108 protein-coding genes and 7 tRNA genes (2 of these 115 only partly in view) are annotated in these 111,657 nt (G+C 72.4%); 78 read left to right on the forward strand and 37 right to left on the reverse strand.

Annotated elements, in window-relative coordinates; translation table 11 throughout:
• From arc to prcA, 6 genes are all read left to right on the forward strand, one after another.
• Window positions 1-552 carry the end of a proteasome ATPase gene (gene arc / locus Sspor_RS32540; RefSeq protein ID WP_202202289.1) on the forward strand. It extends 1,215 nt beyond the left edge of the window, so 552 of the gene's 1,767 nt are visible here — the last part of the coding sequence; its start codon lies beyond the left edge, outside the window; its stop codon occupies window positions 550-552.
• A 266-nt stretch (window positions 553-818) separates the two neighbouring features.
• Window positions 819-2,330 carry a depupylase/deamidase Dop gene (dop, locus tag Sspor_RS32545; RefSeq protein ID WP_202202290.1) on the forward strand — a complete coding sequence of 504 codons (1,512 nt, stop codon included), beginning with the start codon at window positions 819-821 and terminating at the stop codon, window positions 2,328-2,330.
• Between the two features lie 172 nt (window positions 2,331-2,502).
• A complete protein-coding gene (locus tag Sspor_RS32550) occupies window positions 2,503-2,715 on the forward strand; it encodes a ubiquitin-like protein Pup (protein ID WP_030016348.1) in 213 nt (70 codons plus the stop codon).
• 396 nt (window positions 2,716-3,111) lie between these two features.
• Window positions 3,112-3,345, forward strand: a complete 234-nt coding sequence (locus Sspor_RS41350; RefSeq protein WP_308445560.1) for an endonuclease VII domain-containing protein — start codon at window positions 3,112-3,114, stop codon at window positions 3,343-3,345.
• Complete coding sequence (prcB, locus tag Sspor_RS32560; protein ID WP_030016344.1) at window positions 3,297-4,136, forward strand: proteasome subunit beta; 840 nt, start codon at window positions 3,297-3,299, stop codon at window positions 4,134-4,136. Before Sspor_RS41350 ends, prcB begins: the two co-directional genes overlap by 49 nt.
• Before the next feature lie 46 nt (window positions 4,137-4,182).
• On the forward strand, window positions 4,183-4,947 hold the full coding sequence (prcA, locus tag Sspor_RS32565; protein ID WP_030016342.1) for a proteasome subunit alpha: 765 nt from the start codon (window positions 4,183-4,185) through the stop codon (window positions 4,945-4,947).
• Window positions 4,948-5,052: 105 nt separating this feature from the next.
• On the opposite strand, the gene Sspor_RS32570 is transcribed toward prcA, so the two are convergent.
• Window positions 5,053-6,048, reverse strand: a complete 996-nt coding sequence (locus Sspor_RS32570) for a LacI family DNA-binding transcriptional regulator (protein WP_202202291.1) — start codon at window positions 6,046-6,048, stop codon at window positions 5,053-5,055.
• 143 nt (window positions 6,049-6,191) lie between these two features.
• Here Sspor_RS32570 and Sspor_RS32575 point away from each other — a divergent pair, with 143 nt between their 5' ends.
• From Sspor_RS32575 to Sspor_RS32635, 13 genes are all read left to right on the forward strand, one after another.
• Entirely contained in the window at window positions 6,192-7,454 is a 1,263-nt protein-coding gene (locus tag Sspor_RS32575; protein ID WP_202202292.1) for an MFS transporter, read from the forward strand.
• 128 nt (window positions 7,455-7,582) lie between these two features.
• Window positions 7,583-8,944 carry a Pup--protein ligase gene (gene pafA / locus Sspor_RS32580; protein ID WP_202202293.1) on the forward strand — a complete coding sequence of 454 codons (1,362 nt, stop codon included), beginning with the start codon at window positions 7,583-7,585 and terminating at the stop codon, window positions 8,942-8,944.
• Window positions 8,945-9,071: 127 nt separating this feature from the next.
• Window positions 9,072-10,013 (forward strand): FKBP-type peptidyl-prolyl cis-trans isomerase, encoded by a 942-nt coding sequence (locus Sspor_RS32585; protein WP_202202294.1) that lies wholly within the window; start codon window positions 9,072-9,074, stop codon window positions 10,011-10,013.
• A 28-nt stretch (window positions 10,014-10,041) separates the two neighbouring features.
• Window positions 10,042-10,434: an FKBP-type peptidyl-prolyl cis-trans isomerase gene (locus tag Sspor_RS32590; protein WP_202202295.1), complete on the forward strand. Its 393-nt coding sequence runs from the start codon at window positions 10,042-10,044 to the stop codon at window positions 10,432-10,434.
• A gap of 173 nt (window positions 10,435-10,607) precedes the next feature.
• Entirely contained in the window at window positions 10,608-11,564 is a 957-nt protein-coding gene (locus Sspor_RS32595; RefSeq protein ID WP_202202296.1) for a helix-turn-helix transcriptional regulator, read from the forward strand.
• Between the two features lie 116 nt (window positions 11,565-11,680).
• Complete coding sequence (locus Sspor_RS32600; protein WP_202202297.1) at window positions 11,681-12,649, forward strand: helix-turn-helix transcriptional regulator; 969 nt, start codon at window positions 11,681-11,683, stop codon at window positions 12,647-12,649.
• Window positions 12,650-12,663: 14 nt separating this feature from the next.
• Complete coding sequence (locus Sspor_RS32605) at window positions 12,664-12,891, forward strand: CpXC domain-containing protein (protein ID WP_030723389.1); 228 nt, start codon at window positions 12,664-12,666, stop codon at window positions 12,889-12,891.
• Window positions 12,892-12,917: 26 nt separating this feature from the next.
• The gene (locus tag Sspor_RS32610; RefSeq protein ID WP_202202298.1) at window positions 12,918-13,118 is read left to right on the forward strand and encodes a hypothetical protein; all 201 of its coding nucleotides are present in this window, start codon (window positions 12,918-12,920) and stop codon (window positions 13,116-13,118) included.
• Between the two features lie 169 nt (window positions 13,119-13,287).
• Entirely contained in the window at window positions 13,288-13,578 is a 291-nt protein-coding gene (gene tatA / locus Sspor_RS32615; protein ID WP_202202299.1) for a Sec-independent protein translocase subunit TatA, read from the forward strand.
• 47 nt (window positions 13,579-13,625) lie between these two features.
• Entirely contained in the window at window positions 13,626-14,591 is a 966-nt protein-coding gene (gene tatC / locus Sspor_RS32620; RefSeq protein ID WP_202202300.1) for a twin-arginine translocase subunit TatC, read from the forward strand.
• Window positions 14,592-14,655: 64 nt separating this feature from the next.
• Window positions 14,656-15,555 carry a diacylglycerol kinase gene (locus Sspor_RS32625; protein WP_202202301.1) on the forward strand — a complete coding sequence of 300 codons (900 nt, stop codon included), beginning with the start codon at window positions 14,656-14,658 and terminating at the stop codon, window positions 15,553-15,555.
• A gap of 46 nt (window positions 15,556-15,601) precedes the next feature.
• Entirely contained in the window at window positions 15,602-18,442 is a 2,841-nt protein-coding gene (locus Sspor_RS32630) for a DEAD/DEAH box helicase (protein WP_202202302.1), read from the forward strand.
• A 91-nt stretch (window positions 18,443-18,533) separates the two neighbouring features.
• Complete coding sequence (locus tag Sspor_RS32635) at window positions 18,534-19,235, forward strand: TetR/AcrR family transcriptional regulator (protein WP_202202303.1); 702 nt, start codon at window positions 18,534-18,536, stop codon at window positions 19,233-19,235.
• Here Sspor_RS32635 and Sspor_RS32640 read toward each other — a convergent pair.
• From Sspor_RS32640 to Sspor_RS32655, 4 genes are all read right to left on the reverse strand, one after another.
• Entirely contained in the window at window positions 19,232-20,203 is a 972-nt protein-coding gene (locus Sspor_RS32640; RefSeq protein WP_202202304.1) for a pseudouridine synthase, read from the reverse strand. The genes Sspor_RS32635 and Sspor_RS32640 overlap by 4 nt on opposite strands.
• A 19-nt stretch (window positions 20,204-20,222) precedes the next feature.
• Entirely contained in the window at window positions 20,223-21,767 is a 1,545-nt protein-coding gene (locus Sspor_RS32645; RefSeq protein WP_202202305.1) for a serine hydrolase, read from the reverse strand.
• Window positions 21,768-21,886: 119 nt separating this feature from the next.
• Window positions 21,887-22,726 carry a siderophore-interacting protein gene (locus tag Sspor_RS32650; RefSeq protein ID WP_202202306.1) on the reverse strand — a complete coding sequence of 280 codons (840 nt, stop codon included), beginning with the start codon at window positions 22,724-22,726 and terminating at the stop codon, window positions 21,887-21,889.
• Window positions 22,727-22,773: 47 nt separating this feature from the next.
• Entirely contained in the window at window positions 22,774-23,679 is a 906-nt protein-coding gene (locus Sspor_RS32655) for a 5'-3' exonuclease (protein WP_202204016.1), read from the reverse strand.
• Window positions 23,680-23,845: 166 nt separating this feature from the next.
• On the opposite strand from Sspor_RS32655, the gene Sspor_RS32660 reads away from it, so the two are divergent.
• Together Sspor_RS32660 and Sspor_RS32665 are read left to right on the forward strand one after the other, a co-directional pair.
• A complete protein-coding gene (locus tag Sspor_RS32660; RefSeq protein WP_254722619.1) occupies window positions 23,846-24,496 on the forward strand; it encodes a helix-turn-helix domain-containing protein in 651 nt (216 codons plus the stop codon).
• 5 nt (window positions 24,497-24,501) lie between these two features.
• Window positions 24,502-25,221: a helical backbone metal receptor gene (locus tag Sspor_RS32665; protein WP_373318867.1), complete on the forward strand. Its 720-nt coding sequence runs from the start codon at window positions 24,502-24,504 to the stop codon at window positions 25,219-25,221.
• Window positions 25,222-25,777: 556 nt separating this feature from the next.
• Here Sspor_RS32665 and Sspor_RS32670 read toward each other — a convergent pair.
• The gene (locus Sspor_RS32670; protein WP_202202307.1) at window positions 25,778-26,896 is read right to left on the reverse strand and encodes a TDT family transporter; all 1,119 of its coding nucleotides are present in this window, start codon (window positions 26,894-26,896) and stop codon (window positions 25,778-25,780) included.
• Between the two features lie 70 nt (window positions 26,897-26,966).
• Here Sspor_RS32670 and Sspor_RS32675 point away from each other — a divergent pair, with 70 nt between their 5' ends.
• Window positions 26,967-27,890 carry a LysR family transcriptional regulator gene (locus Sspor_RS32675; protein ID WP_202202308.1) on the forward strand — a complete coding sequence of 308 codons (924 nt, stop codon included), beginning with the start codon at window positions 26,967-26,969 and terminating at the stop codon, window positions 27,888-27,890.
• Window positions 27,891-28,006: 116 nt separating this feature from the next.
• Window positions 28,007-28,363 (forward strand): hypothetical protein, encoded by a 357-nt coding sequence (locus Sspor_RS32680; protein WP_202202309.1) that lies wholly within the window; start codon window positions 28,007-28,009, stop codon window positions 28,361-28,363.
• A 42-nt stretch (window positions 28,364-28,405) separates the two neighbouring features.
• Here Sspor_RS32680 and Sspor_RS32685 read toward each other — a convergent pair whose 3' ends face one another.
• From Sspor_RS32685 to Sspor_RS32700, 4 genes are all read right to left on the reverse strand, one after another.
• On the reverse strand, window positions 28,406-29,215 hold the full coding sequence (locus Sspor_RS32685; RefSeq protein WP_237404128.1) for a hypothetical protein: 810 nt from the start codon (window positions 29,213-29,215) through the stop codon (window positions 28,406-28,408).
• Between the two features lie 123 nt (window positions 29,216-29,338).
• On the reverse strand, window positions 29,339-30,046 hold the full coding sequence (locus Sspor_RS32690) for a gamma-glutamyl-gamma-aminobutyrate hydrolase family protein (RefSeq protein WP_202202311.1): 708 nt from the start codon (window positions 30,044-30,046) through the stop codon (window positions 29,339-29,341).
• 44 nt (window positions 30,047-30,090) lie between these two features.
• On the reverse strand, window positions 30,091-31,569 hold the full coding sequence (eat, locus tag Sspor_RS32695) for an ethanolamine permease (protein WP_202202312.1): 1,479 nt from the start codon (window positions 31,567-31,569) through the stop codon (window positions 30,091-30,093).
• A 142-nt stretch (window positions 31,570-31,711) separates the two neighbouring features.
• Complete coding sequence (locus Sspor_RS32700; protein WP_202202313.1) at window positions 31,712-32,458, reverse strand: FadR/GntR family transcriptional regulator; 747 nt, start codon at window positions 32,456-32,458, stop codon at window positions 31,712-31,714.
• Between the two features lie 77 nt (window positions 32,459-32,535).
• On the opposite strand from Sspor_RS32700, the gene Sspor_RS32705 reads away from it, so the two are divergent.
• The 4 genes from Sspor_RS32705 (at window position 32,536) to Sspor_RS32720 (ending at window position 37,471) form a co-directional block, all read left to right on the forward strand.
• Window positions 32,536-33,900: a glutamine synthetase family protein gene (locus Sspor_RS32705; RefSeq protein ID WP_202202314.1), complete on the forward strand. Its 1,365-nt coding sequence runs from the start codon at window positions 32,536-32,538 to the stop codon at window positions 33,898-33,900.
• Window positions 33,901-33,937: 37 nt separating this feature from the next.
• The gene (locus tag Sspor_RS32710; RefSeq protein WP_202202315.1) at window positions 33,938-35,302 is read left to right on the forward strand and encodes an aldehyde dehydrogenase family protein; all 1,365 of its coding nucleotides are present in this window, start codon (window positions 33,938-33,940) and stop codon (window positions 35,300-35,302) included.
• A gap of 5 nt (window positions 35,303-35,307) precedes the next feature.
• Window positions 35,308-36,093 (forward strand): 3-oxoacyl-ACP reductase, encoded by a 786-nt coding sequence (locus tag Sspor_RS32715; RefSeq protein WP_052877158.1) that lies wholly within the window; start codon window positions 35,308-35,310, stop codon window positions 36,091-36,093.
• An 88-nt stretch (window positions 36,094-36,181) separates the two neighbouring features.
• Window positions 36,182-37,471, forward strand: coding sequence for a haloacid dehalogenase-like hydrolase (locus Sspor_RS32720; protein WP_202202316.1), 1,290 nt, complete (start codon window positions 36,182-36,184; stop codon window positions 37,469-37,471).
• Window positions 37,472-37,483: 12 nt separating this feature from the next.
• Here Sspor_RS32720 and Sspor_RS32725 read toward each other — a convergent pair whose 3' ends face one another.
• Window positions 37,484-38,686, reverse strand: a complete 1,203-nt coding sequence (locus tag Sspor_RS32725) for an amino acid deaminase/aldolase (protein WP_202202317.1) — start codon at window positions 38,684-38,686, stop codon at window positions 37,484-37,486.
• A gap of 288 nt (window positions 38,687-38,974) precedes the next feature.
• Here Sspor_RS32725 and Sspor_RS32730 point away from each other — a divergent pair, with 288 nt between their 5' ends.
• From Sspor_RS32730 to Sspor_RS32740, 3 genes are read left to right on the forward strand one after another with little or no spacing between them, the layout of a single operon-like run.
• On the forward strand, window positions 38,975-39,790 hold the full coding sequence (locus Sspor_RS32730; protein ID WP_202202318.1) for a hypothetical protein: 816 nt from the start codon (window positions 38,975-38,977) through the stop codon (window positions 39,788-39,790).
• Complete coding sequence (gene mycP / locus Sspor_RS32735; RefSeq protein ID WP_202202319.1) at window positions 39,787-40,992, forward strand: type VII secretion-associated serine protease mycosin; 1,206 nt, start codon at window positions 39,787-39,789, stop codon at window positions 40,990-40,992. The genes Sspor_RS32730 and mycP overlap by 4 nt, the downstream gene beginning before the upstream one ends.
• Before the next feature lie 21 nt (window positions 40,993-41,013).
• Complete coding sequence (locus tag Sspor_RS32740) at window positions 41,014-41,754, forward strand: SseB family protein (protein WP_202202320.1); 741 nt, start codon at window positions 41,014-41,016, stop codon at window positions 41,752-41,754.
• 122 nt (window positions 41,755-41,876) lie between these two features.
• Here Sspor_RS32740 and Sspor_RS32745 read toward each other — a convergent pair whose 3' ends face one another.
• The gene (locus tag Sspor_RS32745; protein ID WP_030012387.1) at window positions 41,877-42,254 is read right to left on the reverse strand and encodes a DUF1844 domain-containing protein; all 378 of its coding nucleotides are present in this window, start codon (window positions 42,252-42,254) and stop codon (window positions 41,877-41,879) included.
• 326 nt (window positions 42,255-42,580) lie between these two features.
• On the opposite strand from Sspor_RS32745, the gene infC reads away from it, so the two are divergent.
• From infC to Sspor_RS32795, 10 genes are all read left to right on the forward strand, one after another.
• Window positions 42,581-43,315, forward strand: coding sequence for a translation initiation factor IF-3 (gene infC / locus Sspor_RS32750; protein WP_202202321.1), 735 nt, complete (start codon window positions 42,581-42,583; stop codon window positions 43,313-43,315).
• 106 nt (window positions 43,316-43,421) lie between these two features.
• Window positions 43,422-43,616 carry a 50S ribosomal protein L35 gene (gene rpmI / locus Sspor_RS32755; RefSeq protein ID WP_030012385.1) on the forward strand — a complete coding sequence of 65 codons (195 nt, stop codon included), beginning with the start codon at window positions 43,422-43,424 and terminating at the stop codon, window positions 43,614-43,616.
• A 98-nt stretch (window positions 43,617-43,714) separates the two neighbouring features.
• A complete protein-coding gene (gene rplT / locus Sspor_RS32760) occupies window positions 43,715-44,101 on the forward strand; it encodes a 50S ribosomal protein L20 (protein WP_007263143.1) in 387 nt (128 codons plus the stop codon).
• Between the two features lie 162 nt (window positions 44,102-44,263).
• Window positions 44,264-45,124 (forward strand): TrmH family RNA methyltransferase, encoded by an 861-nt coding sequence (locus Sspor_RS32765; RefSeq protein WP_202202322.1) that lies wholly within the window; start codon window positions 44,264-44,266, stop codon window positions 45,122-45,124.
• A 56-nt stretch (window positions 45,125-45,180) separates the two neighbouring features.
• Window positions 45,181-46,422: a sensor histidine kinase gene (locus tag Sspor_RS32770; protein WP_372499599.1), complete on the forward strand. Its 1,242-nt coding sequence runs from the start codon at window positions 45,181-45,183 to the stop codon at window positions 46,420-46,422.
• 151 nt (window positions 46,423-46,573) lie between these two features.
• Window positions 46,574-47,701: a phenylalanine--tRNA ligase subunit alpha gene (gene pheS / locus Sspor_RS32775; protein ID WP_202202323.1), complete on the forward strand. Its 1,128-nt coding sequence runs from the start codon at window positions 46,574-46,576 to the stop codon at window positions 47,699-47,701.
• Window positions 47,701-50,229 (forward strand): phenylalanine--tRNA ligase subunit beta, encoded by a 2,529-nt coding sequence (gene pheT / locus Sspor_RS32780; protein ID WP_202202324.1) that lies wholly within the window; start codon window positions 47,701-47,703, stop codon window positions 50,227-50,229. Before pheS ends, pheT begins: the two co-directional genes overlap by 1 nt.
• A gap of 137 nt (window positions 50,230-50,366) precedes the next feature.
• Complete coding sequence (locus Sspor_RS32785; RefSeq protein WP_202202325.1) at window positions 50,367-51,437, forward strand: PP2C family protein-serine/threonine phosphatase; 1,071 nt, start codon at window positions 50,367-50,369, stop codon at window positions 51,435-51,437.
• 351 nt (window positions 51,438-51,788) lie between these two features.
• Window positions 51,789-53,129 (forward strand): NsdA family TPR-like regulatory protein, encoded by a 1,341-nt coding sequence (locus tag Sspor_RS32790; protein WP_202202326.1) that lies wholly within the window; start codon window positions 51,789-51,791, stop codon window positions 53,127-53,129.
• Between the two features lie 62 nt (window positions 53,130-53,191).
• Window positions 53,192-53,719 carry an NUDIX hydrolase gene (locus Sspor_RS32795; protein WP_254722962.1) on the forward strand — a complete coding sequence of 176 codons (528 nt, stop codon included), beginning with the start codon at window positions 53,192-53,194 and terminating at the stop codon, window positions 53,717-53,719.
• Between the two features lie 16 nt (window positions 53,720-53,735).
• On the opposite strand, the gene Sspor_RS32800 is transcribed toward Sspor_RS32795, so the two are convergent.
• Window positions 53,736-54,629, reverse strand: coding sequence for a 3-hydroxybutyryl-CoA dehydrogenase (locus Sspor_RS32800; protein ID WP_202202328.1), 894 nt, complete (start codon window positions 54,627-54,629; stop codon window positions 53,736-53,738).
• Between the two features lie 139 nt (window positions 54,630-54,768).
• Here Sspor_RS32800 and Sspor_RS32805 point away from each other — a divergent pair, with 139 nt between their 5' ends.
• A complete protein-coding gene (locus Sspor_RS32805) occupies window positions 54,769-56,016 on the forward strand; it encodes a glycoside hydrolase family 10-like protein (RefSeq protein ID WP_202202329.1) in 1,248 nt (415 codons plus the stop codon).
• A 1-nt stretch (window position 56,017) separates the two neighbouring features.
• On the opposite strand, the gene Sspor_RS32810 is transcribed toward Sspor_RS32805, so the two are convergent.
• Both Sspor_RS32810 and Sspor_RS32815 read right to left on the reverse strand, forming a co-directional pair.
• Window positions 56,018-56,215, reverse strand: coding sequence for a DUF1918 domain-containing protein (locus tag Sspor_RS32810; protein WP_030010502.1), 198 nt, complete (start codon window positions 56,213-56,215; stop codon window positions 56,018-56,020).
• Window positions 56,216-56,272: 57 nt separating this feature from the next.
• Window positions 56,273-57,193, reverse strand: a complete 921-nt coding sequence (locus tag Sspor_RS32815) for a DMT family transporter (RefSeq protein WP_202202330.1) — start codon at window positions 57,191-57,193, stop codon at window positions 56,273-56,275.
• Here Sspor_RS32815 and Sspor_RS32820 point away from each other — a divergent pair.
• The 9 genes from Sspor_RS32820 (at window position 57,192) to Sspor_RS32860 (ending at window position 66,130) form a co-directional block, all read left to right on the forward strand.
• On the forward strand, window positions 57,192-58,637 hold the full coding sequence (locus tag Sspor_RS32820; protein WP_202202331.1) for an aminotransferase-like domain-containing protein: 1,446 nt from the start codon (window positions 57,192-57,194) through the stop codon (window positions 58,635-58,637). The two genes, Sspor_RS32815 and Sspor_RS32820, sit on opposite strands and share 2 nt — an antisense overlap.
• Before the next feature lie 31 nt (window positions 58,638-58,668).
• Window positions 58,669-59,244, forward strand: coding sequence for a histidine phosphatase family protein (locus tag Sspor_RS32825; RefSeq protein WP_202202332.1), 576 nt, complete (start codon window positions 58,669-58,671; stop codon window positions 59,242-59,244).
• A 40-nt stretch (window positions 59,245-59,284) separates the two neighbouring features.
• Window positions 59,285-60,058: an N-acetyltransferase gene (locus tag Sspor_RS32830; RefSeq protein WP_202202333.1), complete on the forward strand. Its 774-nt coding sequence runs from the start codon at window positions 59,285-59,287 to the stop codon at window positions 60,056-60,058.
• A gap of 214 nt (window positions 60,059-60,272) precedes the next feature.
• The gene (gene argC / locus Sspor_RS32835; RefSeq protein WP_202202334.1) at window positions 60,273-61,301 is read left to right on the forward strand and encodes an N-acetyl-gamma-glutamyl-phosphate reductase; all 1,029 of its coding nucleotides are present in this window, start codon (window positions 60,273-60,275) and stop codon (window positions 61,299-61,301) included.
• Window positions 61,298-62,470, forward strand: coding sequence for a bifunctional glutamate N-acetyltransferase/amino-acid acetyltransferase ArgJ (argJ, locus tag Sspor_RS32840; protein ID WP_202202335.1), 1,173 nt, complete (start codon window positions 61,298-61,300; stop codon window positions 62,468-62,470). The genes argC and argJ overlap by 4 nt, the downstream gene beginning before the upstream one ends.
• Window positions 62,467-63,411, forward strand: a complete 945-nt coding sequence (gene argB, locus Sspor_RS32845) for an acetylglutamate kinase (RefSeq protein WP_202202336.1) — start codon at window positions 62,467-62,469, stop codon at window positions 63,409-63,411. Before argJ ends, argB begins: the two co-directional genes overlap by 4 nt.
• A complete protein-coding gene (locus Sspor_RS32850) occupies window positions 63,408-64,613 on the forward strand; it encodes an acetylornithine transaminase (RefSeq protein ID WP_202202337.1) in 1,206 nt (401 codons plus the stop codon). Before argB ends, Sspor_RS32850 begins: the two co-directional genes overlap by 4 nt.
• A gap of 7 nt (window positions 64,614-64,620) precedes the next feature.
• Window positions 64,621-65,157 (forward strand): arginine repressor, encoded by a 537-nt coding sequence (locus Sspor_RS32855; protein WP_030765547.1) that lies wholly within the window; start codon window positions 64,621-64,623, stop codon window positions 65,155-65,157.
• Between the two features lie 70 nt (window positions 65,158-65,227).
• Window positions 65,228-66,130 (forward strand): hypothetical protein, encoded by a 903-nt coding sequence (locus Sspor_RS32860; RefSeq protein ID WP_202202338.1) that lies wholly within the window; start codon window positions 65,228-65,230, stop codon window positions 66,128-66,130.
• On the opposite strand, the gene Sspor_RS32865 is transcribed toward Sspor_RS32860, so the two are convergent.
• From Sspor_RS32865 to Sspor_RS32875, 3 genes are read right to left on the reverse strand one after another with little or no spacing between them, the layout of a single operon-like run.
• Window positions 66,117-66,803, reverse strand: a complete 687-nt coding sequence (locus Sspor_RS32865; RefSeq protein WP_202204019.1) for a L,D-transpeptidase family protein — start codon at window positions 66,801-66,803, stop codon at window positions 66,117-66,119. The two genes, Sspor_RS32860 and Sspor_RS32865, sit on opposite strands and share 14 nt — an antisense overlap.
• Window positions 66,804-66,809: 6 nt before the next feature.
• A complete protein-coding gene (locus Sspor_RS32870; protein ID WP_202202339.1) occupies window positions 66,810-67,391 on the reverse strand; it encodes a pyridoxamine 5'-phosphate oxidase family protein in 582 nt (193 codons plus the stop codon).
• Window positions 67,392-67,395: 4 nt separating this feature from the next.
• Window positions 67,396-68,811: a HEAT repeat domain-containing protein gene (locus Sspor_RS32875; RefSeq protein WP_202202340.1), complete on the reverse strand. Its 1,416-nt coding sequence runs from the start codon at window positions 68,809-68,811 to the stop codon at window positions 67,396-67,398.
• Window positions 68,812-68,995: 184 nt separating this feature from the next.
• Between Sspor_RS32875 and Sspor_RS32880 the strand changes: the two genes are divergently transcribed.
• Window positions 68,996-70,189 (forward strand): argininosuccinate synthase, encoded by a 1,194-nt coding sequence (locus Sspor_RS32880; RefSeq protein ID WP_030723509.1) that lies wholly within the window; start codon window positions 68,996-68,998, stop codon window positions 70,187-70,189.
• 115 nt (window positions 70,190-70,304) lie between these two features.
• Window positions 70,305-71,732, forward strand: coding sequence for an argininosuccinate lyase (gene argH, locus Sspor_RS32885; RefSeq protein WP_202202341.1), 1,428 nt, complete (start codon window positions 70,305-70,307; stop codon window positions 71,730-71,732).
• 94 nt (window positions 71,733-71,826) lie between these two features.
• Here the strand turns inward: argH and Sspor_RS32890 are convergent, their stop codons facing one another.
• Window positions 71,827-72,339, reverse strand: a complete 513-nt coding sequence (locus tag Sspor_RS32890; protein ID WP_202202342.1) for an HAD domain-containing protein — start codon at window positions 72,337-72,339, stop codon at window positions 71,827-71,829.
• Window positions 72,340-72,428: 89 nt separating this feature from the next.
• On the opposite strand from Sspor_RS32890, the gene Sspor_RS32895 reads away from it, so the two are divergent.
• The 3 genes from Sspor_RS32895 (at window position 72,429) to Sspor_RS32905 (ending at window position 76,068) form a co-directional block, all read left to right on the forward strand.
• Complete coding sequence (locus Sspor_RS32895) at window positions 72,429-72,980, forward strand: TetR/AcrR family transcriptional regulator (RefSeq protein WP_202202343.1); 552 nt, start codon at window positions 72,429-72,431, stop codon at window positions 72,978-72,980.
• A complete protein-coding gene (locus tag Sspor_RS32900) occupies window positions 72,977-74,521 on the forward strand; it encodes an MFS transporter (RefSeq protein ID WP_202202344.1) in 1,545 nt (514 codons plus the stop codon). The genes Sspor_RS32895 and Sspor_RS32900 overlap by 4 nt, the downstream gene beginning before the upstream one ends.
• Before the next feature lie 71 nt (window positions 74,522-74,592).
• Window positions 74,593-76,068, forward strand: a complete 1,476-nt coding sequence (locus tag Sspor_RS32905; RefSeq protein ID WP_202202345.1) for a membrane-associated oxidoreductase — start codon at window positions 74,593-74,595, stop codon at window positions 76,066-76,068.
• A gap of 20 nt (window positions 76,069-76,088) precedes the next feature.
• Here the strand turns inward: Sspor_RS32905 and Sspor_RS32910 are convergent, their stop codons facing one another.
• Window positions 76,089-76,718: a lysophospholipid acyltransferase family protein gene (locus Sspor_RS32910; RefSeq protein ID WP_237404129.1), complete on the reverse strand. Its 630-nt coding sequence runs from the start codon at window positions 76,716-76,718 to the stop codon at window positions 76,089-76,091.
• A 294-nt stretch (window positions 76,719-77,012) separates the two neighbouring features.
• Here Sspor_RS32910 and Sspor_RS32915 point away from each other — a divergent pair, with 294 nt between their 5' ends.
• From Sspor_RS32915 to Sspor_RS32925, 3 genes are all read left to right on the forward strand, one after another.
• Window positions 77,013-78,200, forward strand: coding sequence for a glycerophosphodiester phosphodiesterase (locus Sspor_RS32915; protein WP_202202347.1), 1,188 nt, complete (start codon window positions 77,013-77,015; stop codon window positions 78,198-78,200).
• 90 nt (window positions 78,201-78,290) lie between these two features.
• Complete coding sequence (locus Sspor_RS32920) at window positions 78,291-78,875, forward strand: sigma-70 family RNA polymerase sigma factor (RefSeq protein ID WP_202202348.1); 585 nt, start codon at window positions 78,291-78,293, stop codon at window positions 78,873-78,875.
• Between the two features lie 37 nt (window positions 78,876-78,912).
• Complete coding sequence (locus Sspor_RS32925; protein WP_202202349.1) at window positions 78,913-79,419, forward strand: GNAT family N-acetyltransferase; 507 nt, start codon at window positions 78,913-78,915, stop codon at window positions 79,417-79,419.
• Here the strand turns inward: Sspor_RS32925 and Sspor_RS32930 are convergent.
• Window positions 79,409-79,867, reverse strand: coding sequence for a hypothetical protein (locus tag Sspor_RS32930; RefSeq protein ID WP_202202350.1), 459 nt, complete (start codon window positions 79,865-79,867; stop codon window positions 79,409-79,411). The two genes, Sspor_RS32925 and Sspor_RS32930, sit on opposite strands and share 11 nt — an antisense overlap.
• Window positions 79,860-80,228: a hypothetical protein gene (locus Sspor_RS32935; RefSeq protein ID WP_109780868.1), complete on the reverse strand. Its 369-nt coding sequence runs from the start codon at window positions 80,226-80,228 to the stop codon at window positions 79,860-79,862. Before Sspor_RS32935 ends, Sspor_RS32930 begins: the two co-directional genes overlap by 8 nt.
• Before the next feature lie 558 nt (window positions 80,229-80,786).
• On the opposite strand from Sspor_RS32935, the gene Sspor_RS32940 reads away from it, so the two are divergent.
• The 8 genes from Sspor_RS32940 (at window position 80,787) to Sspor_RS32975 (ending at window position 91,543) form a co-directional block, all read left to right on the forward strand.
• Window positions 80,787-81,842 carry a methionine ABC transporter ATP-binding protein gene (locus tag Sspor_RS32940; RefSeq protein ID WP_202202351.1) on the forward strand — a complete coding sequence of 352 codons (1,056 nt, stop codon included), beginning with the start codon at window positions 80,787-80,789 and terminating at the stop codon, window positions 81,840-81,842.
• Entirely contained in the window at window positions 81,839-82,507 is a 669-nt protein-coding gene (locus Sspor_RS32945; protein ID WP_202202352.1) for a methionine ABC transporter permease, read from the forward strand. Before Sspor_RS32940 ends, Sspor_RS32945 begins: the two co-directional genes overlap by 4 nt.
• Before the next feature lie 92 nt (window positions 82,508-82,599).
• Window positions 82,600-83,466, forward strand: coding sequence for a MetQ/NlpA family ABC transporter substrate-binding protein (locus Sspor_RS32950; protein ID WP_202202353.1), 867 nt, complete (start codon window positions 82,600-82,602; stop codon window positions 83,464-83,466).
• A gap of 236 nt (window positions 83,467-83,702) precedes the next feature.
• On the forward strand, window positions 83,703-84,401 hold the full coding sequence (locus Sspor_RS32955) for a GNAT family N-acetyltransferase (RefSeq protein ID WP_202202354.1): 699 nt from the start codon (window positions 83,703-83,705) through the stop codon (window positions 84,399-84,401).
• Between the two features lie 76 nt (window positions 84,402-84,477).
• Window positions 84,478-85,677 (forward strand): precorrin-6y C5,15-methyltransferase (decarboxylating) subunit CbiE, encoded by a 1,200-nt coding sequence (gene cbiE, locus Sspor_RS32960; RefSeq protein ID WP_202202355.1) that lies wholly within the window; start codon window positions 84,478-84,480, stop codon window positions 85,675-85,677.
• A 274-nt stretch (window positions 85,678-85,951) separates the two neighbouring features.
• Window positions 85,952-89,131 (forward strand): nicotinate-nucleotide--dimethylbenzimidazole phosphoribosyltransferase, encoded by a 3,180-nt coding sequence (gene cobT / locus Sspor_RS32965; protein ID WP_202202356.1) that lies wholly within the window; start codon window positions 85,952-85,954, stop codon window positions 89,129-89,131.
• Between the two features lie 306 nt (window positions 89,132-89,437).
• On the forward strand, window positions 89,438-90,682 hold the full coding sequence (cobA, locus tag Sspor_RS32970) for a uroporphyrinogen-III C-methyltransferase (protein WP_202202357.1): 1,245 nt from the start codon (window positions 89,438-89,440) through the stop codon (window positions 90,680-90,682).
• Between the two features lie 42 nt (window positions 90,683-90,724).
• A complete protein-coding gene (locus Sspor_RS32975) occupies window positions 90,725-91,543 on the forward strand; it encodes a TrmH family RNA methyltransferase (RefSeq protein ID WP_202202358.1) in 819 nt (272 codons plus the stop codon).
• Between the two features lie 9 nt (window positions 91,544-91,552).
• Here Sspor_RS32975 and Sspor_RS32980 read toward each other — a convergent pair whose 3' ends face one another.
• Window positions 91,553-92,767: a serine/threonine-protein kinase gene (locus Sspor_RS32980; RefSeq protein ID WP_202202359.1), complete on the reverse strand. Its 1,215-nt coding sequence runs from the start codon at window positions 92,765-92,767 to the stop codon at window positions 91,553-91,555.
• A gap of 527 nt (window positions 92,768-93,294) precedes the next feature.
• Between Sspor_RS32980 and Sspor_RS32985 the strand changes: the two genes are divergently transcribed.
• Window positions 93,295-93,504, forward strand: a complete 210-nt coding sequence (locus Sspor_RS32985) for a hypothetical protein (RefSeq protein ID WP_372499811.1) — start codon at window positions 93,295-93,297, stop codon at window positions 93,502-93,504.
• A gap of 211 nt (window positions 93,505-93,715) precedes the next feature.
• Here Sspor_RS32985 and Sspor_RS32990 read toward each other — a convergent pair.
• The 5 genes from Sspor_RS32990 to Sspor_RS33010 form a co-directional block, all read right to left on the reverse strand.
• A tRNA-Val gene (locus tag Sspor_RS32990) sits at window positions 93,716-93,790 on the reverse strand.
• 52 nt (window positions 93,791-93,842) lie between these two features.
• Window positions 93,843-93,914 (reverse strand) — tRNA-Val (locus tag Sspor_RS32995).
• Window positions 93,915-93,933: 19 nt separating this feature from the next.
• Window positions 93,934-94,005: transfer RNA gene (locus Sspor_RS33000), tRNA-Val, on the reverse strand.
• Window position 94,006: 1 nt separating this feature from the next.
• Window positions 94,007-94,080, reverse strand: a tRNA-Cys gene (locus Sspor_RS33005).
• 38 nt (window positions 94,081-94,118) lie between these two features.
• Window positions 94,119-94,191 (reverse strand) — tRNA-Gly (locus Sspor_RS33010).
• Window positions 94,192-94,371: 180 nt separating this feature from the next.
• Between Sspor_RS33010 and Sspor_RS33015 the strand changes: the two genes are divergently transcribed.
• The 3 genes from Sspor_RS33015 (at window position 94,372) to Sspor_RS33025 (ending at window position 97,175) form a co-directional block, all read left to right on the forward strand.
• On the forward strand, window positions 94,372-95,457 hold the full coding sequence (locus Sspor_RS33015; RefSeq protein ID WP_202202361.1) for a chorismate-binding protein: 1,086 nt from the start codon (window positions 94,372-94,374) through the stop codon (window positions 95,455-95,457).
• Window positions 95,454-96,275, forward strand: a complete 822-nt coding sequence (locus Sspor_RS33020) for an aminotransferase class IV (RefSeq protein WP_202202362.1) — start codon at window positions 95,454-95,456, stop codon at window positions 96,273-96,275. Before Sspor_RS33015 ends, Sspor_RS33020 begins: the two co-directional genes overlap by 4 nt.
• 75 nt (window positions 96,276-96,350) lie before the next feature.
• Window positions 96,351-97,175: a GNAT family N-acetyltransferase gene (locus Sspor_RS33025; RefSeq protein WP_202202363.1), complete on the forward strand. Its 825-nt coding sequence runs from the start codon at window positions 96,351-96,353 to the stop codon at window positions 97,173-97,175.
• Here the strand turns inward: Sspor_RS33025 and Sspor_RS33030 are convergent.
• Window positions 97,172-97,681, reverse strand: coding sequence for a DsbA family protein (locus tag Sspor_RS33030; RefSeq protein ID WP_202202364.1), 510 nt, complete (start codon window positions 97,679-97,681; stop codon window positions 97,172-97,174). The two genes, Sspor_RS33025 and Sspor_RS33030, sit on opposite strands and share 4 nt — an antisense overlap.
• A gap of 176 nt (window positions 97,682-97,857) precedes the next feature.
• Here Sspor_RS33030 and Sspor_RS33035 point away from each other — a divergent pair, with 176 nt between their 5' ends.
• On the forward strand, window positions 97,858-98,301 hold the full coding sequence (locus tag Sspor_RS33035) for a hypothetical protein (RefSeq protein ID WP_202202365.1): 444 nt from the start codon (window positions 97,858-97,860) through the stop codon (window positions 98,299-98,301).
• 214 nt (window positions 98,302-98,515) lie between these two features.
• Here the strand turns inward: Sspor_RS33035 and Sspor_RS33040 are convergent, their stop codons facing one another.
• Entirely contained in the window at window positions 98,516-99,136 is a 621-nt protein-coding gene (locus Sspor_RS33040; RefSeq protein WP_202202366.1) for a CGNR zinc finger domain-containing protein, read from the reverse strand.
• Between the two features lie 198 nt (window positions 99,137-99,334).
• Window positions 99,335-99,748 carry an SsgA family sporulation/cell division regulator gene (locus Sspor_RS33045; protein ID WP_030011909.1) on the reverse strand — a complete coding sequence of 138 codons (414 nt, stop codon included), beginning with the start codon at window positions 99,746-99,748 and terminating at the stop codon, window positions 99,335-99,337.
• Between the two features lie 177 nt (window positions 99,749-99,925).
• Here Sspor_RS33045 and Sspor_RS33050 point away from each other — a divergent pair, with 177 nt between their 5' ends.
• Together Sspor_RS33050 and Sspor_RS33055 are read left to right on the forward strand one after the other, a co-directional pair.
• Window positions 99,926-100,408: a TIGR02611 family protein gene (locus Sspor_RS33050; protein ID WP_202202367.1), complete on the forward strand. Its 483-nt coding sequence runs from the start codon at window positions 99,926-99,928 to the stop codon at window positions 100,406-100,408.
• A gap of 46 nt (window positions 100,409-100,454) precedes the next feature.
• Window positions 100,455-100,526: transfer RNA gene (locus Sspor_RS33055), tRNA-Val, on the forward strand.
• 62 nt (window positions 100,527-100,588) lie between these two features.
• Here Sspor_RS33055 and Sspor_RS33060 read toward each other — a convergent pair.
• A complete protein-coding gene (locus tag Sspor_RS33060; RefSeq protein ID WP_202202368.1) occupies window positions 100,589-102,931 on the reverse strand; it encodes an SCO7613 C-terminal domain-containing membrane protein in 2,343 nt (780 codons plus the stop codon).
• A 151-nt stretch (window positions 102,932-103,082) separates the two neighbouring features.
• On the opposite strand from Sspor_RS33060, the gene Sspor_RS33065 reads away from it, so the two are divergent.
• Window positions 103,083-103,154 (forward strand) — tRNA-Val (locus Sspor_RS33065).
• A 66-nt stretch (window positions 103,155-103,220) separates the two neighbouring features.
• Here the strand turns inward: Sspor_RS33065 and Sspor_RS33070 are convergent.
• Window positions 103,221-103,946, reverse strand: a complete 726-nt coding sequence (locus Sspor_RS33070; protein ID WP_150256619.1) for a 3'-5' exonuclease — start codon at window positions 103,944-103,946, stop codon at window positions 103,221-103,223.
• A gap of 202 nt (window positions 103,947-104,148) precedes the next feature.
• Here Sspor_RS33070 and Sspor_RS33075 point away from each other — a divergent pair, with 202 nt between their 5' ends.
• A complete protein-coding gene (locus Sspor_RS33075) occupies window positions 104,149-104,727 on the forward strand; it encodes a DUF4365 domain-containing protein (protein WP_202202369.1) in 579 nt (192 codons plus the stop codon).
• Complete coding sequence (locus Sspor_RS33080; RefSeq protein WP_237404130.1) at window positions 104,727-105,932, forward strand: hypothetical protein; 1,206 nt, start codon at window positions 104,727-104,729, stop codon at window positions 105,930-105,932. The genes Sspor_RS33075 and Sspor_RS33080 overlap by 1 nt, the downstream gene beginning before the upstream one ends.
• Before the next feature lie 7 nt (window positions 105,933-105,939).
• On the opposite strand, the gene Sspor_RS33085 is transcribed toward Sspor_RS33080, so the two are convergent.
• Window positions 105,940-106,449, reverse strand: a complete 510-nt coding sequence (locus tag Sspor_RS33085) for a DUF4232 domain-containing protein (RefSeq protein WP_202202370.1) — start codon at window positions 106,447-106,449, stop codon at window positions 105,940-105,942.
• A gap of 10 nt (window positions 106,450-106,459) precedes the next feature.
• Window positions 106,460-106,969 (reverse strand): GNAT family N-acetyltransferase, encoded by a 510-nt coding sequence (locus tag Sspor_RS33090; protein WP_202202371.1) that lies wholly within the window; start codon window positions 106,967-106,969, stop codon window positions 106,460-106,462.
• A gap of 152 nt (window positions 106,970-107,121) precedes the next feature.
• On the opposite strand from Sspor_RS33090, the gene thrS reads away from it, so the two are divergent.
• The gene (gene thrS, locus Sspor_RS33095; RefSeq protein WP_202202372.1) at window positions 107,122-109,098 is read left to right on the forward strand and encodes a threonine--tRNA ligase; all 1,977 of its coding nucleotides are present in this window, start codon (window positions 107,122-107,124) and stop codon (window positions 109,096-109,098) included.
• Between the two features lie 94 nt (window positions 109,099-109,192).
• The gene (locus tag Sspor_RS33100; protein ID WP_030387176.1) at window positions 109,193-109,753 is read left to right on the forward strand and encodes an HIT family protein; all 561 of its coding nucleotides are present in this window, start codon (window positions 109,193-109,195) and stop codon (window positions 109,751-109,753) included.
• Window positions 109,754-109,925: 172 nt separating this feature from the next.
• Here the strand turns inward: Sspor_RS33100 and Sspor_RS33105 are convergent, their stop codons facing one another.
• Complete coding sequence (locus Sspor_RS33105) at window positions 109,926-110,333, reverse strand: DnaJ family domain-containing protein (RefSeq protein ID WP_202202373.1); 408 nt, start codon at window positions 110,331-110,333, stop codon at window positions 109,926-109,928.
• A 41-nt stretch (window positions 110,334-110,374) separates the two neighbouring features.
• Window positions 110,375-111,657, reverse strand: partial view of an AbeC-like domain-containing protein gene (locus Sspor_RS33110; protein ID WP_202202374.1) — the 3' portion only. The gene runs 382 nt beyond the window's last position; the window shows 1,283 of its 1,665 coding nt (coding positions 383-1,665); its start codon lies beyond the right edge, outside the window; its stop codon occupies window positions 110,375-110,377.

The following is a 111,657-nucleotide window of genomic DNA, read 5'->3' on the forward strand; positions in this document are numbered from 1 at the left end:
CCCGGACGCCTCGACGTGAAGATCAAGATCGAGCGCCCGGACGCCGAGGCCGCGAAGGACATCTTCGCCAAGTACCTCAAGGCCTCGCTGCCCCTGCACACGGACGACCTGTCCGAACACCAGGACTCCAAGGACGGCACCGTCCACAGCATGATCCAGACCGTCGTCGAGCAGATGTACGCCGAAACCGAGGAGAACCGCTTCCTCGAGGTCACGTACGCCAACGGCGACAAGGAAGTCCTCTACTTCAAGGACTTCAACTCCGGCGCGATGATCCAGAACATCGTCGACCGGGCCAAGAAGATGGCGATCAAGGCCTTCCTCGAACACAACCAGAAGGGCCTGCGGGTCTCCCACCTGCTCCAGGCCTGCGTGGACGAGTTCAAGGAGAACGAGGACCTGCCCAACACCACCAACCCGGACGACTGGGCCCGCATCTCCGGAAAGAAGGGCGAGCGGATCGTATTCATCCGCACGCTCGTCACCGGAAAGCAAGGCGCGGACACCGGACGCTCCATCGACACGGTGGCGAACACCGGTCAGTACCTCTGACAAAGCGGGGCGGCTGCGGATGCCCACCCCGGGCATCCGCAGCCGACTGCTTTACCCCACCGCTATACCGGCCGCTTTTCAGCCGGTGACCAGGCGGATCCAATGACGGAAATGATCTCCCCACGAGCGCGCAGTGGTTCTAGGCTCTTCCGTACCGCCGGACGCGCAGTGCGGGGACGGGCACCGCACAGGCACACGCACCGGAGCACCAGCGGTACTTGAGCGCCGCTCCCGAAAGGGGAGCGCCGCCGGGCAAGGAGGGCCGCATGACCGTACGGCGAGTAATGGGGATCGAGACGGAGTACGGGATCTCCGTCCCGGGGCACCCGAACGCCAATGCCATGCTCACCTCGTCCCAGATCGTCAACGCCTACGCGGCGGCGATGCACCGGGCGCGACGCGCCCGCTGGGACTTCGAGGAGGAGAATCCGCTGCGGGACGCCCGCGGCTTCGACCTCGCCCGCGAGGCCGCCGACAACAGCCAGCTGACCGACGAGGACATCGGCCTCGCCAACGTCATCCTCACGAACGGCGCACGGCTCTACGTCGACCACGCACACCCCGAATACAGCTCACCCGAGATCACCAACCCGCTCGACGCCGTCCTCTGGGACAAGGCCGGCGAACGGATCATGGCCGAGGCGGCCGTACGCGCCGCCCAGCTCCCCGGCGCCCAGCCGATCCACCTCTACAAGAACAACACCGACAACAAGGGCGCCTCCTACGGCACGCACGAGAACTACCTGATGAAGCGGGAAACCCCCTTCTCGGAGATCGTGCGCCACCTGACCCCCTTCTTCGTCTCGCGACAGGTCGTGACCGGCGCGGGACGCGTGGGCATCGGCCAGGACGGCCGCGAACACGGCTTCCAGATCAGCCAGCGCGCGGACTACTTCGAGGTCGAGGTCGGCCTGGAGACCACCCTCAAGCGCCCCATCATCAACACCCGCGACGAGCCGCACTCCGACGCCGAGAAGTACCGCCGGCTCCACGTGATCATCGGAGACGCCAACCTCTCCGAGATCTCCACCTACCTCAAACTCGGCACGACAGCGCTTGTCCTGTCCATGATCGAAGACGGGTTCATCAACGTCGACCTGGCCGTCGACCAGCCCGTACGCACCCTGCACCAGGTCTCCCACGACCCGGACCTGCAACACCTGATCACGCTGCGCAGCGGCCGGACACTGACCGCGGTGCAACTCCAGATGGAGTACTTCGAGCTGGCCCGGAAGTACGTGGACGAACGTTTCGGATCCGACGCGGACGAGCAGACCAAGGACGTGCTGGTCCGCTGGGAGGACGTGCTGGGCCGGCTGGAGAGCGACCCGATGAGCCTGTCGGGGGAGCTCGACTGGATCGCCAAGCGGGAGATCCTGGAGGGCTACCGGCGCCGGGACGGACTGAACTGGGACGCGGCACGGCTGCACCTGGTGGACCTCCAGTACTCGGACGTACGGCCCGAGAAGGGCCTGTACAACCGCCTGGTGGCCCGCGGCAAGATGAAGCGCCTGGTGGAAGAGCCGGCGGTGGAGCGGGCTCAGAGCAAGCCTCCGGAGGACACCCGGGCGTACTTCCGCGGCCGCTGCCTGGAGCAGTACGCGGACGACGTGGCCGCGGCGTCCTGGGACTCGGTGATCTTCGATCTCCCCGGCCGGGACTCGCTCCAGCGGGTCCCGACGCTGGAACCCCTGCGGGGGACCCGCAACCACGTCAAGGAGCTCCTGGACCGCTGTCGCACGGCGGAGGACCTGGTCCGGGTGCTTTCGGGGCAGTGAACGCGGCTGAAAGGCCTTCGGTCCGGGAATCATGAAGAGAACCGGACTGTGAAAGTACGGGGACGAATGGCGGACCCTCCCTATAGGGTCCGGCGTAGGGTCTGATCTTGAGAGATCCCGAATCCCGGGGTCTCTCGACATGAGCGTGCGAACCGAGCGGGGTGAGGTAGACATGGCGACCAAGGACACCGGCGGCGGACAGCAGAAGGCGACGCGCTCGACCGAAGAGGTCGAGGAGGCGGCGGTCGAGGAATCGACCGACCTCAAGGAGCGCCAGGAAAAGCTCTCCGACGACGTCGACTCCGTACTTGACGAGATTGACGATGTACTCGAGGAGAACGCCGAGGACTTCGTGCGATCCTTCGTTCAGAAAGGTGGCCAGTAAGGCCATTTGACCTTCGAATCGAAGGTGGGGGGCGAGGGGTAGTTGTCCGAGGGTGCGAAGCGGTGTTCGCGATGCAGGCAGGACAGGCCGCGGGTGGAATACGCGAGCAACCGTTCTACGGCCGACGGCTTACAGGCGTACTGCCGCACGTGCTGGGCGGAGTACTACAAGGCGCGCCAAGAGGCGAAAGGGCGGACGGTGCGGGTGAAGGTGGCCGTACCGTCCGGCCATAAACGGTGTCCTCAGTGCTAGGAGGTCAAGCCGCATTCCGAATGGGAGCCGAACAAGACCACCTCGGACGGATGGTCCAGTTACTGCCGTTCGTGCCGGACGCAACGCAACAGAGCGAGTTACTTCAAGCGCAAGTACGGCATCACCGAGGCTCAGCGGGACGAGATGATCGCGGCTCAAGGTGGTGTCTGCGTGATCTGCAGAGCAGGCCCGGCAGAACATGTGGATCACGATCATCGGACGGGTAAGGTCCGAGGCGTACTGTGCTTCAGCTGTAACGCAGCCCTGGGGCAGTTCAAGGATCGGCCGGACGTCATGAGGCGTGCAGCCGCTTACGTGGAAGGAAACCTGTGGAACCCAACACTCGTAGCACAGGGCGTCTACCGGCAGCCTTCCTGACGCCGGGGTCGTCGTCCTTCATGGACTTCCTGGGCGCGCACTCGCCCGAGATGCTGCCCGGCAACCGCAAGCTGCCGGAAGGCGTGATCGAGGCGCCGCACGGGACGACCATCGTCGCCGCCACCTTCCCCGGCGGGGTGGTCCTCGCCGGTGACCGGCGGGCGACCATGGGGAACATGATCGCGCAGCGGGACATCGAGAAGGTGTTCCCCGCCGACGAGTACTCCGCCGTCGGTATCGCCGGTACGGCCGGCCTGGCCGTGGAGATGGTGAAGCTGTTCCAGCTGGAGCTGGAGCACTTCGAGAAGGTGGAGGGGACGACCCTGTCCCTGGAGGGCAAGGCCAACCGGCTCTCCACCATGATCCGGAGCAATCTGGGGATGGCCATGCAGGGCCTGGCCGTCGTGCCGCTGTTCGCGGGGTACGACGAGGCCAAGGAGAAGGGCCGGATCTTCTCCTACGACGTGACCGGCGGCCGCTCCGAGGAGCACGGCTACGCCGCCACCGGTTCCGGTTCGATCTTCGCCCGGGGCTCCATGAAGAAGCTCTTCCGCCCCGATCTGACGGAGGAGCAGGCCACCACGCTGGTCGTCCAGGCGCTGTACGACGCCGCCGACGACGACTCGGCGACCGGTGGGCCGGACCTGTACCGCCACATCTACCCGATCGTCACCGTCATCACGGACGAGGGGTTCCGCAGGCTGACCGACGACGAGTCGCAGGAGCTCGCCCGTACGGTCACCAACCGTCGGCTGGAGCAGCCCGACGGCCCGCGCGCCGCCCTGCTCTGACCATCCGTCGCCCCGTAGGAGCCCAGAAGAAAGGGACGGACAGCCGGTGTCGACTCCGTTCTATGTGTCACCCCAGCAGGCCATGGCCGACCGGGCGGAATACGCCCGCAAGGGCATCGCCCGCGGTCGCAGCCTGGTCGTGCTGCAGTACGCCGACGGCATCGTGTTCGTCGGCGAGAATCCGTCGCGTGCGCTGCACAAGTTCAGCGAGATCTATGACCGGATCGGCTTCGCGGCCGCCGGCAAGTACAACGAGTACGAGAACCTTCGGATCGGTGGTGTGCGGTACGCGGATCTGCGTGGATACACCTACGACCGTGACGATGTGACGGCCCGTGGGCTGGCGAACGTCTACGCGCAGACGCTCGGCACCATCTTCTCCTCGGCGGGTGAGAAGCCGTACGAGGTGGAGCTGGTGGTCGCGGAGGTCGGTGCGACGGCCGCGGGTGACCAGATCTACCGGCTGCCGCACGACGGGTCGATCGTGGACGAGCACGGTTCGGTCGCGGTCGGTGGCAATGCCGAGCAGATCAGTACCTTCCTGGATCAGCGTCACCAGGACGGGATGACTCTGTCGGAGGCGTTGAAGCTGGCGGTGCAGGCGCTGTCCAGCCAGGCCAACGGCGCGGACAAGACGATTCCGGCGGAGCGGCTGGAGGTCGCGGTGCTGGACCGTACGCGGGCGCAGCAGCGCAAGTTCAAGCGGATCCGGGGCCGGCAGCTGTCGCGGCTGCTGGAGGCGGACGTGACGGCGGCGGTGCAGGCCGATGCCGTGTCGAACGACGAGGCGCCGGAGGACGACGCCGAGTAGCCGCGCGGGCGCGTTGGCGCAGTGCAGTGGGAGCCCCGGTTCGCCGTTTCGGCGGGCCGGGGCTTCGTCGTGTCCGGCCGGTTGCGGTTGCGGCTGCGGTTGGGGCTACGGCGTCGGGGCCGGGCCCGTGGAGTCGCGGACGACGAGGTGGACGGGGATGTCGGGGGCGGTCCAGGTGGTGCCGTCGAGGACGGTGAGGAGGGCGGTCATGCCCTGTTCGCCGACGCGTTCGGCGGGGAGGTGGACGGTGGTGAGTTCGGGTTCGACGGCGGTGGCGAGGGCGAGGTCGTCGAAGCCGGTGACGGAGAGGTCCTCGGGGACGCGCAGGCCGAGGCGGCGGGCGGCCTTGCAGGCGCCGGCGGCGAGGATGTCGTCGTCGCAGACGACGGCGGTGGGCCGGTCCCGGGGGGTCGCCAGGGCGGTTTCCATGGCCGTACGGGCGCCGTCGACGGTGAGGGGGGCCCGTACGGTGCGCAGCTCGGCGTGGGGGCCCAGGAGGGCGCGCAGGGCTTCGGCGCGGGTGTCGAAGGTCCAGGAGTCGACGGCGGAGGCGAGGTGGAGGAAGCGGCGGTGGCCGAGGGGCAGGAGGTGTTCGGTGATCTGGCGCATGCCGTCGGCCATGTCGAGGTTGACGTGGGCGGCGGTGGTGGCGGCGGGGTCGCTGTCGAGCATGACGAGGGGGAGGGTGGCGCCGCCGATGGCGTCGAGGGCGTCGGCGGCCATGGAGGAGGCGATGACTCCGTCGAGGGCGGCGCGGGCGGAGGCGAAGGGGTCGCGGGCGGGGCCGGTGCCGTCGGGGGAGGGGTAGAGGACGACGCCGAAGCCGTGTTCGGCGGCGACGCGGGCGGCGCCGGTGTAGACGCGGGCGAAGAATTCGTTGGTGAGGGCGGGGACGACGAGGAGGGCGGTGCGGGTGGTGCCGAGGCGGAGGTTGCGGGCGGCGAGGTTGGGGCGGTAGCCGAGGCGGGTGGCGGTTTCGCGGACGTGGGTGGCGGTGCGTTCGGAGACGCGGCCGGGCCATTTGTCGGCGAGGACGAGGGAGACGGTGGCCTGGGAGACCCCGGCGGCGGTGGCCACGTCGCGGCTGGTGGGTCTCGTCACAGGGGGCTCCTGAAGCGGCAGGTCGGGGGGTGTGGCGGGGTCCGTGGAGTGGACCGGTGGACTGCGGCCATGGTACGTATGACGAGTCACGTTATACGTATTACTTGGTACTCCCGGCTGGATCCGGGCAGAAGGGGGCGGTCATGGCCGCGGGATACGCGGAGCTGCTGAGGACCCGGCACGCCGCGAGGCTGCTGGTGGGCACGCTCGTGGGCCGGCTGCCCAATGCCACGGGGCCGATCGCGATCGTGCTGTTCACGCGTGCCGAGGGGGGCAGCTACAGCCTGGCGGGGGCGCTGGCCGCCGCGTACGGGCTGGCGAATGCGGTGGGCCAGCCGCTGCTGGGGCGGGCCGTGGACCTGTTCGGGCAGCCGCGGGTGCAGCTGCCGGCCGCGGTGGTGTCCGCGCTGGGCATGGTGTGGCTGGCGCTCTCGGGTACGGGGTCGGCGGTGGCCGCGTACGCCGCGGTGGTGGTGGCGGGGCTGTTCACGCCGCCGCTGGAGGGCGGGCTGCGGGCGCTGTGGCCGGGTGTGCTGGGCGGCCGTGAGGAGAAGGTGCACGCGGCGTACGCGATGGACGCGGTGGCCCAGGAGGTCATGTTCACCGTGGGTCCGCTGCTGGTGACGCTGTTCGTGGCGATGTGGTCGCCGGCGGGGGCGCTGCTGGCGCTGAACGCGATCGGTGTGCTGGGCGCGCTGTCCGTGGTGGTGAGCGAGCCGTCGCGGAAGTGGCGTTCGGAGCCGCGGGAGGCGCACTGGCTGGGGGCGCTGCGTTCGCGGGGGCTGCTGGCGCTGCTGGGCGCGTTCTTCTTCGTGGGGATGGCGCTGGGTTCGATCACGGTGGCGGGTGTGGCGTACGCGGACGACCACGGCGGCCAGGCGGTCTACGGCTGGCTGATGGCGGCGCTGGGGCTGGGCGCGCTGATCGGTGGGGTGTTCTACGGTGCGCGGCAGTGGGCGGGTGCGCCGGAGCGGCGGCTGCGGCTGCTGGTGGGTCTGCTGGCGGTCTGCTATCTGCCGTTGATGCTGGTTCCGGGTGCGGTGGCGATGACGGGGCTGTCGGCGCTGTCGGGTGTGTTCCTGGCGCCGGCGCTGGCGTGTGCGTTCATCGTCGTGGACCGGCATGCCCCGGCGGGCACGGTGACGGAGGCGTTCTCGTGGCTGGTGACGTTCTTCGGGGTGGGTGCGGCGATCGGTACGGCGGCGGCGGGGCCGGCGGTGGAGCTGGGCGGTACGGCGGCGGGCTTCGGTGTGGCGAGCGTGGCGGGCGGATCGGCGCTGGTGGTTCTGATGGTCACTCAGCGGGCGCTGGCAACCGGCGGGCGCAGTCGCGCGGTGGCGGGTTCGTCCGACGGTGTGTCGGAGGATGCGCGTGACGTGCGGTCCCAGGCGGCGTCGGCGTCCTGATCGGCGGGTGTGCGGGATGGGCCGATCGGGCCGAGATCGGGGCGCCGATCGGCCCGCTGACGGGAACTGATCGAAACGGCGCTCCCGAACCCGGTTTCAGAAGAGGGCAGAAGGCGTAATGTTCAGTCATGGACCGCCGCATTTTCGGGCTGGAGAACGAGTACGGCGTCACGTGCACGTTCAGGGGACAGCGCCGACTGTCTCCTGACGAAGTGGCGCGCTACCTCTTCCGCCGTGTTGTGTCATGGGGCCGCAGCAGCAATGTCTTCCTGCGGAACGGCGCCCGCCTGTACCTCGACGTGGGTTCGCATCCGGAATATGCAACTCCCGAATGCGACAACGTGACCGAGCTGGTCACTCACGACAAAGCAGGCGAGCGCATTCTCGAAGGTCTGCTCGTCGACGCCGAACGCCGCCTGCACGAGGAGGGAATCGCGGGCGACGTCTATCTCTTCAAGAACAACACCGACTCGGCGGGCAACTCGTACGGCTGCCACGAGAACTACCTGGTGGCCCGGCACGGGGAATTCTCCCGCCTGGCGGACATTCTCATTCCGTTCCTTGTCACGCGGCAGTTGATCTGCGGCGCCGGCAAGGTGCTGCAGACGCCGCGCGGTGCGGTCTACTGCGTGAGCCAGCGGGCCGAGCACATCTGGGAGGGCGTCAGCTCTGCCACGACCCGCTCGCGGCCGATCATCAACACCCGGGACGAGCCGCACGCGGACGCCGAGCGCTACCGCAGGCTGCACGTCATCGTGGGCGACTCGAACATGTCCGAGACGACCATGCTGCTCAAGGTCGGGGCCACCGATCTGGTGCTGCGCATGATCGAGGCGGGCACGGTGATGCGGGACCTGACCCTGGAGAACCCGATCCGGGCGATCCGTGAGGTCAGTCACGACATCACGGGTCAGCGCAAGGTGCGTCTGGCGAGCGGCCGGGAGGCCTCGGCGCTGGAGATCCAGCGGGAGTACTACGACAAGGCGGTGGACTTCGCCGAGCGCCGGGGGATCCGTACCGGTGTGGTGGACCAGGTGCTGGAACTGTGGGGTCGCACGCTGGACGCGATCGACGCGGAGGACCTGGAGCGGATCGGGACCGAGATCGACTGGGTCATGAAGTACCAGCTGATCGAGCGGTACCGGGCGAAGCACAACATGACCATGTCGAATCCGCGGGTGGCTCAGATAGACCTCGCGTATCACGACATCCACCGTCGGCGCGGGCTGTACTACCTGCTGGAGCGCAAGGGGCAGGCGGCGCGGATCTGCAACGACCTGAAGATCTTCGAGGGCAAGTCGGTGCCCCCGCAGACGACGCGGGCGCGGTTGCGCGGGGACTTCATCCGCCGGGCTCAGGAGCAGCGGCGGGACTTCACGGTGGACTGGGTGCACCTGAAGCTCAATGACCAGGCGCAGCGGACGGTGCTGTGCAAGGACCCGTTCCGGTCGGTGGACGACCGGGTGGAGAAGCTGATCGCGGGGATGTAGGACCCGCAGAGTGGCCGCAGTGTGACATCGCACTCCTCATCAGGGCCCCGTACGTCTCTCGTACGGGGCCCTGTCCACGGCTTAGAGTGGCGAGCGACCGCTTTGCCGCCTGAGATCTGAGGAACACGTGCGCCGACTTGCCGGCCTGCTTGTCGTACCCCTGCTGCTGCTGACGACCGCAGCGTGTGGCGACGACAGCGGCTCCGACTCCGCCCAGATGAAGAACGGGGCGCCCGCGATCACCAAGGGTGCCGCCTTCGGGGAGACGCCCACCCTGTCGAAGGGGAAGGGCGCGCCGCCCAAGGATCTGAAGGTGGTGACCATCAGCGAGGGCGCCGGGCAGGTACTCAAGAAGAACGACATCGCGCAGGTCCACTACCTCGGCCAGGTGTGGGACGGCAACGAGGCGTTCGACAAGAGCTTCGGGCGGCCCGCGCCGTTCGACCTGACGATCGGCGCCGGCGCCGTCATCAAGGGCTGGGACCAGGGCCTGGAGGGTCAGAAGGTCGGCAGCCGTGTCGAGCTGGTGATCCCGCCTGACCTCGGCTACGGCGCCCAGGGCTCGCCCCCGAAGATCAAGGGGAACGCGACGCTGGTCTTCGTCGTGGACATCGTCAAGGGCACGACCGTCCCGGCCTCGGCCGCGGGCAAGGAAGTCGCCCAGGAGAACAAGGACCTGCCCAAGGTCGGCACGAACGCGGACGGCAAGGAAGTCTCCGTGACCGTCCCGAAGGACACGGCCGAGCCCACCAAGGTGGTCTCGAACTACGTCCTGGAGGGTGACGGCCCGGTGGTCAAGGACACCGACAGCGTCGTGGTCAAGTTCAACGGCAAGACCTGGAAGGACGACAAGTCCTTCGAGAGCACCTACACCAGTGACCAGACGGTCACCTGGCCGCTGAGTGAGCTTTCGGTCAAGGGTCTGAAGGACGGACTGGTCGGCAAGAAGGCCGGCAGTCGCATCCTGCTGGTCATCCCGCCGGACCAGGCCTTCGGGGACAAGGAGCAGGGCACCATCCCGGCCAAGTCGACGCTCGTCTTCAGTCTCGACATCCTCGCGGTGATGTAAGACTGTTCCGGTTGACCATTTCGTACGTATGAGGAGAAGTTCCGTGAGTGACCTGCAGAAGCCCGAGATCGACTTCCCCGGCGGCGAGCCCCCGAAGGACCTCGAGATCGAGGACATCTGGCTGGGCGACGGTGCCGAGGCCAAGAAGGGTGACCGGGTCTCCGTCCACTACGTGGGTGTGGCCTTCTCCACCGGCGAGGAGTTCGACGCCTCCTGGAACCGCGGTTCCGCGCTCCAGTTCCAGCTCGGCATCGGTCAGGTCATCGCCGGCTGGGACCAGGGTGTCCAGGGCATGAAGGTCGGCGGCCGCCGCAAGCTGGTCATCCCCGCCCACCTCGCCTACGGCGACCGCGGCGCGGGCGGCGCGATCGCCCCGGGCGAGACGCTGATCTTCGTCTGCGACCTGGTCAAGGTCGGCTGATCCGGACATCCGCGATCGGTGCAGGGGCCCCCGCCGTCCGGCGGGGGCCCCTCGCTTTTTGCCCGGGCGCGCCGGGGCGGTACGGTCAGCGGTCAACGGGTCCGTCCGCATCGGGCCGCAGCCCGTGTGACGGTCCGACGGATGTGCAGGCGGAGAAGGGCGGAAGGGCGTCGATGGCGATTGCCAAGGCCGAGCGGCTGATGAACCTGGCGCTGTGTCTGCTGGGGACCCGACGGCCGCTCAGCAAGCGGGAGTTGCGCGGTTCCATCGAGGCCTACATGGAGGCCGGCAACGACGAGTCCTTCAACCGCATGTTCGAGCGGGACAAGGACGACCTGCGTGAACTCGGCCTCGTCATCGAGACGGTGGAGAACCTGGACGGTGAGACGGGCTACCTGGCCCGCCGGGACAGCAACCGGCTGCCTCCCGTCTCCCTCGACGCCGAGGAGGCCGCCGCCCTGGGGCTGGCGGCCAAGGTCTGGCAGCAGGCGCGGCTGGCGGGGGCCGCCAGCGGGGCTCTGCAGAAGCTGCGCGCGGGCGGGATGCCCGAGGCCGAGGACCCGTACGAGGGTCAGCACAGCGCGATCGAGCCGCGCATCCCGGTCCACGAGGCGGCCTTCGAACCGCTGATGCTGGCCTGCCGGGACCGCCGGCCGGTGGTCTTCGACTACCGCAAGTCCACCGCCGCCCGGCCCGAGGCCCGTCAGGTGGAGCCCTGGGCGCTGGAGTGCTGGCGCGGCCACTGGTACCTGGCCGGTTACGACCGGGACCGCGGGGCGGAGCGCGTGTTCCGGCTCTCCCGCATCACCGGCAAGGTCCGCTCCCGGGCCGCGAAGTACACCGCCGAGGTGCCGGACGTGGTGACCGTACGGGAGACCGTGGCGAGCTGGGCCGGGGAGAGCGCGGACCGCAGCGCGCTGATCCGGCTGCGGACCGGGGCGGGCTACCCGCTGCGGGCCAAGGCCACCGCGGTGCGCGAGGGCGGGGACGGCTGGGACGAGCTGGAGATCCCCTACGGGCACGGGCTGGACGCCTGGCTGGTGGAGTTCGGGCCCGACGTCGTCGTGGTCGGCCCCGAGGACCTGCGGGCGGACGTGGTGGACCGGCTGCGGGCCGTCGCCGGGGCCTGACCGGGGTTCGACCCAGGGGCCCGACCCCGGGCCCGCGGGCCCGGCGGCCGATCCGCGGCCGCACCGCTCGATCGAGCGACATCCACCGACGTGCCCTGAGGGGGAGACGTACCAGCATGGCTGCCAACGCCATCGACCAGACCCGCCGGATGCTGTCCCTGGTGACCTACCTGCGCGAGCGCCCCGGTGCGCACGTCGCGGACGTCGCGCGCGCCTTCGGGATCACCGAGGACGAGCTGATCTCGGACCTCGACGTGCTGCCCATGTGCGGGACGAGCTTCCGGGGCGGGGACCTGCTCGACATCGACACCGACGGGGAGCGCATCTGGTGGCGCAATCCCGACGCGTCGGGGGAGTCCACCGCCGAGCCGCTGCGGCTGGCCGCCGACGAGGCGACCGCGCTGCTGGTGGCCGCGCGCGCCGTGGCCACCCTGCCCGGGCTGCGCGAGAGCGACCGCGACGCCCTGCTGCGGGCCACGGCCAAGCTGGAGGCGGCCGCGGGCGAGGTGGCCGGGGCCAGCTCCCGGCTGTCGGTGACCTTCGAGTCCGAGGGCGGGGTCTTCGCGGACGTCGACCGGGCCATCGCGGAACGCCGGCGGCTGTGGCTGCGCTACTACTCGCCCGCCCGGGACGAGCTCACCGAGCGCAAGGTCGACCCGATCCGGCTCTTCGCGGTGGGACACACGTACATGGAGGGCTGGTGCCACCTCTCGGAGGCGCGGCGCACCTTCCGCCTCGACCGGGTCGCGGAGATCCGGCTGCTGGACGAGCGGGCCGAACCGCCCGCCATCGAGGCTCGCGACCTGTCCGAAGGCCTGGTCCAGCCGGCCGCCGAGGACCCGGAGGTCGTCGTCGAGGTCGGGCCGGGCGGGCGCTGGGTCGCCGAGTACTACCCGCACGACAGTGCGGAGGAGCTGGCCGGGGGCGGTCTGCGGATCACCCTGCGCAGCCCGGACCCGGCCTCGCTGCGCCGGCTGGCGCTGCGGCTGGGCCGTGAGGGCCGGATCGTCGCTCCGGCCGAGCTGGCGGACAGCGCGCGCAGCGCCGCCCGGGAGGCACTGGCGGGGTACGGGGAACAGGTCTGAGGGGAGCGCGGTCGATGTCGCCAACGTCCGGGCCCGTCGCCTTCAAGGCTTCCTGTCCCGACTGCCGTGCCCGCTTCGAGCTGGACGCGGCCGCCCTGCGGCTGGCCATCGGCGGCAGCCGGCGGACCACTTTCTATTCCTTCACCTGTCCTGAATGCGGTGCCGCGGTACGCAAGCCCGCCGGCGAGCGGATCGTGGAGCTGCTCACCGGTGGTGGCGTGAGCACCCTGCGCAGCATCTGAGGGGGCGGGTGGCCTAGGCTCGCCCCATGCTGTGGCCGATGTTCGCAATTGCCCTGGGTTTCCTCGGATTGGCCGTGCTCGCCGTACTGGCGGTGCGGGTGTACCTGGAGGTACGCAGGCTGGCCTCCCAGGTGGCGCAGGCCAGCCGCCGGATCACCGACGCGTCGGCGGATCTTGAGCGGGCGGCGGTCGATCTGGCCCGGGCGGGACACGGCGTACGTCCCTGACGAAGGGACGAATGTGCGTGACCGGGGCATTACCGACCTGCCAGGGTGCAAGCGGGAGGACCCCCGGGGATTGCCGGGCGTTAACCCCCTGGGGTTACGATCCTCGGTAGAGCAAGTCCTAGGCGCCCGTCCGGCGTGCCGTGAACCTCGGAGAAAAAGGAAGATACCTATGGGCAACTTCAGGGGTTGGGAAATCCTCGTCATCGTCGGACTGGTCATCCTGCTGTTCGGCGCGAAGAAGCTCCCCGACATGGCCCGCTCCCTCGGCAAGTCGGCCCGCATCCTCAAGAGCGAGGCCAAGGCCATGAAGAAGGACGGCGAGAGCGACGACGTCGCCGCCGCCGCGCCCACGGACCAGTCCGCGCAGCAGCCCGTCGCCCCGCGTACCATCCAGGCCGCTCCGGGTGACGTCAGCAGCTCGCGTCCGGTGAGCGAGCCGAACCGCACCGCCCAGGGCTGACACCCGCCGTACACGCCAGTCATCTGCAACGAGACAAGGGACGTGGGTTGCTCAAGTCTGCCCGCAAGCAGGAGAAGAAAGAACGACAGGCGAAGGACGCCGAAGGGCGCATGCCTCTCGTCGAGCACCTGCGTGAGCTTCGAAACCGCCTGCTGAAGTCGGTCCTGGCGATCGTGGTGATCACGATCATCGCCGCGTTCTTCTACCGCGAGATCATCAACTTCCTGTTGAAGCCGATGCTGGACTCCGTCGGCTGCACCGACGGTGTGGTGACCCAGCGCAACGGCCGACCCTGCGCCGACATGACCGTGAACGGCCTGATCTCGGCGTTCTCGATCGCCCTGAAGGTCGCGCTGATGGCCGGTGTGGTGCTGTCCGCCCCGGTGTGGCTCTACCAGCTGTGGGCGTTCGCCGCGCCCGGGCTGCACAGTCACGAGAAGAAGTACGCGCGCAGCTTCGTCGCGGTCGGCGCGCCCCTCTTCCTGACCGGCGCGGTGATCGCGTACAAGATCCTCCCGCAGACCGCGACGATCATGCTGGAGTTCACCCCCGATCACGCGCGCAACCTGCTGCCGGTCGACGACTACCTCGACCTGGTCACCCGCATGGTGATCGTGTTCGGCCTGGCCTTCGAGTTGCCGCTGCTGCTGATCCTGCTGAACTTCACCGGTGTGCTCACCGGCAAGCGGCTGGCGGGCTGGTGGCGGGGCATGGTCCTCGGCATCGCGATCTTCGCCGCCTTCGCGACCCCCACCGGTGACCCGCCGACGATGCTCGCGCTGGCCGTGCCCATCGTGGCCCTCTACTTCGCCGCCGTCGGCATCTGCCTCCTCAACGACCGCCGGCGCAGGCGCAACGACCCCGACGCGGATCTGAGCGACGACGAGGCCTCCGAGCTGGACCTCACTCCGGCGCCGATAGGCGAGCTGGAATCCGTCCCGGCTCCCGCGGCCCTGCCCGAACAGGCCGACGGCGGACGCCACCGGATCAACGGGTACGACGACGCCACCTGACAGGCCGGCCCCCGGCTCCGCCGGGAGGTGCCCCCGGGGGGACACGTCACGTACATTCCGCTGAATGAGCCATGAGGTCACCCTCTTCGTCAATCCCACAGCCGGACGCGGCCGGGGCGCGCACGCCGCGCAGCCGGCCGCTTCGGCCGTCCGGGCGGCCGGATTCTCCGTACGGACCGTCGTGGGCGCCGACGCGCCGGACGCGCTGGCCCGGCTGACGGCCGCCGTCCGCGAGGGCACCGGTGCGGTGATCGCAGTGGGCGGCGACGGGATGGTCTCCCTGGCGCTCCAGGCCCTCGCGGGCACCCCGGTACCGCTCGGGGTGGTCGCAGTGGGCACCGGGAACGACTTCGCGCGGGCGATGGGGCTGGCCGTACGGGAGCCGGCCCGGGCCGGGCGGATGGCCGCCGAAGCCGTCAAGGAGAGCCGGGTCCGGGAGATCGACCTGGGCCGGGTGGGCGGCGCGGACGGCGGGAAGTGGTTCGGGACGGTGCTGTGCTCCGGCTTCGACTCGCGGGTCAACGACCGGGGCAACCGGATGCGGCTGCCGGCCGGCCGGTTCAAGTACGACCTGGCGATGATCGCGGAGCTGGCCGCCTTCCGGCCGTTCCCGTACCGGATCACCCTGGACGACGGCCCGGTGATCGAGACCGAGGCCGCGCTGGTCGCCGTCGGCAACGGATCCTCCTACGGCGGCGGCATGCGCATCTGCGCGGACGCCGTCCCCGACGACGGGCTCTTCGACGTCACGGTGGTCGGCGACTGCAGCCGGACCACCCTGCTCACGGTGTTCCCGCAGGTCTACAAGGGCCGCCACCTCGACCATCCGAAGGTGACCGTCCACCGGGCCAGGAAGATCAGCCTGGAGGCGGCGGGCCTGAGCGCGTACGCCGACGGCGAGCCGCTGGGGGTGCTGCCGGTGAGCGCCGAATGCGTTCCCCGGGCGGTCCGGCTGCTCACTTAAATGATCGCGACTGTTGTCAGGGGTGGCGGGTAGGCTCGACAGCAAGATGACCGAAGAACTCTCACCCGCCGAGCGGTACGCCGCTGCCCGGATCCGCGCCGCCGAAGAGGCCTCTGCCCTGGCCCCCTTCCGCGAGATGTACGACTTCGACCTGGACCCGTATCAGGTCGAGGCCTGCAAGGCGCTGGAGGCCGGCAAAGGCGTCCTCGTCGCCGCCCCGACCGGCTCGGGCAAGACCATCGTCGGCGAGTTCGCCGTGCACCTGGCCCTCCAGCAGGGCCGCAAGTGCTTCTACACGACGCCGATCAAGGCCCTGTCGAACCAGAAGTACGCCGACCTCGTCAAGCGCTACGGCGCCGACAAGGTGGGCCTGCTGACGGGCGACAACAGCGTCAACTCCGAGGCGCCGGTGGTCGTGATGACCACCGAGGTGCTCCGCAACATGCTGTACGCGGGCTCCCGGTCGCTGCTCGGCCTCGGCTACGTCGTGATGGACGAGGTCCACTACCTCTCCGACCGGTTCCGCGGGGCCGTCTGGGAGGAAGTGATCATCCACCTCCCCGAGTCGGTGACCCTGGTCTCCCTGTCGGCCACCGTGTCCAACGCCGAGGAGTTCGGCGACTGGCTGGACACCGTGCGCGGGGACACCGAGGTGATCGTCTCCGAGGAGCGGCCCGTACCGCTGTGGCAGCACGTCATGGCCGGCCGCCGGATCTACGACCTCTTCGAGGAGGAGTCCGACCACGGCGGCCGCGGCTCCGCGCGCCGCGAGGTCAACCCCGACCTGCTGCGCATGGCGCGCGAGGAGAACAGCCGCACCTACAGCCCGAAGGACCGGCGGCGCGGCAAGATGGTCCGCGAGGCCGACCGCGAGCGCGAGCGGCGCTCCCGCGGCCGGATCTGGACCCCGTCCCGCCCCGAGGTCATCGCCCGCCTCGACAACGACGGGCTGCTGCCCGCCATCAACTTCATCTTCAGCCGGGCCGGCTGCGAGGCCGCCGTCCAGCAGTGCCTGTACGCGGGCCTGAGGCTCAACGACGAATCCGCGCGGCTCAAGGTCCGCGAGCTCGTCGAGGCGCGGACCGCCTCCATCCCCACCGAGGACCTGCACGTCCTGGGGTACTACGAGTGGCTCGAAGGGCTGGAGCGCGGCATCGCCGCGCACCACGCGGGCATGCTGCCCACCTTCAAGGAGGTCGTGGAGGAGCTCTTCGTACGCGGCCTGGTCAAGGCCGTGTTCGCCACGGAGACCCTGGCGCTGGGCATCAACATGCCCGCGCGCACGGTGATCCTGGAGAAGCTGGTCAAGTGGAACGGCGAGCAGCACGCCGACATCACCCCCGGCGAGTACACGCAGCTGACCGGCCGGGCCGGGCGGCGCGGCATCGACGTCGAGGGCCACGCGGTGGTGCTGTGGCAGCGCGGCATGGACCCGGCGGGGCTCGCCGGGCTCGCGGGTACCCGTACGTATCCGCTGCGTTCCAGCTTCAAGCCGTCCTACAACATGGCCGTGAACCTGGTCAGCCAGTTCGGGCGGCACCGCTCGCGCGAGCTCCTGGAGACCTCCTTCGCGCAGTTCCAGGCCGACCGCTCGGTCGTCGGGATCTCCCGGCAGGTGCAGCGCAACGAGGAGGGCCTGGAGGGCTACCAGGAGGGCATGACCTGCCACCTCGGCAACTTCGAGGAGTACGCGCAGCTGCGCCGCGACCTCAAGGACCGTGAGACGGACCTGGCCAAGCAGGGCGCGGCGCAGCGCCGGGTACAGGCGGCCAGTTCGCTGGAGAAGCTCAAGCCGGGCGACATCATCCACGTGCCGACGGGCAAGTTCGCCGGGCTCGCGCTGGTCCTGGACCCGGGCGTGCCGGCCGGGCGGGTCAACGGGCACCGCGGGCACGAGTACGCCGAGGGCCCGCGCCCGCTGGTGCTCACCGCCGAACGGCAGGTCAAGCGGCTCGCCGCGATCGACTTCCCGGTCCCGGTCGAGGCCCTCGACCGGATGCGGATCCCCAAGACCTTCAACGCGCGCTCGCCGCAGTCCCGTCGGGACCTGGCGTCCCAGCTGCGCACCAAGGCCGGGCACATCACACCCGAGCGGCGCTCCCGCGGCCGGGCGGCGGCAGCCGACGACCGCGAGATCGCCCGGCTGCGCGCCGAGCTGCGGGCGCATCCCTGCCACGGCTGCGACGAGCGCGAGGACCACGCCCGCTGGGCGGAGCGCTACCACCGGCTCAAGCGGGACACCCAGCAGCTGGAGCGGCGGATCGAGGGCCGGACGAACACCATCGCCCGCACCTTCGACCGGATCCACGCCCTGCTGACCGAGCTGGACTACCTGCGCGAGGACGAGGTCACCGTGCACGGCAAGCGGCTCGCCCGGCTGTACGGGGAGCTGGACCTGCTGGCCTCCGAATGCCTGCGCGCCAAGGTATGGGAGGGCCTGAGCCCGGCCGAACTGGCGGCCTGCGTCTCGGCGCTGGTCTTCGAGGCGCGGCAGTCCGACGACGCCGTCGCCCCGAAGGTGCCCGGTGGAGCGGCGAAGGAGGCACTGGGCGAGATGATCCGCATCTGGAGCCGGCTCGACGCGCTGGAGGAGGAGCACCGCATCAACCAGACGGAGGGCGTGGGCCAGCGCGAGCCGGACCTCGGCTTCGCCTGGGCGGCGTACCAGTGGGCCTCCGACAAGAGCCTGGACGAGGTGCTGCGCGAGGCGGAGATGCCGGCCGGCGACTTCGTGCGCTGGTGCAAGCAGGTCATCGACGTGCTCGGGCAGGTCGCGGCGGCGGCTCCGGCGGCCTCCGGTGACAGCGGGAGCACGGTGGCGCGCAATGCCCGCAAGGCCGTGGACGCGCTGCTTCGGGGTGTCGTGGCCTACAGCTCGGTCGGCTAGGCGGTTTTGGGGCTTCCTCCGAGAGCGGGGATGACCTGATCTGATCTCTTGCCATGATCGAATCGGCGTGCTCTGTGCGACGATCGATTCCATGAGTGGGGGAACGGACGATGCTCCGAGACGGGTCGGCCGGCCCCGTGCCGACCGGCTGAGGCCGGAGAGCGGCCGGCCGCCGCGCGAGGAACTCCTCTGCGCGGCGGCCGAGTTGTTCACCGTCCAGGGGTACGCGGCGACCACCACGCGGGCCGTCGCCGAACGGGCCGGGATGCGCCAGGCCACGATGTACCACTACTTCGGCGGCAAGGAGGAACTCCTCGCCGAACTGCTGGAGTCCACGGTCGCCCCCTCGCTGGTGCTCGCCCGGCAGCTGCTCGCGGACGACCGGCGGTGCGCCGCACGCCGGCTGTGGGAGCTGTGCCGCTCCGACGTACTGCTGCTGTGCGGCGGGCCGTACGACCTGGGGGCGCTCTACCTGCTGCCCGAGCTGGGCGGTTCGCGCCTCGCGCCGTTCCGCCGGATGCGCAGGGAACTCAAGGACGCCTACCGGGTGCTGCTCGCCGGGACCCGCGTCGGCGCCGAACTGGCCGGGGACAAGGCGGGGCTGACGCTTCGGGGGGACCTGGTCTTCGGGCTCATCGAAGGCGTCATGCTGATCCACCGCACGGACCCGGCGCGGCCGGTGACGGCCTTCGCGGAGGCCACCGCGGACGCGGCGCTGCGGATCGCCGGCGTCGGCCCTCCCGGCGCAGAGACGGCCTGGAGCCGGCCTGAAGACGGCCTGGAGACGGCCTAGCGTCCGGACCCCGCCTCCCAGCCCGCCCGGTCGTCCCAGGCCTGGAGGGTGCGGCCGCTCTCGAACCGGTGCACGCGCGCGGTCACCGGGTCGGTGAACTCGAGCACCCGGGCCAGGAGTTGCAGCGGCCTGCGGTAGTCGTCCGGGGCTGGATCGGTGACCTGCGGATACACCGGGTCGCCGAGGATGGGCAGGCCCAGGCCGTTCATGTGGACGCGCAGCTGGTGGGTACGGCCGGTGCGCGGGGTCAGCCGATAGCGGCCCAGGGCGCCCCGGGAGCCGGCGCATTCGATCAGGCTCTCGGCATTGGGCTCGCCGCCGGGCACCTCGACCGCCGCGATGACCCCGCGGGCCTTCTCGATCCGGCTGCGCACCGTGCGCGGGAGGGTGCGGGCGAGCTCCGCGTCGTACGGCGCGAGGGCCTCGTACTCCTTGTGCACCTCGCGCCGCTGGAAGAGGAGCTGGTAGGCGCCGCGGTCCTCGGGCCGGATGCTGAACATCACCAGTCCCGCCGTCAGCCGGTCCAGCCGGTGCGCGGGGCTGAGGCCGGGCAGGTCCAGCTCCGCGCGGAGCCGGGCCAGGGCGGTCTCGGTGATGTGGGAGCCGCGCGGGGTGGTGGCCAGGAAGTGCGGCTTGTCCACGACCAGCAGGTGCGCGTCCCGGTGGACGACGGAGATCGAGAACGGCACCCGGGGCTCCGGCTCCATGTCCCGGTGGAACCACAGGTAGGCGCCCGGCTCGTACGGGTCCTCCGCGCGCAGCACTCGCCCGCCCGGGCCCAGCACCCGCCCCGCGGCCAGCAGGCGGGCGACGGAGTCGGCGCCGCGGGTGCCGGCGTAGCGCGCCGCGAGGTAGTCGCCGAGATCCGGCCATGTCCCTTCCGGGTCGGGCGGGAGCCTCAGCCGGACCGGGTCGATGCCGGCGCGCTGGGGCAGGGGCGAGGGAGGTGGCTGGGCTCTGCGTCTCATCGGGGAACAGGCTATGCGGCTACTGCTGGGTGAAGGTGCCCAGGTGGTCGGCGTCGAGGTACTCGATGCGCAGGGTGCCGTCGGCGAAGATCACCCCGGTGCGGCCGACCGCGTTCTCGCCCGCGGTCATGAAGCTGAAGGTGTCCCCGTCGTAGTGGGTCAGCGGGAAGCGCAGGGGCTTGGGGCCGAGGGCCAGGGTCAGCGCGCCCTTGTCGTCGGCGGTCACGGTGGCCTTGCCGTAGTAGGGGTTGTCGTAGGTTCCGGTGTACGCGGCGCTGTCCTGGGCCGGCTGCGCCCCGGTGGGCGGGCGGGCGTAGTCGGTGGTCGACGCGCCCGGGGGTGCGAGGGCCGCCGCGTAGGCGGAGGCGGCCAGGGCGAGCCAGTCGGTGGAGACCTTGCCGTGCTCGGCGTAGTCGAAGAAGTCCAGGGCCACGGCGTCGGGCAGGCCGACCGGGGCGCCGTTGGTCAGGACGACGATGCCGAGCTGTTCCAGCGGGAGCATGGTGACGTTGGTGTTGGCTCCGAGTTCGAAGGCACCGGAGTGGCTCAGGCGCACGCGGCCGGCGCCGTCGTAGCCGACGTTCCAGCCGAGGCCGTAGAAGCTGGTGGTGCCGATGGCGTTGGTCGGCTGGGACACGATCTCGGGCAGGTGGGTCCGTGCGAGGGTCTCGGCGGGGATGATCCGCTTCCCGTCGAGGGTGCCGCCGGCCAGTTGCAGCCGCAGCCAGCGGGCCATGTCGGTGGCGGTGGAGCTGACCCCGCCGGCCGGGGCCTGGGCGTCGGGGTCGCGGACGAAGCGGGGGCTCCAGGTGCCGTCGGCGTTCCTGACATGGGTGGAGGCGTGGTCGGGGGCGTTGACGAAGGCGGAGAACTCGGTGCTCGTACGGGTCATGCCGGCGGGCTTGAAGAGGGTGTCGGCGCTGAGCTTCTGCCAGCTCGTGCCCTTGGCGCGGGCGACGGCCTCGGCGGCCGCGGTGAGCCCGAAGTTGGTGTAGGCGTAGCTCGCCCGGAACGGGCTGAGCGGCTCCAGCCGCAGGTGGTCGAGGATGTACGACTGGTCGTAGCCGAGGTCTTCCAGGAGGTCGCCGGCGTGGTCGGGGAGGCCGCTGCGGTGGGAGAACAGGTCGGCGGTGGTGACGTGATCGGTGACCCAGGGGTCCTTCAGGGAGAACCCGGGCAGGGCGGTGCGCTCGTCCCACTCCTGGGGGTCGGTCAGGGCGCCGGCCACGACCGTGGAGGAGACGGGCTTGGACAGCGAGGCGATCTGGAAGACGGTGTCGGGGCCGACCGTGGCGCTCTCGCCCGTCCTGCGGAGCCCGTAGCCCTTGATGTGGACGACCTTGTCGTCGTGGACGACGGCCACGGCCACACCGGGGACACCGGTGCGGCGCATCATGTCCTCGACCGTGCGGTCGAGGCGGGCGACGGCCTTGTCGACGGCCGCGTCCGAGATCTGGGGCTTCGGGGCCGGGGGAGGGCTGGGCGCGGCCGTTGCCGGCAGCGCCGCCGCCGCGGCCAGGAGGACCGCGGCCCCTGCTGCCCCGAGGGCGGGGAGCGTACGCATGGGGCCATTGTCCTGCCGGGGGCCGCGGGGCGCGCGCCGCCGTTGCCGGGGGCGCCGCCCCCGGACCGAAATGCCTGCGGGGCTGGAAGGGGATGCCGGTGGGGCTGGGGGAAAAACCTTTACGCGGCCGCGCGGTGTTCCTGTTCGGCCTCGACCGTGGCGTTCCAGTCGCGCTTGATCGCGCGCCAGCCCTCGTCCGTCTCGCCCAGGCGCCAGTAGCCCGAGATCGACAGGCGCTCGCGCGCGATGCCGCGCTCCATGCGGAGGTGGCGGCGCAGGTCCTTGACGAATCCGGCCTCGCCGTGGACGAAGGCGTGGACGTCGGTGGAGGGGAACTCCATGGAGGTGACGGCCTCCACCAGGGCCTCGCCCACCGGGCGGTCGCCGCGGTGCAGCCAGGTCGGGACGATGCCGTCGGGGGTGGCGACCTTCAGTTCGTCGGCCGGGCCGTCGATCTCCACGATGGCGTGGACCCGCGCGCCCGCCGGCATGCGCTCCATCGCGGCGGCGATCGCCGGCAGGGCGCTCTCGTCGCCCACCAGGAGGTGCCAGCCGGCCGCCGGGTCCGGGGCGTAGGCGCCGCCCGGGCCGAGGAAGCGTACGAGCTCGCCCGGCTGCACCCGCGCCGCCCAGGGGCCGGCGAGGCCCTCGTCGCCGTGGACCACGAAGTCGAGGGTCAGCTCCAGGTGCGCGGGATCCCAGCTCCGTACCGTGTACGCGCGCTGGCGCGGCCACTGCGCGCGGGGGAAGTCCGCGCGGATCCGGTCCAGGTCCCACGGCGCGGGGTAGCGGACGCCCTCGGGCGCGAACAGCAGCTTGACGTAATGGTCGGTGTACCCGCCTGCGCCGAACTCCCGGAGACCCTCACCGCCCAGCACGAGTCGCACCATGTGCGGCGACAGCCGCTCGGTGCGTACGACGACGGCGGTGCCGACGGTGCGGGCGCGTCCTTCTGCCACGGTGACTCCCTGACTCCATGAAACTTAGCCTTACCTAAGTTATCACTTTATGGGCGCAGCACACTGCTCAGGCGGGCGACTGCGCCCCCCAGACCCCACCGATGGGCTAGCGCGTCCACCAGTTCGGGCTGTGCCGAGGCAGTCGGAAGCGCCGGGTCGAACTCCGGAAGCGGAACGTCCGAGGCGACCTGGACCACCTTCGGGGCCACCGCCAGATAGGGACGGGACTCGTCCAGCCGCTTGCGCTGGGTGGGGGTCAGCTTCGACTTCGGGTCGTCCACCGCCGCGATGATCCCGGCCAGGGTGCCGTAGGCGTCCAGGAGTTTGGCGGCCGTCTTCTCGCCGATGCCGGGCACCCCCGGCAGGCCGTCGCTCGGGTCGCCGCGCAGCAGCGCCAGGTCCGCGTAACCGGGCCCGTCCACCCCGTACTTCTCGCGGAGCCACGCCTCGTCGGTCAGCTGCAGGGTCCCCACGCCCTTGAGCGGGTACAGCACCCGCCGCTGCCGGGCGTCGTCCACCAGCTGGTACAGGTCCCGGTCGCCGGTGACGATGTCCACCGGGCCGCTCGCGCGGGCGGTGAGCGTGCCGATCACGTCGTCCGCCTCGTACCCGGCGACGCCGACCCGGGCGATGCCGAAGGCGTCCAGCGCCGCCTCGATGATCGGAACCTGCGGGGCGAGCGTGTCCGGGGTCTCCTCCACGTCGGGGCCGGACTCGGTCTCCTCGGCGACCCGGTGCGCCTTGTAGGAGGGGATCAGCTCCACCCGCCAGTGGGGCCGCCAGTCGGCGTCCATGCACGCCACCAGATCGTCCGGCCGGTGGTCCTGGACGAGCCGGCCGATGAAGTCGAGCAGTCCGCGCACGGCGTTGACCGGGGTGCCGTCGGGGGCCTTCACCGAGTCCGGCACACCGAAGTAGGCGCGGTAGTAGAGGGAGGCGGTGTCCAGGAGCATCAGGCGTCGTGTCGTCACGGAGTCGATGATGCCGCAACCCGGGGCGGCGACGGAGGGTGAGCGCCCGGGTACGGGAACAGCCGTGCACGCGAAACCGGAGGCGGTTGCTGCGTAAGGTGCTTACAGCACACCGATGTGCATCAGACATGGGGAGGGCAGCCCCGACATGAACGACAGGGACGGCACCGACGGCACCGATGGCACGGACGGCAAGCTGATCGACAGGGACGACAAGAGCAAGGACAAGGACGGCAAGGAGCCGCTCCGGGTGGGCGTGGCCGTGCGCAAGCGGCGCCGCGCCCTCCATCTCACGCTGGCCGCCGTGTCGGCGCGCAGCGGACTGTCGGTGCCCTTCCTGAGCCAGATAGAGAACGAGCGGGCCCGGCCCAGCATGCGGTCCCTGGAGCGGGTCGCGGACGCGCTGGAGACGACGGCCGTCGAGCTGCTGGCCGCCTCCGACACCGCGCGCACGGTGGACCTCGTACGGGCCGGTGACGCCTCCGGGCTCACCCCGTTCCCCGGCGTACGCCCCCTGGTGCGCGGGCACCACCAGCTGCACGCGATGGAGTTCACCGGGGACCAGGACGCCGGACGCGAGTACCAGCACCGCAACGACGAACTGATGTACGTGGTCGAGGGCGCCTGCCAGGTCGAGGCGGAGGGCCGGGCGTACCGGCTGGAGAGCGGGGACGCGCTCTTCCTGTCCGGCGGCGTGCGCCACCGCTGGCGGGCGGTCACCGAGGACACCCGGATCCTGGTCGTCGCGGTGGGCGAACACATCCACGCGACCTCCGAGCCCCCGTCACCGGGACACTGAGCGGGGTGCGGCGGGTCGTCTCGCTGGTGCCTTCGCTGACCGAGGCGGTGGCCGTGAGCGCACCGGGGCGGCTGGTCGGGGTCACCGACTGGTGCACGCACCCGGAGGATCTCGGGGACGCGGTGCGGATCGGGGGGACGAAGAACCCCGACGTACGGCGGATCACGGAGCTCCGGCCGGACCTGGTGATCGCCAACGAGGAGGAGAACCGGGCCCCCGACCTGGCGGCGCTGCGCGCGGCCGGGGTGGAGGTGCTGGTCACCGAGGTCCGCGACCTGCCGCAGGCGCTGCGGGAGTTGGAGCGGGTGCTGGTCGGGGCGCTGGGGCTGACGAGGCCGGGGTGGCTGACGGACGCGGAGCGGGCGTGGGCCCGGGTGGAGCCGGCCGGCGCGCTCACGGCCTTCGTGCCGATCTGGCGGCGGCCGTGGATGGTGCTGGGCCGGGACACGTTCGCCGGTGACCTGCTGGCCAGGCTGGGCGTGCGCAACGTCTACGCCGGGCACGCGGAGCGGTACCCCCGGGTGCCGGTGGAGGAACTCGCGGCGGCCGGCTGCGATCTGGTGGTGCTGCCGGACGAGCCGTACCGCTTCACGCCCGAGGACGGCCCGGAGGCCTTTCCGGGCCTGCCCGCGGCGTTGCTCAGCGGGCGCCACCTGACCTGGTACGGGCCCTCGCTGGCCGAGGCGCCGGAGGTCCTGGCGAAGTCCCTGCGGGCGGCAGGCTGACCCCGGGTGCGGTGCGGGCTGGTCCGCGGGGCCGCTTCGGCTTGCGCCGTTGCCCGGGCGGGGCGGGGTCCGGGTGTGGTGCGGGTTGGTCCGCGGGGCCGGGCAGGGGTGTCTCCTCGGCTCGCGCCTGCGGCGGGGTCGGCCCGTACGGCCTGGGTTGCGCGCTCGTCCTGCGGGGACACCCCTGCCCGTCCCCGCTCCCCCTGCGTCGGGCCCGGCACTGTCGAAGCACTTCCGTGGGGTGGGGACACGGCGGAGTGTCCCCGCAGGACGAGCGCGCAACCCAGGCCGACACAGCACCACACGGCCGCAGGCGCGAGCCGAGGAGACACTCCGGCGGGGCACCACCCCACACCACCAGCCCCGCCGGCGATTGAGGCGCGGGGCCCGGGGCCGCGCCCGGGTAACCATCGCCCCGGCCGGAGCCGAACCGCACGGGGCCCGGGGCCGCGCTCCGGAAAACCACCGCTGGCTGGAGCCGAACCGCGCGGGGTCCGGGGCCGCACCCCGGAAACCACCGCCCCCGGCAACCACCCACCCGGCCAGGGCACAGCGCCTAGCGAACCGGCAGGCGGCCTGACAGTACGCCCCGGACGGTGTGGGCGGCGGCCAGGAGCCAGGCGGTCAGCAGGGCCAGGAGGAAGGCGGTGGCGAGCCAGGCGAAGGCGGTCAGGCCGGTGTGGTGGGCCAGCCCGGCGGCTCCGGTGACGCAGGTGCCGAGGGGGAAGGTCAGGGCCCACCAGGTCATCGCGAAGCCCATGCCGCCCCGTGCGGCCCGGACGAGCATGGCCGCGGCCAGGGCCAGCCACAGCAGGGCGAAGCCCATCACGGGGACCCCGTAGACGATGGCGAAGGCGTCCAGCGCGCCCGCGTAGGTGCCGTCGATCGCCCCGGGGGCGACGTCGGCGAGCTGGTTCACGGCGGTGGTGGACTGGCCGAGGGGGCCGAGGACCAGGAACAGGGTGGGCGTCAGGACCAGCGGCAGGGGACCGCCCACGATCAGCCGGCCGAAGATCAGGGGGAGCATCAGCAGGGTGGCGAGCAGGCTGACGCCGAACATGGCGTAGCAGGCGAGCAGCAGGGTCTCGCGGGGCTGGCCGGCGGGCAGGTGGGGTATCAGCAGCGGGCCGACGGCGGCGGAGACCATGGGCGCGACCAGGGGGAGCAGCCAGACGGGTGTGGCCATCGCGGGCTCGACCTTGTGGCGCACGACCATCAGGTAGGGCACGGCCACGGCCACGACCAGGCCGATCGCGGTACCGGCGGTGAAGAGCACGGTGTCCACGGCGACGGCGGCGCCGGTCCCGATGAGGTCCTTGCCGACGATGAGCGTGCCGGCGCCCACGGCCAGGATCGCCATCGCGAGGCAGCCGTAGAAGGGGGCGACGGCCGGGTCGAGGAGATGGGCGCGGGCCTGGTCGCGGTGGTAGAGCCAGTGCCCGGCGCGGGCCGTGAGCAGGACGGCGAGGAGGGCGGCGGACAGCGCCCAGACGAGCTGGCAGGCCACGCGCTGGCCGGGGAGCTGGTACGGGAGGGTCGCGGCGGCGTTGGCGAGGATCGCCGTGCCCATGACGCAGGCGTACCAGTTGGGGCCGAGGTGCCGCAGCGCGGGGGCCTTGTGGGCCCGGGCTGCGGGGGTGGTGTGGGTGCGGGGTCGCACGAGGGTGGTGGCCATGGGTCCAGCCTCGCGCCGGGGTGGACGGGGCGGCAGAGGTCATCTCCCTATGAGGCCATAAACTGATGTTATGGGTAATGAGGAGTGGGTTCCGCTGGCGCACCGGGTACCTGACCTGGGCGCGATGGAACTGCTGCTCGCGGTCGCGCGGGTCGGCAGCCTGAGCGGCGCGGCCCGGCGGCTGGGCATCACCCAGCCCGCCGCGAGCAGCCGGATCCGGGCGATGGAGACCCGCCTCGGCGTGGCCCTGGTGGACCGTTCACCGCGCGGGTCGACGCTGACGGCCGAGGGCGCGCTCGTCACGGACTGGGCCCGGCGGGTGGTGGAGGCGGCGGAGGCCTTCGACGCGGGCGCGCAGGCGCTGCGCGGACGGCGCGACTCCCGGCTCCGGGTGGCCGCGAGCATGACCATCGCGGAGTACCTGCTGCCGGGCTGGCTGATCGCCCTGCGCGGGCAGCGCCCGGACACGGCCGTGTCCCTGCACGCCGGGAACTCGGCGGTGGTCGCCCAGCGGGTCCTCGCGCACGAGGCCGACCTCGGCTTCGTGGAGGGGCTGACCGTGCCCGAAGGACTGGACTCGGCGGTGATCGCGCAGGACCGCCTGGTGGTGGCGGTGGCCCCGGGGCACCCGTGGGCGCGCCGCGCCCGGGGGGTGGCGGCGCCGGAGCTGGCCTCCACCCCGCTGATCCTGCGCGAGCGGGGGTCGGGCACGCGGCAGGTCCTGGACGCGGCGCTGGCCTCGGCCGGCGGGCTGGCCGCGCCGCTGCTGGAACTGGCATCGACCACGGCGGTGAAGGCGGCGGCGCTGAGCGGTGCGGGGCCGTGCGTGCTGTCGGAGCTGGCGGTGGGGGACGAGCTGGGCGCGGGGCGGCTGGTGGCGGTCCCGGTGTCGGGCGCACCGCTCGACCGGGCCCTGCGGGCCGTCTGGCCGACCGGCTCCCGCCCGGCGGGCCCGGCCCGTGACCTGCTGTCCCTGACCCACCGGCGCATCTAGGCCTGGTCCGTTCGGGCGAGGAGGGATCGATTCGGCGCGGTGCGGACGGTGACCGGGGTGGGCGCCGCCGGAAAGGTGGCTCCTGCACGTTTGCCGCTCTCCCGAGGAGAAACCAGATGCGTCTTCGCCATGCCGCCGGCGCCGCCTTCGGCGCGCTCACCCTGCTGCTCACGATCCCGGCTTCGGCCTCGGCCGCGGAGGGACAGTTCCAGTACACGGTCACCGGGCTCGACGGCCACCCGCTGCGGGTCGTGCTGGAGGACCCGCCGAGCGAGCAGTGCATCACGCTGCCCGAGGTGGCCGACCCCTCGGCCAGTTCGCCGGCGCACTCGCCGCGCAACCGGACCGACGAGCGGGCGATCGTGTTCTCGGAGCCGGACTGCACGGGCAGGGAGTTCGCGCTGCGGCCGCACACGGGTTACGGCACGGAGCGCCTGGAGCTGCGGTCGGTGGTCTTCGTACGGGCCGAGTGAGGGAGGGCGGGACCCGGCCCGCCCGTACCCGGGAGTCCGCCGTCAGGCGGGCTCCTGGCGTGCCTGGGACCGGAGGGTCTTCGTCAGCAGCGAGCCCGCCACGATCAGGGCGACGCCCAGCCACCACATGTTGTCGAAGATCAGCACGGCGATGCCGATCGGTACGAGCAGACCCGCCAGCGGCACCAGGAAGCCCGCCCACGGCGTGGGCTCGGGGGGCAGGCCGGCGGCCTCGCGGACCCCTCTGGCGCGGGCGACGTCGGGGTACCAGACGGTGAACTTCACCGCGGCGACGATCGCCAGGATCTGGATGATCCAGCCGGTCCAGATGTTGTTCGGGTTGTGCAGGACCAGGTCCCCGTAGGCTCCTGCGGCGGCCGCCGCCAGGAAGGCGATGCCCCAGGCCCCCGTGATCATGTAGTTGGTCCGCAGGAAGCCGCGGGTGTGCCAGAGGGACGGATCGACCTGTTCGCGGGCGTACTGGAGGGTGAACGGCATCCGCACGGCGATGGAACCGAAGGCGATCACCGCCAGCGCGATGTTGGCGACCTCGCCCGCGTAGGTCTCCAGCCAGTTCAGGGTCCCCTCGCTCGCCAGGGCGCCGATCACGGCCATCGACGCGAAGAAGACCACGTCGGCCAGTTCCAGCAGCTTCCAGGAGGTGCCGCGGTTGACCAGGTGGCCCAGGGCGATCAGGGCGACCGCCGCGGCCAGGGCCAGCCCGACGGCGAGCTCGAACCGGCCGGGGCCGACCAGCAGCGAGAAGATGATCCACGGCGCCATGCCCACGACCGGGTTCTCCAGGAACCCGGCCACCGGCCCCGTCGCCGCGCGGTGTGCCTCGGTGCTCACCCATCCAGCGTGCGCGCCCGACCGCCCCGGGGCCATTCGTGGGCGCCCGCGCCCGGACGGGGGCGGGGCCGGCCGCGGGCCCGGCACCGGGGATAGTGCCCGGGACCCGCGGCCGGCGGTCTGTCAGCCCACCGGTACCGGGGTGCGGACGGCGGCCGCCTCGACCAGGGCGGACATCACCCGGGTGTCCGTGTCCCGCTCCGGGTGCCACTGGACCCCCAGCACCCACCGCTCCGGGTCGGGCAGTTCGATCGCCTCCACCGTGCCGTCGACGGCGTGGGCCGAGACGACCAGACCGCGGCCCAGCCGGTCCACGGCCTGGTGGTGGTAGGTCGGGACCTGCGCCTCCTGGGGGACCAGGTCCGCGTACCGGGTGCCGGGGACCGGGCGGACCGGGTGCCAGGAGGTGGCCCCCGGGGTCTCGAAGTGGCCGTCGATGTGCTGGATCAGCGTGCCGCCCAGGGCCACGTTCAGCGCCTGCATGCCCCGGCAGATGCCGAGCAGGGGCATGTCCGCGTCGAGTGCGGCGGCGATCAGGGCCAGCTCCCAGTGGTCGCGGACCGTCGCGGGGGCGCCCGTACGGGAGTCGCGCGCGGCCCCGTAGTGCACCGGGTCCAGGTCCGGGCCGCCCGCGACGACCAGGCCGTCCACCCGGCTCAGCACCTCCGCCGCCGATCCGGGTTCGTCCGGCGGGAGCAGCACGGCCGCGCCGCCCGCCGCCTGGACGAGTTCGTAGTACCCGGTCGGTACGAGGGATGTCGGGAGGTCCCACACGCCGTAGCGGGTGGAATCCTCGACGTAGGTGGTGATGCCGATGAGCGGCCTGGGCACGTTCGTTACCTCCAGCGAGGGCAGAGCAGGGCAGGAACAGGTTTTCAGTCGCGGGTCAGTTCCGCCTCGGCTTCCGCGAGAGCCGCGAACTCCTCTTCCGGGGCCGAGGCCACCAGGTGGTGCCGACTGTAGAGCGCGAAGTAGGCCAGGGCGACGGCGTACACGGCCAGGGCGATGAACGCCGCGTCCTTGTCCACCAGGAAGGTGGCGACCAGGGCCGACAGGGCGAGCAGGAAGGCCACCGACGAGGTCAGGATTCCGCCCGGGGTGCGGTACGGGCGCTCCAGGTCCGGCTCCCGGCGGCGCAGCACGATGTGCGAGAGGGCCATCAGGGCGTAGGAGATGGTGGCGCCGAACACCGCGATGTTGAGCATGCGGGCTCCGTCGCCGGTGGCCGCGGCGAGGGCGAAGCCGATCGCTCCGGGGATGATCAGCCCCAGGTACGGGGCCTTGCGCTTCGAGGTGAGCGAGAGGAAGCGGGGCAGGTAGCCGGCCCGGGAGAGGGCGAAGAGCTGGCGCGAGCCCGCGTAGATGAGGGAGAAGAAGGAGGCCACCAGGCCCGCCAGGCCCGCGTAGTTCACGAAGCGGCTCAGTGCGGTGGGGCCGCCGTCCCCTTCCAGGGCCACGACCAGCGGGTTGCCGGCGGCCTTGACGGCGTCGGCGCCCTGGGCGCCGGTCGCGGCGAAGAAGGTGATCAGGGCGAGCAGGGCGAGGATGCCCATGGAGATCGAGAGGGCCTTCGGCATGGAGCGGACCGGGTCCTTGGCTTCCTCGGCCGCCAGCGGTACGCCCTCCACGCCGAGGAAGAACCACATGCCGAAGGGGAATGCCGCCCAGATGCCCAGCACGCCCAGCGGCAGCCAGGAGTTGGAGCCGAAGGCGTTCGCGTCGACGGGGATGTCGTTCAGGCCGGAGGCGTCGAACTCGGTGAAGGCGCCCACGGCGAAGATCAGCAGCGCGGTGACGGCGATCGCGGTCACGACGAGGCTGAAGCGGAGCGCCTCGCCGACGCCCCAGAGGTGGACGCCGATGAAGATGACGAAGCAGCCGAGGTAGACCGGCCAGCTGGAGGTGAGTCCGAAGAGTCCGAGGGATTCGACGTAGTCGCCGATGAAGATGACGATCGCGGCCGGGGCCAGGATGTACTCGATGAGGATGGCGGTGCCGGTGAGGAAACCGCCCCACGGGCCGAGCGCCCGGCGGGCGAAGCCGTAGCCGCCGCCCGCGGTCGGCAGGATGGTGGACAGCTCGGCGAGCGAGAAGACCAGACAGGCGTACATCGCGCCCATGAGGACGGTGGCGATGGCGAGGCCGCCGAAACCGCCCTTGTCGAGGCCGACGTTCCAGCCGGAGAAGTCCCCGGAGACGACGTAGGCGACGCCGAGGCCGGTGAGGAGCAGCCAGCCGGCGCTGCCGCGGCGCAGGGTCCGGCGCGCGAGGTACTCGTCGGGGCTGTCCCCGCCGTCGGGGGACGTGGTGGGTGCGGGTACGGCGGCGAGCCGTGCCTCGATGTCGTCGGCCATCGTGCGCTCCTGCCTCAGGGCAATGGTTGTGGGGCGTACCTTTGCCTTAGAGGAGCGGAGTGCGCAAGACCTCTGCGTTAAACGGACGTTACGAAACCCTCTCGGAGTGCCCCCGGCGCCGCCCGGTGCGGCCCGGTGCCGCTCAGGTCAGGAAGCCCCGCAGCAGCGCCGCAGTGCCGCAGCAGTGCTCGCGCATGGTCTCCCGGGCCCCGGTCGCGTCGCCCTCCAGCACCGCCTCCACCAGCGTGCTGTGCTGCTGCTGGGAGTGCTCCAGGTTCCGTACGAGCAGCGGGATGCAGTCCAGCAGGTCGTTCACGGTGGCCCGCACGGCCGCGTACTGGGCCGTGAGGGTGGCGGAGCCGGCCAGTTCGCACAGGGTGAGGTGGAAGAGCGTGTCCTGGCGGCGGTAGTCGGCGAGCGGGGCGTCGTGGGTGGCGGCCAGCGCGCCGAGCAGCCGTTCGGCGCCCTCCTCGGACAGGCCCTGCGAGGCGCACAGTCCGGCCGCCCCCACCTCCAGGACCTCGCGGAACCGCAGGGCGTCCTCGATGTCCACCCCCGCGACGCGCCGGCGCAGTTCCTCCTCGGCGCCGCCGGCCGGGGTGTCGGGGCGGGGCAGCACGAACGTTCCGCCGTACCGCCCGCGCCGGGCCTCCACCAGCCCCTGGTCCTGCAGCACCTTGAGCACCTCGCGCAGGGTCACCCGGCTGATCCCCATCCGTTCCGCGAGCTCGCGCTCGGGCGGCAGCCGTTCGCCGCCCGGCACCAGACCCAGCCGGACCACCTGGAGGATCTGCTCCAGGGCCTCCTCGAAACCGTTGCCCGCCCGCACCTGACGCAGTACGGGATTCAGTCGCGCGATCGCGTCGCCCTCGCTCGCCGTGTCGGTCATCTCGGTTCCTCCCCTTCCCAAGCAATGGTTCTATTCAATACCTTAGGCCTCCTCGGCTCACCGAAGGAGAGATTCCAGTGGTAGACCGCAAGCCGCGGCTCGCGCCCGAGGAGCTCCGCTCCCTCGTCGCCAGTGGTGAGATCGACACAGTCGTCCTGGCCTTCCCCGACATGCAGGGGCGGCTCCAGGGCAAGCGGTTCGCCGCACAGTTCTTCCTCGACGAGGTCCTCGAGCACGGTACCGAGGGCTGCAACTACCTCCTCGCCGTCGATACCGACATGAACACCGTCGACGGCTATGAGATGTCCTCCTGGGACCGGGGCTACGGCGACTTCGCCATGCACCCCGACCTCGCCACCCTGCGCCGCATCCCGTGGAACCCCGGCAGCGCCTTCCTCCTCGCCGACCTCGCCTGGAACGACGGCTCGCCCGTCGTCGCCGCCCCCCGGCAGATCCTGCGCCGCCAGCTGGAGCGGCTCGCCGAGGCCGGGTACACCGCCATGGTCGGCACCGAGCTGGAGTTCATGGTCTTCCAGGACACCTACGAACAGGCCTGGGACGCGGGCTACCGCGGTCTGACCCCGGCGAACCAGTACAACATCGACTACTCCGTCCTCGGGACCGGCCGCATCGAACCCCTGCTGCGCCGGATCCGCAACGAGATGCAGGCCGCGGGCCTGATCGTCGAGTCGGCCAAGGGGGAGTGCAACCTCGGCCAGCACGAGATCGCCTTCCGCTACGACGAGGCGCTCACCACCTGCGACCAGCACTCCGTCTACAAGACGGGAGCCAAGGAGATCGCCTCCCAGGAAGGTGTCTCGCTCACCTTCATGGCCAAGTTCGACGAGCGCGAGGGCAACTCCTGTCACATCCACCTCTCACTGGCCGACGCCGACGGACGCAACGCGATGGCCGGGGACGGCCCAGGCGGAATGTCACCGGTGATGCGGCACTTCCTGGCCGGCCAGCTGGCCGCGCTGCGCGACTTCTCCCTTCTCTACGCCCCGAACATCAATTCGTACAAGCGTTTCCGGCCGGGATCCTTCGCGCCGACCGCCGTCGCCTGGGGCGTGGACAACCGGACCTGCGCTCTCCGGGTCGTCGGCCACGGCCGCTCCATGCGCTTCGAGAACCGCCTCCCCGGCGGCGACGTCAACCCCTACCTCGCCGTCGCCGGCCTGGTCGCGGCCGGGCTCTACGGCATCGAGCACCGCCTCGAACTGCCCGAGGCCTGCGCGGGCAACGCGTACACGGCCGACTTCGCGCACGTTCCCACCACCCTGCGCGAGGCCGCCGAACTCTGGGAGAACAGCGAGATCGCCAAGGCCGCGTTCGGCCCCGAAGTGGTCGCGCACTACCGGAACATGGCCCGCGTGGAACTCGACGCCTACGACTCCGCGGTGACCGACTGGGAGCTGCGCCGCTCCTTCGAACGCCTGTAGCCACCGCACGCCACCGAACGAAACTGTGAGGCACCACGTGTCCGATGTGCTGGAAGTGCTGAATCCGGCCACCGAGGAAACCGTCGCCATCGTCCCGGCCGCCACACGGGACGACGTCGACGCCGCCGTCGCCCGGGCCGCCACGGCCCAGCGCGCCTGGGCGGCGGCCGCCCCCGCCGACCGGGCGCGGCTGCTGCGCCGCTTCGCCGCGGTCGTCGACGGCCACATCGAGGAACTGGCCCGGCTGGAGGTCCGCGAAGCCGGCCACACCATCGGCAACGCCCGCTGGGAGGCCGGCAACGTACGCGACCTCCTCGACTTCGCCGCCGGGGGAGTGGAACGGCTCTCCGGCCGCCAGATCCCCGTCGCCGGCGGCATCGACGTCACCTTCCTCGAACCCCTCGGCGTCATCGGCGTGATCGCCCCGTGGAACTTCCCCATGCCGATCGCCGCCTGGGGCCTGGCCCCCGCCCTCGCCGCCGGCAACGCCGTCATCCTCAAGCCCGCCGAGACCACCCCGCTGACCGCCCTGCGCCTCGCCGAACTCGCACTCGAAGCCGGGATCCCCGAACACCTCTTCCAGGTGCTCCCCGGCCGCGGCGACACCGCCGGCGACGCGCTCGTCGAACACCCCGGCGTCGCGAAGATCGTCTTCACCGGGTCCACCCGCGTCGGCAAGCAGATCATGGCCAAGTGCGCCGACCGGGTGAAGCGCGTCACCCTCGAACTCGGCGGCAAGAGCCCCAACATCGTCTTCGCCGACGCCGACCTCGAAGCGGCGGCGGCCGCCGCCCCCATGGCCTTCCTCGACAACACCGGCCAGGACTGCTGCGCCCGCACGCGCATCCTCGTACAGCGCTCCGCCTACGACCGCTTCCTGGAGCTCGTCGCCCCCGGCATCGCGGCGGTGACCGTGGGCGACCCGCTCGACGAGAAGACGCAGATGGGCCCGCTGATCTCCCGGACCCAACTGGACCGCGTACGGTCCTTCGTCACCGACGACCTCACCGCGATCCGCGGCACCGCCCCCGAGGGCCCCGGCTTCTGGTACCCGCCCACCCTCGTCACGGACGTCGCCCCCACCGCGCCCGTGGCCGCCGAGGAGGTCTTCGGGCCGGTCGCCGTCGTCCTGCCCTTCGAGGACGAGGAGGACGCCGTACGCCTGGCCAACGCGACCGAGTACGGCCTCTCCGGCTCCCTCTGGACCCGCGACATCGGCCGCGCGCTGCGCGTCTCGCGCGCCGTCGCCGCCGGCAACCTGTCCGTCAACTCGCACAGCAGCGTCCGCTACTGGACCCCCTTCGGCGGCTACAAGCAGTCCGGACTCGGCCGCGAGCTCGGACCCGACGCCCTCACCGCTTTCACCGAGACCAAGAACGTCTTCATCAGCACGGAGGCCTGAACCACATGTCGAACGAAGAGATCATCTGCCGCCGCCTGGTCGGCCGTACCGCCGTCATCACCGGAGCCGGCAGCGGCATCGGCCTCGCCACCGCCCGCCGCCTGGCCTCCGAGGGCGCCAACATCGTGTGCGGCGACATCGACGAGACCGCGGGCAAGGCCGCGGCCGAAGAGGTCGGCGGCACCTTCGTCAAGGTCGACGTCACCAGCCCCGAGGAGGTCGAGGCCCTCTTCAAGACCGCCTTCGACACCTACGGCTCCGTCGACATCGCCTTCAACAACGCGGGCATCTCGCCCCCCGACGACGACTCCATCCTCACCACCGGCCTGGAGGCCTGGAAGCGCGTCCAGGACGTCAACCTCACCTCCGTCTACCTGTGCTGCAAGGCCGCCCTGCCCTACATGCAGCGCCAGGGCCGCGGCTCCATCATCAACACCGCCTCCTTCGTCGCCATCATGGGCGCCGCCACCTCCCAGATCTCCTACACCGCCTCCAAGGGCGGGGTCCTGGCCATGTCCCGCGAGCTCGGCGTGCAGTTCGCCCGCGAGGGCATCCGCGTCAACGCCCTGTGCCCCGGGCCCGTGAACACCCCGCTGCTGCAGGAGCTGTTCGCCAAGGACCCCGAGCGCGCCGCCCGCCGCCTCGTCCACATCCCGCTGGGCCGCTTCGCCGAGCCCACCGAGATCGCCGCCGCCGTCGCCTTCCTAGCCAGCGACGACTCCTCCTTCATCAACGCCACCGACTTCCTCGTCGACGGCGGGATCTCCGGCGCGTACGTGACCCCCCTGTAGGCCGCACCGCCCCCGCACTCCGGCCGGCCGGGCCCGCGAGGTGCCCGGCCGGTCCCTCCGGGCTGTCCCGATCCCCCGAAGGAGCAGCATGCACACAACCGTGCGGAGAACATGGGCGGCCCCCCTCGCCCTCGTGGCGGTCACCGGATCCGCCTTCCTGACGGCCCCGCCGGCCCAGGCGGCGCACACCCCCTGTCCCCGGGTCACCATCGGCTCCGGCTGGTACGGGGACAACCGGGCCCGCCTCCAGGAGCTCATCGACCACTACGGCAGCTGCCGCCCGCACCGGCCCGGCCGCGCCAAGCCCGTCGCCGTCTTCGACTGGGACAACACCGTCGTCAAGAACGACGTCGGCGACGCCACCATGTTCTGGCTCCTGCGCAACGGCCGGATCCGCCAGCCCGCCGCCGGGGACTGGTCCACCACCAGCCGCCACCTCACCCCCGCCGCCACGAAGGCCCTGGCCGACGCCTGCGCGGACCTCGCCCGCCCCGGCGCGCCCCTGCCCACCGGAACCCCCGCGGGTGCGGCCTGCGCCGACGAGATCAACGCCGTCTACGGCACCGCCGCGACCCGCACCGGAGCCCCCGCCTTCGCCGGCTGGGACCGCCGCACGACCGAACCCTCGTACGCCTGGCTCCCCCAGCTGATGCAGGGCTGGACCGCCCGCGAGATCCGCGGCTTCGCCGCCGCGGCCCGCACCGAGAACCTCGCCGCGCCCGTCGGCGCCACGCAGCGGGTCGGCACCACGACCACCGCCACCGGCTGGGTCCGCTACTACGACCAGCAGACAGACCTGATCAAGGGCCTCCGGAAGGCCGGCTTCGACGTGTGGATCAGCTCCGCCTCCCCGCAGCCCGTGGTCGAGGTCTGGGCCCGGAGCGCCGGCATCGGGGCCGACCACGTCATAGGCATCCGCAACACCACCACGAACGGCGGCAGGTTCACCGCCCACCTCCAGGGCTGCGGAACCACCGAGGACGGCGCCGACACGATGATCACCTACATCGACGGCAAGCGCTGCTGGATCAACAAAGAGGTCTTCGGCGTACGCGGCGCGGCCGCCGAGCAGGTACAGCCCGCCGCCCGCCGCCAGGTGTTCGCGGCAGGCGACTCCGACACCGACATCTCCTTCCTGCGCGACGCCACCGCCCTACGGCTCGTCGTGAACCGCAACAAGAACGAACTGATGTGCCGGGCGTACGACAACGGCGACGGCCGCTGGATCGTCAACCCCATGTTCATCGAGCCCAAGAAGCGCAGGACCGACCCCTACCCGTGCGCGACGACCGGCTACGTCGACCACGACGGCACCAAGGCACCGGTCCTGCGGGCCGACGGGAGCGTCGTCCCCGACCAGGCCGACTCCGTGTACTAGGGGGTATCGGCCCTAGAGAAAGGTGCGACCCTCGCCGCGGTAGGTCGGGACGCTGTCGGTGACCCGATCGCCCTCGATCAGGTGCAGGGTGTCGAACCGCTCGCACAGTTCGCCCGCCTTCGCGTGCCGGAACCAGACCCGGTCGCCGATCAGCAGATCGTCGGCCGGGCTCCCCAGCAGCGGGGTCTGCACCTCGCCCGCGCCCTCCTGGGGGTCGTAGCGGAGCCCCTGGGGCAGGTACGGAACCGGCAGCCGGTCCGCCCCGGCCGCGCCGGAGGCCGGATAGCCGCCCCCGAGCACCGTCACCACCCCCACCCCGGGCCTGCGCACCACGGGCTGGGCGAACAGGGCCGCCGGACGCCCGCTGAACGACGTGTAGTTGTCGAACAGCCGGGGCACGTACAGGCCGGACCCCGCCGCGATCTCGGTCACCGCGTCCTCGGCGGCCGTCTGCTGCACACTGCCGGTCCCGCCGCCGTTGACGAACTCCAGATCCGGTACGACGGCCCGCACGGCCCGCACCACCTCGGCGCGGCGCGCGGCCAGCTCCTTGCGGGCGGCGCCCTGCATCAGCCGGATCGTCCGCGACCGCAGCGGGCGACCCGCCAGCGAGTCCCCGACCCCGGCGACGTGCCCCTCGTACGCCATCAGCCCCACGACGCGGAACCCGGGCCGGGCGGCCACCGCCCGGGCCAGCCCGGCCAGTTGCTCGGGCTCGCGCAGCGGGGACCGGCGGGCCCCGATCCGTACCCGGCCGCCGAACAGCCGCAGGGCCGTGTCCAGCTCCAGGCAGACCCGGATCTCCTCGGCGCCGCCGTCCCGGGCGGCGTCGATCAGGTCCAGCTGCGCGGGATCGTCCACCAGCACCGTGACCGCGCCGGCCAGCTTGGCGTCGTTCGCCAGCTCGCCGAAGCCGGCCCGGTCGGCGGACGGATAGGCGAGGAGGACGTCCTCGAACCCGGAGCGGGCCAGCCAGAGCGACTCGGCGAGAGTGAACGACATGATCCCGGCGAACCCGGGGCGGGCGAGGACCCGTTCGAGCAGCGCCCGGCACCGAACCGACTTGCTCGCGACCCGGACCGGCTTGCCGGCGGCGCGGCGGACCAGATCGTCGGCGTTGGCGTCGAAGGCGTCGAGATCCACGACGGCCAGCGGCGCGTCCAGGTGCGCGGTCGCCCGGTCGTACCGGGCGCGGTCGGCGGCGGGGGAGTTCATGGGCGGCAGCTTGCCAGAGGTCTCTACCGGTGGGTAGAGGTCGCCCACCCGCCCCTTCCCTCAGGGGGCTGGGGGTGGTGCGGCCGGCTGTGCCGGTGCGGCTCAAGGATCGGGGCTCCGCCCCGGACCCCGCGCCTCACACGCCGGCGGGGCCGGACCGGCTCCGGCGAGGCCGGATCGGCCCCCGGCGGGGCTGGGGAGTCGTGCGGGCACCCGTGGGTGCCGGGCGGCGGCGACGCCGTAGAGTACGGGCAGGCAGCCGTACGGAACGGGGGGCGGAGCCGCCGGATGACCACGACGACACCGCGGACCGAGATCCTGGGTGAGCCCGAACAGACCCCCCGGCCCCCGCACGCGCAAGCGCCCCCGCGCCACCCCGCCCGACTCGTCGCCGCCACGCTCTGCGTCCTCCTCGGCAGCGGCCTCGTCGGCGGGGCCGCCCTCACCACCTGGGCCGAACACCGCGCCGCGAGCCGCCCCCTGCCCGCCGACGCCGCCTACCGCAAGGCCGGATCGCTGTGGCGCGCCGCCCCCGTCGACAGCCTGTTCCCGCCCGTCCTGACCGGCCCCTCCGCCGGCCCCGGCGGCTCCGACCGTACGTGGACCCGGACCGCGCTCGCCCCCGACGCCGACTGCCCGGCGGCCCTCGCCGCCGACTGGCAGGCCCTGCTGGCCGCCACCGGCTGCACCCGCGTGCTGCGCGCCACCTACACCGACGCCACCCGCAGTTCCCTGATCACCGTCGGCATGGTCTTCACCCCCGCGGACGCCCCCGCCATGACCGCCCTCAAGGGCCGGATCCCCGCCCCGCCCGCGTACGGGTTCACCGACGCCCAGCGCGCCGCCTGGGCCACCTCCGTACCCGCCGAGGCACCCGTCATCGTCTACGCCGTCTCCGCCTTCGCCGACGGCCGGCCCCTGGACGCACCCCGCCCCGCCGAGGACCTGATGAAGAAGGACGCCACGGGAGCCGCCGCCCAGGCCGGCCTCGGCCACGAGGCCCGGGCGCTCGCCGACCGCGTCGGCCGGGGCCTGACCGGCCTCGCCGCACCACCCGCCACACCCACAGCACACGCCGCACCCACCCCGGAGCCCGCCCGATGATCCGCCGGGCCTCCGGGCAGGCGGCCACCGCCCTGCTCGCCGCCACCCTCCTCGTGTCCGCCACCGCGTCCCCCGCCGCCGCCGACAACATCCGCGACCGCCAGTGGGGCCTGCTCGCCCTGCGCGCCGAGGAGGCCTGGGGGACCACCCGGGGCGACGGCGTGACCGTCGCCGTCCTCGACACCGGCGTCGACGAATCCCATCCCGACCTCTCCGGCCAGGTCCTCGCCGGTACCGACCTCATCGGCATGGGCGCCGGTCCCGGCGACCGCGCCTGGGCCCGCCACGGGACCGCCATGGCGAGCATCATCGCCGGACACGGCCACGGCCCCAGCCGTGGCCAGGGTGTCCTCGGTGTCGCGCCGCAGGCCCGGATCCTGCCCGTCCGGGTGATCCTCGAAGAGGGCGACCCGGGCCGCGCCAAGGCCCGCGACAGCAAGGGCGGGGCCCTCGCCGACGGCATCCGCTGGGCCGCGGACCACGGGGCCGACGTGATCAACCTGTCCCTCGGCGACGACAGCGACTCCGCCCACCACGAGGCGGGCGAGGACGAGGCCGTCCAGTACGCCCTCGCCAAGGGGGTGGTCGTCGTGGCCTCCGCGGGCAACGGCGGTGAGGCGGGCGACCGCGTCTCCTACCCGGCCGCCTACCCGGGGGTCATCGCCGTCACCGCCGTCGACCGCCGCGGCAGGAAGGCCAAGTTCTCCACCCGCAACTGGTACGCCACCGTCAGCGCACCCGGCGTCGACGTCGTCATCGCCGACCCCGACCGCTCGTACTACGAGGGCTGGGGCACCAGCGCCGCGGCGGCCTTCGTCTCCGGCGCCGTGGCCCTCGTCCTGGCCGCCCACCCGGACCTGACCCCGGCCCAGGTGAAGAAGCTGCTGGAGACGACCGCCTCCGACTCCCCGGCCGGCGGCCGTGACGACGCCCGGGGCCACGGGCTGGTCGATCCCGTCGCCGCCCTCCAGGCCGCCGACGACATCCGCCCGGAGGGTTCCGCGCCCGCGCCCGCCGCGGCCGGGAGCACGTACTTCGGCCCCGGCCCCGAACCGGTCCGCCCGCCCGAGCGGGGCGCCCGGCTGGGGGCGCCGGCGGCGGCGGTCGCCGGGGCGGTGCTGCTCGTCCTGGCCGCCGTACTGGCACGGCGCCCGCGGCGGGGCGGCCGGGGCCGCGGCGAGGACCCGTACCCGGCACAGTAGGGTCGGGTAACTGTGGCGAACATGGCGAACAAGAACATTCCCGACCCGGGCTTCTCCGACGACGACGGCTCCGCGGATCCCCGGCTGACCGCGGCCCTGGCCGCCTGGTCCGAGGACCGGGCGAAGGAGCCGGAGGTGCTGGCCGCGCTCAAGGGCGCCCGCCTGCTGGTCCCGGTGGTCGCCGTCCTCGGCGAGGTGGAGACCGACCCGGAGACGGGCCTCAAGCGCGAGAAGACCAGCGACATGGCCGTCCCGACCCTGCGGGCGGGCGACCGGCGGGCCCTGCCCGCCTTCACCTCGATCGCCTCGCTCGCGCTCTGGGACCCCGCGGCCCGGCCGGTGGCCGTCCCGCTGCACCAGGCACTGGCGGCCGCCGCGCACGAGAAGGCCGACACCGTGGTCCTGGACCTGGCCGGCCCCGTCACCTACCAGCTGACCGGCTCCGCGCTGCTCGCGCTCGCCGAGGGCCGCACCGACGCGGGTCCGCTGGCCGACCCCGCCGTACGGGAGGCCGTACGGGCCGCCGTGTCCGCCGAGCCGGCCGTCCTGCGCGCCCACCTCGGGCGGGGCGGCGCCGACTCCGACGGCACCCTGGCGATCGTGCTGGCCGAGGGCGCGCAGGCGTCGGCCGCGGCCCGGCGCGTGGCCGAGGCACTGGCGGCGGACACCACGCTGCGGGCCCGGCTGGTCCGCGGCCTGGACCTGGCGCTGCTGCCGTCGGACGCCCCGGCGCCGCCCGGCGAGCCGCTGTTCAGCCGCTGACCGAGAGGAGCGCCCGCGGGGGACCGGACGGCCCTGCGTGCGGCCCCCGGACATGACGACGGCCGGTGCGCTCCGCGGGGAGCGCACCGGCCGCTGTCACGGGACGGTCGGGTCGGGTCGGCTCAGCCGAAGACGGGCCCCGTGAACTTCTCGCCCGGACCCTGGCCCGGCTCGTCCGGCACGATCGAGGCCTCGCGGAAGGCCAGCTGGAGCGACTTCAGACCGTCGCGCAGCGGGGCCGCGTGGAAGGAGCTGATCTCGGTGGCGCTCGCGGTGACCAGGCCGGCCAGGGCCGTGATCAGCTTGCGGGCCTCGTCGAGGTCCTTGTGCTCGGAGTCCGGCTTGTCCAGGCCCAGGTTGACCGCCGCGGCGCTCAGCAGGTGCACGGCCACCGTGGTGATCACCTCGACGGCGGGCACGTCCGCGATGTCGCGGGTCATGGTGTCGTAGTCGGGGGCGCCGTCGGCAGTGGGTTCGGTGGGGGGTGTCGCGTCAGTCATGCGCCCCACGATATGCCGTGCGGCGGGCTTGCGGCGCGGGTGCTAGTATGTACTTCGACCGGCCGGACACTTCTGTGCCCGGCCCACAAGTGGAGGCTCCGTTCTCCCACCTGACTGCCCTCCGGGGCGGCGGGTCACCCGGTCAGGCGGCATCCATCGTTCCGTACGGACGATGGAAAGCTGCCCGAGTTTACGCCCCGCGGTATGCACGCGGCGGTGTTCCGGTTGTTTTGGAGCCCCTGCCTGTGCCCGGCGGGGCTTTTTGCATTCTCCCGCTGCGGTCGGTCTGACGGAAATACACGTCAGCGGCTGTCTGCCAGGCAGCCGTGTGGTGCTACCGAGGAGGATCCATCAGCACCGAGCCCCGCATCAACGACCGGATTCGCGTTCCCGAGGTACGGCTTGTCGGTCCCAGCGGCGAGCAGGTCGGCATCGTGCCGCTTGCCAAGGCGCTTGAGCTCGCGCAGGAGTACGACCTCGACCTGGTCGAGGTCGCGGCGTCCGCACGCCCGCCGGTCTGCAAGCTCATGGACTACGGCAAGTTCAAGTACGAGTCGGCCATGAAGGCCCGTGAGGCGCGCAAGAACCAGGCGCACACGGTCATCAAGGAAATGAAGCTCCGGCCGAAGATCGACCCGCACGACTATGACACCAAGAAGGGTCACGTCGTTCGGTTCCTCAAGCAGGGCGACAAGGTCAAGATCACGATCATGTTCCGTGGTCGCGAGCAGTCCCGGCCGGAACTCGGCTACCGACTGCTGCAGCGTCTCGCTTCGGACGTCGAGGACCTCGGGTTCATCGAGTCGAACCCGAAGCAGGACGGCCGAAACATGATCATGGTCCTCGGTCCGCACAAGAAGAAGACCGAGGCGATGGCCGAAGCCCGCGAGGCGCAGGCCGCCCGCAAGGCGGAGCGCCAGGGTGTCGCCCACACCGATGACGAGGCTCCTTCCGAGGACGCCGCCGTCGAGGTCGATGACACCACCGAGGTCGCCTCTGTCGAGGCCACCGAGGCCGCTGCCGAAGAGGCGCCGGCCGACGAGGCGAACGCCGAGGCCTGATTCCGAGGCAGCCCGTCTCGGATCACCGAAACAAGCATGACGCTCCCGTCAGTCCGGTCCCGCATCGGACCGGTGGGAGCGCCACCGACGAGGAGATAACGGCGCCATGCCGAAGAACAAGACGCACAGCGGTACCAAGAAGCGCTTCAAGGTCACCGGCTCCGGCAAGGTGCTCCGTGAGCGCGCCGGCAAGCGCCACCTGCTCGAGCACAAGTCGTCCCGTGTCACCCGCCGCCTCACCGGTAACGCGGAGATGGCTCCCGGCGACGCCGCGAAGATCAAGAAGCTTCTCGGCATCTGACGTTCTCCGCTCCCGCCAGGGAGCGGACGTCGGACCGGGACCCCATCGAATTCGGGCCGTGTGAAGACACCCACGGCCCCGCTACAAGGAGTTAACAAGTGGCACGCGTCAAGCGGGCAGTAAACGCCCACAAGAAGCGCCGGGCGATCCTCGAGGCGGCCTCCGGCTACCGCGGTCAGCGTTCGCGCCTGTACCGCAAGGCCAAGGAGCAGGTCACCCACTCGCTGGTCTACAACTTCAACGACCGCAAGAAGCGCAAGGGCGACTTCCGTCAGCTGTGGATCCAGCGCATCAACGCCGCTGCCCGCCAGAACGGCATGACGTACAACCGCCTCATCCAGGGTCTGAAGGCCGCCAACATCGAGGTGGACCGCAAGATCCTCGCGGAGCTGGCCGTCAACGACGCCAACGCGTTCGCCGCGCTCGTCGAGGTCGCGCAGAAGGCGCTTCCGGCCGATGTGAACGCCCCCAAGGCCGCTGCCTAAGGGCTAGCCGGCCCAGCTCACCCAGGGCCGGCCCCCACGGACCCGCAGGCATTCGCCTGCGGGTCCGTGTGCTTTCCCGCCCGCACCGCCCGTACCGCCCGCACCACCCCGCTCCGCCCTGCCCCGTCCCGCCCGGAACCCCGAGAGAGAACCGCACACACCATGGGTCACCCCGACGAGCTGATCTCCCCCCGATCCCCGCGGGTGGCCGCCGCCAGGCGACTGGCGCGGCGCAACTTCCGCACCAAGGAGCGCCGCTTCATCGCCGAGGGGCCGCAGGCCGTCCGCGAGGCCGTCGAGCACCGCGGTCCCACGGGCGCGTCGACCCTGATCGAGCTGTTCGCCACCGTCGAGGCCGCCGAGCGCTACTCCGGGATCATCGAGGCCGCCCTGGACGCGGGCGCCCGTGTGCACTACGCCTCCGACGAGGTGCTCGCCGAGGTCTCCCAGACGGTCACCCCGCAGGGCCTGGTCGGCGTCTGCCACTTCCTGGACTCCCCGTTCGAGGAGATCCTGAGGGCCCGGCCGAAGCTCGTCGCCGTCCTCGCGCACGTCCGCGACCCCGGCAACGCCGGTACGGTGCTGCGCTGCGCCGACGCCGCCGGCGCCGACGCGGTGGTGCTGACCGACGCCTCGGTGGACCTCTACAACCCCAAGTCGGTACGGGCCTCCGTCGGCTCCCTCTTCCACCTCCCGGTCGCCGTCGGCGTTCCGGTCGAGCAGGCCGTCGAGGGGCTCCGGGCGGCGGGCGTACGGATCCTGGCGGCCGACGGCGCGGGCGAGGACGACCTCGACGCCGAGCTGGACGCGGGCACCATGGGCGGGCCCTCCGCCTGGGTCTTCGGCAATGAGGCCTGGGGCCTGCCGGAGGAGACCAGGGCCCTGGCGGACGCCGTCGTACGGGTCCCGATCCACGGAAAGGCCGAGAGCCTGAACCTCGCGACGGCCGCCGCCGTGTGCCTCTACGCGTCCGCGCGTGCACAGCGGGCGCCCGGAGGGTGCCGCTCTGTGACCCCCAGCTAGTAATGTGGCGGCCCGGGGGGCCCACTGCGCTACTCGGAGATGTGGGGTACGGGGACATGACCGTCGGTACGAACAGCTTGCCGGGAACCGACACGACGGCCGGTCCGTCGGCGCCGGGCTCCCCCTGCGCCCGCACGGGCGGGCCCGCGGATGACGCCGTGCCCCCCGCCCGGGCCTCCGAAGCGCTGCGCGGCGTACCGCCGCAGGGCGCGCCCCGCGGGGCGGTCCTGGGCGGCGGTGCCCCCGGTGAGGGGTTCAGCTTCGGGATCGACCCCGACTGCCTGCCCGACGGGCTCGTCGTCGCCGACGCCACCGGGCACGTGATCTGCTTCAACCGGGCCGCGGCCCGGATGACCGCGACCGACCCCGCCCAGGCGCTCGGCACGCGCATCGAGCGGGCGCTCCCGCTGGAGGACCTCGAAGGGCGCCGCTGGTGGGCGCTGACCGACCCGTACGGGGGCCTCGCCACCCGCCGCGGACAGCCCGAGCGGAACCTGCTGCTCCCCGGCGGCCGCGAGGTGCTGGTCTCCGCCAGCTACATCCGTACGCACCCCACCGGCCCGCTGCGCCGCCTCGTGGTCACCCTCCGCGGTACCGAGGCCCGCCGGCGCACCGAGCGCAGCCACGCCGAGCTCATCGCCACCGTCGCCCACGAGCTCCGCTCCCCCCTGACCTCGGTCAAGGGGTTCACGGCCACCCTGCTCGCCAAGTGGGAACGGTTCACCGACGACCAGAAGCGGCTGATGCTGGAGACGGTCGACGCCGACGCCAACCGCGTCACCCGCCTCATCGCCGAACTCCTCGACATCTCGCGCATCGACTCCGGCCGTCTGGAGGTCCGCCGCCAGCCGGTGGACATCGCCACCGCCGTCGGCCGCCACGTGCAGGCGCTCACCGCCAACGGGCAGGACCCCGAGCGGTTCCTCCTGAGCGTCAGCCGCCCGCTCCCCGATCTGTGGGCCGATCCGGACAAGATCGACCAGATCCTCGGCAACCTCCTGGAAAATGCGGTGCGCCACGGAGAGGGAACGGTCACCATCGGGGTGTCGCCGCATGAGAAGGGAACCGCCGTCACCGTGACCGACGAAGGCCCCGGGATCCCCGAGGAGTCGATGGGCCGCGTCTTCACCCGCTTCTGGCGGGGGAGCAAGCGCGGCGGCACCGGCCTGGGCCTGTACATCGTCAAGGGCATCGTGGAGGCCCACGGCGGGACCATCACGGTCGGCCGCGGCCCCGGCGGCGGCGCCGAGTTCCGATTTATCCTGCCCGTGAGCGCCCCCGCGTACCTCACGCAGTAGTCCTGCGGAGCGTCCCGGCAGGCGGCCCACGGGCTCCTTCACCCCCAGCGGCCTTTAGACTCGTCCTTTGGCACCCTTGTGTCTCTGTGTCGATCGTTCTGATCGTGCCGTACGGGGACCCACCAGCCAGCCATCGGAAGTACGGGAAGAGATGTCGGCACCGAACAAGTCGTACGACCCTGTCGAGGTCGAGGCACTGAAACCGGAAGAGATCGAGCGCATGCGGGACGAGGCGCTCGCCGCCTTCGCGTCCGCCGGCGACCTCGACGCGCTGCGTGAGGCGAAGACCGCGCACATGGGCGACCGCTCGCCCCTGGCGCTCGCCAACCGCGAGATCGGCGCGCTGCCCCCGCAGGCCAAGGCCGAGGCGGGCAAGCGCGTGGGACAGGCCCGCGGCGCCGTGAACAAGGCCTTCGGGGCCCGCACGGTCGCGCTCGAGGCCGAGCGCGACGAGCGGGTGCTGGTCGAGGAGGCCGTGGACGTCACGCTGCCCTACGACCGCGTCCCCGCCGGCGCCCGGCACCCCCTGACCACGCTGATGGACCGCATCGCGGACATCTTCACGGCCATGGGGTACGAGGTCGCCGAGGGGCCGGAGGTGGAGGCCGAGTGGTTCAACTTCGACGCCCTCAACTTCACGCCCGACCACCCGGCGCGCCAGATGCAGGACACCTTCTTCGTCCAGGGGCCCGAGGGCACCCAGGGCGACGAGTCGGGCGTCGTGCTGCGCACCCACACCTCCCCGGTGCAGGCGCGCTCGCTGCTGGAGCGCAAGCCCCCCGTCTACATCGTCTGCCCGGGCCGCGTGTACCGCACCGACGAGCTCGACGCGACGCACACCCCGGTCTTCCACCAGGTCGAGCTGCTCGCCGTGGACGAGGGCCTGACCATGGCGGACCTCAAGGGCACCATGGACCACATGGTCCAGGAGCTCTTCGGCGAGGGCACCACCACGCGTCTGCGCCCGCACTTCTTCCCCTTCACCGAGCCGTCCGCCGAGATGGACATGCAGTGCTACGTGTGCCGCGGCGAGTCGGTGGGCAACCCCGACCGCCCGTGCCGTACCTGCTCCAGCGAGGGCTGGATCGAGCTCGGCGGCTGCGGCATGGTCAACCCCAAGGTGCTCGTCGCCTGCGGTGTGGACCCCGAGAAGTACAGCGGATTCGCCTTCGGGTTCGGCATCGAACGGATGCTGATGTTCCGCCACAACGTCGAAGACATGCGAGACATGGTCGAGGGTGACGTTCGCTTCACCCGGCCGTTCGGGAGTGAGATCTGATGCGCGTCCCGCTTTCCTGGCTGCGGGAGTACGTCGATCTCCCCGCGGGTGAAACCGGCCGTGACGTGGCGGCCAAGCTGGTCGACGCCGGCCTTGAGGTCGAGACCGTCGAGCAGCTCGGCGGCGGCCTCAAGGGCCCGCTCGTCGTCGGTCAGGTGCTGACCATCGAGGAGCTGGAGGGCTTCCGCAAGCCGATCCGCTTCTGCACGGTCGACGTCGGTCAGGCCAACGGCACCGGTGAGCCGCAGGAGATCGTCTGCGGTGCCCGGAACTTCGCCGTCGGCGACAAGGTCGTCGTGGTGCTGCCGGGCGCGGTGCTGCCCGGTGACTTCGCGATCGCCTCGCGCAAGACCTACGGCCGCACCTCGCACGGCATGATCTGCTCCGGCGACGAGCTGGGCATGGGCGACGACGGCACGCACGGCATCATCGTGCTGCCGCCCGAGCACGAGGTCGGCAGCGACGCGATCGAGCTGCTCCAGCTCGTCGACGAGGTCCTCGACATCGACATCACCCCGGACCGCGGCTACTGCATGTCCATGCGCGGTGTCGCCCGCGAGGCGGCCACCGCCTACGGCCTGCCGCTGCGCGACCCGGCGCTGCTCGACGTGCCCGCGCCGAACTCGTACGGCTACCCGGTCAAGGTCGACGACCCGGTCGGCTGCGACCGCTTCACCGCCCGCACGGTGACCGGGCTCGACCCCGACGCGCGCTCCCCGATCTGGCTGACCCGCCGCCTGCAGAAGGCGGGCATGCGCCCGATCTCGCTCGCCGTGGACATCACCAACTACGTGATGCTGGAGCTCGGCCAGCCGCTGCACGCCTACGACCGCTCCAGCGTCGAGGGCACCATCGGGGTCCGCCGCGCGGAGCAGGGCGAGAAGTTCACCACCCTCGACGGGGTCAAGCGCACGCTCGACGCCGAGGACCTGGTGATCACTGACAACAGCGGGCCGATCGGTCTCGCCGGTGTCATGGGCGGCGCCAACACCGAGATCGCCGACTCCGTCACCGACGCCGAAACCGGCCAGGTCACGGGGACCACGGACGTCGTCATCGAGGCCGCGCACTTCGACTCCGTGTCGATCTCGCGCACCGCCCGCCGCCTCAAGCTGTCCTCCGAGGCCTCCAAGCGCTTCGAGCGGGGCGTCGACCCGCAGGCCGCGGCCGCGGCCGCGCAGCGGACCGTCGACCTGCTCGTGCTCCTCGCGGGCGGCACCGCCGAAGCGGGCGTCACCGAGGTCCTCGCCCCGGGCGCGCCCCGTACCATCGCCATGCCCGCGGACCACCCGGACCGGGTGGCGGGCATGGAGTACGGCCGCGAGACCGTCGTACGCCGCCTCCAGGAGATCGGCTGCGACGTCTACGGCCAGGACGAGCTCGTCGTCACCGTCCCGTCGTGGCGGCCCGACCTCGCCGCGCCCAACGACCTCGCCGAAGAGGTCATCCGGCTGGAGGGCTACGGGAACCTCCCGTCGACCCTCCCGCAGGTGCCCTCCGGCCGCGGCCTGACCGCCCGGCAGCAGCTGCACCGCCGGGTCGGCCGCGCGCTGGCCGGCGCGGGCTACGTCGAGGCGCTCAGCTACCCCTTCATCGGCGAGGGCGTCTTCGACCAGCTCCAGCTCCCGGCGCACGACGTGGCCCGCCAGGTCGTCAAGCTGGTCAACCCGATCTCCGACGAGGAGCCGGCGCTGCGCACCACGCTGCTGCCGGGTCTGCTCGGCGCGCTGCGCCGCAACGACAGCCGGGGCAGCCACGACCTCGCGCTCTTCGAGACCGGCTCGGTCTTCCGGGCCGCCGCACAGCCGGGTGTCGCCGTACGGCTGCCCGTCGACCGGCGTCCCACGGACGAGGAGATCGCCACCCTGAACGCGGCGCTGCCCGCGCAGCCGCGGTACGCCGCGGTCGTGCTGGCCGGCGCGCGCGAGCAGGCCGGCTGGTGGGGCAAGGGCCGTCCGGCCGACTGGGCGGACGCGGTCCAGGCCGCCCGCGCGCTGGCCGTCGAGGCCGGCACCGAGCTGGTGGTCCGCCAGGGCCAGTACGGCCCCTGGCACCCGGGCCGCTGCGCCGAGCTGGTCGTCACCCTCGGCGGGGTCGAGCAGGTCATCGGCCACGCCGGTGAGCTGCACCCGCGCGTGGTCAAGGCGATGGGCCTGCCGGCCCGCACCAGCGCGATGGAGATCGACCTGGACCGTCTCGCGGCGGCCGGCGGCGAGGCCCTCCAGGCGCCGCGGATCTCCTCCTTCCCGGTGGCGACCCAGGACGTGGCGCTGATCGTCGACGCGTCGGTCCCGGCGTCCTCGGTGGAGGCCGCGCTGCGCAAGGGCGCGGGTGAACTCCTCGAATCGCTGCGGCTGTTCGACGTGTTCACCGGTGAGCAGGTCGGCGAGGGCAAGAAGTCCCTGGCCTACGCGCTGCGCTTCCGCGCGGCCGACCGGACGCTGACCGCCGAGGAGTCCACGGCCGCGCGCGACGCGGCGGTGGCCCTGGCGGGCGAGCGGACCGGGGCGGTGCTCCGGGGCGCGTAGCCGCTTCGTACCCGGCTGAGGGGCACGTCCGGACCACCGGACGTGCCCCTCACTCGTTCGGGTGAGAACTCCGGTGGCCCGTGTCCGGGGTGCCGGTCGGTCGACACAATCGATCCGGCCGGAGGGGAGTCCTACGGATGATCACGCGTGGGGAGATGCCCCTGGTGCGCCGGGTGTGCGTCCTGGCCTGGGCCGGCGCCGCGGTGTCCTGGGAGCTGTCCACGCCGGGGCGGCTGGTCCCGAGCCTGGCCACCTGCGCGGCCTTCCTGCTGCTGGCCACCGGGTGCGCGCTGCACATCCGGCGCGGGCTGCTGGGCGAGCTGCGCCGTTCGCAGGAGATCGCGGGCGCCGCGCAGCGGGCGCTGCTGCGACCGCTGCCCGGGCGGATCGGCGGGCTGACGGCGGCCGCGGCACAGCTCTCGGCGAGCCGGGGTGCGGCGGTGGGCGGGGACCTGTACGAGGCCGTGCCGACGGCGTACGGGATCCGGGTGGTGATCGGGGACGTACGGGGCCATGGGCTGCCCGCGCTGGGCGCGGCCGCCGCCGTGCTCGGTGCCTTCCGCGAGGGGGCGTACGACGAACCGTCGCTGGCCGGAGTGCTGCGGCGGATGGAACGGGCGCTGGGCCGCCATGTCCGGGACCGGGCCGAGTCGGAGCCCGCGGCGGCGGAGGAGTTCGTGACGGTCCTGCTCCTGCAGATCGCCGGGGACGGCACCCTGCTGGCGCTGAACTGCGGCCATCCCCGGCCCTACCTGCTTCGTTCGGCCCCGGTTCCGGAACACTGCGCCGCGCGCAGCCGGGGCGCCGCCCCGGACCCCGCGCCTCGAACGCCGGCGGGGCTGAATTCTTCAGCCCGTCCGGCGTTCGAGGGCCGTGTCCAGGCGGCCCCCGGTTCCACGCAGGTACTGCCGCTGGCCGGGGGCGAGACCTTGCCGCCGCTCGGGGTGGTGCCCGTACCCGCGGACGTGTGGCCGCACGACTGCGGGGAACTCCGGCCCGGGGAGACGCTGTTCCTGTACACCGACGGGGCCGAGGACGCCCGCGACCGGGCCGGCCGGTTCTTCGATCTGGCGGGCGTCCTCGCAGAGGAGGCGGCGGCCACGCCCACGCGGCTGGTGGCGGGCGTGCACGCCGCTCTGCTCCGGCACACCGGCGGGCGGCTCACCGACGACATCGCCCTGCTGGTGCTCCGCGACGACCGGTCCTGACCGCCGGCCCCGGACACGCGCGCCGGGCCCGGTGGATGAGCCCGGCGCGCGCTCTCGGCCCGGCCCCTGCCGGGGCGCGGCGACCAACCGGGCGCCGGCGGGGCCGGAACGCGCCGCCCGCCTGCCATGGAGTGTCGGGCAGACAGCAGTACGGGCGGCGCGGTGACGGGTCGTCGCACTGTACGAGGGGGAGCCGACGACCCGAGCTACCTCTTGGCGAGGCTCTTCAGTGAAGCGCCTCGACGGGTCCGTGCGGCAGAGTGCGCATCGCATTTATGCGCGTACACGGTTCACACCCCGTGTGAACCGCGCACCCATTAGCCTGAGACCGACGAGCCCTTGGAGCGGCCCATGCAGCCCAATGTCCTGCTCGACGCCCTCCTCGCCGAGGCGGGCATGTCCCACGCCGGACTCGCCGCGTACGTGAACCAGGCAGGCCGCACCCGCGGTCTCGCCCTGCGCTACGAACACACCGCCGTGGCACGGTGGTTGAAGGGTCAGCGGCCCCGGGGCCAGGTCCCCGACCTGATCTGCGAGGTGCTCGGAGGGCGGCTGCGGCGTCCCCTCGGGCTGGACGACATCGGGCTCGGGGCGGCCGACCGGCCCGTTCCGCTGCACGCCTCGCCGCTCAGCGGGTTCGTGGACCGGGCCGCCGCCCTGTGGCGTGCGGACGTCCAGGCCCGGCCCCAGTTGCTGGCCGCCGAGGCGGTCACCGGGACGCCCGCCGTCATCCCGGTGTGGGAATGGGAGAATCCGCCCGAGGACGCCGACGTGTCCCGCGAGGGCCCGCATCCGATCGGCCCCGAGCACATCGAGATCCTCAAGTCCGCCCGCGCCCACTACGAGCTGATGTACCGCCGGGCCGGCGGTCTCGCCACGCGGGACCGGATCGTCCGCTTCCTGGGCAGTGAGACCGCGCCCATGCTGCGCGGGAGCTACCCCGACGACCTCGGCCGCCGGCTGCACCGGGCCACGGGGTCCCTGGTGGCGGTGGCGGGGATCTGCGCCTACGACTCGGACGCCCACGGCCTGGCCCAGCGCTACTTCCACCAGGCCCTGCGCCTGGCCAAGGCGAGCGGGGACCGGGGGCTCGGGGCGTACGTCATCGCGCTGATCGTCAACCAGTCCCTGCACCTGCGGGAGTACCGACAGGCCGTGGCCTTCGCGGAGGCCGCGCTGCGCGCCGCCGGCCGGCACACCACTCCGGCGCTGGCCGCCGACCTGTACGCGATGCAGGCCAAGGCCTATGCCCAACTCGGCGACACCCCGGCCGCCCTGGCCTGCATCCGCAGGGCGGAGGCGGCCGCCGAGCGGATCCGCCCGGGCAGCGAACCGGACGAGACGGGCTACGTACAGCCGGGGCTCGTCAACGTCCAGGTCGCCGAAGCGCTGCTCAGCCTGGGTGATCTGGAGGCCGCGCGGGTCCAGGCGACCGCCGCCGTGGGCACCCCGGCGCACGACCGCGGCCGGGTGCACCGGCTGGCGATGCTGTGCGAGATCCAGCTGCGTCAGGGGGAGGCGGACCGGGCCGCGGCGTCCGCGGCCGAGATGGCCGAGCGGGCCAAGGGCATGGAGTCGCTGCGGCTGCGCGACCGGTTGCGGGCGGTCCGGGAACAGCTTCTGACCAGCGGTTGTACGGGCGCGGAGGAGACCGCGCGGCTGATCGACGGGGCGCTGCGCGTTCCGCTGTGACGGGTCAGCTGCTGCCATGTTTGCCACCTACTCGAAAGAAAGGTGGCACTGCCGTGCAGTGGATGAACCTGAGTGAGCACACCGTGTACAAGAACCGATGGTTCGACGTGAATCTCGCCGATGTGGAACTCCCCGACGGCCGGCACCTGGACCACTTCGTGATCCGGCTGCGTCCGGTCGCCGTCGCCACGGCCGTCAACGAGGCGGACGAGGTGCTGCTGCTCTGGCGGCACCGCTTCATCACCGACAGCTGGGGCTGGGAACTGCCCGCCGGGGTGGTCGAGGACGGTGAGGACATCGCCGCCGCTGCGGCTCGTGAGATGGAGGAGGAGTCGGGCTGGCGGCCCGGCCCGCTCCACCACCTGATGACCGTCGAGCCGTCCAACGGGCTGACCGACGCCCGCCACCATCTCTACTGGGCGGACGGGGCCACCCACATCGGGCACCCCGAGGACGATTTCGAGTCCTCGCGCCGGGAGTGGGTGCCGCTCAAGCTCGTACCGGACATGATCGCCCGCGGGGAGATCCCGGCCGCCAACATGGCGGCCGGGCTGCTCCTGCTGCACCATCTGCGGCTGGGCCGACCGTAGCGACCAGCCGCAGGGATCAGCCGTACGGGTAGAAGCCCGCGCCCGTCTTGCGGCCCAGGCGGCCGGCGTCGACCATGCGCTGGAGCAGCGGGGGAGCGGCGTACAGCGGCTCCTTGTACTCGGCGTACATGGAGTCGGCGATCGACGCGATGGTGTCCAGGCCGATCAGGTCGGACAGCTTGAGCGGGCCCATCGGGTGGGCGCAGCCCAGCTCCATGCCGTTGTCGATGTCCTCGCGGCTGGCGATGCCCGACTCGAACATCCGGATGGCGGAGAGCAGGTACGGGACGAGGAGCGCGTTGACGACGAACCCGGACCGGTCCTGGGCGCGGACCGCGTGCTTGCCCAGCACGTCCCGCACCAGGGCCTCGGCCCGCTTGACCGTCTCCTCACCCGTGGTCAGCGCCGGGATCAGCTCGACGAGCTTCTGCACGGGGGCCGGGTTGAAGAAGTGGATGCCGATGACCTGGTCCGGCCGCGAGGTCGCGACGGCCAGCTTCACCAGCGGGATCGAGGAGGTGTTGGAGGCCAGGATGGCGTCCGGGCGGGTCATCACCTGATCGAGGATCTGGAAGATCTCGGTCTTGACCTGCTCGTTCTCGACGACCGCCTCGATGACGAGGTCGCGGTCGGCGAACTCGCCGAGGTCGGTGGTGAAGGTGAGGCGGGCCAGGGTGGCGTCCCGCTCCTCCTCGCTGATCTTGCCGCGTTCGGCGGCCTTGGTCAGCGAGTTGTGCAGCCGGGTCCGGCCGATCTCCAGGGCTTCGCCGGTGGTCTCGGCGACCTTGACCTCAAGGCCACTGCGGGCGCACACCTCGGCGATACCCGCGCCCATCTGGCCACAGCCCACTACGCCGACCCGTGTGATGTCGGAAGGGAGGTCAGTCACTTCGTGCCTTTCGCAGCTCATCCGTCGGCGGGTCCCCCGTACGATTCCGGCGCCCGCCACGCCCCCCGACGTTACTCCCGACCTTGCGCGGGGCGGCGGGCCGGGGCGGGCATGCTGAGCGGACACCGTGCAATGTCACTCAGCGAAGTGGAGATGTCACATGACGTACATGGGCCGACGGGCACTGCTGGCCGGGGCCGTGGGGGTGATCGCCGCCGCCACGACCGGCCCGGCGGCCGCGGCGCCGCGGACTTCCGCGAGGACCCCCCGGGGGCGGGCCGGCGCCGCCGACTTCCGCGGGATGTGGATCGCCTCCGTGTCGAACGTGGACTGGCCCTCCGAGAGCGGCCTCTCCGCGACGCGGCAGCGCGCGGAGCTGCTCGAACTCCTCGACACCGCGGTCGAGCGGCGCCTGGGCGCGGTGGTCCTCCAGGTCCGGCCGGCGGCGGACGCGTTCTGGCCCTCGAAGCTGGAGCCCTGGTCGCAGTGGCTGACCGGGGAGCAGGGGGTCGATCCCGGCTGGGACCCGCTGGGCACGGCCGTCAAGGAGGCGCACGCCCGCGGGCTGGAGCTGCACGCCTGGTTCAACCCGTACCGGGTGGCCAACCACACCGACCTGGACCGGCTGGCGGCCACCCACCCGGCGCGCCGCAACCCCGGCTGGACGGTGGAGTACGGCGGCAAGCTCTACTACAACCCCGGTCTGCCCGAGGTCCGGCGCTTCGTCCAGGACGCCATGTTCGACGCCGTCTCCCGTTACGCGCTGGACGCGGTGCACTGGGACGACTACTTCTACCCCTACCCGGTGGAGGGGGAGTACTTCGACGACGACGAGGCCTTCGAGGAGTACGGAGAGGGCTTCAGCTCGCGCGCCGCCTGGCGCCGCGCCAACACCGACACCCTGGTCCGTGAGATGTCGGCGCGGCTGCGCGCGCTCCGGCCGGCGCCGCGCTTCGGGATCAGCCCGTTCGCCGTGTGGCGCAACTCCGACCGGGACCCGGCCGGTTCGCCGACGCGTGCGGGCCTCGGGACCTACGACGACCTGTACGCGGACACCCGCAAGTGGGTCCGGGAGGGCTGGATCGACTACATCGTGCCGCAGGCGTACTGGCACATCGGGCACCCGACCGCCGACTACGCCGACATCGTGCCCTGGTGGGCGCGGACCGTCGCCGGCACGGGCGTGGACCTGTACGTGGGGGAGGCCCTGTACCGCTGCGACGCGGACAGCCCGACCGAGGCCTGGCGCGATCCGGGCGAGCTGTCGAAGCACCTGCGGTTCGCGGCCGGCTACCCGGAGGTCCGCGGCCACGTCTACTTCTCGGCGAAGCAGGTGGCCGCGGATCCCAACGGTGCGATGGCCCGGGTGGTCGCCGACCACTACGGCACGGCGGCGTCCCGGCGCTGATTCAGTGAGTGGGCTCTGAGGGGTGGCGGACCGTGCAGTCGGGTCCGGGAGCCATCAGTGCCTCGTGTCCGTCCTGGAAGCGGACCCGGTACGGGGGGGTTCCGTTCTCGCCCAGGACCTGGGTGATCTCGCCCACCTTGTCGTGCTGTCCTACGATCCTGCCGTGCTGCACCAGCTGGTCGCCCTCGGTCGCGCGCATAACTGACCTCCTCGGTGGCGGTCCGATCCGGTGCTTGCAGTTTAGGTCGTCATGCGGCTATTTGACCCGTTGGGTCACCGCGATGCAGACGAGGACCGCACAGGCGGCGGCCGGTGCGGCGGGGGTGAGGTGCTCACCCAGCAGGGCCACCGACCAGACGAGGGTCAGCAGCGGCTGGGCGAGCTGGAGCTGGCTGGCCCGCGGCGCCCCGATCTCGGCCATGCCCCGGTACCAGACGTACAGGCCGAGGAAGGTGGAGTCGGCCGCCGCCCAGATCAGCCCGGCGAGCCCGTGGGCGCCGAGGTGCACCGGCTCGTACGCCAGACCGGCCACGGAGCCGGCCAGGCTCAGCGGCAGGCACAGGACGAGCGCCCAGCCGATCACCTGCCAGCCGGGCAGCGTCCGGGCGAGGCGGCCGCCCTCGGTGTACCCGGCGGCGCACACCAGCAGGGCGCCGAACAGGTACGCGTCGCCCGCCGAGAGGGCGCCGCCGCTCTGCGCGAGCGTGCCGTCGCATACGACGAATGCGATCACGACCGCGGCCCCGGCGAGGGCGGCGGCCCAGAAGGCGCGCGAGGGCCGGGCTCCGGTGCGCAGCGCGGACAGCGCGGCGGTGGTGAGCGGCAGGAGGCCGACCACCACGGCGGCGTGCGAGGTCGTGGAGGTCGTCAGCGCGAGGGTGGTGAGCATCGGGAAGCCGACGACCACCCCGGCGGCGACCACCGCGAGCCCGGCCCAGTGCTCACGGGCGGGCAGCGGGACCCGCCGGGCCAGCAGGAAGGCCCCGGCGATGGCGGCGGCGAGAACGCTGCGCAGCGCCACCAGCGACCACGGGCCGAAGCTCTCCAGTCCCCATGCGGTGGCGGGGAACGTCAGCGAGAAGGCGACGACGCCGAGCAGGGCGAGCGCGGTGCCCCGGCGTACCGGATTCTTGACCGCTATCGTGGCCGGGAGAGTAGCGCTATTCTGTGCTGTCATGTACGAGCGTAGCAGTGTGGCGGAACTGGCCGAATCCCTGAGGTCGGAAATCAACCGCTACTCAATAGGTGGAAAGCTGCCGTCGAGCCGGGCTCTCGTCGAGCGCTACCGGGTCAGCCCCGTCACCGTCTCCCGGGCCCTCGCGCAGCTCGCCGCCGAAGGCCTCGTCGTCACCCGGCCCGGCGCGGGGGTCTTCCGCGCCGCACCGCGTACGGCGGCCGCCGCGCCCGGGGACACCTCCTGGCAGGAGGTCGCCCTCAGTGCCGAGGGGGCCGGGGAGATCGTCCCGCGCTCCGTCGACGCCACCGGAGTGCTGGGCTCGCTGGCCGCGCCCCCGACCGGGGTGATCGAGCTCAACTCCGGCTACCTGCACCACTCCCTGCAGCCCGAGCGGGCCATGGCGGCCGCGCTGGCCCGGGCCGGGCGACGGCCCGGAGCCTGGGGGCGGCCCCCTCTGGAGGGACTGCCCGAGCTGCGCGACTGGTTCGCCCGGGAGATCGGCGGCGCGGTCGTCGCCGCCGACGTACTGGTCACCGCGGGCGGGCAGAGCGCGCTGGCCACCGCCCTGCGGGCGCTCGCCCCGCCCGGGGCGCCGATCCTGGTGGAGTCCCCGACCTACCCCGGGCTGCTGGCCATCGCCCGGGCCTCCGGGTGCCGGCCCGTGCCCGTCCCGGTGGACGCCGAGGGGGTCCGGCCGGAGCTGCTGGCCGCCGCCTTCGAGGCCACCGGCGCGCGCGTGTTCGTATGCCAGCCGCTGTTCCAGAACCCGACCGGAGCGGTCCTGGCTCCGGGGCGCCGGGCCGAGGTGCTGCGCATCGCGCGGGCCGCCGGGGCCTTCGTGGTCGAGGACGACTACGCCCGGGCCCTGGCCCACGAGGGCGCGGGTCCGCTGCCCGCGACCCTGGCCGCCGAGGACGCGGACGGGGTCGTGGTACACGTCCGCTCGCTCACCAAGGCCACCTCGCCCAGCCTCCGGGTCGGCGCCCTGGCCGCCCGGGGCCCGGTGGTCGAGCGGCTGCGCGCCATCCAGATCGTGGACACCTTCTTCGTGTCCCGGCCGCTCCAGGAGGCCGCCCTGGAACTGGTCGGCGCGCCCGCCTGGCCGCGCCACCTGCGGACGGTGGCCGCCGAACTGCGCCACCGGCGGGACGTGCTCGCGGGCGCCCTGCGCCGCGAGCTGCCCGAACTGGAGCTGCCGTATCTGCCGTACGGCGGCTACCAGTTGTGGGTCCGGCCGACCGGGGGCGGCGACGACGCGGCCTTCGCCGCGGCCGCGCTGCGCGCCGGGGTGGCGGTGGCTCCCGGCCGCCCGTACTTCTGCGCGGAGCCGCCGGGCCCGCACGTCCGGCTGAGCTTCGCCGGGGTCTCCGGCCCCGGCGAACTGGTCGAGGCGGTGCAGCGGCTGCGGACCGGCCTGGCGGACGGCATCGGTCCGGACGCTTGACCCGGTGCGGTATGCGGATCACCATCGCCGCATGCATGTTCGGGTTTCGCTCGTCGCCGCAGCCCGTAGTTCCTCGCTGCTCGCCGAGCGCTTCGACGACGACCGCCCGCTGGACGGAGCCGGCTGGCGGTCGGTGGAGTCCGCCGCGCAGGGCCTCGTACCCCTGGGCGCGGCCGAGCTGCGCTACTGCTCGCCGACCCCCCGCAGCCGTGCCACGGGCGAGGCCCTCGGGTACGCGCCCCTGGCGCAGCCCGCGCTGCGCGAGTGCGACATGGGCCGCTGGCGGGGGCTGACCCTGGCCGAGGTGACCGCCCACGAGCCCGGGGCGGTGGACCTGTGGCTCAGTGATCCGCGGTCCGCGCCGCACGGGGGCGAGTCCCTGCTCGCCTTCATCTCCCGGATCGGCGGCTGGCTCGACACCCGGCCGGCCGACGACGGGGGCGCGATCGTGGCGGTGGCGGAGCCCTCGGTGGTCCGGGCGGCCCTGGTGTACGCCCTGAAGGCGCCCCCGCTGACCTACTGGAACGTGGACGTCCGGCCGTTGTCCACGATGACCCTCACGGGCTGGTCCGGCCAGTGGCACCTCTGTCTGCAGGCCCCGGCGTAAACCGGTCGAGAGGATCGGGACACCCCCTTAACCTGCGGGAATGACCGAGATACGCATCAGCACGCTCGCCGGGCGTCCCGAACTGGCGGACCGGCTGGGGGACATGGACGACCCCTGGCCCGACTTCGCCACCCATGACGCCCTCGCCCGGCTGCTGTACCCGCGGATGACGGCCGAGCTCGCGGACTACGTCCTCGTCGCCACGGACGGGGACGCGGTGGTCGCCCGCGGCTACAGCGTGCCCTTCGCCCTGCACACGGCCGGCCGCGACGGGGTGCTGCCCGCGCAGGGCTGGGACGGCGTGCTCATGTGGGCCTTCTCCGACCTGCGCCGCGGGGTGCGGCCCGACACGGTGAGCGCGATCGAGATCACCGTGGCGCGCGACCGGCAGGGCGAGGGGCTCTCCGGGCTCATGCTGGCCGCGATGCGGGACAACGCCCGGGCCCGGGGCTTCGCCGAGGTGGTGGCGCCGGTCCGGCCCAGCGGAAAGCCGGCCGAGCCGGACACTCCGATCCACGAGTACGCGTACCGGACCCGGGGGGACGGCCTCCCGTACGACCCGTGGCTGCGCGTCCACGTCCGCGCGGGCGGGGTCGTCGACTCGGTGGCGCCGCTGTCGATGACGATCACCGGCTCGCTCGGCCAGTGGCGCGAGTGGACCGGCCTGCCCTTCGACGCCGCCGGGCCCGTGCGCGTACCGGGCGCCCTGGTGCCCGTGCGGTGCGAGCCGGAGCAGGGCTATGCGGTCTATGTGGAGCCGAACGTATGGGTCAGGCACCGGCTCGCCGACGGGGCGGCATCCGGCACCCCCTAGGGGACGCCCCGCCGCCCGGGCCGGGGGCTCACGGCGCCCGGGCCGGTCGCGGCCCACGCTACTGGCGGAATCGCCGCCGGGGCCGGGTCTTTCCTGCTAGACATCCTCCTGGAGGCGCCGCGTGCCGGATCCTCCGCTGAGGCCCTCCCGGGATCGAAGCATTGCATAAACGTGCGCTAGTACGTATAGTCATGCCATCGATGAGGAGGGTCCGATGGTGGTACGTGCAGCGGTGGCCGGAGCGAGCGGGTACGCGGGCGGTGAAGTCCTGCGCCTCCTGCTCTCGCACCCCGAGGTGGAGATCGGCGCCCTCACCGGCAACTCCAACGCCGGACAGCCCCTCGGCTCCCTGCAACCGCACCTCGTGCCGCTCGCGGGACGCACCCTGGAGGCGACCACCCCCGAGGTCCTCGCCGGCCACGACGTCGTCTTCCTCGCCCTCCCGCACGGCCAGTCCGCCGCCGTCGCCGCCCAGCTCGGCGAGGACGTCCTCGTCGTCGACATGGGCGCCGACCACCGGCTCAAGGACTCCGCCGACTGGGACGCCTTCTACGGTGCCCCGCACGCCGGGACCTGGCCCTACGGGCTCCCCGAACTGCCCGGCGCCCGCGAGGCGCTGGAAGGGACCAAGCGCATCGCGGTCCCCGGCTGCTTCCCCACCGCCGTCTCCCTCGCGCTCTTCCCCGCCTACCAGGCGAAGTTCGCCGAGCCCGAGGCCGTGATCGTCGCCGCCACCGGCACCTCCGGCGCGGGCAAGGCCCTCAAGCCGCACCTGCTCGGCGCCGAGGTGATGGGCACCGTGACCCCGTACGGCGTGGGCGGCGGGCACCGCCACACACCCGAGATGGTCCAGAACCTCAGCCCGCTCGCGGGCGAGCGCGTCTCCGTCTCCTTCACACCGACCCTCGTCCCCATGGCGCGCGGCATCCTCGCCACGTGCTCGGCCAAGGCGCTCCCCGGCACCACCGCCGAAGCGCTGCGCGCCGCGTACGAGAAGGCGTACGCCGACGAGCCCTTCGTCCACCTGCTGCCCGAGGGCCGGATGCCGTCCACCAAGTCCGTCCACGGTTCCAACGCCGTCCACGTCCAGGTCGCCTTCGACGAGTCCGCCGGGCGGATCATCGCCGTCAGCGCCATCGACAACCTCACCAAGGGCACCGCCGGCGGCGCGGTGCAGAGCATGAACATCGCCCTCGGGCTTCACGAGAGCCTGGGTCTTTCCACGATCGGAGTCGCACCGTGAGCGTCACGGCAGCACAGGGATTCACGGCGGCGGGCATCGCCGCCGGGATCAAGGCCAACGGCAACCCCGACCTGGCCCTCGTGGTCAACCACGGGCCGAGTCTGGCCGCCGCGGGCGTCTTCACCTCCAACCGCGTCAAGGCCGCCCCCGTGCACTGGACCGAGCAGGTCCTGCGGGGCTCCGCCGTCAGCGCGGTCGTACTGAACTCCGGCGGCGCCAACGCCTGCACCGGCCCCAAGGGCTTCCAGGACACCCACGCCACCGCGGAGAAGGTCGCCGCCACCCTCAACGAACACGGTCCCGGCGGCGACTTCAACGCCGGAGAGATCGCGGTCGCCTCCACCGGGCTGATCGGCGTCCTGCTCCCCATGGACAAGCTGCTCCCCGGCATCGAGACGGCCGCCGCGGCCCTGTCCGCGGACGGCGGCGAGGCCGCCGCCATCGCCATCAAGACCACCGACTCCGTGCACAAGACGGCCACCGTCTCGCAGGGCGGCTGGACCGTCGGAGGCATGGCCAAGGGTGCGGGCATGCTCGCCCCGGGCCTGGCCACCATGCTCGTCGTCATCACCACCGACGCCGACCTGGACAGCGCCACCCTCGACAAGGCGCTGCGCGCCGCCACCCGCACCACCTTCGACCGGGTCGACTCCGACGGCTGCATGTCCACCAACGACACGGTGCTGCTGCTCGCCTCCGGCGCCTCCGGCCAGGTGCCCGCGTACGAGGACTTCGCCGAGGCCGTGCGCAAGGTCTGCGACGACCTGGCCCGCCAGCTCATCGGCGACGCCGAGGGCGCCAGCAAGGACATCCGCATCGAGGTCATCGGCGCGCTCACCGAGGACGACGCGGTCGAGGTCGGCCGGTCCATCGCCCGGAACAACCTGCTCAAGTGCGCCATCCACGGCGAGGACCCGAACTGGGGCCGGGTGCTCTCCGCGATCGGCACCACCCAGGCCGCCTTCGACCCGGACCGGCTCAACGTCGCCATCAACGACGTCTGGGTCTGCCGGAACGGATCGGTCGGCGACGACCGCGACCTGGTGTCCATGAAGGACCGCGAGGTCCGCATCACCGCCGACCTGTGCAACGGCAGCGAGTCCGCCGTGATCTGGGGCAACGACCTGACCGCCGAGTACGTCCACGAGAACAGCGCCTACTCCTCATGAGCGACGAGAAGACCGGCCAGCCCGGCACCTCCGGCGGCACCGCCCGCAAGCACACCGCCCTGCCCAAGGCGCAGATCCTCATCGAGGCCCTGCCGTGGCTCACCCGCCACAACGGCAAGGTCGTCGTCATCAAGTTCGGCGGCAACGCCATGATCGACGAGGACCTCAAGGCCGCCTTCGCCCAGGACGTGGTCTTCCTGCGCCAGGCCGGGCTGAAGCCGGTCGTCGTGCACGGCGGCGGCCCCCAGATCAACGCCCAGCTCGACAAGCAGGGCCTGGTCAGCGAGTTCAAGGCGGGGCTGCGCGTCACGACCCCGGAGGCCATGGACGTCGTACGGATGGTCCTGGCGGGCCACGTCCAGCGCGAGCTGGTCGGTCTGCTCAACCAGCACGGGCCGCTCGCCGTCGGCATGACCGGCGAGGACGCCCGCACGATCATCGCGAGCAAGCACAGCCCGGAGATCGACGGCGAGGTCATCGACATCGGCCGGGTCGGGGAGATCACCTCCATCGACACCGGCGCCATCGAGGCCCTCCTGGAGGACGGCCGGATCCCGGTCATCTCCTCCATCGCGGGCAGCGCCGACGACCACCACGTCTACAACGTCAACGCCGACACGGCGGCCGCGGCGCTCGCCGCCGCCCTGGGCGCCGAGACGCTGATGGTCCTCACCGACGTCGAAGGCCTGTACGCGGACTGGCCGCACAGCGACGAGGTCATCAGCAAGCTCACCGTCAGCGAGCTGGAGAAGCTGCTGCCCGAGCTGTCCAGCGGCATGGTGCCCAAGATGGAGGGCTGCCTGCACGCCGTGCGCAACGGCGTGAACACCGCCCGCGTGCTCGACGGGCGGGTCCAGCACTCGATCCTGCTGGAGATCTTCACCGACTCCGGCATCGGCACGATGGTCGTGCCCGACCACCAGTCAGGGGGAACGCGATGACGAAGGGCACCGGCAACCAGGAGTACGGCGCACGCTGGCAGGGGGCGCTGACCGACAACTACGGCACCCCCGCGGTCGCGCTCGTACGCGGTGAGGGCGCCCAGGTGTGGGACGCCGACGGGAAGCAGTACACCGACTTCGTCGGCGGCATCGCGGTCAACGCCCTCGGGCACGCCCACCCGGCGATCGTGGCGGCCGTGACCGAGCAGATCTCCACCCTCGGCCACGTCTCCAACCTCTACATCTCCGAGCCGGTCGTCGCGCTCGGCGAGCGGCTGCTCCAGCTCTTCGGCCGCCCCGGCAAGGTCTTCTTCTGCAACTCGGGCGCCGAGTCCATCGAGGCCGCCTTCAAGATCGGCCGGCTGACCGGGCGGACCCACATGGTCGCCACCGACGGCGGCTTCCACGGCCGGACCATGGGCGCCCTCGCGCTCACCGGCCAGCCGAAGAAGCAGGAGCCCTTCCGGCCGCTGCCGGGCGACGTCACGCACGTCCCCTACGGTGACGTCGAGGCCCTGCGGGCCGCCGTCACCGAGGAGACCGCCCTCGTCGTCATCGAGCCGATCCAGGGCGAGAACGGCGTGGTCGTACCCCCCGCCGGATACCTGACGGCCGCCCGCGAGATCACCCGCGCCACCGGCACCCTGCTCGTCCTCGACGAGGTCCAGACCGGCATCGGCCGGTGCGGCCAGTGGTTCGAGCACCAGGCCCACGAGGACGTCGAACCCGACATCGTCACCCTCGCCAAGGGGCTGGGCGGCGGTCTGCCCATCGGCGCGGTGGTCGCCTTCGGCCCCGTCGCCGACCTGCTCCGGCCGGGCCAGCACGGCACCACCTTCGGCGGGAACCCGGTCGCCTGCGCGGCCGGCCTCGCCGTCATCGACACGATCGCCACGGGCGGGCTGCTCGACCAGGTCAAGGACCGGGGCGAGCGGCTGCGCTCCGGCGTCGAGGGCACGGGCCACGCCCTGGTCTCCCACGTACGGGGCTCGGGACTGCTGCTGGGTATCGTGCTCACCGAGCCGCTCGCAGCCCGGGTGCAGCAGGCGGCTCAGGATGCCGGCTTCCTGGTCAACGCGCCCGCCCCCGACGTCGTACGGCTCATGCCCCCGTACGTACTCACCGAGGCCGAGGCGGACGCGTTCGTCCGGGCCCTGCCCGGCATCCTTGACGCAGCAGGCGGGGACGGATCCGGAGAATGAGACGACGATGAGTCAGGCGCAGGACAACGAGCAAGGCGGCCAGGCCGTCCCGCAGACCCGCACCGCGCGTCACCGCCGGATCGTGGACATCCTCAACCGGCAGCCGGTCCGCTCCCAGAGCCAGCTGGCCAAGCTGCTCGCCGACGACGGGCTGAGCGTCACCCAGGCGACGCTCTCGCGCGACCTCGACGAGCTGGGCGCGGTGAAGATCCGCAACACCGGGGGCGAGCTGATCTACGCGGTACCCAGCGAGGGCGGCTTCCGCACCCCGCAGGCACCGCTCGGCGAGTCCGCGAAGGAGGAGCGCATGCGGCGCCTCTCCGGGGAACTGCTGATCTCGGCGGAGGCCTCCGCGAACCTCGTGGTCCTGCGCACCCCGCCGGGGGCGGCCCAGTTCCTCGCCTCGGCGATCGACCAGGCCGAACTCCGCGCGATCCTCGGCACGATCGCGGGCGACGACACCCTGATGCTGATCAGCCGGGACCCGGCGGGCGGCCAGGCCCTCGCCGACCACCTGCTGCGGCTGGCGCAGAAGGAGGGCTGAGCGCGGGGGGCGTCCGGGGCGCGCCGGAATTCCGGTGCGGGCCCCGGCGCCCGCGGCATAGCCTCGGGGCGTGCTCCAACTCGTCCTCGCGCTCTCGGTGTCCGTCGTCACCGTCGCCGTCTACGGGCCCGTCGCCCTGCGGTGGCGGCGCCGGACGCTGGTCCGGCGCGAGACGCTCCGGCTCGTCGCCTCCGTCCGGCTGGAGCCCTACCACGCCGCCCTGCTGCGGAACGAGGCGACGGCGTCGGCGGCCGCCGAACTCGTCCTCGCCGGGTACCTCCGGATCGACGGGGAGGGGGCGGCGTTCCTGACCGAGGAGGGCCGCGACCCCGGCCGGACGCCCGCGCACCCGCTGCCCGCCGCCCTGCTGGAGGCCGTACGCCGGCACGATCCCGAGCCCGTGTCGATCGGCTGGATCGACCGGTGCGACGAGGAGTACGCGGCGCGGCGCGGCGCGTACGCCGGCGAACGGGACGCCCTGCTGCCCGCTCTCCCGCGGATGCCGGACGGCGAGGGGAACAGGCTGCTGGCCTGCTGCGGCTGTGTGGGCATCGTCCTGGTGATGTTCTTCTGGAGCATCGCGGGCGTGCTGCTGCTGGCCGAGCGCCCGCACGGCGTACGGGAATGGGCCTGCGCCGCGGTGGCGGCCCTGGGCCTGGCCGCACTGGCGTCCGCCGAGAAGGCGGGCAGGGTGGTCCGGGAACGGACGGAGTGCGGCGACCCGCTGGGCGACCTCGCCCGCGCCCAGCCGCACCCGGCCTTCGCGGCGCTGGACGAACAGCGGCGACTCCTCGTCCTGCGGAGCATCGCGGACTACTACCGGTGGCAAGGCGCGGACCGGGTCGTCGTGGAAGCGGAGCACGACGACGACGAGGACGACGAGTGGCTGGACGACAAGGTCTGGTGGGAGGACGCGTACGAGTACCGGGCCGCCGACGAGGACGAGCCCGGGGCCCGGCCTAGTAGCGGGTGACGGCGAGCGGCCCCTCCTGCGTACCGATCGCGATGTGCGGACGGCGGCGCGGGTCCGCCCAGCGCAGGATCGCCCGCATGGCCCGCTCGGGCACGGACACGCAACCGGCCGTCGCGCCCTTGCCGTTGACGTGCAGGAAGATCCCGGCGCCCCGGCCGCGTACGGGCCGGTCGTAGTTGAAGGCGATCACCAGCGCGTGCGCGTACTGCTTCTCGTACGTCACCAGGTGCTCGGCCTCGCCCGGCGCGCAGTCCGCGGGCAGCGGCTCCACCCAGCGGTTGTAGTGGGCGGACGCGTTGTCCTGGCACCACCAGGAGTCGCGGTTCACCCGCCGGTAGAGGTGGTCCGTGCCGGCCGGTGCCCGCCGGATCCCGAAGGCGTAGGGGAGTGCGTAGAGGCCCGTGGGCGTCGTGTTCGTGCCCTGGGTCCGGGTCGTGCCCTCGGTCAGACCGTTCGCCCCGAAGCGGGCGGGCGCGCTCCCGGCCCGGTGCCAGCGCCCCGCCCACCGCTCCCACCAGATCACCTGGCCGGTCGTGGATCCGGACACGGGTGCGACGGCGGTGATCAGCTGACTTCCGCCGCCGGTGTCGGCGAGACGGTCGGGCAGGGGCGCGGGTCCCCGGGGGAGCAGGGCGGCGACGACAGTGACGACAGTGACTACAGCGGTACGCAGCACATGTCAGACGGTACGGGGCGGAAGGGGCAGAGGCAGCGCAGGCAGGCCGTCGACGCTCGTCTCGATGAACTCCTTCTTCTCGCAGTACTCGGCGAACTCCTCGTCCGTCTTGCGGCCGAAGTACTCCGCGTGGAGGGTGCGCTCGCCCTGGTACTCCATGAAGGGGACGGCGTACCCGCAGACATCGGCGATCCGGCGGGCGCGGACGAGGATGACCGCCCGCGCCGCGGGTCCGTCGGCCTCGCCGAACAGCGCGATCAGCTCGGCCCAGCGCGGGTCGTCGCGGAAGACCGCCTCGCCCTCGCCGTGGATGCGCACGATGTTGGGCGGCCCGGAGAACGCGCACCACATCAGGGTGATCCGGCCGTTCTCCCGGACATGGGCGATGGTCTCGGCGCCGCTGCCCCCGAAGTCGAGGTAGGCCAGGGTCTGCTCGTCGATGACGACGAGGGTGCCGGCGCGGCCCTTGGGGGAGAGGTTGATGTGACCGTCACCCGTGAGCGGGGCGGTCGCGGTGAAGAAGACCGGCTGCTCCTCGATGAACTTGCGCAGCCGGCCGTCTATGCGTTCGTGGAGTTTTCCCATGGGATCAGTATCCGTCCGAGGGGTCCGGCCGGTTCGGAAGGCCCAGTCTTGAGCGCATCCGACGCATCACGTGGTCGCTGAACAGGTGCGTGCACCGGTCCAGGAGGGTGCCGACCTCCGGGTCGCGCACCGGCAGGTCCGGCGTGCCGTACGGGGACCACATGCTCTGGACGCGCTGCTCCGCGATGGCCCGCAGGGCCGGGTCACGGTCCGTCAGGAGCTCGGTGGAGGCGCGCAGTCCGGCCACTCCGCCCCGGGCGAACAGCAGCCGGTAGGCCGCCCGGCGGGTGTGCGGCGGCCGGTCGGGCGCGATGCGGGCCGTCAGCCAGTCGACGGGGAGCAGCGGGGCGGAGCCGCTCAGGCTCCGGCCCACCTCGCGGGCCACCGCGGGCACCGGGTCGTCCAGCAGCGGCCGCAGCAGCTCGATGTCCGTGGTGTCCAGCAGGCGCAGCCCGGCGACGGCCGCGGCCCGCACCTGGCCGTCGGGGTGCTCCAGCAGCGCGCGCAGCACCGGCGCGTCCGGGCGGCGGGCGCACTCGGCGAAGCCGGTCACCGCGTACGGGCTCGGGCGGCCGGGGCCGGCCAGCGCCTCGCGGTACAGCGGGTACGGGTCGCCACCGCCCTGGCGGACCAGCCAGCGGGCACAGGCCCGCACCGTCCCCGAGCGGTCGGCGAGGTGGTCGGCGGCCTCGGCGGTCCGCCCGGCCCGGCGCAGGGCGGTGACCCCGGCGGCGCGGACCATCGCCCCGTGCGCGCCGAGCAGCGTGTCGACGGCCCCGTCGTCGGGTCCGCCGGCGGCCATGGCGGCCAGCGCGGCGTCCGTCCACAGCCGGGCCGCCGCCGGGTCGAGCTCGCCGGCGGCCAGCAGGGCCAGCTCCCTCGCGTCCAGCAGCCCGGCGTCGACGGTCAGCCGCGCGGCGAACCGCCGGGTCGGCAGGTCCGGGCTCCCGCGCAGCTCCCCGAGGAGCCCGGCGGTGGCGCCCAGTACGGCCTGGAACCGCTCCAGCGCCCACGCGCCCTGTTCGCGCCGACCCAGCCGCAGCACGAGCGGGGTCAGCCTGCGCAGCGTGCCCGCGGGGTCGGCGGCCAGGGCCGCGGCCAGCAGCCCCCGGGCCCGCTCCCGTACGGCGGGCACCCAGTCCGCACAGCGGATCGCGACGAGTTCGGGCACCGGCCCGGGCTCGCGCAGCGCCGCCTCGCGGATCCGGCCGTCGCGATGGCACAGCCGCCACGCCGCCGACACGTCGGCGGGGGTCACGTACGACCGGTGGTGGATCCGCCGGACCGCGTGGTCGAAGCCGATCCACTCGGCCGCCGCGCCTCGGGGGAGCGAGAATCCGGCCCCGTCCGGCGCCGCGCCCGTCAGCAGCCGCGCGTATGCGCGTTCCGTCCCTCTTCCGTCGCGCGATCCGGCGCTCATGTGGCCCCCCTGTGGTCGTCGAGGTCGATCGTAGGCACCGCGGCCGCCCGCTCGCCTCCGATATAGCCGCAGGTCAGGCCCGGCGCGTGGGCGCCGGTGGCGGTGCGCCCACGACGCGATTGACGAAACATACGGAGTAGTGCATACTTATGCCTGTCGTTGAATGCACCGTAAGGAGAAACCCGTGACCGAGCGCGTCGTACTCGCCTACTCGGGCGGCCTGGACACCTCCGTCGCCATCGGCTGGATCGCCGAGGAGACGGGCGCCGAGGTCATCGCCGTTGCCGTGGACGTCGGCCAGGGCGGCGAGGACCTGGACGTCATCCGCAAGCGCGCGCTCGACTGCGGTGCGGTCGAGGCCGAGGTCGCCGACGCCTCCGACGAGTTCGCCAACGAGTACTGCCTCCCGGCGATCAAGGCGAACGCCCTCTACATGGACCGGTACCCGCTGGTCTCGGCGCTCTCCCGGCCGGCCATCGTCAAGCACCTGGTCGCCGCCGCCAAGAAGCACGGCGCCACGACCGTCGCCCACGGCTGCACCGGCAAGGGCAACGACCAGGTCCGCTTCGAGGCCGGCATCGTCGCTCTCGCCCCGGACCTCAAGTGCATCGCCCCGGTCCGTGACTACGCGATGACCCGCGACAAGGCGATCGCCTTCTGCGAGGAGAAGCAGCTCCCGATCGCGACCACCAAGAAGTCCCCGTACTCCATCGACCAGAACGTCTTCGGGCGCGCCGTCGAGACGGGCTTCCTGGAGGACATCTGGAACGCCCCGATCGAGGACATCTACGAGTACACCTCGAACCCGGCTCTGCCGCGTGAGGCCGACGAGGTCGTCATCTCCTTCAAGGAGGGCGTCCCGGTCGCCATCGACGGCAAGCCCGTCTCCGTGCTGCAGGCCATCCAGCAGCTCAACGACCGCGCCGGAGCCCAGGGCATCGGCCGGATCGACATCGTCGAGGACCGTCTCGTGGGCATCAAGTCCCGTGAGGTGTACGAGGCCCCGGGCGCGATCGCGCTGATCACGGCCCACCAGGAGCTGGAGAACGTCACCGTCGAGCGCGAGCTGGCCCGCTACAAGCGGCAGGTCGAGCAGCGCTGGGGCGAGATGGTCTACGACGGCCTGTGGTTCTCCCCGCTCAAGCGCGCCCTGGACGGCTTCATCAACGAGGCCAACCAGCACGTCACCGGCGACATCCGGATGACCCTGCACGGCGGCCGCGCCGTCGTCACCGGCCGGAAGTCGGACGAGTCGCTGTACGACTTCAACCTCGCGACCTACGACTCGGGCGACACCTTCGACCAGTCCAAGGCGCAGGGCTTCATCGAGATCTTCGGTCTCTCCTCGAAGATCGCGGCCCGCCGCGACCTCGCCTGACCGATCAGCAGTACGTGACCGCCTCCCCGTTTCCTCCGCGGCGGGGAGGCGGTTCCCTGTCCGAAAGCATGTCGTACAGGCCGTACAGGCCATGCAGTCCTGAGGAGCAGTAGCTGTGAGCAGCAACAAGGGTGACGTCCGGCTCTGGGGCGGCCGGTTCGCCGACGGTCCTTCGGAGGCGCTGGCCCTGCTGTCGGCGTCGGTCCACTTCGACTGGCGCCTCGCGCCGTACGACATCGCGGGCTCCCGCGCCCACGCACGCGTGCTCCACAAGGCCGGCCTGCTCACGGCCGAAGAGCTCGACCGCATGATCGCCGGACTCGACCGGCTCGAAGCCGACGTGGCCGACGGTTCCTTCACCGGCACCGTCGCCGACGAGGACGTGCACACCGCCCTGGAACGCGGTCTGCTGGAGCGGCTCGGCGCCGAGCTCGGCGGCAAGCTGCGCGCCGGCCGGTCCCGCAACGACCAGGTGGCGACCCTCTTCCGGATGTACCTGCGCGACCACGGCCGGATCATCGGCGGTCTGATCGCGGACCTCCAGGACGCGCTGGTCGGCCTCGCCGAGACCCACCACGACGTGGCCATGCCGGGCCGGACCCACCTCCAGCACGCGCAGCCGGTGCTCTTCGCCCATCATGTGCTCGCCCATGTGCAGTCCCTGTCCCGGGACGCGGAGCGGCTGCGCCAGTGGGACACCCGGACCGCGGTCTCCCCGTACGGCTCGGGCGCGCTGGCCGGCTCCTCGCTGGGGCTGGACCCGGAGCAGGTCGCCGCGGACCTGGGCTTCGAGCGCGGCTCGGTCGGCAACTCGATCGACGGCACGGCCTCGCGCGACTTCGTCGCCGAGTTCGCCTTCGTCACCGCGATGATCGGGATCAACCTGTCCCGGATCGCGGAGGAGATCATCATCTGGAACACGAAGGAGTTCTCCTTCGTGACGCTGCACGACGCCTTCTCGACCGGGTCGTCGATCATGCCGCAGAAGAAGAACCCGGACATCGCCGAGCTGGCGCGCGGCAAGTCGGGCCGCCTCATCGGCAATCTGACCGGCCTGCTCGCGACGCTCAAGGCGCTGCCCCTGGCGTACAACCGGGACCTCCAGGAGGACAAGGAGCCGGTCTTCGACTCCTGCGACACCCTTGAGGTCCTGCTGCCCGCCTTCACCGGCATGATGGCGACCCTCACCGTGAACCGGGAGCGGATGGAGGAGCTGGCCCCGGCGGGCTTCTCGCTCGCCACCGACATCGCGGAGTGGCTGGTCAAGCAGGGCGTCCCCTTCCGGGTGGCGCACGAGGTGGCCGGCGAGTGCGTCAAGGTCTGCGAGGGCGAGGGCATCGAGCTCGACCAGCTGACGGACGACCAGTTCGCGAAGATCTCGGAGCACCTGACCCCCGAGGTCCGGACCGTCCTGAACGTCAGGGGCGCCCTGGCCTCGCGGAGCGGCCGCGGCGGTACCGCCCCGTCGGCGGTCGCCACCCAGCTCACCGAGCTGAAGGCCGACCTCGTCATCCAGCACGCCTGGGCGGCCCACAAGCAGTAGTCCGCAGGCCCGCAGGGGCGGTGGGAGCCGGTCGGCCCCCACCGCCCCTGCGGCATGCCCGGGTACCGGCGGACGGCCCCGCCGACCCGCCCGGTCAGGGCGCGGCCCACGCGGCCAGCGTGTCGAAGTCCGCGCGGACCAGCCCGATCCGCTCGTCGATGCGCATCAGCAGGGTCCGTGCCGGGTGGCACCGGTCGACGTACTCGCGGTCCATCGCCGTGATGTCGTCGTCGATCCAGGCGAAGGGCCGCTCGCCCGCGTATTCGAGGATGTACTGGGTCTTCCAGAACGTGCCGCGCGGGGCCCGGCCGTGCATCACCGGCCAGTCGATGAACGGGAGCCCGGGCAGCCCCAGGTGAGGGCCTATCCAGTCGTTGGCCTCGTCCTTCCACGTGGTGGCCCAGACCAGCTCGTAGGTGTCCGCGAGGGCGAGGAGTTCCGCGCCGTGGGCGGGATTCAGCCAGACCCGCAGCGGCTCGGCCCGCTCGGCCCCGGTCCAGCCCGTCGGGCGCATGCGGTGGGTGGCGTACCCCTCGGGGCGGCGCTGCGCCTTGGCCGCGTAGGGGTTCAGCGGGCCGTCGACGTCGATCAGCAGCAGGGGCTTCATCTCGGCAGGATTCCGTTCCGGCTGCGCTCAGGCAGCTCATTTTTCGACGGAATGAGACATGAGTGTCTCATTCGGGGTATGCTTGTCTCATGGCCATGGATCGTGACCAGGTGCTCCGCGATGCGGCCGCCCTGCTTTCCCGCAAGTCGACCGCCACGATGGACGAGGTCGCCCGCGCCGCCGGAATCGGGCGCGCGACCCTCCATCGGCACTTCGCCGGACGCGACGCCCTCGTACGGGCCCTCGAAGACCTCGGCATCCGCGAGTTCGAAGTGGCGTTCGACAACGCCCGTCTCGACGAGGGCACCGCGGTCGAGGCCCTCAAGCGCCTCGTCGCCGAGTCCGAGCCCAACGCCCAGCTGCTGGCCTTCCTCGTCACCGAGAACCAGCTGTTCGAGGGCGACGAGGTGAACGAGGGATGGGCTCGGCTCGACGCCCGCGTCGGCGCCCTCTTCCGGCGCGGCCAGGAAGAGGGCGACATCCGGATCGACCTGAGCCCCGCATGGCTCACCGAGGCCCTCTACGGCCTCGTCGGCACCTGCGCATGGGCCGTCATGGACGGCCGGGTCGCCGCCAAGGACTTCCAGTACATGATCATCGAGCTGTTGCTCGGTGGCGCCAGACGGAGTGTGGAGAAATGAGCACCACGCAGCAGCTGAACAGCCCGACCGGGACGGAGGCCAGGAGCCGCGGCCGCTGGCTCGCCCTGGGCGTGCTGGTGCTCGCCGTGCTGCTGGTCGCCGTCGACGCGACCGTACTCGGCCTCGCCACCCCCGCACTCTCCGAGGACCTCAAGCCGTCCGGCACCCAGCTGCTGTGGATCGGCGACATCTACTCCTTCGTCATCGCCGGGCTCCTGGTCTCCATGGGCAGCCTCGGTGACCGCATCGGCCGCAAGAAGCTGCTGCTCACCGGCGCCGCCGCGTTCGGTGCCGTGTCCGTGCTCAACGCCTACGCGACCAGCCCCGAGATGATGATCGTCGCCCGTGCCCTGCTGGGTGTGGCCGGTGCGACCCTGATGCCGTCCACCCTCGCGCTGATCCGCAACATCTTCCACGACCCGAAGGAGCGCAGCCTCGCCATCGGCATCTGGGGCGCCACCGCCTCGGCCGGTGCGGCCGTCGGCCCGGTCGTCGGCGGAGCCCTCCTCCAGCACTTCTGGTGGGGCTCGGTCTTCCTGATCAACCTCCCCGTGATGATCGCCCTAGTCGTCGTCGGAATCAAGCTGCTTCCCGAATCCCGGAACCCGGTCGCCGGTCCCTGGGACCTCGTCAGCGTCGGCCTCTCCCTCGTCGGCGTCATCAGCGTGGTCTACGCCGTCAAGGAAGTCGCCACCCACGGCGTGACCTGGGAGGTCGCGGGTACCGCGATACTCGGGGCGGGCGCCCTGTACGCCTTCGTACGCCGCCAGTTCAGCCTGCCGTCCCCGCTGCTCGACATGCGGCTCTTCAAGCACCGCGGCTTCTCCGGGGCGGTCCTCGCCGACCTGCTCACCGTGTTCGGCCTCTCCGGACTGGTCTTCTTCCTCTCCCAGTTCCTGCAGCTCGTCCAGGGCCGCGACCCGCTGGAGGCCGGCCTCGCGGAACTGCCCGCCGCAATCGGCGCGGTGGTCACCGGCCTGATCGCGGGCCGCTACGCCCGCCGGTACTCGGTACGGAGCATCGTGGCCGGCGGCCTCGGCGCCATCGGCCTGGCCCTCGCGGTGCTCACCCTGATCCACAAGGAGAGCGGCTACCCGCTGCTCGGCGCGGCCCTGCTCGTCGTCGGCCTCGGTGCCGGCTTCTCCTTCACCGTCACCGCCGACGTGATCCTCTCCAGCGTCCCCAAGGAGCAGGCCGGTTCGGCCTCCGCCGTCTCCGAGACGGCGTACGAACTCGGCGCCGCCCTCGGTATCGCCCTGCTCGGCTCCATCGTCACCGGCGTCTACCAGAGCTTCACCGCCCCGGCCGCGGTCGCGGGCCCGGTCGCCGACGCCGCGCACGAATCCCTCGGCGGCGCCGTCGAGGCCGCCAAGGCGCTGGACCCGCACACCGCCCAGGTGATGGTGGGCGCCGCCCAGGACGCCTTCGTGGACGGGCTGCGGCTCGCCTCCGGCGTCGGCGCGGCCGTGCTGCTGGCCACCGCCGTGGCCGCCTGGTTCCTGCTGAAGGGCCAGCGGCTGCAGGAGGGCGTCGAGCACTGACGCCCCCGCCGAAGGGATGGCGTTCCGGCCGGAGTTGACAGTTCGTCGAACCGCGGGACACCATCCCGGCGATGGAGATCAACGATCTGACCCCGGCGGAACGCCGCGTCTGGGAGGCCTTCCCGCGCGGCGACGGGGTCGACTTCCGCGCCGCCCCCGAGGACAGCTCCGTCGACGGAGCCGACTGGGGACCGGAGCGCACCCTGCGCGCCGAGGTGCTGCGGGCGATCCTGCTGGGCGCCTGTCCCCCCGTGCAGGGCCGGATCCCCGGTCTCAAGATCAAGGGCGCCAAGATCGTGGGCAAGCTCGACCTGCGCTACGCCGTCATCGACCACCCCATCCGGATGCGCGACTGCTGGTTCGAGCGCAAGCCCCTGGTCTACGGGGCCCAGCTGCGCGCCCTGGTCCTCGGCTACTCCACCCTGCCCGGCCTGACCGCCTCGACCCTGCGCGTCGAAGTGGTCCTGCGGCTCTCCTGCTGCCGGATCGCCGGCCCCGTACGGCTGCAGGGCGCGAAGATATCCGGGGGCCTCTTCCTCCAGGGGGCCGTGATCGGGCCCACGGCGGGCGAGGAGGCGGATGAGCCCCCGCTCCAGCTCAACCACATCGAGGTCGACACCGACATCATCGCGAACGACCTGACGGTGCACGGCCAGCTCCGCCTCAACGGGGCCACCGTCGGCGGCCAGATCCAGCTCGACCGCGCCCGCCTGCTCGCCCCCGGCGGGATCGCCCTGCACGCCGAGAACCTGACCGTCGGCACCGACCTGCGCGCACACCGGCTGAAGGCCCGCGGCATGGTCAACCTCACCGGCTCCCGGATACCCGGCCAGGCCTACCTCACCCGCGCCGACCTCGCCAACCCGGACGGGACCGCCCTGCGCGCCTCCAGCTGCACCATCGGTGAGCTGTGGCTGCGCCGGTGCGATCCCGTCCGGGGCGATGTGAACCTGCGCCGGTCCACCGTCGACCTGCTCCACGTCGACCCGCAGGCCTGGCCCGAGCGGATCGCCATCGACGGCCTGACCTACCGCACCCTCGCCCCGCACCTCCCCGCCGAGCAGCGGCTGCCCGCCCTGGAGCGGGAGGAGTCCGGGTACCTCACGTACGCCTACGAACAGCTCGCGGCGGCCTACCGCACGGCGGGCGACGAGGCGGCCGCCCGGACCGTCCAGCTCGCGAAGCTGCGCAGGCACCGCCACACCCTGCCCCGGGCCGCCCGGTTGTGGGGGCTGCTCCAGGACGTCACCGTCGGCTACGGCTTCCGGCCGCTGCGCGCGGCGGGCTGGCTGACGGCCCTGCTGATGACCGGGTCGATCGCGTACGGGATCGACCCGCCGCGTGCCCTGAAGGCAGGGGAGGCGCCGGACTTCAACGCGGTCTTCTACACGATCGACCTCATGGTGCCGATCGTCGGTTTCGGCCAGGAGGGGGCCTTCGCACCGGGCGGCTGGCACCAGTGGCTGTCGTACCTGCTGATCGTGACCGGCTGGATCCTCGCCACCACCACGGCGGCGGGCGTCAGCCGGTCACTCCAGCGTCAGTAGGCCCGGGTCGGGCCGACCGGTCAGGCGGCCTTGGCCTTGGTGGCGTACATGTCGACGTACTCCTGGCCCGAGAGGCGCATGACCTCGGCCATCACCGAGTCGGTGACGGCGCGCAGCACGTAGCGGTCGCGGTCCATGCCCTCGTAGCGGGAGAACTCCATCGGCTCGCCGAAGCGGACGGTGACCCGGCCCGGACGCGGCATGCCGGCGCCGCCGGGCTGGAGCTTGTCGGTGCCGATCACCGCGAACGGCACCACGGGGGCCCCGGTCATCAGGGTCAGGCGGGCGATGCCGGTGCGGCCGCGGTAGAGCCGGCCGTCGGGGGAGCGGGTGCCCTCGGGGTAGATGCCGAAGATCTTGCCCTCTTCGAGGATCCGGCGGCCGGTCATCAGGGCCGCGACTCCGCCGTTGGCGCCGTCACGGTCGACGGGGATCATGCCGGAGCCGGTGAAGAACCAGGCCATGGCGCGGCCCTTGACGCCCTTGCCCGTGACGTACTCGTCCTTGCCGATGAAGTGGACCGTACGGTCGCACACCAGCGGAAGGATCATGGAGTCGATGAAGGTGAGGTGGTTGCCCGCCAGAATCACCGGGCCGGAGCCGGGGATGTTCTCGATGCCCTCCACGCGGGTGCGGAACATCATGCGCATGACCGGTCCGACAGTGGCTTTGATGAGCTTCGTACGGAACAACGTGGGCCCTCCGGCATCGAAAAGCGGTTCGCGCACCCACCACACGGCGGGAGCGCAGGTGAGGACGATACTCGCGGGTCAGGTCCGAGCGCACATCGGGTTCACGTGTCGGATACAGAGTGTTGACGCACGTTTGCGCCAAGTTCCCCGGATGGGCCCTCTTCGCACGCCCTTCGGCCACCACCTTTTGCCTACCATCTGCACGCCGATCGCGGGCCGCGACACGGCGTTCACGACGAGGAGTGGGCACTCATGACACAGAGTGGGGCAGCGCGGCGCACGGTCCTGGGGGCGGCCGTCCTGGCGGCGGGGACCGGATTCACCGGACTCGCGGCGGGTTCCGCCGCCGCGGCGGACGAGGCGGACGGCCAGGTGTACGGCGACGGGCACGGCGAAGGGGGCTACCGGGACCTCCCCCACCCGACGGTCATCGGCCATCGCGGAGCCAGCGGCTACCGGCCGGAGCACACGATCGGCTCCTACCAGCTCGCCCTGGACCTGGGCGCCGACGTGGTCGAGCAGGACCTGGTCCCGACCCGCGACGGCCATCTGGTGTGCCGCCACGAGAACGAGATCGGCGGGACCACGGACGTCGCCGAGCACCTCGAATTCGCCTCCCGGCGCACCACCAAGTCCGTCGACGGGGTCGCCGTCACCGGCTGGTTCACCGAGGACTTCACCCTGGCCGAACTGCGGACCCTGCGCGCGAAGGAACGTATCCCGGCCGTCCGCCAGCGCAACACGCTCTACGACGGCCAGTGGGCCGTGCCCACCTTCGAAGAGGTGCTCCGCTGGGCCGACCGCGAGGGCAAGCGGCGCGGCAGGCGGGTGTGGCTGCACGTCGAGACCAAGCACCCCAGCTACTTCCGGGGCCTCGGCCTCGGCCTGGAGGAGCCCCTCGCCAAGCTCCTGCGCCGCTACGGGCGCGACGGGTGGGGCGCCGCCGTCTTCCTCCAGTCCTTCGAGCCCTCCAGCATCCAGCGCCTGGCCCGGCTGGTCTCCGCGCCCCGCGTGGTGCTGCTCTCCGCGGGCAATACCCGTCCGTGGGACTTCGAACTGGCCAAGGACCCGCGTACGGTCGCGGACCTGGTCAAGCCCGAGGGCCTGAAGTGGATCTCCGGCTTCGCCCAGGGGATCGGCCCGACCATGGACCTGATCCTGCCGCGCGACGCGGACGGCAGGCTCGGCACGCCGACCACCCTGGTGAAGGACGCCCACGCCCGCGGACTGCTGCTGCACCCCTATACCGCGCGCAACGAGAACAGCTTCCTGCCGGCCGAGTACCGCAGGGGCACCGACCCGGCCGCGTACGGGGACGCCTTCGGCGCCTTCCGGACCTACTTCGAACAGGGCATCGACGGGATCTTCACCGACAACCCGGACACCGGACTGCTCGCGGCGGAGGCCTTCCGGCCGGGCCGACGCCCCGCCAACCGCTGAGCGCCGTCAACCGCTGAGCGCCGCTTCCCGTACGAGTGGGCCGGGCCCGGTGGGGAAACCGTCCGGCCCGGCCCGCTCGTCCCGCCCGGCATGGACCTGTTGAAGGCTGATTACCTCGACAAGCTGGGCCCGCTGCTCTCCGCCGAGGCGGCGGCGGAGGCCCCGGGTGCCGGAGTGGACGCGGCCGACCTGGAACAAGCCGTCTGGGTCAGGCTGCTGGAGAGCGGCCGCCACGCCCCCGATCCGGCCGAGCCCGCCGAGTCGGCGCGGTGGCTGCGCCGGGCGGTCCGGGCGGAGGCCCGCCGGGCCCGGCGCCGGGCGCGCCGGGAGATCCCGTACGACCACCGCCCGCACACCGCGGACGGCCACCGCGGGCACGCTACGGACACGAGCACACCGGCCGGGGCGGCCGCCGGGGCCGAGCCGGAAGGGGCCCTCCTGAACGGCGAGGAGAACCGGGCCCTCCGATCGGCGGTCGCCCGGTTGCCGGGACGCTGTCCCGAGCTGATGAAGGCACTTCTTTCGCCCAGAGACCTCACTTACCGTGAAATCGCAGGAGAGTTGGGTATCTCACAAGGAAGTTTGGGGCCCGTGCGTTCCCGTTGCCTGGGATGTCTGCGCAGAATGCTGGCTGCAGAGGTTGCGGCTCCTGGCCTGCGGGGAAAGGAGCGGTAGACCAACGGGCTACCAGGTGAGCTGGAGGCATGCGCACATGGGCATGAGCGTGACCATTTCGGCGGCGGCTGCCGAGGACGCTGAGCAGATCTTCAAACTGCAGTACCTGGCCTTCCAGCGGGAGGCGGAGCTCTACGGCAACTACCTCATCCAGCCGCTCACCCAGTCCCTGGACTCCCTCAAGGGCGAACTGGCGACGGGCACCGTCCTGGTGGCCCGGCTCGGCGACGAGATCGTCGGGACCGTGCGCGGCAGTGTGGACGAGGACGGCACCGGCAAGATCGCCAAGCTGTGCGTGCATCCGCGTCTGCAGGGTCACGGTCTCGGGGCGCGCCTGCTGCGCGCGGTCGAGGAGGCCCTGGCGAGCCCCGGCAACACCACCCGCTTCCGCCTGCACACCGGGCACAAGAGCGAGTCGAACCTGCGCCTCTACCGCAAGGCCGGATACGTCAGGGTCGGCGGCCGCACGGCGTCCGACGGCGTCCAGCTGGTGATCCTGGAGAAGGAAGCCAAGGACCCGACCGACTTCACGGTCAGCGCGTAGCCGCTTCCCCGCGCTTGCGCAGCCAGAGCATCCCGGTGATCGGCAGGATCACCGGGATGAACAGGTAGCCCATCCCGAACTGGGACCACACGGTCGTGTCGGGGAAGGACTCGGGTCGCACCAGGGTCCAGGTCCCCACGGCCAGCACGCCCGCCAGCTCGGCGGCGCAGCAGATCAGCGCCGCCTTGCGGGCCGTTTCGCCGCCGCGCACCAGCGAGTACGTGATGAACGCGTAGGCCAGCGCGGCCACGGCGGACAGCGCGTACGCGAGCGGCGCGCGGTCGAACTCGGTGGAGATCTGGAAGGCCGAGCGGGAGACCGCGCCCACCACCATCACCCCGTACAGCCACACCAGCAGCAGACCGGGCCCGGAGACCAGCCGCTTGCGCCCGTCGGCGGTGGCCGGGGTGGCGGCGCCGGTGGCGTTCGTCGTGTCGGAGTCAGGCACCGGCGGTTCCCCAGATGTCGTAGAGCCGTACTTCGAGGACGGCGAGCACGACGGCGCCCGCGGCCACCGTGATCGATCCCCACTTGGTCCGCTCGGTCAGCGAGAGCATCCCGGCCGCCGGTACCGCGGCGAACGCGCCCACCAGGTAGGCCACGAAGATCACCGTGCCCTCGTCGGGCTTCTCGCCCTGGGCCAGCTTGACCAGGCCGATCACCAGCTGCGCCAGGACCAGCACGGTCACGACGGCCATACCGATGAAGTGCCAGTCCTTGGTCGGCTGGTCCCGCCATGCGGCGTGGCCGCACCAGGCGGCGAGGGCGAGTGCGGCCACGCCGATGGCGACCGTCAGGGCGTCGAGCATGCAGCGAGGGTATTACGGGCCGAAAGACCCGATGCGCGCACCCCTGTGCCCCGACCGTGGTCTTGACCACAGCGGGCCCCGTCGCCGCACGCCGCAGGGGGCGGGCCGCACGGGCCTCGGTACCCCTGTCGGTGCAGGTCAGCGCGGCTGGGCGGCCTCGGTGCGGAGGGGTGGCCGCGAGGGGTGGAGTCCGGTATGCGGTCGCATAGCGTCCGCTATTCGGACGCCGTTGATCGGTCAGGGGATAGGTCTGGTTTACTGGGGCCCATGACCACGACGAGCAGCCGCACCCTTGCGACCGAGGCGACGATGACGCCCGGTGCTCGTTGTATGTGTCGAATGTGCGCCTTCTGAGGGCCCCCTCCTGAGCCTCGCGCCCCGAAGCGAGACCAGTCGCGCCCGTGCTTCGTCCCCTGATGAACAGCACGGCTCGTCCATGCCCCGCGCACGTGTCGACGTCATCGTTTTCTGACGGTTCGTCCCGTATCGCGTCCCCAGATTGTTTGCCCCGTGCCCGGCACCCCGCTGCGCCGTGCACTCGACAGCGACGGAAATCCTGTGATCACCACATCGGGCCTCACGAAGGTCTACCAGTCCCGTGGCCGCGAGGTCACCGCCCTGGACGGCGTCGATCTCCACGTCCGTGAGGGCGAGGTCTACGGAGTCATCGGCCAGAGCGGCGCAGGCAAATCCTCCCTGATCCGCTGCGTCAACCTGCTGGAGCGCCCCACCACCGGCACCGTGACGGTCGACGGCGTCGACCTCACCGCCCTCGCCGGCCGCGGCCGCCGCGCCGGCAAGGAGCTCCGCGAGGCCCGCAGCCGCATCGGCATGGTCTTCCAGCACTTCAACCTGCTGTCCTCGCGCACCGTCCAGGCCAACGTCGAGCTGCCCCTGGAGATCCTCGGCGTCTCCGGCCGCGAGCGCTCCCGCAAGGCCCTCGAACTCCTCGACCTGGTCGGCCTCGCCGACAAGGCCAAGGCCTACCCGACCCAGCTCTCCGGCGGCCAGAAGCAGCGCGTCGGCATCGCCCGCGCCCTGGCCGGCGACCCCAAGGTGCTGCTGTCCGACGAGGCCACCAGCGCCCTGGACCCCGAGACCACCCGCTCCATCCTCAAGCTGCTGCGCGACCTCAACCAGCAGCTCGGCCTCACCGTCCTGCTCATCACGCACGAGATGGACGTGGTCAAGACCGTCTGCGACTCCGCCGCGCTGATGAAGAGCGGCAGGATCATCGAGTCCGGAACCGTCGCCGAACTCCTCGCGACCCCCGGCTCCGAGCTCGCCGGCGAGCTCTTCCCGGTCACCGGCTCCGCCACCGGCCCCGGCCGCACGGTCGTCGACGTGACCTTCCACGGCGACGCCGCCGCCCAGCCGGTCATCTCGCAGCTCTCGCGCACGTACAACATCGACATCTCGATCCTCGGCGCCGCGATGGACACCGTCGCGGGCCGCCAGATCGGCCGCATGCGCATCGAACTGCCCGGCGGCTACGAGGAGAACGTCGTCCCGGTCGGCTTCCTGCGCGAGCAGGGCCTCCAGGTCGACGTGGTCGACGACCCCGAAGACGCCGACGCCGAGCTCGCCCAGCTCGTCAAGGATGGTGCCAAGTGACCTGGTCCGAAATGCAGCCCCTGCTCACCCAGGGCACCTACGACACCCTCTACATGGTGCTGTGGTCCACCCTGGTGACCGTGCTCGGCGGCCTGCCCATCGGCATCCTGCTGGTCCTCACCGACAAGGGCGGCCTCCTGCAGAACCAGCCGCTCAACAAGGTCCTCGGCGTGATCGTGAACATAGGCCGCTCGCTGCCGTTCATCATCCTGCTGATCTTCCTGATCCCGGTCACCACCGCGGTCGTCGGCACCTTCATCGGCCCCACCGCCATGATCGTCCCGCTCGCCATCGGCGCCATCCCCTTCTTCGCGCGCCTCGTCGAGACGGCCGTCCGCGAGGTGGACCACGGCCTGATCGAGGCCGTCGAGTCCATGGGCGGCGGGATCCCCACCCTGGTCGGCAAGGTGCTCCTCCCGCAGGCCCTGCCGTCCCTGGTCGCCGGTGTCACCACCACCGTCATCACCCTCGTCGGCTACTCGGCCATGGCCGGCGCGGTCGGCGGCGAAGGACTGGGCTCCAAGGCCATCACCTACGGCTTCCAGCGCTTCGAGACCGGCTTCATGATCGCGACCGTCGTGGTCCTGATCGCCCTCGTCACGGTGATCCAGCTGCTCGGCGACGGCGCGGTCCGCCTCCTCGCCCGCCGCGGCCGGACCGCCTGAGAAGACTTCCCCCCCAACAGAGCCCGCACTTGTCGTGCTTGGGCCACCACCAGCAAGTCCTCGGTACTTGTTCAGCAAGAAAGGCACTCTTCGTGCGTAAGAACATCAAGCTCACCGCCCTCGCCGCCACGGCCACCGCGCTCGCCCTCGGCCTCACCGCCTGCGGCAGCTCCTCCGACCCGTCCTCGGCGAAGGCCGGCGGCGGCAAGGCCGACGAGAGCAAGCCCCTCGTCATAGCGGCCTCCCCGAGCCCGCACGCCGACGTCCTGAACTTCGTCAAGGACAAGCTCGCGGCCAAGGAAGGCCTCAAGCTGGAGGTCAAGGAGTTCACGGACTACGTCCTGCCGAACACCGCCACCGAGCAGGGCCAGGTCGACGGCAACTACTTCCAGCACAAGCCGTACCTCGACGACTTCAACAAGAAGAACGGCACGCACGTCGTGCCCGTCGTGAACGTGCACCTGGAACCCCTCGGCCTCTACTCCAAGAAGATCAAGGCCATCGGCGACATCAAGGCCGGCCAGACCATCGCCGTCCCCAACGACACCACCAACGAGGGCCGCGCGCTGCAGCTGCTCGCCGCGAACAACCTGATCACCCTCAAGGAGGGTGTCGGAACCGGCGCCAAGCTGTCCGACATCACCGACAAGAAGGGCCTGGAGTTCAAGGAGCTGGAGGCCGCCACGGTTCCGCGCGCCCTGAACGACGTGGACGCCGCGGTCATCAACGGCAACTACGCCCTGGAGGCCAAGCTGTCGCCCGCCGAGGACGCGCTGATCCTGGAGAAGGCCGAGGGCAACCCCTACGCCAACTTCCTCGCGGTCAAGGACGGCAACCAGAACGACCCGCGGATCCAGAAGCTGGCCAAGCTCCTGAACTCCGACGAGGTCAAGAAGTTCATCGAGGAGAAGTACCAGGGCTCGGTCGTCCCGGCCTTCGGCGCCCCGGCCGCCTCCTGAACCGGTACCACCTGATCCGGTTCGTCCCGGACCGGTCATGAATCTCGGCCCCGCACGCACCTGACGGCGCGCGGGGCCGAGCTCTGCCCGCTTCCGGGCAACCCGGCCCTGCACATCACCCGGTCGATGCTGCATGCTGTGGCCTACGAACCGCACGCACGGTCCCGCACGAACGGTCCCGCACCGCGGTCGCATCGCACCACGGTCGCACCACGGTCTCAGGCATGGAGCTGCGCATGACTACCACCTTCCCGGACGTCACCATCAGCACGGACCGGCTGGTGCTGCGCCCCTTCGAGGAAGAGGACGTCACCGCGCTCACCGAGATGATGAACGACGAGCACATCACCGCCTGGACCGGCGTGCCCCACCCGTACACCCACACCGAGGCGCACGCCTGGGCCACCCGGCACTCCCACGCGGAACGCACCGAGGGCCGCGGCATCGTCTTCGCCGTCACCGAGTTCCTCACCCAGCGCCTCGTCGGCATCGTGCACCTGCAGAGCACCAACTGGCACACCCGCGCCACCGAGGTCGGCTACGTCACCGCCCCCTGGGCCCGCGGCGAGGGCTACGCCAGCGAATCCGTCCTGGCCGTCGCCCAATGGCTCTTCCGCGACCAGGGGTTCGAGCGCCTCGAACTGCGCACCGCCGCCGACAACACCGCCTCGCAGCAGGTGGCCCAGAAGATCGGCTGCATCAGCGAGGGCGTCCTGCGCAACGCATGGATAGTCCGTACGCAGACGGCCGACGGCGGCTGGGCCGACACCCGCACCGACCTCATCGTCTGGAGCCTGGTCCCCGAGGACCTCGACGAGGGCGACGGCTACGACGGGTACGACAGCTACGACACCTACGGCGAATACGCCCGCAGCAGCGCCTTCCCGCAGCACGTCGACGTGAACGGCCACCCCGTCGGCGCCGACCGGAACTGAACCGACAACCGGGTAGTCTCACCGTGCCCGCCCCGACGCAAGCCCGACCGACCCCCAGACCAGGAGACTGACGACGATGGCCGACCGGGTCACGGTGATCGGCTGGGACGGTTCGCCCCTGACCGCGGGCGCCCGGTCCGCGCTCTCCGCCGCCACCCTCGTGGCCGGCGCCGCGCACCACCTCGCCCTCCCCGAAGTACCGCCCACCGCGGAACGCATCCGCCTGGGCAGTGTCGGCCTCGCCGCGCGGCGCATCGCCGGCCACCGCGGTACCGCCGTGGTCTTCGCCGACGGGGACCCCGGCTTCTTCGGAGCCGTACGCACCCTGCGCGCCCCGGAGCACGGCCTGGAGGTCGAGGTCGTCCCGGCCGTCTCCTCCGTGGCCGCCGCCTTCGCCCGCGCCGGCATGCCCTGGGACGACGCCCAGGTCGTCGTCGCCCACCCCCGCACCCTGCGCCGCGCGGTCAACGTCTGCCGCGCCCACGCCAAGGTCGCCGTCCTCACCTCACCCGGCGCCGGCCCCGCGGAACTGGCGCTGCTCCTCGAAGGAGTCCACCGCACCTTCGTCGTCTGCGAGGAACTCGGCACGGACCGCGAGCAGGTGAGCGTCCTCACCTCCGACCGCGCCGCCGACCACAGCTGGCGCGACCCGAACGTCGTCATCGTCATCGGCGGCGGGGGACCGGCACCCGCCGACGCGGGCTGGCTCCTCGGCCAGAGCGCCGCCCGGTCCGCCGACCGCGGCTGGGCCGGACCCCAGGCCGACGCGGGAGAAGGCGAGTCCGCGCAGCTCCGCGCCGCCCAGCTCGCCCGGCTCGGCCCGCGCACCGGCGACCTCCTCTGGGACATCGGCGCCGGATCCGGCGGCGTGGCCGTGGACGCGGCCGTCCTCGGCGCCGCCGTCATCGCGGTGGACGCCGACCCGGCCGCCTGCGACCGGGTAACTGCCGCCGCCCGCAAGCGGGGAGTGCAGCTCCAGGCCGTCGCCGGGCGCGCGCCGCACGTACTGGAGAGCCTGCCCGAGCCCGATGTCGTGCGCGTCGGCGGCGGAGGTGCCGCCGTCGTCGCGGCCGTCGCCGAACGCCGCCCCGAACGGATCGTCAGCCACGCCTCCACCCGCGACGAGGCGGAGGCGATCGGCAGGGCACTCACCGAACACGGTTACGCCGTCGAGTGCGCGCTGCTCCAGTCCGTCGGCCTGGACACCCGGACCTGGACCGAACAGGACCGTTCCGTGGTGTTCCTCCTGGCAGCGGAACGCCCCGCCACGCGCTGAGACGAGGGCCGGGGTAGGCTGGCCGATCGTCGTACTGCCTCGGACGATTCGGGCATCGCGACACCGCCTGGACGCGCGACGTGGCGCAGTCCACAAAGGACCGTGACGGTTATGGCCGCCACGATGGTCGACGGGCGCGACAATGCTTACTGGTTGTCGTGCAGGCGTATGCGAGACGAGTTCGTCGCACCGCAACCCCGCAGGCAAAACCGCTCGGCGGACTCGTGGGCGACCGGGCGATCGAAGAGGCAACACCGATGGGCGAGGGGTAAGCATGACTGACACCGGCCAGGTCCCGGGCGAGGGTCTCCCGGACAACGCGGGCATGGTGGATCAGCAGAGCGTCCCCGCTCCGGTCCAGATCCCCGCACCGATTCCCCCCGGCTACGCCTTCCAGGACCTCATGGACAACCCGGCCGAGCCGGAGGACGAGGAACTGCTGCTGATGCCGAGCGGCCAGGGCGCGTGGAGCGACCCGCAGGTCGTCCCGCAGGCCCCCGCCTTCCCGGCCGCGCCCCAGCTCGGCGAGCCGCAGATGTACCCGGACCTGTCCTACTCCGCCGAGCCCGCCTACCCCGAGGCCCCGGCCGCGTTCAGCGAGTTCCCCCCGCCCGTGTTCCCCGACGGCGGCTACAGCGCGGGCGCGCACGAGACCGGCGGCCGTGACTCCGGCGCGCTCGACCTCGGCGGGCTCGTCGTCCCGCCCCCGGCGGCCTCCGTCGCCCCGGCGGCCCCCGCGGCCCCCGTCCGGCGTCCCCTGCACATGGGCCCGCCCATGCCCGAGGCCAACGGCGGAGTCGTGCGGTCCCTCGCCGACCGGGGCCCGGCCGCCGCGCCCGCCCAGGCCGCCCCGACGGCCGCCCCGCTCGGCGCCGTGGCGACGACCCCGCTCCACCAGGCCGGCCCCCCGACCTTGGGGCCCGAGTACCTGGACATCCCGCGCGCCGAGCCCGCAGCGGCCCCCGAGGCCCAGCCGGGCGAGATCCCGCCGCAGGGCGGGGCCCCGTGGACCCCGGAGTCCGTCCCCGCCCCGGAGCCGGTGGCGGCCGAGCCGGCCCGGGACCCCGAGCCGGTGGCGGTCCCCGTAGCCGCCGAAGCCCCCGAGCCGGTAGCGGCCGCCGTCGAGCCGGAGCCGCAGCCGGTGCCCGTGCCGGCGGAGACGGCGGCTCACCCGCCGCAGCCCGAGGCCGTTCCGGCCGAGGCGCTCCCCGCGGCGGCGGAGACCCCCGAGCCGGTGGCCGCGGAGCCGGTGGTCGCCGAGGTGCCCGCCGTCGTACCCGTACCGGTCGCCCCCGCGGAGCCGGCCGTACCGGTCGCCCCCGCGGAGCCCGCCGAGCCCGTCCAGCCGGTGCTCGCCGAGGCCGTGCCCGCCGAGGCCGTGCCCGCCCCGGTCGAGCCGGCGGCCGTCGAGCCGCAGCCCGCCCCGGCAGCCCCCGAGGAGCAGCCGGCCGAGCCCGTCGCGCCCGAGCCCGTGGCGGTCGTCGCCCCGGTGGAGGCCGCCGAGCCCGTGCAGCCGGTGCTCGCCGAGGCCGTGCCCGCGGAGGCCGTGCCCGCCCCGGTCGAGCCGGCGGCCGTCGAGCCGCAGCCCGCCCCGGCAGCCCCCGAGGAGCCCGCCCCGGCCGCCCCCGCCGAGCCGGCCGAGGCCGTCGCCCCGGCGGACCAGCCCGAGGCGGAGTCCGAGACCGGGCCCGAGGCCGCCGTCGCGGCCGAGCCCGCCGCCGGCGAGGCGGCCCCCGGCTACGCCGACGCCGAGCGCGAGGCCGTCCTGCGCGTCATGCGCGAGCGCCGCGACATCCGCAAGGGCTTCCGTACCGATCCGATCCCCCACGAGGTGCTGCTCCGCGTCCTGGAGGCGGCCCACACCGCGCCCAGCGTCGGCCACTCCCAGCCCTGGGACTTCGTCGTCATCCGCTCCGCCGAGACCCGCCGGACGATGCACGAGCTCGCCCAGCGCCAGCGCGAGGCGTACGCGAAGTCGCTGCCCAAGGGCCGGGCGAAGCAGTTCAAGGAACTCAAGATCGAGGCCATCCTCGACACCCCGGTGAACATCGTCGTGACCGCCGACCCCACCCGGGGCGGACGCCACACCCTCGGCCGGCACACCCAGCCGCAGATGGCCCCGTACTCCTCGGCCCTCGCCGTCGAGAACCTCTGGCTCGCCGCGCGCGCCGAAGGCCTCGGCGTCGGCTGGGTCAGCTTCTTCGACGAGCGTGAGATGGTCCGCGAGCTGGGCCTGCCCGAGCACCTCGAAGTCGTCGCCTACCTCTGCGTCGGCTACGTCGACGAGTTCCCCGAGGAGCCCGAGCTCGCCCAGGCCGGCTGGTCGCAGCGCCGCCCGCTCTCCTGGGTGGTCCACGAGGAGACCTACGGCCGGCGCGCGCTGCCCGGCGAGGAGCCGCACGACCTGCTCTCCGAGACGGTCGCAAGCATCCGCCCGCTCGACGCGAAGGCTCTGGGCGAGGCCTGGGAGCGCCAGAAGCGCATGACCAAGCCCGCCGGGGCCCTGGGCATGCTGGAGATCATCTCGGCCCAGCTGTCCGGCCTCTCCCGCGTCTGCCCGCCGCCGATCCCGGAGCCGGCCGCGGTCGCGATCTTCGCCGGTGACCACGGTGTGCACGCCCAGGGCGTCACCCCGTGGCCGCAGGAGGTCACCACGCAGATGGTGGCCAACTTCCTCGGCGGCGGAGCGGTCTGCAACGCCTTCGCCAACCAGGTCGGCGCCGAGGTCTGCGTGATCGACGTCGGTGTCGCGGGCGACCTGCCCGCCACCCCGGGCCTGCTGCCCCGCAAGGTCCGCCCCGGCACGGCGGACCTCTCCACCGGCCCGGCGATGACCCGCGAGGAAGCCATCGCGGCCATCGAGGTCGGCATCGAGACGGCCCGCGACCTCGTCGCGGCGGGCAACAAGGCGCTCCTCACCGGCGAGATGGGCATCGCGAACACCACGGTCTCCGCAGCCCTGATCTCGGTCTTCACGGGAGTCGACCCGTCGGAGGTCACCGGCCGCGGCACGGGCATCAACGACGAGACGCACGCCCGCAAGGTCGAGGTCGTCCGCCGCGCCCTGGAACTCCACCAGCCCGACCCGGCGGACCCGATCGGCGTCCTCGCGGCCATCGGCGGCCTGGAGCACGCGGCCATCGTCGGCCTCCTCCTCGGCGGCGCGTCGCTGCGCACCCCGGTGATCCTGGACGGCGTGAGCGCCGGAGCGGCCGCCCTGGTGGCCCGCGCCATCGCCCCCGAGTCCCTGTCGGCGTGCATCGCGGGCCACCGCAGCGCCGAGCCGGGCCACGTCGCCGCGCTCAACAAGCTGGGCCTGCGCCCGCTGGTCGACCTGGACCTCCGCCTCGGCGAGGGAACGGGCGCCCTGCTCGCCCTTCCCCTGGTCCAGAGCGCGGCCCGCGCGATGCACGAGGTCGCCACGTTCGACTCGGCGGGCGTCACCGAGAAGTAGTACTCCGGCGGACCGTGGGGCGGGGAGGGGCACCGCCCCACCGCGAAGCCAATCCCAGCCCCGCCGGCGATTGAGGCGCGGGGTCCGGGGCGGAGCCCCGATCCGTGACCGGCACCCACGTACGGCAGGGGCCGGACCCGGCACCACCCACCCCGCACCCGGGGCCCGGGGCGCAGCCCCGTCCGCGCCTCGGGACGGCCCGCGCCGTATGGTGGACCCGCACCGAGAATCCGCACGTCAGCACACCGCCGCTCCAGAGCCGCAGCGGCAAGACAGAACGACTGCCGCACCAGGAGCCGCACCGCCATGGCCGACAACCCCGCCTACCCCGTAGGACTCCGCCTCGCCGGCCGCCGCGTCGTCGTCATCGGCGGTGGCCAGGTCGCCCAGCGCCGCCTCCCGGCGCTCATCGCGGCCGGCGCCGACGTCCTGCTCATCTCGCCCTCGGCCACCCCTTCCGTGGACGCCATGGCCGAGACCGGCGAGATCCGCTGGGAGCGCCGCCGCTACCGGGACGGCGACCTCGCCGACGCCTGGTACGCGCTGATCGCCACCCAGAACCGCGAGGACAACGAGCGCGCCTCCGCCGAGGCCGAGCGCGAGCGCGTCTGGTGCGTCCGCGCCGACGACGCCTCCGCCGCCACCGCGTGGACCCCCGCGACCGGCCGCATCGAGGGCGTCACCGTCGCCGTGCTGACCGGCAACGACCCCCGCCGCTCCGCGGCCGTCCGCGACGCCGTCGTGGAGGGGCTGCGCGACGGCACCCTCACCGCCCCCGCCCACCGGCACAAGGCCACGCCCGGCGTGGCCCTCGTCGGCGGCGGCCCGGGTGACCCGGACCTGATCACCGTGCGCGGCCGCCGCCTCCTCGCCGAGGCCGACGTGGTCATCGCCGACCGGCTCGGCCCCCGCGACCTGCTCGACGAGCTTCCGCCGCACGTCGAGGTCATCGACGCCGCGAAGATCCCGTACGGCCGGTTCATGGCCCAGGAGGCCATCAACAACGCCCTGATCGAGCACGCCCGGGCCGGCAAGGCCGTGGTCCGGCTCAAGGGCGGGGACCCGTACGTCTTCGGCCGCGGCATGGAGGAGCTCCAGGCCCTCGCCGAGGCCGGCATCCCCTGCACCGTCGTCCCCGGCATCTCCAGCTCCATCTCGGTCCCCGGCGCCGCCGGCATCCCGGTGACCCACCGCGGTGTGGCGCACGAGTTCACCGTCGTGAGCGGCCACGTCGGCCCCGACGACCCGCGCTCGCTCGTGGACTGGGCCTCGCTCGCCAAGCTCACCGGCACCCTGGTGATCCTCATGGGCGTCGACAAGATCGGCCTGATCGCCGCGGCACTGGTGCGCCACGGCCGCTCCGCGGACACCCCCGTCGCGGTGATCCAGGAGGGCACCACCGCCACCCAGCGCCGGGTGGACGCCACCCTGGCCACGGTCGGCGAGACCGTGCGCGCCGAGGAGGTCCGTCCCCCGGCCGTCATCGTCATCGGCGAGGTCGTCCGCGTGAACGGCCCGGGCGACCGCCCCCTCCCCACCATCGGCGCCTGACAGGCCGTTGGCACCGCACCCAGGACAAGGCAGTATCACCCTGTGGCTGATCTCATCACCATCACCGACCCCGACGACCCGCGCCTGCGCGACTACACGGGCCTGACCGACGTCGAACTCCGGCGCCGGCGCGAGCCCGCGGAAGGCCTTTTCATCGCCGAGGGCGAGAAGGTCATCAGACGCGCCAAGGACGCCGGATACGAGATGCGCTCGATGCTGCTCTCCGCCAAGTGGGTCGACGTCATGCGCGACGTCATCGACGAACTCCCGGCACCGGTCTACGCGGTGAGCCCCGAGCTCGCCGAGCGCGTCACCGGCTACCACGTGCACCGCGGGGCCCTGGCCTCCATGCAGCGCAAGCCGCTGCCCACGGCCGAGGAGCTGCTCTCGACGACCCGCCGCGTGGTCGTCATGGAAGCGGTCAACGACCACACCAACATCGGGGCCATCTTCCGCAGTGCCGCCGCCCTCGGCATGGACGCGGTGCTGCTGTCGCCCGACTGCGCGGACCCGCTCTACCGCCGCTCGGTGAAGGTCTCCATGGGCGCGGTGTTCTCCGTCCCCTACGCCCGCCTGGAGGCCTGGCCGAAGAGCCTGGACTCGGTCCGCGAGGCGGGCTTCAAGCTGCTCGCCCTCACCCCGCACGAGAAGGCCACGCCGATCGACGTGGCCGCGCCGCAGTCCCTGGAACGGGTCGCGCTCATGCTCGGAGCCGAGGGCGACGGCCTGTCCACGCCCGCGCTGGTCGCCGCCGACGAGTGGGTGCGGATTCCGATGGCGCACGGCGTGGACTCGCTGAACGTGGGCGCCGCGGCCGCGGTCGCCTTCTACGCGGTGGCGCAGGGCCGCGCCGCCCAGTAGGCGCCGGGGCTACAGCTTCTGGGCCGCCGCGATGCCCAGCGCCACGATCAGCGTCACCACGACGAACACGATCAGCCGCTGCCGCATCAGCTTCGGGTCCGGCCGCGAGGGGCGCCGTCCCGTCCCCGTCGTCCTGGGGGCCGGACGGCCGCCCGTACGGCCCGAGGTCGGCCGGGAGGACGGGCCGCCGGGGTGCTGCGGGTTGCGGGAGGACGAGGGCCGCGAGTGCGGGCCGCTCGGGGACCCGCCCTGTGCCCGGGGTGTGGTGCCGCCGCCCGTACGACGTTCCGTGCGCCGGCCCGGGTACTCCTCGGCCCCGCCGATCCGCTCCGCCTCCGGGAGCCGCCCGGTGGGCCGCTCGACCCGGGCCCGCTGGGCCGGCGGGCGCCCGTCCGAGAGCCCCTGGGCCTCACGGGCGGCGATCTCCTTGAGCCGCATCGACAGCTGGAGCGTACTGGGGCGCTCCTCGGGATCCTTGGCGAGGCAGGCCCGTACCAGGGGCGCCAGCGCGTCCGGGACGCCCTGCAGGTGCGGCTCCTCGTGCACCACGCGGTACAGCATGACCTCGGAACTGCCGTGTCCGAAGGGCGAGTCGGCGGTGGCCGCGTAGGCCAGGGTGGCGCCGAGGGCGAAGACGTCGGTGGCCGGGGTGACGACGGCGCCGCGCACCTGCTCGGGTGCGAGGAAGCCGGGGGAGCCGACGGCCGTACCCACATGGGTGAGGGTGCTCGCCCCGGTGGCCCAGGCGATCCCGAAGTCGATGATCCGGGGTCCCTTGGGCGACAGCAGGATGTTCGAGGGCTTGAGGTCGCGGTGCACCACGCCCGCCTCGTGGACGGCGACCAGGCCCTCGGAGAGCGCGGCGCCCACGGCGGCGATCTGCGCGGCCGTCAGGGGGCCTTCCTCGGCCACCTTGTCGTGCAGCGAGGGGCCGGGTACGTACTGCGTCGCGAACCAGGGGCGCTCGGCCTCCAGGTCCGCCGCCACCAGGCGTGCGGTGCACCCGCCCCGGATCCGCCGGGCGGCGGACACCTCGCGGGCGAACCGCGAGCGGAACTCCTGGTCCTCGGCCAGATCCGGCCGGATGACCTTGAGCGCGACACGCTGCCCGCGCCGGTCCGATCCCAGATAGACCACGCCCATGCCGCCGGCGCCGAGACGCCGGTGCAGTCTGAACGAGCCGACGACACGCGGGTCCTCGCGCCGGAGCCGCATCATCGCCATGTCCACCCCGCTGACCGGTCGTCCTGTTGACGTGCCACAGCTTACGGACCATCCGGCATGCGTGCTCAGAGGCCGCGCCCTCGCCGGGGGATTCGATTGTCAGTGCGCCACAGCACACGTGAGGGGGCGTCGGTGCCGCCGCCCGGGAACGCTCCCGCACCGGCCGGTCCGGCCAAGCACCCCTTGTGACAAGGGGATTGGCGCCCCGGGGCGGCTCCGGGCCCACTCCGGCGTGCCGGTACGCCGCTCCTGCCCGAGTCGATCTTGCCGGCGGCCGGGGGGTGGACGCGCGGCCACAGGGAGTGACGGAAGTGAGCGAAGTCACTACCCTCCGGTCATCCCCTCGGGGAAGACCCCCAGAACGGGGGAGCGGTCTCCACCCAGGGGAGTACACGGGGCGGTCCCCGTCATCCTCCTGGAGGCCCGGCAATGGGTACGAGGGCATGAGGCCAGGAGCCGTCCGCCCGCCTAGTGTTGAAGACAAGCGGCGGGTGGCGCACTCGTCCCCCGAGGTCACAAGCCCGCCGCTGCCAGACGACAGGGAGAGGACCATGGCGGACATCGCACGGCACGGGCGCAAGGCATTCGCGTTCAACGGCCACGAGTCCGGTACCCGCCACCCCCTGGTGGCCGCGGCCATGGTGCTCCCCCTGGCCGCCCTGCTGCTCTTCCTCTTCGGAGGTTTCGATCAGCTGGCGGCGCAGGCGTCGTCCGTGGGTCTGATGCTGGGGCGCTGAGCGGCGCTCCAGGTCCGGGAGAGCGGCCCGGACCGGGACATCAGCCTGCCGAACCCCGTGGGGACGGGGGAGCGGCGGACGGACGGCAGGTGAAGGGTGCTGCCCGTACGACTGGGGAGTCGGACGGGCAGCACCCTTTGTCATGCACCCCGGCCGACCCGTGTGGGGGAACGCGAAAGCCCCGACCGTGGGAACGGCCGGGGCTTTCAGGTGGTGCGCGATACTGGGATTGAACCAGTGACCTCTTCCGTGTCAGGGAAGCGCTCTCCCGCTGAGCTAATCGCGCGGGCTCCGCAGCTCGAAAGCCGCAGGTGAAACAAGGTGGAGCAGGTGCTGCGTGCGCGATACTGGGATTGAACCAGTGACCTCTTCCGTGTCAGGGAAGCGCTCTCCCGCTGAGCTAATCGCGCGGGGATCCTTGCGGATCAGTGGACGATACTGGGATTGAACCAGTGACCTCTTCCGTGTCAGGGAAGCGCTCTCCCGCTGAGCTAATCGTCCTTGGAGGTGGAGACGGGATTTGAACCCGTGTAGACGGCTTTGCAGGCCGTTGCCTCGCCTCTCGGCCACTCCACCCGGAGCTGCGGGGGTTCTCGGGAAGATCCCCCACTTCGAGCGGACGACGAGACTCGAACTCGCGACATCCACCTTGGCAAGGTGGTGCTCTACCAACTGAGCTACGTCCGCAGGTCACCGTGTTCGCTCCGGGGTTTTTCCCCTTCGCTCCCTGGCGACGTGTTGAACTCTAGCGGATTACCGGGCCAGCTCAAAAACGCGTTTCCGCAGCGTGCTGCGGCTCGATCACCACAGGTCACCCGCCCGTCACCGCACCGGCGCCGTGTCGTCACCGGTCATAGACTCGCAGCCGTGCACGACCTGCCTCCCATGGCCCGCTTCGGCGGCCTTCTCGCGACCGACCTCCGAGACGTCACCAGCGATCCCGCAGCCCTCGACTCCACCGGCTTCTGGGCGGTGTCCGCCGACTTCGAGGGGCGGCTCGTCTGCGCGCGCTTCGGCGACGTACGCCGCGAGCCGGTCCCCGCGCCCGTCCCGGGCGCCTGGCGCGGCCCCGACCCCGACCGGTGGACCTCCTCCCTGGACCGCGCCGCGTACGTGGCCGGCGTACGGCGCATCCGTGAGCACATCGCCGCGGGTGAGGTCTATCAGGCCAATCTCTGCCGGGTGATGTCCGCGCCGCTGCCCCGTCCCGGCAGCGCCGACGTCGACGCGCTCACCGCGCTCCTCGCGCGCGGCAACCCCGCACCCTTCGCAGGAACGATTCGCCTGGCCGCGCACGGCGTCGAGATCGCCACCGCCTCCCCCGAACTCTTCCTGCGCCGGACCGGCCGGCACATCGAGTCCGGACCCATCAAGGGGACCGGCCGCACCGCCGACGACCTGCTTCCCAAGGACCACGCCGAGAACGTGATGATCGTGGACCTCGTCCGCAACGACCTCGGCCGGGTCTGCGCCACGGGCTCCGTCACCGTCCCCGAGCTGTGCGCCGTCGAGGAGCACCCGGGCCTGGTCCACCTCGTCTCGATCGTGAGCGGCGAGCTCGCCGACGGCGCCGGCTGGCCGGAGCTGTTCGCCGCCACCTTTCCGCCCGGTTCCGTCACGGGCGCCCCGAAGTCCTCCGCCCTGCGCATCATCGAAGCTCTGGAAACCGCCCCGCGCGGCCCCTATTGCGGAGGCATCGGCTGGGTCGACGCGGACCGGGGCGCGGCCGAGCTCGCCGTCGGCATCCGTACCTTCTGGATCGACCGCGAGGCCGCCGGCGGCCCCCGCCTGCTCTTCGGCACCGGAGCGGGCATCACCTGGGGCTCCGACCCCGACCGCGAGTGGGCGGAGACCGAACTCAAGGCCGCCCGGCTCCTGCGCGTGGCCACGGGTCACGAAGTCAGCGGTGGTACGCAGGGGACGAACGGAACGATCGGAAGGACCGCACCATGAAAATCTGGCTCGACGGAGCCCTGACCGAGGTGGACAGCGCGAAGGTGTCCGTCCTCGACCACGGCCTGACCGTGGGCGACGGCGTCTTCGAGACGCTGAAGGCGGAGCGCGGCCGCGCCTTCGCACTCACCAGGCACCTGGAACGGCTGACCCGCTCGGCCCGGGGCCTGGGTCTGCCGGACCCCGACCTCGACGAGGTCCGCCGGGCCTGCGCCGCCGTACTGGAGGCCAACCCGCTGGAGCACGGGCGGCTGCGCATCACGTACACCGGCGGGGTCTCCCCGCTCGGCTCCGACCGCGGGGACGCCGGGACCACCCTGATCGCCGCCGTCGCCGACTCGCCCCGCCGCCCGGACACCACCGCCGTCGTCACGGTCCCCTGGGTCCGCAACGAGCGTTCCGCCGTGGCCGGGCTGAAGACCACCTCGTACGCCGAGAACGTGGTCGCCCTCGCGGCCGCGCACCGGGCCGGGGCCTCCGAGGCGCTCCTCGCGAACACCCTCGGCCGCCTCTGCGAGGGCACCGGCTCCAACGTCTTCGTCGTGCTCGACGGGGAACTGCACACCCCGCCGGTGGCCTCGGGCTGCCTGGCCGGGATCACCCGGGCCCTGATCGTGGACTGGGCCGGGGTCAAGGAGACCGACCTGCCCTTCGAGGTGCTGGAGCAGGCCGAGGAGGTCTTCGTGACCTCCTCGCTGCGCGACGCCCAGGCGGTGCTGCGGATCGACGACCGCGAGCTGGGGACCGCCCCCGGGCCGGTCACGGCCGAGGTCATGCGGATCTTCGAGGTGAAGGCGGGCGCGGACCTCGACCCGTAGAGCGACGGGCTGCGGTGCGGCTCGCGCCGGAGGAAGGGCTGTCGCGGCGGCCGCGGGAGGGGTAGAACTCAAGAGATGACCACCACCCTGCGGCCGTCCGGGCCGCTCCAGCACACGGCGGACGGCGCGCGCTCGCGCCCGTACGAGATCCGGGTCAACAGCAGGCGGGTCGGCGCCCTGCTGATCGCGTCCGACACCGCCTTCGGGCCGACGGTCGGCGAGATCCGCGACCTGGACGTCGAACAGGGCGACCGGCGGCGGGGCCGGGCCACGGTGGCCGCGCTCGCCGCCGAGGAAGTGCTGCGCGGCTGGGGCTGCCGCCGGGTCCGCGTCTCGGTCCCGGCGGACTCGGAGGCGGGCCTGTGCATGGCCGAGGCCCTCGGATACACCGAGTACAGCCGGAACATGGCCAAGGACCTGCCGGCCGAGCCGCCCGCCCTCCCCGAGGGGGTGCGGGGCCGGCCCATGACGGACGCCGAGTACGAGGGCTGGTACGCCCGGGCCGTCGAGTCCTACGCCGCGAACTGGAGCAGCCGCGGCATGTCCGCCGAGGCCGCCCGTGCCAAGTCGGTGGCCGACCACGAGAGCCAGCTGCCCCGGGGCCTGGCCACCCCGGGAGCCGACTTCGTCGTCCTGGAGGTCGCCGGGGTGCCCGTCGGACACGTATGGCTCGCGCCGCGCGGGCCGGGCTCGTACGTCTACGACATCGAGGTCCGGGCGGAGCACCGGGGCCAAGGCCACGGCCGCCACCTGATGGAGCTCGCCGAAGGTGCCGCCCTCGCCGCCGGCCACCGCCTGCTGGCGCTCCAGGTCTTCACCGACAACACCCCGGCCCTGAGGCTCTACCTCTCCCTCGGCTACCGGCCCACCGACCACAACTACGCGAAGGACCTGATCTAGAGGGAGTCTCCGGCGTCCGCCAGCAGACGGTCGGCGATCTCCTCGATGCGGGCGCGCAGGCCGTCCTGGCTCTTGCCGCCGTCCAGGCGCTGCCCGTCGATCACGTACGTCGGGGTGCCGCTCACGCCGATCGCCTTGCCCTCGGCCTGGTCGGCGTCGACGATCAGGATGTGCCGCCCGTCGATCAGGGCGGTGTCGAACTCCTCGACGTCGAGACCCAGTTCACGCGCCACGTCCAGCAGGACCGGCTCGCCGCGCTCGGCCAGCTCCGCGGTGCGCGCCAGCACGGCCTCCGCGTAGGGCCAGCCCTGGCCCTGCTCGACGGCCTCCTCGGCGGCCTGCGCCGCGGCGAAGGAGTGCTTGTGCTTCTCCAGAGGGAAGTGGCGCAGCCGGATGTCCAGCCGGTCGCCGTAGCGGGCCCGCAGGGCGCGTACGTCGTCCAGGGCGCGGTGGCAGTCCGGGCACTGCAGTTCGCACCAGACGTCGAGGATCACGGAATCGGTCATACGGACAGTCTCCCAGCCCCCGCCCGCCGCACCGACCGGGACCCGGGGAGGAGGCGCGACCCGGAGATGTCCCGGAGATCCGTCCGGCGGGGGCCCCGGACCTGGCCGCCGCGGCGGCGGCCGGTGCAGGATGGATAGGGACAGATCGCCGAGCCGTCGAGAGTCCGGAGGACCGCATGCTTGCCGAGACCATTTGCTCCGCGGTGTCAGTGGCGGGCCTGGGCATCGCCGCGGTCACCGCCTACCGCAAGCGCTTCCTGGCCGCCACGCGGATCGCCGCGTACGCGCTCGTGCCGGTCGCCCTGGTGATGACGGGGTTCGTGGAGTGGGTGTCCGGGATGGTCTTCGACCCGACCGTCTGGGCCGGCTTCGGGCTCCTGGGGCTGTCGTGGCTGCTCTTCATGACCACCCGCGCCGTCGAGCGCCGCGGCCTCCCCGCCTCCGGTGAGCCCCAAAAGCCCGCGAAGAAGGTCAAGGGGAGCCCGGCCGCCGGGGCCGTCGCCCCGGCCGCCTCCGCGCCGTCCCTGGGCACCGCCCGGTCCGGCTCGCAGACGCAGCCGGCCGCCCCCGCGGAGGACTTCTCCGACATCGAGGCCATCCTCAAGAAGCACGGGATCTGAGCACGGAACGAGGCCCGGACCGGGCCTCGTCCACAAGATCGAGCGAACTCCCGCGCGGATGCTGGCGTGTTGAGGGCCGGTCGGTGGTGCGCTGCGCCATCATCGGCCCGACATGTTCGACACATCGCACAGTGACCCGCCGGTACCCGCCCCTGGAGTGGAGGAGCCGCGAGGCTGTCTCTTCGCGCTCTCCCAGCCACCCCTGATGATCTTCCTAGCGGTGATCGGCATCCTGCTGCTGCTCGCCGCCGTGCACGATCTGTTCCTGCTCTGACGCCTCCGCGTCGGCCTCCTTGCGCCGCGCCCGGTACGCCGCCACGTGCAGCCGGTTCCCGCAGGTCCGGCTGTCGCAGTAGCGCCGGGAGCGGTTGCGGGAGAGGTCGACGAAGGCCCGTCGGCAGTCCGGGGCCTCGCAGCGGCGCAGCCGTTCCTGCTCGCCGGAGACCACGATGAAGGCCAGCGCCATGCCGCCGTCGGCCGCCAGGTGGTCGCCCACCGACGCGCCCGGGGCGAAGTAGTGCACGTGCCAGTCGTAGCCGTCGTGGTCGGTCAGCTGCGGAGTGGTGCCGGCCGTGGCCACGAGCTCGTTGATCAGTATGGAAGCCGCGCGCGGGTTCGGGGAGGCGAAGACCTGGGCGAACTTTCCCCGCACGGTCCGGACGCCCGCCAGGTCGCGGGCGCTGAGCTCGCCCACGTCGCTGATCGCGTACTCCTGGACGAATCCGCGCAGCTCGCCGATGTCCGAGAGTCCGTCGGGCTGGTCGGCCTCGGCCGCGGTGTTCACCAGCGCGACGACGACGTCGAGCGCGCGACGGGTGTCGTGGGGGATCTGCACGGGGTCTCCCTCAGGGGCCGGGCCTGCGACGGCGGGAGCCGCCGCCACTGCCGCCCGACAATAGCGGGTTCCGTGGAGCACACCGGCGCCGTCCTCGCGGGTGGCTTCCGCGGGAACAGCGCCGGCACTGCCGTATGTGGTTGTCCGACCCGCACCGTCGCCCCGAGTCGGACGGTGTCGAGCGGCTGTAGGCCTGGCTCAGCTTTCGGCCAGGATGTGGGAGAGCTCCTTGTCGAGGTCGAAGTGCCGGTGCTCGGTCCCGGGTGGAACCGCGGCGTCCGTCCGCTTGAGGAACGACTCGAGTGCTCGGGCGGGTGCTTCGAGCAGTGCTTCTCCCTCCGGTGAGCTCAGGGCGATGCAGACGACGCCCTGACCGTGGCTGCGGGACGGCCAGACGCGGACGTCGCCGGTACCGGTGGGCCGGTGGAGGCCCTCCGCGAGGAGGTCGCGGGCGAATACCCATTCGACCGTCTCCTCGGCGCCGGTGTGGAAGGTGGCGTGCACGGCGTAGGGGTCGGCCGTGTCATACCGCAGGCCCGCGGGAACAGGCAGTGAGGACTCGCTCGACACAACGAGGCGCAGGTGCAGCTCGCAGCTGACCGTGGTGTTCATAAGCGCCAGGGCCTTTCGCTCAGTGTGCGCTCGGGGATTCGCACGTCGGCGAAATCGACATGCCACCTACGGTGCCGTTGTAAACCCCTCTGACCGTTTTGCGGACCTCTGGGTCCCTCGGACGGCGGATCCAAACCCGCATTCCCGTGTGCATCGAGCTCCGGTAGATTCGGACCCATGAATACGGGGAGTGACCGCGGAACCCACGGGTCCGCCGCTGATGACGCCGCCACGGAAGCCGCCGCCGGATCGACCGCGGAAGCCGCCACCGAGGCCGCCGAGGAGACGCCGCACGTGTCGAAGGCCCCGGCCTTCATCAAGCGGAACAGGAGCCTGCACCTGAGCTGGCAGGTCGGCGTCTTCATCGTCGGCCTCGCGGTGATCGGCGCCGGCATCGCCATGCTCGTCCTGCCCGGCCCCGGCTGGGTCGCGATCTTCGCGGGCCTGGCGATCTGGGCCACCGAGTTCGCCTGGGCCCACCTCGTGCTGCGCTGGACCAAGCGGAAAGTCACCGAGGCCGCACAGAAGGCGCTCGACCCCAAGGTCCGCCGCCGCAACATCATCCTGACCAGCGCGGGCCTCGTCATCGCGGGCGCGCTGATCGGTTTCTACCTGTGGAAGTACGGGCTCGTCATGCCGTGGAGCCTCAAGGACCAGTGATGGTCAAGGAGCACCGCTGACATGCGGTAATGTTTGCGGTGCGTCCGGGCGATTAGCTCAGTGGGAGAGCACTTCGTTCACACCGAAGGGGTCACTGGTTCGAACCCAGTATCGCCCACCCGGACCAGAGGCCCGGAGACTTTCACAGTCTCCGGGCCTCTGGCGTTCGCGGCGTCCCGCCTACCGCAGCCGGCCGATCGCGGCCCGCAGCCGGCGGGCGTCGCGCAGGCGCCGCTCGTACGTCGCGCCCACCGCCAGCAGCAGCAGACCGGCCAGGGCCGGCGGCACCCAGCGCGGGAGCGCACCCGCGACCTGCACCACGTACGGCGCCAGCTCGTGCACCGCGACCGCCGCCAGCACGGCGCCGCCGAGCAGGAGCGGGGCCTGGAGCCGCCGCCGGGCACCCAGCAGGGTCACCGCCAGCGCGGCCGCCCCCAGCAGCAACGGACGCGTCCAGCCCGTGTCCCCCCAGGCCGCCAGCAGGCTCGGCACCAGCGTCGCCGCCAGGCCCGGGCCGTACGCCGTCCAGGACGAGGCCAGCGGGTCCCGGCGCCGCCGCAGCAGCCCCACCGCGAGGGCGGGCACCGTCACCGGCAGCGTGTAGGCCTCCGGCGTGCTCACCCCGGCCTCGGCCAGCCGCACCCACGTCGCCGCCACCAGCAGCGCCCCGGCCGCCCAGCCCAGCGCCCGCCGCTCCGGCCGCACCGCCGCGCCCGCGCACACCACCCCGGCCAGGGCGAGGACCAGCGCCAGCGTCCCGGGCCGGCCCGCCGACAGCCCGACCGCCAGCAGACCCGCCGCACCCGCCGCGATCTCGACGGGCAGCCGGACCGCGCCCAGCCGCGGCCCGAGGGCCGCCACCGCCGCCGGGACCGCGAGCACCGGCAGCGACCACCAGACCACCGCCAGGTCCGACACCGCTCCCGCCGCCACCAGGACGCCCGTGGCGTACCCGACCGCGCACGCGGCCGCCCCGGCCCGGACCGGACGCGGGGCGGCGGCCCCGTACGCCGCCCCCGCCGCGCAGCCCGCGCCCAGCAACCCCCAGACCGCGAAGGTCGCCGTCCGGCCGTCCAGCGCGCCCAGGGACACGTTCGCGGCGCCCGTCAGCGCGCACACGGCGGCCGCGATCCGGGCCCCGCGCGCCGGGGAGCGCAGGGCCAGGACACCCGCCGCGCCCGTCACCGCGAGCTGCGCGGCGAACACCGCCGCCACCGGGAACCCGAGCAGCACCGGAGCCGTGAACAGCCCCGCCCAGGCCAGGACCACCGCCACCACCACCGGCTCGGGCCGGGACAGCGCCCGCGCCGACCACCAGGCCGCCCCGGCCGCGATCAGCAGGATCAGCGCGGCCGCGGCCCCCGGCCCGTGCGGGTCCCGGTCCGGGGTCGTCGCCGCCCACACCTCCGCCAGCACCCGGAGCCGGGCCGCCAGGGCCGTGGCCGCCGCCGCACCCGCCGACAGGGCCGCCAGGGACGCCACCGCGGCCCCGGCCAGGGCCGACCCGCGCCGGACCGCCGCCGGGAGCGCGGGAACCCGTACCGCCGCCAGCAGCGGCAGCGCCAGCAGCAGGTGCACCAGCACCGTCCAGGCCGGGTCCAGGACCGGCCTGGCCACCCCGCCCAGGCCGGCCACCGCCGCCAGGGCGCCCACCAGCGCCGCGGCCGAGGCGCGCGGCTCCCGCCAGGCCGCCGCGATCCCGAGGGCCCCTCCCGCCAGCAGCAGCGCCGCCGGGGCCAGGGCCTGCGGCGCCGACCCGGCCGACCACGACTGGGCCAGGCCGATCAGCAGCGCCCCCGCGCCCGTCACGGCCGCCGGGACCGCCGCCGCCCGGACCCGCAGGGCGAGCGCCGCGTCCAGTACCGCCGTCGCCAGCAGCGCCCAGCCGAGCGCCGCCGGGCCCGGCCGCGCGGCCAGCGCCGCCAGCGGCAGCGCGAACTGCGCCGCCAGCAGCGCCGCGGGCAGCGGGAGCCGCAGCTCGCGCAGTCCCGAGCCGTAGCCGGCCCACGCGGTCGCCAGCACGGCGGCCGCTCCCGCCGCGTAACCGGTGCCGTTCATGTCCGGCATGCCGACCGCGTACAGCGCGTACGCGTCGAGCACCGTCAGCAGCAGGCCGACCGCCGCGACCGACTCCGCCGTCGACCGCAGCCCGCGGCGCAGCAGGAGCACGGGCGTGCCCAGCGCCGCCGCCGTCACCGCGGCGAGCACCGCAGAGCGCCCGGCGATCCCCATGGACCCCCAGCTGACCAGCGTGAACGCGAGCGCGGCCACCGCCAGCAGCACCGCGCCCAGGGTGAGCAGCACGTTCTGCGCGCTCGGGGCGGAGGCGTCCTTCGCCGGTCCCGCTGCGGGTGCCGGCACTGCGGCCCCCCAGCGGACGGGGGCGGGACCGGACCCGGGCTGGAGCAGCAGCCGCAGCAGCCAGTCCCGGCGGCTCAGCAAATACATCCGCCGGGCGTCGAGTTGAGCCAGCTCGCGGTCGATGAGCGCCAGCTCTTCGGCGGGCGGCAGGGGCGTGTTCATATCCGGAGTGTGGCGGCGGTCACGCAGTCAGGACATGGGCGTGCGTACTCAGATGTGTCCTGAGTAGGTACCCGACGTGGAGCCCGGGGGGCCCGCCGGCGGAAGCGGTTTGAACCAGCCCCGAGCCTTCTGTATTGTTCAGTGCGTTCCCGGGCGATTAGCTCAGCGGGAGAGCACTTCGTTCACACCGAAGGGGTCACTGGTTCGATCCCAGTATCGCCCACCGGGACAGGCCGGTCCGTCACTGACGGACCGGCCTTCCGCATGTTCGGGCACCGTCCCAGGGCTCCTACGCGGCCGTCGACAGGTCCGGCCGCAGCGGCCAGTGCGGATCCACCGGCTCCGGCGTCCCCTGACGCGCGAACCACGCCTGCAGACCGCGCGCCTGCGCCGCGTGCCACACCGCCTGCAGCGTGTGCAGCTCGGCCGGAGTCAGCCGCTCCAGCCGGGCCGCGAACCGCCGCCCCACCGCCCGGACGAGCTCCAGCGAGGCCATCGCGTCCGCCGCCGCGTCGTGCGCGCCCTCCAGCTCGATCCCGTAGTGGGCGCACAGGTCCGTCAGCGTCCGGCGGCCCTTGCGGTAGCGGTCCAGGTGCTTGTCCAGCACCCGCGGGTCCAGCACCGTCAGCGGCCGGTTGTCCAGGTAGCGCGACAGCGACGACGCCCGGTGCCGGCGCAACTCCCGGTCCAGCAGCGTCAGATCGAACGGCGCGTTCATCACCACCACCGGCCGCCCCGCCACCTGCTGCTCCCCGAGCGCCCGGGCTATCTCCTCCACCACCGGCGCCGGCCAGCGCCCGTGACGCTGCAGGTGCTCGTCGGTCAGCCCGTGCACTTCCGTGGCGCCCGGGGGCACCGGAATCCCGGGATTGACCAGCCAGCGCGTGGTGCGGACCCGGCCGCCCGCACACTCCTGGACGATGAGCGCGGCGGACACGATCCGGTCCTGCTCGACGTCCACCCCGGTGGTCTCCGTGTCGAATGCGGCCAGCGGGCCCTCGTACCAGCGTGTCATGGCGAACTCCTCGTCCCCGAGCGGCGGGTGGAGCTTCCTGAACACACCAGCCCCGCCGCATCGGTGATACCCGTGCTGTTTGCCCCGTACGCCGTTTGCGGGCAGTCGGGTACGGAGACAACTTCCCTGGGGGGCCGTACGTATGAGCGGTCGTCACCCAGCCCGCTCGCGGCAGAGCCCGCAAGGCACGGGGGAGCCGGCCATGGCGCTCACACAGCCTGAACCGGGCGGGGTGCTGCAGGAGGGGACAGGTCCGCGGACCGGGGCCCTGCGCGGCACGCTCGCCACCACCGCCTGCATGGAGACCCTCCAGGTGGGATACCTTCACGCCGTGGCGGCCGCCGCCGGGTGCTCCCTCTCCCAGCCCTTCCCCGACAACGGCATCGACTGGCACGTCTCCCACGGAGCGCCCGAACACGTCGTCGACGACGAGGTGACCATCAAGGTGCAGCTGAAGGCGACCTACCAGATACCGCCGCGGCCGGCCGGGGCCACCTTCGGCTTCACCCTCGACAACGAGCACCTGGTGAAGCTGGCCCGGACCCCCGTCGCCGTCCACAAGATCCTCGTCGTGATGCTCGTACCGAGGGAGCGCGACCAGTGGCTCGCCGCCGGACACGACCGGCTCGACCTGAGGCACTGCTGCTACTGGACCAACCTCGCCGGGCACCCCGTGACCGGCCGGCGCCGCACCACCGTACGGATCCCGACCACGCGGATCTTCGACGACCGTGCGCTGTGCGAGATCATGACCCGGGTCGGGTCGGGAGGGACACCCTGATGAACCTGCACTCACCGCACCTCGAACCGCTCCCGTCCCCGCAGTACACCCCGGGCGGCCCCGATCCCGCGCAGGTCGACCCGCAGGTGCTCGGGGCGCTGCTGCACCGGCACGGCTGGCTGCGGCGCGGCGGCGCGGCCGGCCGGTACGGCCGCTGGACCCCGCCCGGCCGCTCGGGCACCAGCCTGCTCGTCCCGGAGAGCCGTACCTTCCCCGACTGCGCGGACCTCATGGAGGAGGCGCTCGCCGCCCTCGCGCACGGCGGACTGCCCTCGGCGCGCGAGGTGCTCCTCGGGCTGAGCGTGCCCAGCGACGAGATCCGCTGGGAGCGGGAGATACCGGAGGGGCCCTACGGCTACCAGGGCGAGGCCTCCTGGCACGTGCAGGAACAGCTGCGCTCGGCCGCCCGCCGGCTCCTGCTCGCGGGGGCCCTCGCCGACCGGGCCCGGGCCGGGTACTACGGGGCCCGGCACCAGGCGCAGGCCGAACGCACCCTGGACGGGGTACTGGTGGGGCCCTCCCCGGGCGGGCGCCGGCTGACCGCGTACGTCCCGGTGGACGGCGGCCGGGGAACGGTGACCCGGCTGCACCACGCCCTGCACGCGGCCCGCGAGGCGGTGGACTACCAGCGGGCCACCGGCGGGATGGAGGCCTTCGACGCGGCGGTCGCCGCCGGGGTCAGCCGGGAACTCGCCGAGGCGCTCATCGCCCTGGTCCGCGGCTCGGAGGGAGCCCGGATCGCCCTGGCCTGGGCACCGGCGGCCGGGGTCCCGGCGGGCTGCGCGGCCCGCCCCGAGCCGGTGGAGTTCTCCCCGGGCGACCTGCCCGTGCTGCGGGAGGCCGCCGCCCGCTACACCCGCGCGGAACCCGCCGTACCGGTCCGGCTCGCCGGGGCCGTCGTGCGGATGCGGCGCAAGGCCGCCGGGGGAGGGGGGACCGTACGGCTGCGGGTGCTGGCCGGGGCGGAGGTCCCGTACGTCCGGGCGGCCCTCGACGAGGAGGCGTACCGCATCGCGGGCCACGCCCACCTGGTGGGCCTGCCGGTCCGGGTCACGGGCCGGCTGCAACGGCGCGGCGGCTTCCGGCGGTTGTCCGACGCGGCGGACGTGACGCCGGTCCCGATGGACGAGGTCGAACGGGACCGGCTGATGAAGTCCCTGGACGCGGCCTTCGACCCGGAGGACGTCCTGCCGTCGGACGACTAGGCGGCCCTCAGGGGGAGCGGAAGGCGGTGGCGCGGACGGTGTCGCCGCACAGGGCGAACTGGCCGCCGTCGGTGGGGGCCACCTGGAATCCGGTGCGCGCCACGCCCACCACGAGCGAGGGCGCGACGGTCGGATCGGCGCCGGAGGCGCAGTAGCCGTCCGCCTCGCCGAGGACCGGGGTGAAGGTCAGGAGCGTCGAGGCGGTCCCGAACCGGGCCAGCACCACCGGCCGGGCCTCGCCCCGGGGGAGGACGCGCAGCGGCTTGTTGCTGTCCGGGGAGCCCTGGCCCGCGAGGGCGACCGTCGGGAAGCCGCGCAGCGTACAGGCCGGGCCGTTGTTGACCACGGTGAACCGCACGTGGGTGGAGTCCGTGCGCACCGCGCCGCCGGTGTCCGAGAGCTGGTCCCCGGTGCACGCGGCGGCGGGCGCCGCCACCGCCGGGCCGCCGACGAGCGTCCCGCCCGCCAGCAGGGCCGTCGCGGCGCCCAGGGCAGCCGCCTTCCTGGTCACTCTCATGGGTGTCACCTCATGCCAGGTCGGAAGATCCCCTTCCACCTTCCCACGGGGTGCTTTCGGCGGCCCGGCGGAAGGAGGCCATGGTCAGCCCCGGAACGGGGGAGAAGTCCGGCCCGCGGGTGAAGCCCATGCGTCGGTACAGGGTCACCGCGGGGGCATTGGCCGCTCCCGTGGTGACCTCGACCGGGCGGTCCGGGAACAGTTCCGTCAGGGCGTGGCGCAGCAGCAGCGAGGCGACACCCCGCCGGAACCGGGCCGGGTCCACGCAGAGCCGGTCGATGGAGACCGCACCGTCGGGCGCGGGTGCCCACGCGAGGAAGCCGGCCAGTGCTCCGTTCCCGGAGGAGGCGCCGACCCAGCGGAGGTCGGTCTGCCGCATCTCGGCGAGGCTCTCGCCCAGGGCCGGGATGCCGTCGAAGCCGATCCGCTCCGCCTCCACGGCGTACGCGGACCGCCCGATCCGGTGCACGGCCGCCGCGACGGCGTCGTCGCTCAGGTCCAGCGTGTGTAGGTGCGGCATGCGGGCCACGCTACCCGCGGCCCGCGCCGACGGGCCCGCCGACCGGGGCCGGCCCGGCCCGGGCGGTAACCGTTTAGCGGCGCGGCCACTCCGCTCGGTACGATTCAGGCGCGCGGCGTTCGCCCGCGCACCCCCTGAGTCAGGAGAGACCGGTGTCAGACGTCCGTGTGATCATCCAACGCGATTCCGAGCGGGACGAGCGCGTGGTGGCCACGGGCACTACGGCGGCGGAGCTCTTCGCCGGCGAGCGCACCATCGTCGCCGCGCGTGTCGCGGGCGAGCTCAAGGACCTCGCGTACGAGGTGAAGGACGGCGAGACCGTCGAACCGGTGGAGATCTCCTCCGAGGACGGCCTCAACATCCTGCGCCACTCGACCGCGCACGTCATGGCGCAGGCCGTGCAGGAGCTCTTCCCCGAGGCCAAGCTGGGCATCGGCCCGCCGGTCCAGAACGGCTTCTACTACGACTTCGACGTCGCCCGCCCCTTCACCCCCGATGACCTCAAGGCCATCGAGAAGAAGATGCAGGAGATCCAGAAGCGCGGCCAGAGGTTCTCCCGCCGCGTGGTCACCGACGAGGCGGCCCGCGAGGAGCTCGCCGACGAGCCGTACAAGCTGGAGCTCATCGGCATCAAGGGTTCCGCGTCCACCGACGACGGCGCGAACGTCGAGGTGGGCGGCGGCGAGCTGACCATCTACGACAACCTGGACGCGAAGACCGGCGACCTGTGCTGGAAGGACCTCTGCCGAGGCCCCCACCTGCCCACCACCCGGAACATCCCCGCGTTCAAGCTCATGCGCAACGCCGCCGCCTACTGGCGCGGCAGCGAGAAGAACCCGATGCTCCAGCGCATCTACGGCACCGCGTGGCCGTCCAAGGAGGAGCTGAAGGCCCACCTCGACTTCCTCGCCGAGGCCGAGAAGCGCGACCACCGCAAGCTCGGCAACGAGCTGGACCTCTTCTCCATCCCGGACGAGATCGGCTCCGGCCTCGCCGTCTTCCACCCGCGCGGCGGCATCATCCGCCGGGTCATGGAGGACTACTCGCGCAAGCGGCACGAGGAGGAGGGCTACGAGTTCGTCTACTCCCCGCACGCCACCAAGGGCGCCCTCTTCGAGAAGAGCGGCCACCTGGACTGGTACGCGGAGGGCATGTACCCCCCCATGCAGCTCGACGGTGGTACCGACTACTACCTCAAGCCCATGAACTGCCCGATGCACAACCTGATCTTCGACGCGCGCGGCCGCTCCTACCGCGAACTGCCACTGCGCCTCTTCGAGTTCGGCACCGTGTACCGGTACGAGAAGTCGGGTGTCGTCCACGGTCTGACCCGCGCCCGCGGCTTCACCCAGGACGACGCGCACATCTACTGCACCCGTGAGCAGATGGCCGAGGAGCTCGACACGACCCTCACCTTCGTGCTCAACCTGCTGCGCGACTACGGCCTGACCGACTTCTACCTGGAGCTGTCCACCAAGGACCCGGAGAAGTTCGTCGGCTCGGACGAGGCCTGGGAGGAGGCGACCGCCGTCCTCGCGCAGGTCGCCGAGAAGCAGGGTCTCCCGCTGGTCCCGGACCCGGGCGGCGCCGCCTTCTACGGTCCGAAGATCTCGGTGCAGTGCAAGGACGCCATCGGCCGCACCTGGCAGATGTCGACCGTGCAGCTGGACTTCAACCTGCCGGAGCGCTTCAACCTGGAGTACACCGCGCCCGACGGCTCCCGCCAGCGGCCGGTCATGATCCACCGCGCGCTGTTCGGTTCGATCGAGCGGTTCTTCGCCGTGCTGCTGGAGCACTACGCGGGCGCCATGCCCCCGTGGCTGGCCCCGGTCCAGGCCGTCGGCATCCCGATCGGCGACGGGCACGTCGAGTACCTGCAGGAATTCGCCGCGGCGGCGAAGAAGCAGGGCCTGCGGGTCGAGGTGGACGCCTCCTCCGACCGGATGCAGAAGAAGATCCGCAACCACCAGAAGCTCAAGGTCCCGTTCATGATCATCGTCGGTGACGAGGACATGGCCGCGGGCACCGTCTCCTTCCGCTACCGCGACGGTTCGCAGGAGAACGGCATCGCCAAGGACGAGGCGCTGGCCAAGCTCGCCAAGGTCGTCGCGGACCGCGTCCAGGTCTGATCCGGCCGACCCGGCCCGGCACGCGGGGCACACGAAGGCCCCCGGAAAGTGATCACTTTCCGGGGGCCTTCCTCGTACGCGAAGCCAAGGTCATATGCTTGCCGCCATGACGACTCAGCCGGAGCAGCAGATCGGTGTGGGCACGCAGGACGCGTTCCAGCGACTGTGGACGCCCCACCGGATGGCGTACATCCAGGGGGAGAACAAGCCCACCGGCCCGGAGGCCGGGGACGGCTGTCCCTTCTGCGGGATTCCGGAGATGTCCGACCAGGACGGCCTGGTCGTTGCGCGGGGCCGGCACGTGTACGCCGTGCTGAACCTCTACCCGTACAACGGCGGCCACCTGATGGTCGTCCCGTACCGGCACGTCGCCGACTACACCGAGCTGGACGGGCCGGAGACGGCCGAGCTCGCCGACCTCACCAAGCGGGCGATGGTCGCGCTGCGCAAGGCCTCGGGCGCGCACGGATTCAACATCGGCATGAACCAGGGCGCCGCCGCAGGCGCCGGCATCGCCGCGCACCTGCACCAGCACATCGTGCCCCGCTGGGGCGGGGACACGAACTTCATGCCGGTCGTGGGCCACACCAAGGTGCTGCCGCAACTCCTGGCGGACACCCGCCAGATGCTCGCCGACGCCTGGCCTGTCGACTAGGCCGTCTCTTTCGGATCTTGTCGGATGAGCCCGGGTCGTCCGGTGCGGTGCATCGCAAGGCGGAGGGGCGCTCGTGTACTGGACGTACTCGGGTGCCCCGACAACGCGGCGAGGTGCCGTGCCGGGCGGGCCGGGCCCGGCAAGATCCGGAAGAGACGGCCTAGGCGTGGCGTCAGGCCCGGTCCGGGCGGTCCCGGCGCCAGGCCCGTACCTCGGCCTCGACGTCGAACTCCGTCAGGCCCAGGGGCGGGCCCGGCGGGGGCCTGCGCAGGGCCGCCGCGATCTTCTCGTTGATCTCCGTGAGGACGTCCCGCACCTGACGCTCCGAGCGGGCCGCCCGGACCTTCTCCACGGCGTCCTCGGCCTCCTTGCGCAGCGCGAGCGCCGGGGGCAGGACGGCGAAGCCCTCGCGGTGCAGCTTGTCCTTGATCCACCACTGCTCGTCGTAGGGCGCGTCCAGCGAGGCCAGCGGCTTGCCGTAGCCGGGCAGGCTCGTGAAGTCGCCCCGTTCGGCGGCCTGTCGGATCTGCCGGTCCACGAAGGACTCGAAGCTGACACCCGGCGGCTTGCGCTCGGTCATGGTCCCTCCTCGGTCCCTCCTCGGCCGTCCCTCCAGCCTACCTACGCGTCGTAGACGTCGGCCTTGCGCGGAGCGGGCTCCTGGATGAGCCCGCTCATGATCGAGGAGCGGTTCGTGAAGCGGTCCGTGTCGACGCCGTTCTCCTCCAGCACCTTGAAGGTCGCCGCATGGATCGACCGCAGGACCGGCGCCACCGTGCGCAGCGCGTCGTCCGCCATGAACCGGTGCCGCCACATCGAGCTCGCCCAGACGTGACGCAGGCCGAACGGCTCGGGCAGGACCAGTTTGCCGCCGAAGAAATCCAGGAGCGGCGGGTACCAGGTCAGCGGGGCCCGCACCGCGAGGCGCACCACCTCCTGCGCGTCCACCAGCGGCAGCGGGCGCTCCACGGTCTCCCAGAAGCGGATGCTCTTGGGCACCTCCACCACCGGGGCCGCGGACTTGGACGTGAACAGCCCGTGCACGGGGCCCAGGGCGTGCGCGGTGACGTCCACGCGCAGCGTCTTGTACAGCACGGTCACCGTGACGAGCATGTTGATGACCAGCTGTCCGTCCCAGAGCGGGTACTGGATGCCCAGGTAGTGCCGGTCGCCGGCGCTGAACTGCTGCTCGTTGCAGATCCGGGTGATCTCGTGCGGCTTGATGAGGAAGGCGTCCACGTTCTCGCCGGTGGGGCGGGCCACCTCGGCGGCGCCCTCGCCGATCGGGGTGACGATCCAGTGCTGGATCGCGGCGGGCGGGAAACCGCCGGTGTGCAGGGGGCCCCGCTCCAGCTTGCGGAGCTGGGCGTCGATCCCGCGTATGACGTCCCAGCTGCGGAAGGGATGGATCTCCATGCCCTCGCTCTTGGGGGCCAGCTCCTCGGCCATCTGCCAGCTGCCCCACCGGGTGCCCATGCCGAGGATGCCCTTGGGGCCCGCGTAGAAGACCTGGTTGCTACGGTCCTCAGCGGTCAGCTTGGCGAGCTGGTGGCGCAGGTCCTCGCGGGCCTTCTCGTCGGGGTTGCCGGGCACGGCCTCCGGGATCTTGGCGCCGACCCCACCGCCCGACAGCAGTCCGTCCCAGCGGGAGCGCAGGTCCTGGGCGGTGGCCTCGCAGGTGCGGCGGGCCAGCAGCCAGCCCAGGGCCGGGGCGATGATCATGCCGCGGGCGTACAGGCTGAGGAAGCCCGTCAGCGGCAGCTTGAACATCAGGACCGCCACCACCAGGGCGACGCCGACGAGGAGTACGGTGCCCAGCCACGAGCCCCTGCCCTCCTTGGAGGCGAGGCTCTTGCGCAGCTGGAACAGGCCCAGCCACAGCAGCAGCCCGGGCAGGAACAGCA

Source organism: Streptomyces spororaveus (assembly GCF_016755875.1).
Lineage (GTDB): Bacteria > Actinomycetota > Actinomycetes > Streptomycetales > Streptomycetaceae > Streptomyces > Streptomyces spororaveus.

Excerpts from the sequence above, each read along its gene's own strand:
- Sspor_RS32920 (WP_202202348.1), top strand. The coding sequence starts at position 78,291 with ATGGACCTGTTGAAGGCTGATTACCTCGACAAGCTGGGCCCGCTGCTC.
- Sspor_RS32645 (WP_202202305.1), bottom strand. The coding sequence starts at position 21,767 with ATGCGTACGCTCCCCGCCCTCGGGGCAGCAGGGGCCGCGGTCCTCCTG.
- Sspor_RS32825 (WP_202202332.1), top strand. The coding sequence starts at position 58,669 with ATGCATGTTCGGGTTTCGCTCGTCGCCGCAGCCCGTAGTTCCTCGCTG.
- pheS (WP_202202323.1), top strand. The coding sequence starts at position 46,574 with ATGTCGGCACCGAACAAGTCGTACGACCCTGTCGAGGTCGAGGCACTG.
- Sspor_RS32640 (WP_202202304.1), bottom strand. The coding sequence starts at position 20,203 with ATGAGACGCAGAGCCCAGCCACCTCCCTCGCCCCTGCCCCAGCGCGCC.
- Sspor_RS32810 (WP_030010502.1), bottom strand. The coding sequence starts at position 56,215 with ATGCGCGCGACCGAGGGCGACCAGCTGGTGCAGCACGGCAGGATCGTA.
- Sspor_RS32955 (WP_202202354.1), top strand. The coding sequence starts at position 83,703 with ATGACTACCACCTTCCCGGACGTCACCATCAGCACGGACCGGCTGGTG.
- Sspor_RS32870 (WP_202202339.1), bottom strand. The coding sequence starts at position 67,391 with ATGGGAAAACTCCACGAACGCATAGACGGCCGGCTGCGCAAGTTCATC.
- Sspor_RS33025 (WP_202202363.1), top strand. The coding sequence starts at position 96,351 with ATGACCACCACCCTGCGGCCGTCCGGGCCGCTCCAGCACACGGCGGAC.
- Sspor_RS32890 (WP_202202342.1), bottom strand. The coding sequence starts at position 72,339 with ATGAAGCCCCTGCTGCTGATCGACGTCGACGGCCCGCTGAACCCCTAC.
- Sspor_RS32675 (WP_202202308.1), top strand. The coding sequence starts at position 26,967 with ATGGGTAATGAGGAGTGGGTTCCGCTGGCGCACCGGGTACCTGACCTG.
- Sspor_RS32745 (WP_030012387.1), bottom strand. The coding sequence starts at position 42,254 with ATGACTGACGCGACACCCCCCACCGAACCCACTGCCGACGGCGCCCCC.
- Sspor_RS32830 (WP_202202333.1), top strand. The coding sequence starts at position 59,285 with ATGACCGAGATACGCATCAGCACGCTCGCCGGGCGTCCCGAACTGGCG.
- rpmI (WP_030012385.1), top strand. The coding sequence starts at position 43,422 with ATGCCGAAGAACAAGACGCACAGCGGTACCAAGAAGCGCTTCAAGGTC.
- Sspor_RS32715 (WP_052877158.1), top strand. The coding sequence starts at position 35,308 with ATGTCGAACGAAGAGATCATCTGCCGCCGCCTGGTCGGCCGTACCGCC.
- Sspor_RS32725 (WP_202202317.1), bottom strand. The coding sequence starts at position 38,686 with ATGAACTCCCCCGCCGCCGACCGCGCCCGGTACGACCGGGCGACCGCG.
- Sspor_RS32765 (WP_202202322.1), top strand. The coding sequence starts at position 44,264 with ATGGGTCACCCCGACGAGCTGATCTCCCCCCGATCCCCGCGGGTGGCC.
- Sspor_RS33105 (WP_202202373.1), bottom strand. The coding sequence starts at position 110,333 with ATGACCGAGCGCAAGCCGCCGGGTGTCAGCTTCGAGTCCTTCGTGGAC.
- cbiE (WP_202202355.1), top strand. The coding sequence starts at position 84,478 with ATGGCCGACCGGGTCACGGTGATCGGCTGGGACGGTTCGCCCCTGACC.
- Sspor_RS32635 (WP_202202303.1), top strand. The coding sequence starts at position 18,534 with ATGAGTGGGGGAACGGACGATGCTCCGAGACGGGTCGGCCGGCCCCGT.
- Sspor_RS32600 (WP_202202297.1), top strand. The coding sequence starts at position 11,681 with ATGGCTGCCAACGCCATCGACCAGACCCGCCGGATGCTGTCCCTGGTG.
- eat (WP_202202312.1), bottom strand. The coding sequence starts at position 31,569 with ATGGCCGACGACATCGAGGCACGGCTCGCCGCCGTACCCGCACCCACC.
- Sspor_RS32785 (WP_202202325.1), top strand. The coding sequence starts at position 50,367 with ATGATCACGCGTGGGGAGATGCCCCTGGTGCGCCGGGTGTGCGTCCTG.
- cobA (WP_202202357.1), top strand. The coding sequence starts at position 89,438 with ATGGCCGACAACCCCGCCTACCCCGTAGGACTCCGCCTCGCCGGCCGC.
- Sspor_RS32910 (WP_237404129.1), bottom strand. The coding sequence starts at position 76,718 with ATGCGCATGATGTTCCGCACCCGCGTGGAGGGCATCGAGAACATCCCC.
- Sspor_RS33030 (WP_202202364.1), bottom strand. The coding sequence starts at position 97,681 with ATGACCGATTCCGTGATCCTCGACGTCTGGTGCGAACTGCAGTGCCCG.
- Sspor_RS33050 (WP_202202367.1), top strand. The coding sequence starts at position 99,926 with ATGAATACGGGGAGTGACCGCGGAACCCACGGGTCCGCCGCTGATGAC.
- Sspor_RS32800 (WP_202202328.1), bottom strand. The coding sequence starts at position 54,629 with ATGAGCTGCGAAAGGCACGAAGTGACTGACCTCCCTTCCGACATCACA.
- Sspor_RS32605 (WP_030723389.1), top strand. The coding sequence starts at position 12,664 with ATGTCGCCAACGTCCGGGCCCGTCGCCTTCAAGGCTTCCTGTCCCGAC.
- Sspor_RS33035 (WP_202202365.1), top strand. The coding sequence starts at position 97,858 with ATGCTTGCCGAGACCATTTGCTCCGCGGTGTCAGTGGCGGGCCTGGGC.
- Sspor_RS32730 (WP_202202318.1), top strand. The coding sequence starts at position 38,975 with ATGACCACGACGACACCGCGGACCGAGATCCTGGGTGAGCCCGAACAG.
- Sspor_RS32770 (WP_372499599.1), top strand. The coding sequence starts at position 45,181 with ATGACCGTCGGTACGAACAGCTTGCCGGGAACCGACACGACGGCCGGT.
- tatA (WP_202202299.1), top strand. The coding sequence starts at position 13,288 with ATGGGCAACTTCAGGGGTTGGGAAATCCTCGTCATCGTCGGACTGGTC.
- Sspor_RS32680 (WP_202202309.1), top strand. The coding sequence starts at position 28,007 with ATGCGTCTTCGCCATGCCGCCGGCGCCGCCTTCGGCGCGCTCACCCTG.
- Sspor_RS33020 (WP_202202362.1), top strand. The coding sequence starts at position 95,454 with ATGAAAATCTGGCTCGACGGAGCCCTGACCGAGGTGGACAGCGCGAAG.
- Sspor_RS33080 (WP_237404130.1), top strand. The coding sequence starts at position 104,727 with ATGAACCTGCACTCACCGCACCTCGAACCGCTCCCGTCCCCGCAGTAC.
- Sspor_RS32795 (WP_254722962.1), top strand. The coding sequence starts at position 53,192 with ATGAACCTGAGTGAGCACACCGTGTACAAGAACCGATGGTTCGACGTG.
- Sspor_RS33045 (WP_030011909.1), bottom strand. The coding sequence starts at position 99,748 with ATGAACACCACGGTCAGCTGCGAGCTGCACCTGCGCCTCGTTGTGTCG.
- Sspor_RS33085 (WP_202202370.1), bottom strand. The coding sequence starts at position 106,449 with ATGAGAGTGACCAGGAAGGCGGCTGCCCTGGGCGCCGCGACGGCCCTG.
- argC (WP_202202334.1), top strand. The coding sequence starts at position 60,273 with ATGGTGGTACGTGCAGCGGTGGCCGGAGCGAGCGGGTACGCGGGCGGT.
- Sspor_RS32660 (WP_254722619.1), top strand. The coding sequence starts at position 23,846 with ATGAACGACAGGGACGGCACCGACGGCACCGATGGCACGGACGGCAAG.
- Sspor_RS32980 (WP_202202359.1), bottom strand. The coding sequence starts at position 92,767 with ATGGCGATGATGCGGCTCCGGCGCGAGGACCCGCGTGTCGTCGGCTCG.
- Sspor_RS33100 (WP_030387176.1), top strand. The coding sequence starts at position 109,193 with ATGCTTGCCGCCATGACGACTCAGCCGGAGCAGCAGATCGGTGTGGGC.
- Sspor_RS32595 (WP_202202296.1), top strand. The coding sequence starts at position 10,608 with ATGGCGATTGCCAAGGCCGAGCGGCTGATGAACCTGGCGCTGTGTCTG.
- Sspor_RS32670 (WP_202202307.1), bottom strand. The coding sequence starts at position 26,896 with ATGGCCACCACCCTCGTGCGACCCCGCACCCACACCACCCCCGCAGCC.
- Sspor_RS32905 (WP_202202345.1), top strand. The coding sequence starts at position 74,593 with ATGGAGATCAACGATCTGACCCCGGCGGAACGCCGCGTCTGGGAGGCC.
- Sspor_RS32630 (WP_202202302.1), top strand. The coding sequence starts at position 15,602 with ATGACCGAAGAACTCTCACCCGCCGAGCGGTACGCCGCTGCCCGGATC.
- Sspor_RS32610 (WP_202202298.1), top strand. The coding sequence starts at position 12,918 with ATGCTGTGGCCGATGTTCGCAATTGCCCTGGGTTTCCTCGGATTGGCC.
- Sspor_RS32820 (WP_202202331.1), top strand. The coding sequence starts at position 57,192 with ATGTACGAGCGTAGCAGTGTGGCGGAACTGGCCGAATCCCTGAGGTCG.
- cobT (WP_202202356.1), top strand. The coding sequence starts at position 85,952 with ATGACTGACACCGGCCAGGTCCCGGGCGAGGGTCTCCCGGACAACGCG.
- mycP (WP_202202319.1), top strand. The coding sequence starts at position 39,787 with ATGATCCGCCGGGCCTCCGGGCAGGCGGCCACCGCCCTGCTCGCCGCC.
- Sspor_RS32790 (WP_202202326.1), top strand. The coding sequence starts at position 51,789 with ATGCAGCCCAATGTCCTGCTCGACGCCCTCCTCGCCGAGGCGGGCATG.
- argB (WP_202202336.1), top strand. The coding sequence starts at position 62,467 with ATGAGCGACGAGAAGACCGGCCAGCCCGGCACCTCCGGCGGCACCGCC.
- Sspor_RS33070 (WP_150256619.1), bottom strand. The coding sequence starts at position 103,946 with ATGACACGCTGGTACGAGGGCCCGCTGGCCGCATTCGACACGGAGACC.
- Sspor_RS32855 (WP_030765547.1), top strand. The coding sequence starts at position 64,621 with ATGAGTCAGGCGCAGGACAACGAGCAAGGCGGCCAGGCCGTCCCGCAG.
- Sspor_RS32805 (WP_202202329.1), top strand. The coding sequence starts at position 54,769 with ATGACGTACATGGGCCGACGGGCACTGCTGGCCGGGGCCGTGGGGGTG.
- Sspor_RS32740 (WP_202202320.1), top strand. The coding sequence starts at position 41,014 with ATGGCGAACAAGAACATTCCCGACCCGGGCTTCTCCGACGACGACGGC.
- Sspor_RS32935 (WP_109780868.1), bottom strand. The coding sequence starts at position 80,228 with ATGCTCGACGCCCTGACGGTCGCCATCGGCGTGGCCGCACTCGCCCTC.
- Sspor_RS32625 (WP_202202301.1), top strand. The coding sequence starts at position 14,656 with ATGAGCCATGAGGTCACCCTCTTCGTCAATCCCACAGCCGGACGCGGC.
- Sspor_RS41350 (WP_308445560.1), top strand. The coding sequence starts at position 3,112 with ATGATCGCGGCTCAAGGTGGTGTCTGCGTGATCTGCAGAGCAGGCCCG.
- Sspor_RS32655 (WP_202204016.1), bottom strand. The coding sequence starts at position 23,679 with ATGCTCCTGGACACCGCCTCCCTCTACTACCGCGCCTACTTCGGTGTG.
- Sspor_RS32915 (WP_202202347.1), top strand. The coding sequence starts at position 77,013 with ATGACACAGAGTGGGGCAGCGCGGCGCACGGTCCTGGGGGCGGCCGTC.
- Sspor_RS32925 (WP_202202349.1), top strand. The coding sequence starts at position 78,913 with ATGGGCATGAGCGTGACCATTTCGGCGGCGGCTGCCGAGGACGCTGAG.
- Sspor_RS33090 (WP_202202371.1), bottom strand. The coding sequence starts at position 106,969 with ATGCCGCACCTACACACGCTGGACCTGAGCGACGACGCCGTCGCGGCG.
- Sspor_RS32875 (WP_202202340.1), bottom strand. The coding sequence starts at position 68,811 with ATGAGCGCCGGATCGCGCGACGGAAGAGGGACGGAACGCGCATACGCG.
- Sspor_RS32850 (WP_202202337.1), top strand. The coding sequence starts at position 63,408 with ATGACGAAGGGCACCGGCAACCAGGAGTACGGCGCACGCTGGCAGGGG.
- Sspor_RS32575 (WP_202202292.1), top strand. The coding sequence starts at position 6,192 with ATGGCCGCGGGATACGCGGAGCTGCTGAGGACCCGGCACGCCGCGAGG.
- Sspor_RS32720 (WP_202202316.1), top strand. The coding sequence starts at position 36,182 with ATGCACACAACCGTGCGGAGAACATGGGCGGCCCCCCTCGCCCTCGTG.
- dop (WP_202202290.1), top strand. The coding sequence starts at position 819 with ATGACCGTACGGCGAGTAATGGGGATCGAGACGGAGTACGGGATCTCC.
- Sspor_RS32700 (WP_202202313.1), bottom strand. The coding sequence starts at position 32,458 with ATGACCGACACGGCGAGCGAGGGCGACGCGATCGCGCGACTGAATCCC.
- Sspor_RS33060 (WP_202202368.1), bottom strand. The coding sequence starts at position 102,931 with ATGAACACGCCCCTGCCGCCCGCCGAAGAGCTGGCGCTCATCGACCGC.
- Sspor_RS32550 (WP_030016348.1), top strand. The coding sequence starts at position 2,503 with ATGGCGACCAAGGACACCGGCGGCGGACAGCAGAAGGCGACGCGCTCG.
- Sspor_RS32815 (WP_202202330.1), bottom strand. The coding sequence starts at position 57,193 with ATGACAGCACAGAATAGCGCTACTCTCCCGGCCACGATAGCGGTCAAG.
- Sspor_RS33075 (WP_202202369.1), top strand. The coding sequence starts at position 104,149 with ATGGCGCTCACACAGCCTGAACCGGGCGGGGTGCTGCAGGAGGGGACA.
- Sspor_RS32895 (WP_202202343.1), top strand. The coding sequence starts at position 72,429 with ATGGCCATGGATCGTGACCAGGTGCTCCGCGATGCGGCCGCCCTGCTT.
- pheT (WP_202202324.1), top strand. The coding sequence starts at position 47,701 with ATGCGCGTCCCGCTTTCCTGGCTGCGGGAGTACGTCGATCTCCCCGCG.
- Sspor_RS32900 (WP_202202344.1), top strand. The coding sequence starts at position 72,977 with ATGAGCACCACGCAGCAGCTGAACAGCCCGACCGGGACGGAGGCCAGG.
- pafA (WP_202202293.1), top strand. The coding sequence starts at position 7,583 with ATGGACCGCCGCATTTTCGGGCTGGAGAACGAGTACGGCGTCACGTGC.
- Sspor_RS32590 (WP_202202295.1), top strand. The coding sequence starts at position 10,042 with ATGAGGAGAAGTTCCGTGAGTGACCTGCAGAAGCCCGAGATCGACTTC.